This window comes from Pseudoalteromonas prydzensis (genome assembly GCF_011050055.1).
Lineage (GTDB): Bacteria > Pseudomonadota > Gammaproteobacteria > Enterobacterales > Alteromonadaceae > Pseudoalteromonas > Pseudoalteromonas prydzensis_A.
In genome coordinates, this window is the sequence record NZ_DRGM01000211.1 from 1 (window position 1) to 96,385 (window position 96,385).

The 96,385-nt window shown below is 41.2% G+C and carries 83 protein-coding genes; 40 read left to right on the forward strand and 43 right to left on the reverse strand.

From position 1 onward, the window contains the following. A partial coding sequence (locus ENH88_RS22060) for a transporter associated domain-containing protein (protein WP_304185652.1) occupies nt 1-585 on the forward strand: 585 nt, incomplete at its 5' end. A gap of 138 nt (nt 586-723) precedes the next feature. On the opposite strand, the gene ENH88_RS22065 is transcribed toward ENH88_RS22060, so the two are convergent. Together ENH88_RS22065 and gshA are read right to left on the reverse strand one after the other, a co-directional pair. Continuing rightward, entirely contained in the window at nt 724-1,332 is a 609-nt protein-coding gene (locus ENH88_RS22065; RefSeq protein ID WP_304185654.1) for a hypothetical protein, read from the reverse strand. A gap of 128 nt (nt 1,333-1,460) precedes the next feature. After that, on the reverse strand, nt 1,461-3,038 hold the full coding sequence (gene gshA / locus ENH88_RS22070) for a glutamate--cysteine ligase (protein ID WP_304185656.1): 1,578 nt from the start codon (nt 3,036-3,038) through the stop codon (nt 1,461-1,463). Between the two features lie 467 nt (nt 3,039-3,505). On the opposite strand from gshA, the gene ENH88_RS22075 reads away from it, so the two are divergent. Then, nucleotides 3,506-5,053 (forward strand): methyl-accepting chemotaxis protein, encoded by a 1,548-nt coding sequence (locus ENH88_RS22075; RefSeq protein WP_304185659.1) that lies wholly within the window; start codon nt 3,506-3,508, stop codon nt 5,051-5,053. A 69-nt stretch (nt 5,054-5,122) separates the two neighbouring features. Here the strand turns inward: ENH88_RS22075 and clpB are convergent, their stop codons facing one another. The 3 genes from clpB to rluD form a co-directional block, all read right to left on the reverse strand. Further along, nucleotides 5,123-7,699: an ATP-dependent chaperone ClpB gene (gene clpB / locus ENH88_RS22080; RefSeq protein ID WP_304185662.1), complete on the reverse strand. Its 2,577-nt coding sequence runs from the start codon at nt 7,697-7,699 to the stop codon at nt 5,123-5,125. A gap of 97 nt (nt 7,700-7,796) precedes the next feature. Beyond that, nucleotides 7,797-8,522 (reverse strand): peptidoglycan editing factor PgeF, encoded by a 726-nt coding sequence (gene pgeF / locus ENH88_RS22085; protein ID WP_192540401.1) that lies wholly within the window; start codon nt 8,520-8,522, stop codon nt 7,797-7,799. 9 nt (nt 8,523-8,531) lie between these two features. Next, complete coding sequence (gene rluD, locus ENH88_RS22090; protein WP_064665852.1) at nt 8,532-9,509, reverse strand: 23S rRNA pseudouridine(1911/1915/1917) synthase RluD; 978 nt, start codon at nt 9,507-9,509, stop codon at nt 8,532-8,534. A gap of 141 nt (nt 9,510-9,650) precedes the next feature. Here rluD and ENH88_RS22095 point away from each other — a divergent pair, with 141 nt between their 5' ends. After that, nucleotides 9,651-10,412, forward strand: coding sequence for an outer membrane protein assembly factor BamD (locus ENH88_RS22095; protein WP_192540402.1), 762 nt, complete (start codon nt 9,651-9,653; stop codon nt 10,410-10,412). Between the two features lie 69 nt (nt 10,413-10,481). On the opposite strand, the gene ENH88_RS22100 is transcribed toward ENH88_RS22095, so the two are convergent. After that, complete coding sequence (locus ENH88_RS22100) at nt 10,482-10,820, reverse strand: P-II family nitrogen regulator (protein ID WP_192540404.1); 339 nt, start codon at nt 10,818-10,820, stop codon at nt 10,482-10,484. A 195-nt stretch (nt 10,821-11,015) separates the two neighbouring features. On the opposite strand from ENH88_RS22100, the gene ENH88_RS22105 reads away from it, so the two are divergent. Both ENH88_RS22105 and ENH88_RS22110 read left to right on the forward strand, forming a co-directional pair. Next, nucleotides 11,016-11,561 carry a GspH/FimT family pseudopilin gene (locus tag ENH88_RS22105; protein ID WP_304185667.1) on the forward strand — a complete coding sequence of 182 codons (546 nt, stop codon included), beginning with the start codon at nt 11,016-11,018 and terminating at the stop codon, nt 11,559-11,561. Between the two features lie 74 nt (nt 11,562-11,635). Then, nucleotides 11,636-12,172 (forward strand): GspH/FimT family pseudopilin, encoded by a 537-nt coding sequence (locus ENH88_RS22110; protein ID WP_304185669.1) that lies wholly within the window; start codon nt 11,636-11,638, stop codon nt 12,170-12,172. A gap of 16 nt (nt 12,173-12,188) precedes the next feature. On the opposite strand, the gene ENH88_RS22115 is transcribed toward ENH88_RS22110, so the two are convergent. The 14 genes from ENH88_RS22115 to murJ all read right to left on the reverse strand — a co-directional run bounded on the left by ENH88_RS22115 (nt 12,189) and on the right by murJ (nt 30,776). Next, the gene (locus tag ENH88_RS22115; RefSeq protein WP_304185672.1) at nt 12,189-12,614 is read right to left on the reverse strand and encodes a type IV pilin protein; all 426 of its coding nucleotides are present in this window, start codon (nt 12,612-12,614) and stop codon (nt 12,189-12,191) included. Nucleotides 12,615-12,703: 89 nt separating this feature from the next. Next, complete coding sequence (locus tag ENH88_RS22120; protein WP_304185675.1) at nt 12,704-15,856, reverse strand: pilus assembly protein; 3,153 nt, start codon at nt 15,854-15,856, stop codon at nt 12,704-12,706. Nucleotides 15,857-16,369: 513 nt separating this feature from the next. Continuing rightward, a complete protein-coding gene (locus ENH88_RS22125; RefSeq protein ID WP_304185678.1) occupies nt 16,370-19,555 on the reverse strand; it encodes a PilC/PilY family type IV pilus protein in 3,186 nt (1,061 codons plus the stop codon). Between the two features lie 13 nt (nt 19,556-19,568). Continuing rightward, entirely contained in the window at nt 19,569-20,051 is a 483-nt protein-coding gene (locus ENH88_RS22130) for a pilus assembly PilX family protein (protein WP_304185680.1), read from the reverse strand. Then, nucleotides 20,039-21,025 carry a PilW family protein gene (locus ENH88_RS22135; RefSeq protein WP_304185681.1) on the reverse strand — a complete coding sequence of 329 codons (987 nt, stop codon included), beginning with the start codon at nt 21,023-21,025 and terminating at the stop codon, nt 20,039-20,041. Before ENH88_RS22135 ends, ENH88_RS22130 begins: the two co-directional genes overlap by 13 nt. A gap of 1 nt (nt 21,026) precedes the next feature. Beyond that, complete coding sequence (pilV, locus tag ENH88_RS22140; RefSeq protein ID WP_304185683.1) at nt 21,027-21,587, reverse strand: type IV pilus modification protein PilV; 561 nt, start codon at nt 21,585-21,587, stop codon at nt 21,027-21,029. A 108-nt stretch (nt 21,588-21,695) separates the two neighbouring features. Next, the gene (locus tag ENH88_RS22145; RefSeq protein WP_304185685.1) at nt 21,696-22,397 is read right to left on the reverse strand and encodes a LytR/AlgR family response regulator transcription factor; all 702 of its coding nucleotides are present in this window, start codon (nt 22,395-22,397) and stop codon (nt 21,696-21,698) included. After that, entirely contained in the window at nt 22,394-23,434 is a 1,041-nt protein-coding gene (locus ENH88_RS22150) for a sensor histidine kinase (protein WP_304185686.1), read from the reverse strand. Before ENH88_RS22150 ends, ENH88_RS22145 begins: the two co-directional genes overlap by 4 nt. A gap of 37 nt (nt 23,435-23,471) precedes the next feature. Continuing rightward, nucleotides 23,472-24,401 carry a 4-hydroxy-3-methylbut-2-enyl diphosphate reductase gene (ispH, locus tag ENH88_RS22155; RefSeq protein ID WP_304185689.1) on the reverse strand — a complete coding sequence of 310 codons (930 nt, stop codon included), beginning with the start codon at nt 24,399-24,401 and terminating at the stop codon, nt 23,472-23,474. After that, nucleotides 24,401-24,841: an FKBP-type peptidyl-prolyl cis-trans isomerase gene (gene fkpB, locus ENH88_RS22160; RefSeq protein WP_304185691.1), complete on the reverse strand. Its 441-nt coding sequence runs from the start codon at nt 24,839-24,841 to the stop codon at nt 24,401-24,403. The genes ispH and fkpB overlap by 1 nt, the downstream gene beginning before the upstream one ends. Beyond that, nucleotides 24,838-25,338: a signal peptidase II gene (gene lspA / locus ENH88_RS22165; protein WP_304185692.1), complete on the reverse strand. Its 501-nt coding sequence runs from the start codon at nt 25,336-25,338 to the stop codon at nt 24,838-24,840. Before lspA ends, fkpB begins: the two co-directional genes overlap by 4 nt. Before the next feature lie 9 nt (nt 25,339-25,347). Then, nucleotides 25,348-28,176 (reverse strand): isoleucine--tRNA ligase, encoded by a 2,829-nt coding sequence (gene ileS, locus ENH88_RS22170; RefSeq protein ID WP_304185694.1) that lies wholly within the window; start codon nt 28,174-28,176, stop codon nt 25,348-25,350. A gap of 25 nt (nt 28,177-28,201) precedes the next feature. Further along, the gene (gene ribF, locus ENH88_RS22175; RefSeq protein ID WP_304185695.1) at nt 28,202-29,128 is read right to left on the reverse strand and encodes a bifunctional riboflavin kinase/FAD synthetase; all 927 of its coding nucleotides are present in this window, start codon (nt 29,126-29,128) and stop codon (nt 28,202-28,204) included. A 118-nt stretch (nt 29,129-29,246) separates the two neighbouring features. Then, complete coding sequence (gene murJ / locus ENH88_RS22180; protein WP_414704878.1) at nt 29,247-30,776, reverse strand: murein biosynthesis integral membrane protein MurJ; 1,530 nt, start codon at nt 30,774-30,776, stop codon at nt 29,247-29,249. Between the two features lie 295 nt (nt 30,777-31,071). Here murJ and rpsT point away from each other — a divergent pair, with 295 nt between their 5' ends. Next, nucleotides 31,072-31,332, forward strand: a complete 261-nt coding sequence (gene rpsT / locus ENH88_RS22185) for a 30S ribosomal protein S20 (protein WP_016708897.1) — start codon at nt 31,072-31,074, stop codon at nt 31,330-31,332. A gap of 65 nt (nt 31,333-31,397) precedes the next feature. Here the strand turns inward: rpsT and ENH88_RS22190 are convergent, their stop codons facing one another. Next, on the reverse strand, nt 31,398-31,781 hold the full coding sequence (locus tag ENH88_RS22190) for a response regulator (RefSeq protein WP_304185698.1): 384 nt from the start codon (nt 31,779-31,781) through the stop codon (nt 31,398-31,400). 109 nt (nt 31,782-31,890) lie between these two features. On the opposite strand from ENH88_RS22190, the gene ENH88_RS22195 reads away from it, so the two are divergent. The 3 genes from ENH88_RS22195 (at nt 31,891) to smrA (ending at nt 33,404) form a co-directional block, all read left to right on the forward strand. Next, nucleotides 31,891-32,334: a hypothetical protein gene (locus ENH88_RS22195; RefSeq protein WP_304185699.1), complete on the forward strand. Its 444-nt coding sequence runs from the start codon at nt 31,891-31,893 to the stop codon at nt 32,332-32,334. A 99-nt stretch (nt 32,335-32,433) separates the two neighbouring features. After that, the gene (locus ENH88_RS22200; RefSeq protein WP_064665936.1) at nt 32,434-32,679 is read left to right on the forward strand and encodes a hypothetical protein; all 246 of its coding nucleotides are present in this window, start codon (nt 32,434-32,436) and stop codon (nt 32,677-32,679) included. A gap of 146 nt (nt 32,680-32,825) precedes the next feature. Further along, entirely contained in the window at nt 32,826-33,404 is a 579-nt protein-coding gene (smrA, locus tag ENH88_RS22205; RefSeq protein ID WP_304185770.1) for a DNA endonuclease SmrA, read from the forward strand. Between the two features lie 34 nt (nt 33,405-33,438). Here the strand turns inward: smrA and ENH88_RS22210 are convergent, their stop codons facing one another. After that, on the reverse strand, nt 33,439-33,570 hold the full coding sequence (locus tag ENH88_RS22210; RefSeq protein WP_263973403.1) for a hypothetical protein: 132 nt from the start codon (nt 33,568-33,570) through the stop codon (nt 33,439-33,441). 97 nt (nt 33,571-33,667) lie between these two features. Then, nucleotides 33,668-34,588 (reverse strand): 2-hydroxyacid dehydrogenase, encoded by a 921-nt coding sequence (locus ENH88_RS22215; RefSeq protein WP_304185702.1) that lies wholly within the window; start codon nt 34,586-34,588, stop codon nt 33,668-33,670. Between the two features lie 169 nt (nt 34,589-34,757). Between ENH88_RS22215 and ENH88_RS22220 the strand changes: the two genes are divergently transcribed. After that, nucleotides 34,758-36,470: a lysophospholipid acyltransferase family protein gene (locus ENH88_RS22220; protein ID WP_304185703.1), complete on the forward strand. Its 1,713-nt coding sequence runs from the start codon at nt 34,758-34,760 to the stop codon at nt 36,468-36,470. A 101-nt stretch (nt 36,471-36,571) separates the two neighbouring features. On the opposite strand, the gene ENH88_RS22225 is transcribed toward ENH88_RS22220, so the two are convergent. From ENH88_RS22225 to ENH88_RS22235, 3 genes are all read right to left on the reverse strand, one after another. Continuing rightward, complete coding sequence (locus ENH88_RS22225; RefSeq protein ID WP_304185704.1) at nt 36,572-36,991, reverse strand: GNAT family N-acetyltransferase; 420 nt, start codon at nt 36,989-36,991, stop codon at nt 36,572-36,574. Between the two features lie 171 nt (nt 36,992-37,162). After that, nucleotides 37,163-38,353, reverse strand: coding sequence for a succinyl-diaminopimelate desuccinylase (gene dapE, locus ENH88_RS22230; RefSeq protein WP_304185706.1), 1,191 nt, complete (start codon nt 38,351-38,353; stop codon nt 37,163-37,165). Nucleotides 38,354-38,425: 72 nt separating this feature from the next. Beyond that, nucleotides 38,426-39,844 (reverse strand): MATE family efflux transporter, encoded by a 1,419-nt coding sequence (locus tag ENH88_RS22235; RefSeq protein WP_304185707.1) that lies wholly within the window; start codon nt 39,842-39,844, stop codon nt 38,426-38,428. Nucleotides 39,845-40,083: 239 nt separating this feature from the next. Between ENH88_RS22235 and ENH88_RS22240 the strand changes: the two genes are divergently transcribed. Then, nucleotides 40,084-40,737, forward strand: a complete 654-nt coding sequence (locus ENH88_RS22240) for an OmpW/AlkL family protein (RefSeq protein ID WP_304185708.1) — start codon at nt 40,084-40,086, stop codon at nt 40,735-40,737. Nucleotides 40,738-40,783: 46 nt separating this feature from the next. Here ENH88_RS22240 and ENH88_RS22245 read toward each other — a convergent pair whose 3' ends face one another. Continuing rightward, nucleotides 40,784-41,320, reverse strand: coding sequence for a thioesterase family protein (locus tag ENH88_RS22245; RefSeq protein WP_304185709.1), 537 nt, complete (start codon nt 41,318-41,320; stop codon nt 40,784-40,786). 111 nt (nt 41,321-41,431) lie between these two features. Between ENH88_RS22245 and ENH88_RS22250 the strand changes: the two genes are divergently transcribed. Further along, nucleotides 41,432-41,926 carry a hypothetical protein gene (locus ENH88_RS22250; protein ID WP_304185710.1) on the forward strand — a complete coding sequence of 165 codons (495 nt, stop codon included), beginning with the start codon at nt 41,432-41,434 and terminating at the stop codon, nt 41,924-41,926. A gap of 27 nt (nt 41,927-41,953) precedes the next feature. Here the strand turns inward: ENH88_RS22250 and tyrR are convergent, their stop codons facing one another. The 3 genes from tyrR to bcsE form a co-directional block, all read right to left on the reverse strand. Beyond that, nucleotides 41,954-43,510 carry a transcriptional regulator TyrR gene (gene tyrR / locus ENH88_RS22255; protein WP_304185712.1) on the reverse strand — a complete coding sequence of 519 codons (1,557 nt, stop codon included), beginning with the start codon at nt 43,508-43,510 and terminating at the stop codon, nt 41,954-41,956. Between the two features lie 94 nt (nt 43,511-43,604). After that, nucleotides 43,605-45,188, reverse strand: coding sequence for a cellulose biosynthesis protein BcsG (gene bcsG / locus ENH88_RS22260; protein WP_304185713.1), 1,584 nt, complete (start codon nt 45,186-45,188; stop codon nt 43,605-43,607). Between the two features lie 169 nt (nt 45,189-45,357). Further along, a complete protein-coding gene (gene bcsE, locus ENH88_RS22265; protein ID WP_304185715.1) occupies nt 45,358-46,989 on the reverse strand; it encodes a cellulose biosynthesis protein BcsE in 1,632 nt (543 codons plus the stop codon). Nucleotides 46,990-47,108: 119 nt separating this feature from the next. Between bcsE and bcsR the strand changes: the two genes are divergently transcribed. The 12 genes from bcsR to ENH88_RS22325 all read left to right on the forward strand — a co-directional run bounded on the left by bcsR (nt 47,109) and on the right by ENH88_RS22325 (nt 67,015). After that, the gene (gene bcsR, locus ENH88_RS22270) at nt 47,109-47,324 is read left to right on the forward strand and encodes a BcsR/BcsP family cellulose biosynthesis protein (protein ID WP_283711023.1); all 216 of its coding nucleotides are present in this window, start codon (nt 47,109-47,111) and stop codon (nt 47,322-47,324) included. A gap of 3 nt (nt 47,325-47,327) precedes the next feature. After that, entirely contained in the window at nt 47,328-48,050 is a 723-nt protein-coding gene (gene bcsQ / locus ENH88_RS22275) for a cellulose biosynthesis protein BcsQ (RefSeq protein ID WP_304185717.1), read from the forward strand. Nucleotides 48,051-48,057: 7 nt separating this feature from the next. After that, nucleotides 48,058-50,703, forward strand: a complete 2,646-nt coding sequence (bcsA, locus tag ENH88_RS22280; protein ID WP_414704879.1) for a UDP-forming cellulose synthase catalytic subunit — start codon at nt 48,058-48,060, stop codon at nt 50,701-50,703. Continuing rightward, nucleotides 50,700-52,949 (forward strand): cellulose biosynthesis cyclic di-GMP-binding regulatory protein BcsB, encoded by a 2,250-nt coding sequence (gene bcsB, locus ENH88_RS22285; RefSeq protein WP_304185721.1) that lies wholly within the window; start codon nt 50,700-50,702, stop codon nt 52,947-52,949. The genes bcsA and bcsB overlap by 4 nt, the downstream gene beginning before the upstream one ends. Further along, complete coding sequence (gene bcsZ, locus ENH88_RS22290) at nt 52,949-54,070, forward strand: cellulose synthase complex periplasmic endoglucanase BcsZ (protein WP_192540454.1); 1,122 nt, start codon at nt 52,949-52,951, stop codon at nt 54,068-54,070. Before bcsB ends, bcsZ begins: the two co-directional genes overlap by 1 nt. After that, nucleotides 54,061-57,873, forward strand: a complete 3,813-nt coding sequence (locus tag ENH88_RS22295; RefSeq protein WP_304185723.1) for a cellulose synthase subunit BcsC-related outer membrane protein — start codon at nt 54,061-54,063, stop codon at nt 57,871-57,873. The genes bcsZ and ENH88_RS22295 overlap by 10 nt, the downstream gene beginning before the upstream one ends. Nucleotides 57,874-58,129: 256 nt before the next feature. Continuing rightward, nucleotides 58,130-59,560, forward strand: a complete 1,431-nt coding sequence (locus tag ENH88_RS22300) for a peptide MFS transporter (protein WP_304185725.1) — start codon at nt 58,130-58,132, stop codon at nt 59,558-59,560. 126 nt (nt 59,561-59,686) lie between these two features. Then, entirely contained in the window at nt 59,687-62,419 is a 2,733-nt protein-coding gene (locus tag ENH88_RS22305) for a metallophosphoesterase (protein ID WP_304185727.1), read from the forward strand. A gap of 307 nt (nt 62,420-62,726) precedes the next feature. Then, a complete protein-coding gene (gene hppD, locus ENH88_RS22310; RefSeq protein ID WP_304185729.1) occupies nt 62,727-63,773 on the forward strand; it encodes a 4-hydroxyphenylpyruvate dioxygenase in 1,047 nt (348 codons plus the stop codon). Nucleotides 63,774-63,926: 153 nt separating this feature from the next. Further along, nucleotides 63,927-65,240: a fumarylacetoacetase gene (fahA, locus tag ENH88_RS22315; RefSeq protein ID WP_304185731.1), complete on the forward strand. Its 1,314-nt coding sequence runs from the start codon at nt 63,927-63,929 to the stop codon at nt 65,238-65,240. 142 nt (nt 65,241-65,382) lie between these two features. Then, nucleotides 65,383-66,534: a M23 family metallopeptidase gene (locus ENH88_RS22320; RefSeq protein ID WP_304185733.1), complete on the forward strand. Its 1,152-nt coding sequence runs from the start codon at nt 65,383-65,385 to the stop codon at nt 66,532-66,534. After that, complete coding sequence (locus ENH88_RS22325) at nt 66,524-67,015, forward strand: bactofilin family protein (protein ID WP_304185735.1); 492 nt, start codon at nt 66,524-66,526, stop codon at nt 67,013-67,015. The genes ENH88_RS22320 and ENH88_RS22325 overlap by 11 nt, the downstream gene beginning before the upstream one ends. A 1-nt stretch (nt 67,016) precedes the next feature. Here the strand turns inward: ENH88_RS22325 and ENH88_RS22330 are convergent, their stop codons facing one another. Then, entirely contained in the window at nt 67,017-67,490 is a 474-nt protein-coding gene (locus ENH88_RS22330) for a hotdog fold domain-containing protein (RefSeq protein WP_304185737.1), read from the reverse strand. 159 nt (nt 67,491-67,649) lie between these two features. On the opposite strand from ENH88_RS22330, the gene ENH88_RS22335 reads away from it, so the two are divergent. The 4 genes from ENH88_RS22335 to ENH88_RS22350 all read left to right on the forward strand — a co-directional run bounded on the left by ENH88_RS22335 (nt 67,650) and on the right by ENH88_RS22350 (nt 72,105). Beyond that, the gene (locus ENH88_RS22335) at nt 67,650-68,825 is read left to right on the forward strand and encodes a multidrug effflux MFS transporter (RefSeq protein WP_304185738.1); all 1,176 of its coding nucleotides are present in this window, start codon (nt 67,650-67,652) and stop codon (nt 68,823-68,825) included. Nucleotides 68,826-69,051: 226 nt separating this feature from the next. After that, nucleotides 69,052-70,890, forward strand: a complete 1,839-nt coding sequence (locus tag ENH88_RS22340; protein WP_304185740.1) for a S8 family serine peptidase — start codon at nt 69,052-69,054, stop codon at nt 70,888-70,890. Between the two features lie 96 nt (nt 70,891-70,986). Further along, nucleotides 70,987-71,622, forward strand: a complete 636-nt coding sequence (locus ENH88_RS22345) for a LysE family translocator (RefSeq protein WP_304185741.1) — start codon at nt 70,987-70,989, stop codon at nt 71,620-71,622. Between the two features lie 18 nt (nt 71,623-71,640). Next, complete coding sequence (locus ENH88_RS22350; RefSeq protein WP_192540462.1) at nt 71,641-72,105, forward strand: methylglyoxal synthase; 465 nt, start codon at nt 71,641-71,643, stop codon at nt 72,103-72,105. Between the two features lie 13 nt (nt 72,106-72,118). Here the strand turns inward: ENH88_RS22350 and yegD are convergent, their stop codons facing one another. The 5 genes from yegD to ENH88_RS22375 form a co-directional block, all read right to left on the reverse strand. Beyond that, nucleotides 72,119-73,486 (reverse strand): molecular chaperone, encoded by a 1,368-nt coding sequence (yegD, locus tag ENH88_RS22355; protein ID WP_304185742.1) that lies wholly within the window; start codon nt 73,484-73,486, stop codon nt 72,119-72,121. A 62-nt stretch (nt 73,487-73,548) separates the two neighbouring features. Next, nucleotides 73,549-74,397, reverse strand: coding sequence for a DNA ligase (locus ENH88_RS22360; protein ID WP_304185743.1), 849 nt, complete (start codon nt 74,395-74,397; stop codon nt 73,549-73,551). 33 nt (nt 74,398-74,430) lie between these two features. Further along, nucleotides 74,431-75,087 carry an HAD family hydrolase gene (locus ENH88_RS22365; protein ID WP_304185744.1) on the reverse strand — a complete coding sequence of 219 codons (657 nt, stop codon included), beginning with the start codon at nt 75,085-75,087 and terminating at the stop codon, nt 74,431-74,433. A gap of 60 nt (nt 75,088-75,147) precedes the next feature. Beyond that, nucleotides 75,148-75,447, reverse strand: coding sequence for a hypothetical protein (locus ENH88_RS22370; protein ID WP_304185746.1), 300 nt, complete (start codon nt 75,445-75,447; stop codon nt 75,148-75,150). A 120-nt stretch (nt 75,448-75,567) separates the two neighbouring features. Continuing rightward, a complete protein-coding gene (locus ENH88_RS22375; protein WP_304185747.1) occupies nt 75,568-77,859 on the reverse strand; it encodes a TonB-dependent receptor in 2,292 nt (763 codons plus the stop codon). A 498-nt stretch (nt 77,860-78,357) separates the two neighbouring features. On the opposite strand from ENH88_RS22375, the gene ENH88_RS22380 reads away from it, so the two are divergent. Next, nucleotides 78,358-78,906 carry an HdeD family acid-resistance protein gene (locus tag ENH88_RS22380; RefSeq protein ID WP_304185748.1) on the forward strand — a complete coding sequence of 183 codons (549 nt, stop codon included), beginning with the start codon at nt 78,358-78,360 and terminating at the stop codon, nt 78,904-78,906. 74 nt (nt 78,907-78,980) lie between these two features. Here ENH88_RS22380 and ENH88_RS22385 read toward each other — a convergent pair whose 3' ends face one another. Beyond that, entirely contained in the window at nt 78,981-79,850 is an 870-nt protein-coding gene (locus ENH88_RS22385) for a mechanosensitive ion channel family protein (protein WP_304185749.1), read from the reverse strand. A 217-nt stretch (nt 79,851-80,067) separates the two neighbouring features. On the opposite strand from ENH88_RS22385, the gene ENH88_RS22390 reads away from it, so the two are divergent. The 8 genes from ENH88_RS22390 to ENH88_RS22425 all read left to right on the forward strand — a co-directional run bounded on the left by ENH88_RS22390 (nt 80,068) and on the right by ENH88_RS22425 (nt 88,959). Continuing rightward, entirely contained in the window at nt 80,068-80,277 is a 210-nt protein-coding gene (locus ENH88_RS22390; protein ID WP_304185751.1) for a hypothetical protein, read from the forward strand. 260 nt (nt 80,278-80,537) lie between these two features. Further along, a complete protein-coding gene (locus ENH88_RS22395) occupies nt 80,538-82,670 on the forward strand; it encodes a M3 family metallopeptidase (RefSeq protein WP_304185753.1) in 2,133 nt (710 codons plus the stop codon). A 140-nt stretch (nt 82,671-82,810) separates the two neighbouring features. Continuing rightward, on the forward strand, nt 82,811-84,238 hold the full coding sequence (locus ENH88_RS22400) for an amidohydrolase family protein (RefSeq protein ID WP_304185754.1): 1,428 nt from the start codon (nt 82,811-82,813) through the stop codon (nt 84,236-84,238). Nucleotides 84,239-84,332: 94 nt separating this feature from the next. Beyond that, nucleotides 84,333-85,178 (forward strand): carboxylate/amino acid/amine transporter, encoded by an 846-nt coding sequence (locus tag ENH88_RS22405; protein ID WP_304185755.1) that lies wholly within the window; start codon nt 84,333-84,335, stop codon nt 85,176-85,178. A gap of 69 nt (nt 85,179-85,247) precedes the next feature. Further along, nucleotides 85,248-86,573, forward strand: coding sequence for a glycerophosphodiester phosphodiesterase family protein (locus tag ENH88_RS22410; protein WP_304185756.1), 1,326 nt, complete (start codon nt 85,248-85,250; stop codon nt 86,571-86,573). 71 nt (nt 86,574-86,644) lie between these two features. Further along, a complete protein-coding gene (locus ENH88_RS22415; protein ID WP_304185757.1) occupies nt 86,645-87,379 on the forward strand; it encodes a dienelactone hydrolase family protein in 735 nt (244 codons plus the stop codon). Nucleotides 87,380-87,582: 203 nt separating this feature from the next. Further along, complete coding sequence (locus tag ENH88_RS22420) at nt 87,583-88,266, forward strand: type 1 glutamine amidotransferase domain-containing protein (RefSeq protein ID WP_304185758.1); 684 nt, start codon at nt 87,583-87,585, stop codon at nt 88,264-88,266. 105 nt (nt 88,267-88,371) lie between these two features. Then, complete coding sequence (locus ENH88_RS22425; RefSeq protein WP_304185760.1) at nt 88,372-88,959, forward strand: rhomboid family intramembrane serine protease; 588 nt, start codon at nt 88,372-88,374, stop codon at nt 88,957-88,959. Between the two features lie 74 nt (nt 88,960-89,033). On the opposite strand, the gene ENH88_RS22430 is transcribed toward ENH88_RS22425, so the two are convergent. The 5 genes from ENH88_RS22430 to ENH88_RS22450 form a co-directional block, all read right to left on the reverse strand. Beyond that, complete coding sequence (locus tag ENH88_RS22430; RefSeq protein WP_304185761.1) at nt 89,034-89,438, reverse strand: hypothetical protein; 405 nt, start codon at nt 89,436-89,438, stop codon at nt 89,034-89,036. Nucleotides 89,439-89,475: 37 nt separating this feature from the next. Beyond that, entirely contained in the window at nt 89,476-90,465 is a 990-nt protein-coding gene (locus ENH88_RS22435) for an endonuclease/exonuclease/phosphatase family protein (protein ID WP_304185771.1), read from the reverse strand. Nucleotides 90,466-90,733: 268 nt separating this feature from the next. After that, entirely contained in the window at nt 90,734-91,192 is a 459-nt protein-coding gene (locus ENH88_RS22440) for a low molecular weight protein-tyrosine-phosphatase (protein ID WP_304185763.1), read from the reverse strand. A 49-nt stretch (nt 91,193-91,241) separates the two neighbouring features. Beyond that, on the reverse strand, nt 91,242-91,457 hold the full coding sequence (locus tag ENH88_RS22445; protein WP_304185764.1) for a TIGR02450 family Trp-rich protein: 216 nt from the start codon (nt 91,455-91,457) through the stop codon (nt 91,242-91,244). Nucleotides 91,458-91,542: 85 nt separating this feature from the next. After that, nucleotides 91,543-92,049, reverse strand: a complete 507-nt coding sequence (locus ENH88_RS22450) for a DUF3087 domain-containing protein (RefSeq protein ID WP_304185765.1) — start codon at nt 92,047-92,049, stop codon at nt 91,543-91,545. Between the two features lie 152 nt (nt 92,050-92,201). On the opposite strand from ENH88_RS22450, the gene ENH88_RS22455 reads away from it, so the two are divergent. Genes ENH88_RS22455 through ENH88_RS22465 form a run of 3 tightly spaced genes read left to right on the forward strand, consistent with a single transcriptional unit; the run spans nt 92,202 to nt 94,029 of the window. Beyond that, nucleotides 92,202-92,840 carry an energy transducer TonB gene (locus tag ENH88_RS22455; RefSeq protein ID WP_304185766.1) on the forward strand — a complete coding sequence of 213 codons (639 nt, stop codon included), beginning with the start codon at nt 92,202-92,204 and terminating at the stop codon, nt 92,838-92,840. Between the two features lie 24 nt (nt 92,841-92,864). Further along, complete coding sequence (locus ENH88_RS22460; RefSeq protein ID WP_304185767.1) at nt 92,865-93,410, forward strand: RNA polymerase sigma factor; 546 nt, start codon at nt 92,865-92,867, stop codon at nt 93,408-93,410. Further along, nucleotides 93,403-94,029 (forward strand): hypothetical protein, encoded by a 627-nt coding sequence (locus ENH88_RS22465; protein WP_304185768.1) that lies wholly within the window; start codon nt 93,403-93,405, stop codon nt 94,027-94,029. The genes ENH88_RS22460 and ENH88_RS22465 overlap by 8 nt, the downstream gene beginning before the upstream one ends. Nucleotides 94,030-94,081: 52 nt before the next feature. Here ENH88_RS22465 and drt4 read toward each other — a convergent pair whose 3' ends face one another. Further along, a complete protein-coding gene (gene drt4 / locus ENH88_RS22470; protein ID WP_304185769.1) occupies nt 94,082-95,734 on the reverse strand; it encodes an antiviral reverse transcriptase Drt4 in 1,653 nt (550 codons plus the stop codon). Between the last annotated feature and the right edge of the window lie 651 nt (nt 95,735-96,385).

The window sequence follows — 96,385 nt, forward strand, 5'->3', positions numbered from 1 at the left end:
CAACTTACCCACGCACAGCATACACGTGTACTGCTATACCGTGACCAAATTGATGATGCGGTGGGCTTTATTCATTCGCGTGATGCGCTGCGCCTATTAACGAAAGAACAGTTTGATAAGCCGTCATTGCTACGTGCTGTACGTGAGATTTATTTTATTCCTGAAGGCACATCGTTAAATACACAACTGTTCAAATTCCAACAATCGAAAGAACGTATCGGTTTGGTGGTTGATGAATACGGTGACATACAAGGCCTAGTAACCTTAGAAGATATCCTAGAAGAAGTGGTTGGTGATTTTACTACCACACAAACTCGTACACCAAGCGAAGAAGTCGTGTCACAGGATGATGGTTCATTCTTAGTAGATGGCGGTGCTAACGTGCGTGATCTCAATAAAGAAATGGATTGGGAATTTCCCCTTGATGGTCCAAAAACTTTAAGTGGTTTGATTGTCGAATACTTAGAAGATATTCCAGATGCTAATTTAAGTTTACGTATTGCAGGCTACCCTATAGAAGTGGTTGAAGTGAAAGAAAACATGATCAAGCTGGTACGTATCCAAGCAAATAAACGCAAAGTATAAGTCTTTAAGTAGAGTAGCAACAAGCTACTCTATACTTCCCCAACTAGCCCCACTTTTTTGTGCATGTTATACCAATCGACTTAAATATTTAACCATTCTAGCCCGCTATGCGCTCTTATGTAGATATTGACGGTAAAGTTAGCTAAATAACCGTTCTAGCCAACTTTGATCGAGATCTGCTTCGCACTTTTTAAGTTGTGCACCATAGCGACTGGCGCGGTTTTTAACTTTATTTGCCACTGCCATTAGCCACTGTTTCTTTTTATAAGTGCCACGTTTGTAGCCGCCCCAACCCTCATGATAATTAAGGTATTGCGCATAAGCATCCCACTTCGACACACCATTTACTTTATGGGTTTTATAGACAAACCAAGCCATAAAGTCGATTGCATCATCAAAATCATCTCGATCGGCGCCACTATTGCCCGTTTCACGAATGTAATCAGCCCAAGTGGGAGTTTTAGCTTGTGAGTAGCCATAGGCTGAACTTGCTCTGCCAGTGGGAATGATCCATAAAAAATATTCCATTGGCGGTGCAGCATCATGTCTAAAGGAACTTTCTTGGTACATCATGCTCATTAATACATGTTTCGGTGATCCCCACTTTTCTTGGGCATCTTTTGCGTCATAATACCAATCGCTTTTCTCTTCAAAAATTTTACATATATCATTAGGTTGCTTTGGAGGGGCTGTTGCGCAACCTGTTAACGCAGCTCCCAGCGATAAAATAATTAAACTTTTTTTCATTTTTTTTGATTCTCGCTGAACTTTTTATAAAAGCGTAAGTCCTATTTTATGAATGCGCAGTTTAGCATTGTTTATCCCTGAAGAATCTTTACGCAGCCAACTTGGGCTGCGTTTTTTTTTGCTACTTTTTAGTTAGCGTTAAAATAAGCATCTAAAAAAGCATTAAATGTCACGTTATCAGCTGCTTTCAACGCTTTCTCAGCAACGATTGATTGCTCCGCCTGCTGTTTTAAGTAACTATCTGAGTACACATAATACGGTGTATTTTCATGACTTTCCTGGTAATTTCTTGCCAGCGCTAATGCAAAATGGCCATTATCAACACCCGACTCTTTCAGTTGCTTTACGTAACGTCCAGAGTACGTTAACTCAGGATCAGCGACCCATTGGCTTAACCGCGTGATGGTTGCACTGTAGTAACTGACCCCATACGCTTCATCCATATACGCAGCAACATGCTGGAGCTGGGTAAAAATTTCCGTGCCCCACGTAGCTAAACTACATGCTTCGCCTGAACGATTTAACATAACCTGGGCAGCTCGACCTTCACTGACTACGGTATCTAAATTTGCAGTACTACGTTGTTGCGAATCCCAATCCATTGTTGGTGAATCTTTTAATAAGCAATAAGTCAAAAACACATCTAAAAAGTGAATTTGCTCAATATCAATTCCTGTGGCTGCAAATGGATTTACATCAAGAGCCCGAATTTCTATGTATTCAATACCACCACGTAGTAATGCATCGGTTGGCGTTTCGCCACTGTTAGCATTCCGTTTCGGGCGAATTGGCGAGTAAAATTCATTTTCAATCTGCAGCACATTCTTATTCAGTTGCTTTGGCTGCGCATCTTTATAATCGGCAAGTTGATCATAAATATCAGACGGTGAGTTGATCGCCGCTTTTAACCCAGCTACGTATTCTTCTAATGAGTTGTACATTACTTTTAATGAAGATTGCGCACTATTGGTGTAGCCTAAATTACCTAAGCGTAATGCGGTGCCAGTTTCTAGATAAAGTGTGCCTTTACCGAGCTTTTTAAAAGGAAGATCGGTACTGCGACCTTGCAAAAAGGAGTTACATAATGCCGGTGAGGCACCAAATAAATAGCTGATCAGCCACAGTTCACGCTTAAAGTTACGGATCAAGCCTAAATAGCCTGATGAAATAAAATCTTGTAGTGAACCCGTATCGCCTTTAATCGTTTGCAGACTTTGCCAAAATGACGTTGGAAACGAAATATTAAAATGCACGCCCGCAATGGCTTGCATCATACTACCGTAACGATTTTTAAGGCCTTCACGGTACAGGGTTTTCATTCGGCCAATATTAGAATCGCCAAATTGGGCTAATGCGATGTCATCTTGATGCTCAATAAAACACGGCATACTGATAGGCCATAATAGTTCATCACCCATTTGCGATAAGGTAAACTTTTGCAAATCGTGTAGCTGATTTAACGTTTCTTCAGCAGATCCGCTAACAGGCGTAATAAACTCTAATAATGACTCAGAAAAATCCGTGGTGATATGCCCATTCGTCAACGCACAACCCACCCCTATTGGATGAGCCTGTTGCGAAATCGTACCATTGGGTTGGATCCTCAACGCTTCTCTTTCAATACCACGTTGAATGCCTTTAATTGCGTATTTATGCTGTTCCGGGGCGAGCGCTGTTAGCGCTTTAGTTAAATCATGTGTTGTCAAAAATGCTTCCTCGAGCCACGTGGCCTAATCCTAAGTCAATGGGGGCAAATTGATAATACTCAAGGTTTAATAATGGCATAACTGTAATTACCACTATTTGCCATGAAGGTCACCGTGTATTTATAAAGCACACTAGCTGCGGGCAGCTTAGCCCACACCCCAATGTTTACTAATCTTGCCATTGTAAGGGCTAAGATACAATTGCTTTAATTGCACAACAGTGATGCGATTTAATTGTATACGACAGCAGTTAGCAATTATCAATGCATGGCACTACAGTGATGATATCTATTTATATACTCAGTTATTACAAGAATGCCTACAGACATTTTCACATTTATTTGTTTTAGATCATAAAAAAGCTAATTAACAATAGTTTTGTATCCAATAGTACTGAAGCAGCTATCTTTACATTGGTATGAACTTTATAATTGCTGCTAATAATAAAGTATGTTTAAGGACTACCTATGCGTCGGGGTCAGCAATTAGTAAATGAAGAAGTTACTTTTTCACAGCAGCAGGAACTTGTCTCCACAACTGACTTGCGTGGGGTGATCACCTATGCAAATAAGGATTTTTGCGCCATAGCAGGTTACAATTTAGAAGAGCTGCTTGGCAAAAATCATAATATTGTTCGCCACCCTGACATGCCTAAAGCCGCATTTAAAGAATTGTGGGAGAAACTCAAGCAAGGTCACTCTTGGCGCGGCATGGTGAAGAACCGGTGTAAAGATGGCCGTTATTATTGGGTTGATGCATTTGTCACCCCTATTTTTGAACACGGCCAACTCGTTGGTTACCAATCAGTGCGCACAAAACCCAACGAACAACAAAAACGCCGTGCCCAAGACCTGTACAGCAAAATAAATGCAGGAAAATCCTTGTCGTCTTGGCGCGAATGGGTGGCTCTACGCCAAACTGCGGCACTACTGATAGCTCTACTTGGTTTAGGACTATTGGCCATATTTGTATCTATTGCTGTTGCACTGATAGCAACGTTGTTTTGCTTAGTTGTTATCGCATTAAATTACGATGAATTGGTTGTAACGCCAAGCGCATTAAAACAACAAAAGTTACGACATGACTCGGTGTCTCGTTATATTTATGTAGGCCATCATCCATTTAGCACAAGTGAATATAGTATACAGATGCTCAATGCTAAATTACGTACCGTATTAGGACGAGTAAAAGACACCACAGGTACTTTTACGGGTATTGCCGCTAATTTAGATGAACAATCAGCGCTCACTGAAAAAGGCATTGCCGCACAGGGACAACGCCTTAGCCAAATAGCCACTGCTATGTCGCAGATGAGCGCAACCATAGGTGAAATATCTGGCAATACTCACCATACCGCTGAGAAAGTAAATCTTACTTACCAAAGTTGTTCCGACATAAAACTGCATATTGCTGATAATAGCGCGATGGTATCTGATCTTGCTCTGCAAGTTGAGCAAGCTGCAAGTACCGCCAACTCACTTGCAACCGAGGCGGATAAGATTGGCCAAGTAATGACTGAAATCGAAGGCATTGCTGAACAAACCAATTTGCTGGCTTTAAATGCGGCGATTGAAGCCGCGCGTGCAGGTGAACATGGCCGAGGCTTTGCGGTAGTGGCCGATGAAGTGCGTGCGTTATCATCTCGTACACAACGTGCTACGGCACAAATTCACAGTTCAATAAAAGAAATTCAAGATACCCTGTTTAGCTGGTCTACAGTGATGAAAAACACCAAAGCGCAAGCCGATGAGTGCGTTAATACCACCGGGCATACGCAAATTGAACTGGATAGTATTTTCGCGCAGATCAGTGAAATATCACAACTCGCCACACAAATATCTGCTGCTGCCGAGCAGCAACAAACGGTCAGCCTTGATATTAGCGACAACATTACGCAAATAAAAGGTTACAGTGACGAGAACTTAACATTGAGTTTTAATGTAGCTAGTGGCGCAGCACAGCTTGTTGAAGGCTCGCGAAAAGTAAACGATATCCTGCTTACTTTTAAAGTATAACGACTTTATTTTCCATAAAAAAAACCGCTAAGTTATGATTCTAGCGGTTTTTTTATAGGCATAAATTGATTAGCGACAGCTAAATATTAAGCCACTTTCATCAGCATCGATGACTATCATGTCACCACTTTGATATTCACCAGCGAGTAATTTCTGAGATAGCGGATTTTCAATCGTGTGCTGAATTGCACGCTTGAGTGGCCGCGCGCCATAAACGGGATCAAAACCGCTGGCAGCAATACGCTCAAGTGCTGCATCACTTATTTGCAGTAAGTACCCCATTGCCGTTAAACGCTCACGTAGCTTGCTGAGTTGAATATCAGCAATTTCTTTAATGTGTTCGTTAGCAAGCGGATGAAATACCACGGTTTCGTCAATCCGGTTAATAAATTCAGGTCTAAACTCATTAACCAAAACGCCCATCACTTTTTCTTTTAACGCTGCGTAATCGTTATTACCTGTTTGCTCTTGAATAATATCCGAGCCTAAATTTGAGGTCATAATGATCACCGTATTTTTAAAATCAACGGTGCGACCTTGGCCATCGGTTAAGCGGCCATCATCCAATACTTGCAGTAGAATATTAAACACATCAGGATGCGCTTTTTCAATTTCATCAAGTAAAATAACTGAATAAGGACGACGACGTACGGCTTCGGTTAAATAGCCACCTTCTTCGTAGCCAACATAGCCCGGCGGTGCGCCGACTAAGCGCGCAACTGAGTGTTTCTCCATAAACTCAGACATATCAATGCGCACCATCGCGCTTTCAGTGTCAAACATATAGCCCGCGAGCGCTTTCGTCAGCTCAGTTTTACCCACCCCAGTTGGGCCTAAAAATAAAAACGAGCCAATTGGCCGATTAGGATCTGCAAGTCCTGCGCGCGAGCGACGGATCGCATTGGCAACTGCCACTACAGCTTCGTCTTGACCAATGACTTTATGATGTAGTTGTTCTTCCATTTGCAGCAGTTTTTCTCGCTCACCTTGGAGCATCCGCGATACCGGAATACCGGTCCAACGAGAAAGTATCTCGGCGATTTCGTCTTCACCCACTTGGTTTTTCAATAAACTCATTTCTTGCATTTCGGCTTGTGAGGCCAAATCAAGTTTACGCTCCAAATCAGGAATACGGCCATATTGTAATTCTGACATACGCTGTAAGTCAGTGGCGCGACGGGCAACATCTAAATCTAAGCGCGCTTGCTCAAGCTCCGCTTTGATCACTTGCGTGCCTTGTAAAGATGCTTTTTCAGCAGTCCATACTTCATCAAGCTCACGATATTGTGCTTCAAGTTCAGTGATCAGCTCTTGCATTTCGCTGCGGCGCTTTTGACTGGCGTCGTCTTTTTCTTTAGCTAGCGCATTATCTTCAAGTTTTAGCTGAATAATACGGCGCTCTAATTTATCTAGCGACTCTGGCTTTGAATCAATTTGCAGGCGAATAGACGACCCCGCTTCATCAATTAAATCAATAGCTTTATCTGGCAGCTGCCGGTCGCTAATATAACGGTGTGACAAGTGCGCAGCTGCTACAATTGCCGGATCGGTAATTTCAACACTGTGATGTAGCTCATAACGCTCTTTTAAGCCACGTAAAATAGCAATGGTGTCTTCAACCGACGGCTCTTCCACCAGCACTTTTTGGAAACGACGCTCTAGAGCGGCATCTTTTTCGATGTATTTACGGTACTCATCTAAGGTGGTTGCGCCGACACAATGCAGCTCACCACGTGCTAATGCGGGTTTGAGCATATTGCCCGCATCCATCGCACCATCGCTCTTACCAGCGCCAACCATAGTATGAATTTCATCAATAAATAAAATCACTTGGCCTTCTTCTTTGGCCAGCTCATTGAGCACCGATTTTAACCGCTCTTCAAACTCACCACGGTATTTAGCACCAGCTACCAAGGCACCTAAATCAAGCGATAACACACGTTTGTTTTTCAAGCCTTCTGGCACTTCACCATTAATAATACGCTGCGCGAGCCCTTCCGCAATCGCGGTTTTACCCACACCAGGTTCGCCAATTAATACTGGGTTATTTTTGGTGCGTCGCTGCAGAACTTGAATTGTACGGCGAATTTCGTCATCCCGACCGATAACTGGATCAAGTTTGCCTTGCTCTGCACGTTCCGTTAAATCGATGGTGAATTTTTTAAGCGCTTGACGAGTATCCTCCGCATTTGGGTCATCAACCTTTTGACCACCACGAATGGCTTTGATAGCGGCTTCTATCTTTGTGCTGGTCATATTTAGCGCACGGAAAATATCACCTAGCGGGCCTTTATCTTCACAGGCAGCTAATACAAACAGTTCGCTGGAGATATATTTATCTTTACGTTTTTGTGCGTATTTATCACATAAATTAATCAGTGAAACCATATTGTTTGACAACTGCACGTCGCCACCAACACCTTCCACTTTAAATAGCTTTTCTATCTCTTGCGATAACTTGGTATTGAGTTCATCGGCACTTACACTGGCTTGAGCCAATAACGCACGCACACTTGAGCCACTTTGCTGCAAGAGTGAATACATTAAATGTACCGGTTCAATAAATTGATGATCACGACCAAGCGCTAATGACTGAGCGTCAGAGAGCGCAGATTGAAATTTACTGGTAAATCGATCTAAACGCATAAGGGGTTACCTATTAAAAAAACTAATTACTTAATTAATGGGTATGCTCGGCACTTTGATCAAGGCTTAGGAGAAAATATACTCACTGAATAGACACTTATTTGCGCCAGATCAAAGAAGCCATCCGTCCTGTTTGACCATCGCGACGATATGAAAAGAATTGTTCACTATTGCTAACTGTACAGTACTCACCACCACTAATATTTCTTATGCCTAGGTTAATAAGCTCGGTGGTTGCAAGCAGATAAATATCGGCTAAATATTTACCATTCGCTTGTGCCACAAATGCAGTGTGATGAGTTGCTGATTGCTCACAGAAAAGTGCTTTTACTTCACTGCCGACCTCAAACTTTGCAGCACCTATGGCAGGACCTAACCACGCTCGGATCTGTGCTGGAGGGCAGCTAAAGTGATGCAAAGTATTGGCGATAATACCCGCATGCAAACCGCGCCAGCCACCATGAATAGCAGCCACCTCTTCACCACTTTCACTGGTAAGCAAAATCGGCAAGCAATCTGCTGTCATAATTGCCAGCGGTTGATTTTTTAATCGGGTATAGAGTGCATCCGCATCATAATTAGCATGTGGGTCAAAATACTCATCCACAACAACAACTTCACTGCTATGGACTTGGTTAAGCCACACCGGTGCTTGAGGAAGCTGAGCAGCTAAAAGCGCGCGATTCGTTAATACCGCGTGCTGATCATCGCCCACATGTAGGCCTAAGTTTAAACTCGCAAAAGGCGCATCAGATACACCGCCCTGACGAGTTGTACTGAGAGCCCCTACATTAGGTGGCGCTGTCCAATTAGGATAAAGCATTAAGGCAGCTTAAAAATCGATATTTGGGTTAGCTTTAGTATCTTCACGCAGTACGTGAGTCATGGCGACCATATCATCTGGAATAGGCGCTTGCCAGGTCATCATTTCACCAGTGATAGGATGCGCAATACTTAACTTAACAGCGTGTAATGCTTGACGATTAAACTCACGTAACATCTGGAATAATTCAGGTGTTGCACCTTTTGGTGGACGTGGACGACCGCCATATGCTTTATCACCAATCAATGGATGATTGATAAATGCCATATGCACACGAATTTGGTGCGTACGACCTGTTTCTAAACGCAGACGTAATCGTGTATGAGCACGGAATTTTTCAGCAACACGGTAATGCGTAATCGCGGGTTTACCCTGCTCATGCACTGCCATATGCGTACGCTGTGTAGGATGACGACCAATCGGCTTTTCAACCATACCACCGGCAGTCATGGTGCCATTACAAATTGCTTCGTATTCACGGGTGAAGTTTTCGCGTTTTTGCAAGGCTTTAACTAAATGTGTTTGTGCCTGAATCGTTTTAGCTACCACCATTAAACCAGTAGTATCTTTATCTAAACGGTGAACAATACCTGCGCGCGGCACGTTAATGATGTCAGGATAGTGATGCAACAATGCATTTAACACTGTGCCATCTGGATTACCAGCACCAGGGTGTACAACTAATCCCATTGGTTTGTTGATCACTAAAATATCATCATCTTCATAAACAATGTTTAATTTGATATCTTGCGCTAAGTATTCACGTGGTGCTTCAATACTTGTTTCAACATTTACAACCTCACCACCAAAGAGTTTTTCTCTTGGGGTGTTGAAAATTTCACCATCTACGGTGATTTTATCATCTAAAATCCACGTTTTTATACGTGAACGCGAATAATCCGGGAACAATTGTGCTAATACTTGGTCTAGACGTTTACCGCCTAACTCAGTTGGCACATCGGCTTGAAGAGAAATTTGCTCTGTCATTAGTAACTTTACCCAATTTACCAGTGCAAGCTGTGCTCGACTGGGTTAGAATCGCTTTTAATAAAAGCATTATATAATAAGCATAGTTTACTCGGTTTTACCCACTTGGCCTAGCCGAAGACATCGAAGGTAACAAATAAAATGATAAATAGAATAGGGAAACGTGCATTTGCCATTGTTTTTACAGTTTCATTACTTGGTTTAGGTGCATGTTCGTCAGCACCTGATGAAGAAGATATCCAACGCGTTCCTAATAAGTCAGCGCAGGCATTGTATGAAGATGCTAAACAAACGCTTGATTCAGGCTTATATGCGCGAGCAATAGAGCTGTTAAGTGCGATTGATTCGCGCTATCCATTTGGCCCTATGTCAAAACAAGTGCAAATGGACTTAGTTTATGCCCATTACCAAGCAGGTAATACTGAGCAAGCACTGGCAACCATTGATCGCTTTATCCGTTTAAACCCAAATCACAAAGATTTAGACTATATGTACTACATGCGTGGTTTGGTAAATATTAAAGCCGATAAAAACGCCTTTCAGGAATACTTTGGCGTTGACCGCGCCGACCGCGATGCTAATCGTACCCGTGTTGCCTTTACTGATTTATCAACCTTAGTTAATCGCTTCCCTGACAGTGGCTATGCCCCTGAAGCAAAAAGACGGTTAGTTTGGTTGCTCAATAAAATGGCCCGTTACGAATTAAAAGTTGCTGATTATTACTATGAGCGTGAAGCTTATTTAGCAGCAGCAAATCGCGGTAAATACGTTGTTGAACATTATTCGCAAAGTAGTTATTTAGATCAAGCACTCGAAATGATGGAAAAAAGCTACAACAAGCTTGGTTTACCTGAATTAAGTGAACACGCTAAGCTGACTCGCGAGCAAAATAAACGCAAGTAAATTCCAAATACAAAAAAAAGCGCTACTTATGATTTATAAGTAGCGCTTTTTTAATGTCTGACTTTTAAATTAAATCGCGTCTTCGTCCTCTTCTGCGGTACGAATGCGTACAACACGCTCAACGTCAGTGACAAAAATCTTACCATCACCAATTTTACCGGTTTGTGCTGTTTTAACAATCACTTCAATAGCACGTTCAACATCATCATCACCAAGCACGATATCAAGTTTCACTTTCGGTAAGAAATCAACCATGTATTCAGCACCACGATAAAGCTCGGTATGGCCTTTTTGACGGCCAAAACCTTTCACTTCACTAACGGTCATCCCGGTGATACCTACATCAGACAATGCTTCACGGACATCATCAAGTTTAAATGGTTTAATTATTGCTTCAATTTTTTTCATTATTAGTCGCTACTCTTATATTGCCAATTGGGTCGATTTTAGACAATCCTGCACTTCATAGCAAACAAAGCAATTGAATTACGGTGATTTAATCGCCAGCAATGGTATGATTGCTCCAATAGGAGCAACTACACTCAGGGTAAGTTGCTCAAAGTGCACTGTTTACTCAGTGCCAATCCAGTATTAGAGGTAAACATGAAAAAACAGCAACATGGTTTTACACTACTTGAGTTGATGGTCACCATTGCCATCGTTGGGATTATAGCCGCTATTGCTTTTTGGAATAGCAGCGACATGCTCGAAAATAATCGCGCTGAAAATTATTTACTGGAATTAAAACGAAACATCAACTTTGCGCGCGCCAAAGCAACCAGTACCGATTCACTCATCGTGGTGTGCAGTGGTGATACAACCAGAATAGAAAATGACAGAAAAGTGACCTGTTTAGATAGTTGGAATGACGGCTCTGTCATCGTCTTTTATGATAGTAACAGTAATGGCATTCATAACCCACGTATAGGGGACAAAATACTCAGGGTGATGTCAGAAATACCCGACAATAGTCAATTTACGTTTACCGGTGATAATTCATTAATATTTGATGCCAGCGGTCGTGTCACCACAAACCCGGGCACATTTACCTATTGCCCTAATAAAGATAATGAAAACAATAAAGCAATGGAAGTAAGTGTCTCTGGCACGGCTTTATACTACGGAGATACCACAAATACCTGTGACTAAATCCCAGTTAACAACTTGCAACTACACCTAGCTCAACTACCATTAAAAGAAATACCACCAACGAGCTCTCACGGATGAGAAAAACAACCCTATCTAACCCACACTCTGGTACGACACTTATCGAAATAATGGTGGTATTGAGCATCCTCGCTATCTTAGCTAACCTTGCTCTTTTTCATGTGCAGCCATTTTTTGCCCAAACTCGGCTAGAAAATTATAGTCACCTAATAAAAAGAACACTGAGCTTAGCTCGTAATAACGCCATTTCTTTAAATAGCCAGATTACAGTATGTAGTTTAGCGTCATCGGTCTGCGATAACAGTCGTTGGCATCAAGGCCTCACTGTCTTTGTTGATAAAGATGAAGTAGGTGTATTTGGTGATAATGACACGGTCATTTTAGTTACAGAAGCAATCAATGAATCTGATATGCTTACTTACCCACGTGACGCAGTGACATATCGACCTGACGGTACGCCAAGGGGATTTGATAATGGCACGTTTGTGTATTGCGCTGAATATAAATCAGCTGAACTAGCTGGTATTGCAATTTCAGTCAGTACGACAGGAAAAACAACTTTAAAAGACACAGATGAGTGTCAAACTAACTAGTTTGAGTTCTGATTAACTATTTACCCCAACATTTACTTGCATCGGCATTACCTTTAGCGGTTTTAAGTCCAGCATCATCAATAGTAAATGAAGTACAGTCATCATCTTGTAAAACAGGACCTGCGACCGGCGTGGCTGTTATTTCAAATGTACCCGCATCATTATCAACAATGACTGCAAGCGTGTAAAAGCCATGCTCGGTTGGTGATACTACATTTAGATTCGCTAAATCACTTGTATAAACACGATTATCAACAAAAAACTGTTCTTGTCTATTAGCCGCATCAAGTAAAGCTGTAATGGCTTCTGTACGAGCTGTCCGTTTCACATGCTCAAAATAGCTTGGCAAAGCGATTGAAGCAATGATGCCTAATATTGCTACCGTGATCATTAACTCTATCAGGGTGAAACCATTTTTATCTGCTTTTATCATACGCGCCATCTACATCTCACTTTATATCTAGGTTGGTCATAGCAATGGCCGCTATCACGTTTATTCACTATCATAGGTCCGTACGCTATTGAATGCAATTATTGAGAAATTATATCTTGCCTATAAACATAAGTTTGCTGCACTTTAAGGCCAAAAACTTGTCCTGCTGCGTTATTTACTAATTTTATTTGCCCATTCTCATCAACACTAAGTTCAGGCCCTAATAGCTCTTGAGGTATAAACGCTTTGCTCGGCTGTGATTCACTTTGCCCTTGGCTGGTATTTAGCCATGGCCCGAGGAGCAAGAACTGACTTTTCTTGACTGTTGGTTCCATGGTGTCGTCACAGAGTTGATCATTATTTTCATCTACACATTGCTCAATCGAACCAAAGTAGAGCTGCGGTGTATCAGGTATTTCCTGGTGAGTTAAGTAAGCCAACTGCTCATAAACTTTAGTACCGTAATGTAAATGAAACGCGTACATAGCCCCTTGGCCGCTGCTATTTACACATTGTTGAGCAGTGCTAGCAGCAGCGGGGGTATAGCTGGTGAAATACGCAATCCCGCCTACCACCGTTGCCGCAGCCAAAGACTTCTCACCTAAACCAGGTAAGTTATAATACCAGCCTTTAAAACTGCCCAGTTCCATCTCAAGTTGATTAAACGCATCAACATCATTGAGCTTAGTCGAAAAAGGATCAGAGCTGATATCCATTAAATCATCAACTTTGATAGGATCAGGTAAACCATTGATAAATTTACCCGTTACAGTATTTATATCTCGGATCATATAAAGTTGGTCTTGGGTGCTTGTAGCTGTTGCTGCAGCACGGTCACCACTGCCTATTAATATTGCATCGAAGGGCGTACTTTCACGTACGTTAAGCATTTTTCCATTATAAAACACACTGCTAAGTCGGCTAAATGAGGTTCTGGCAATCATAGCTTGAGTTAAAAAGCGTCGATCTTGGTTCACTCCATTGCCACCCAACTCCGCTAGTTTAAAATGTGTCCAAAAAGACGCTTCAGGCATATCTACACGCCACACATTCCCTCCGGTATCGGCAACATAAAGGCGGTCAATATAACCGTCGTAGTTTGCATCAAAAATAGCCACATCGCCGGCAATGCTATCAACACCTTTAAAGCCATTCTCAGGTGTTAATGACCACACTTTTTCACCCGTGCTCGCATCAACAATATAGATCCCTCGCCCTTGGCTATCTGAGTTTGAATATTCTTTATCTTTATTTGTGTCGTAACCGGCTGCAAAAATCAGTACTGGTTTATTTTCAAATCCGGCTAACTTAATATAAGTTACAATCGGCTTTGACCATGTTTGGCCTAATTCTTTAAAAGTAGCACTACCGCCTTGGATCGGGTTACTCCAAAGTAGTTTAGGTGAATTAGGTTTGGAGATATCAAGTCCATAATAATTTCGCCCACCTCGACGCAGTCCAAAGAATGCCCAGACTCTGTCTCCCTCATTAATAATGCCATTACTGTTTTTGTCATCAATAAATAAGCTAATAGGGCCATCAACGCCATAAATTTTGCTGTTCGCTTGATTCTCTCTCAGAGGCTTAAGAATGTGATAGAGGCTACGAGGAATGAATGCCCAACTTTCTGATAGAGTACCGTCTTTATCTTGAAACATATGCAAAAAGCCGGCATTTGTACCAATCAGGATCCTTACATCACCATTGCCATAATCAACAGCGACTGGTTTTGAATGGAGAGGATCACCAAAAATATTAGCGCGAGTTTCAACTCGGTCATTGTTATTGTTTTCATCATCAATATCAATGCCCCTCGCCCAGTTAATTGTCGCCTCAACTTGCGCTGGTGATTCATTAAATAGCTCATCAAGATCATCTAATTGACCTTGTAATGTGGAATATGTAAAAGGCAGTAAACCTGCAGGAGAATCTGTGTAAATAGCTCTTGGTATAAATTGTGACAACCAATAATTGACTCCCCCAGCTTGTAGCTGAGCACCATCATTGGGTTGTGACGTTGGCAGCCAAAAAGTGCGGCTAGCTTGGCTTATTTTCCCCTCGGCATCCAAAGCACTCTTCCCTGTGGCATCGATAATTTGTGCGCCAGACACTTGCAGCTTCTTAAGATTACCTTGCCAACGAGGCCCAAGATCGGGTTTAAACATGGTTAAATAAATACTATCTAGATGGCGAGTTCTATCCGCGCTATTTGCGACAAGCGCAGGAGAAGTAAAACTAGCATCCACGTTGCGAACTGTTTTCATAGTCGCTACTAAAGCACCGTTTAGATCATCAATAGATTCCGCTAAAAAATATTGCCCACCTCCTTGTCTTGCAGTTTCAATTAATACTTGCTGCGCATAAACTGGCATACCAAACCCAAACCCTACAATATGTACATTGACTGTATCTATCGCGGTTGTTTCTGGATACGCATCGTAATTATCAATTCCTTGACCATGTAGAAGTTTAGCCACTGTCGGTAAGTAGGTATTGTTAAATTTTACAGCAGAATAACCATACATGGTTTGGTGCAGCTGTTTGATATCATTTTCACGGCTATTTTCTAATAACGGAAGGCTTTCTGTCAGTGACATTCCATCAGTGATCAAGACAACATTAACCCGACTTTCGCAGCGTATTGCTGAATCGCTCAGTAATTTAAAAGGCGAAATATATTGCCCTTGCTTTTGAATTCGAATATCGATTAGATTTAACAAATTTAGATGATCATACCCTACTTGTTGGCCATGCAAGTAAAGCAAGGCTTCATGTAGCATTTCTGTAGCCGGACTTAGGTTAACTAAGGACAGTAATCCCCAATCATCGATAGTAGCGATAATGTCACTATGATCCGAGCCAAACCCATGAGCGACATAACCGCCTGTAGAGCCTAATAGCCCCCCTAAATTAAGTATGTTACTTAAATCTAAATTTAGCGGTCCGTTGGATTTTATGAGTGCAAAATCAACATCTGGATTTTCACTGATCAGCTTCTTCATCGCTTTTTTTGCCGCGGAGAGTCGTGTCTCAGGGCATAACTTAATTAAACCTAAGAGCCCTTTACATTGCTTATTACTATTAATAGATAAAGCCATACTGAGTGAGTTATCAAACACTAATAACACCCGTGGTTTATCATTACTCTCTAACTGATAAAGTTCGATATCATCGGCAATACAAAATTGACTGATAAAAAACAGTAAAGTGCCTAATAGAAGCCTTGTAACTCCATGAGTGAACTGAGACATAGCGACCACCCCCTATCCATGTGAGAATCTGTTAGATATAAAAACCCATACAGAAGACGGCCTAATATTCTTAATGAGTACTACTTTAGTACAGCATAAATTCTAGCTTTAACAAGATAAATAGTGACTGCATTGTATAAAAAACAATCAAACCCATACTTTTTAACTACATCTAATTGATTGGATTAAAGTATTAGGGCGGCACCTGAAGCAATGTTTTTATATTAAAATTTTTACTAATAAAGTAGTAATAGATATGATCTGTGCCATCCATTGAGCAAAAGTAACACGAAGGGCACAGCTTTTTATAGAGAAGCTGCGCTCTATAACGAGGGTATGTTGGCCTTTCAGGGTTAAAACTTGGCCATCTAGGGGTGATTTAATCGCAGTTTGAGGTTTGTAACCTAGTGGACTAGGTTAAAAGACCGAGTAAAACCACCGCAGCATGCTTTCGCTCCTTACCTACATCCATGCAGGTAAGAGTCAAACGTTTCTAGACGGATCAGCTAACCATCATTTTCGATTATCATTCACTTCACGCTTATAAATAAACGTTTGTTGGGTTTTAAAACCAAAGCCAATTGGTACGGCATCACTAACAAGTTTAATTTTGCCATCCTTGTCAAACGCAATACCTGGCCCAAGGATCTCTTTTGGTACAAATGGGTTTTTCGCGCTCAACTCTTTTTCCGTTTCTTTAGTTTTCTTAATACCGGGCCCGAGTAATAAAAACTGGCTTTGCTCATCACATTCATCCTCATCACAGGCTTCGGTACTGCCAAAATAAAGTTGTGGTGTATCCGGCACATCATTGCTCGTCACATAGCGTAATTGATTATACACTTTGCTGCCGTAATGTAGATGAAACGCATATAACCCACCACTTCCGCCACTTAAAGAGCATTGATTAATCGTGGCATCTTCTGAAGCAGGTGTAAAACTAGTATAGTATGCAACCCCACCCACTACAGTTGCAGCTGCGAGTGATTTCTCTCCACTACCGGGTAGATCATAATACCAACCATTGGCTTTACTCAGCGTCACCTCAGCTTTGGTAAACTCATCTATATCATCAAGTGCATTTGCAAAAGGATCATTATTAACATTCATTAAATCACTTGCTGTAATTGCCGCTGGTATGTCAGTGCCTTGAAATGACTTAGTCACAGTATTGATATCACGGATCATATAAAGTTGATCTTGTACGCCCGTCAATGTTGGTTTTGGCCTGTTACCACTTCCTATTAATACCGCATCAAAAGGAGTGTCTTGACGAGTTATCGTTGTTTGGTTATTGGCTGTAGTACTGGTTACTTTACTAAACATTGTACGTGCTACTATAGGCTTATAAAAAAAGCGTCTATCTTGGCTAGCTAAAGTGCCACCCAACTTTGCTAATTCAAAGTGAGTCCAGGGATTTTTACCATCTGTAGGGCTTGAACCAGGCATGTCTATTCGCCACACACTGCCTGCAGTATCTGTCGCGTATAAGCGGTCTATATAACCATCATAATCTGAATCAAGTATCGAAACAGTTGCCGCAATACTGTGTTTTCCTTTAAAACCTGTGTTAGGTGTTAATTCCCACACCAATTCACCATTTGACGCATTTACAATGTATAAACCGCGTCCTTTACTATCATTACTAAGCGAAACATTGTCTTTATTGGTGTCAAAGCCAGCACCAAAAATCAGCACAGGATCTTCTCTTCCCTTAATGTATGACACTGTAGGAGCAGACCAAGTTTGCGCTAACTCTTTATAAACTCCGCTACCACCTTGTATTGTCCACATTAATTTCGGCGCATCAGGGTTAGTAATATCTAAAGCGTAATACTGATTACCACCACGGCGCATACCAAAGAATGCCCATACTCGATCACCCGCTTCAACAATCCCATCTCGGTCTGCATCATCAAAAAACACCGTTATTGGGCCATCAACACCATACACTTTGCTATCAGCCTGGTTTTCACGCAAAGGTGTTAAAATTTTATATAAGCTGCTTGGAATAAATGACCAAGTTTCACTGACAGCATCACCTTTATCTCGAAACATATGCAAAAATCCAGCATTAGTGCCAATTAAGATGCGTACGTCATCATTCCCATAATCAACAGTGACTGGTTTTGAGTGTAATGGGTCACCGAATATGTCTGTACGTTGATCACGACGAGAACCATTGCCGTTTTCATCATCTACATCAACCCCTCTGGCCCAGTCAATTGTTGAACCGACACTGTCTTTATCAGTGCCGAAGCTAGTAGCTAGATTAGTAAGACTCCCTAATGCAGTCTGCAAAATTGAGCTTTTAAATTCAATCAATCCCCCTTTAGGGGAATCCGTGTAAACTGTTCGTTCAGCTAAATGGGTAAGGTGTAAATTAACCCCCCCATTTTCCACCGAGTTACCATCTGCAGCTGTGTTGGCGGGTAACCAAAAGGTATGTGCTGTTGATTTAATCAACCCATCATCGTTGAGTGCAGGATTACTTTTTGCGTCAACAATCTCTGTACCAGACACTTTTAATTTTTTTAAATTTCCTCGCCAACGAGCACCCGTTTCAGGATAGAACATGGCATAGTAAATTGATTCACGACTACGTGTTTGATCGACATTATTGCTCGCTATAGAAGGTGAGGTAAACGTATCATTCACTTCCCGAATATTTGTGATGAACTTTTTAAATGCAGCGGATAACTGCTCTGCGGTATCAGCATGTTGATATTGACCACCACCAAGTTTAGCCGCTTCTTCTAGCAGCCCTTTACCAGCACTACTCATCCCTGAACCAAAGCCGATTGTATAAACACGACCGGTTTCATGGATATCAGGAGTTTGCGGGTATAAATCCACAACAACTTCTTCGATATCTGCTTTCTTGTTGGCTTCTACACCATGAATTACTTTAGCGAGTTTATGAAGATAATTACTATATAGATAATCGCCACTTGAAAGTGAACGACCAAAATATTTTTTGTATGCAGCACTTATATCATTATCACTGTCGTTATCATTGCCTGGAGATGGGTCACCATCAGTCATATAAATTATATTAACTGAGTTATCACACCGCTTAGCTTCGGCGACACTATCAGCAAAAGGGGAAATATAAGTGTAACTATATACATTTTCCCATTCCCGACAACGGCCCCATCGCCACCGTCGGCACTCTTCACGAATAAAAATTTTATTTTCAACATTTGTATCTCTACTACTCTCGCTGACATTTAGCGCATAGTGCAAGCTTTGTCCTGTTATATATAAATAAGCTTCCCAAAGTGTTTCAGCTAAAGGGGTTCCACCGTCAGCAGGAAGATTATTTATAGATGTTTTTATAGCGGCATGAGAGCTACCGATCCCATTTAATATATAACCGCCATCAGTGCTGTTATAACGCATTAGACCAAAGTCAATATCATCATTTTCATCAATTAGCTGACCCATTGCATCTTTCGCCACCCCTAGACGACTATCACTACACAGCTCATAGAGGCCATTTCTAAATCCGCAATCACGTCCATTACTCGTTGAAAAAGCCATACTCCCGGAAGTATCAAAAATAATTAACACCCGCGGCCTTTCATCTATCTCTACATTATGATTTACATAAAGTTCGATATCTTCAGCATCACTGCGCATACTCAAAAACGCGGTACTACCGAGCAAGATACTTATAACTAAATTTTTAAATTTCATCGTCTTTACTCGCTTACCCGCCCGTATTCAGGCTTGCCATTTCTTGGGCTATGCCTGACGTTACGGTAATGGTATGTTTGCTTTTTGAGCCGTACGTTATAGTACTGTTCACTTGCACCATGTTACATGAAATACCCGCCGTAAAATTAAATTTTCGAGGACAAGGCAAATCTAACGCGCCACTATTTAAGTTACTCATCGTACTCGTTGTTTCGCCAATTTTATTTAACGCTATGGTGCCATTTGGTATTTGAGCTTGAGTGTACAAAAAATGGCTTGTGCCACCTTTAGTAGCTTCATCTGCAATCACTTGTTGCACATTGCCCATTAATAAGTTTTCAGCTTCTTCTCGCTCAAATGCTGCATTGGTAATTTTCATATCCACACTACTGCTACTCATGAGTGTCACCGCTATTCCTGTCACGGCAACAACCATGATCAGCGCAACGACCAATACAATGCCTTGCTGTTTTGAGACCCGTTTTAAATGCGCCATAAGTTTGCCCCTACATTATTTAAGCGGATAGTGGTGGTAAATAAAGCCCGACGGAACCGATCATCAAACTTAAGGATCCGTTGCTCAGCATCTTCGCCTAGCGTATATGTTTGGTTTAGCTGATTTAAATCAGCATCTTCTTGTAATGCCCGCACTAAAATGAACACTTGTACGGTTAATATTCCCCGACGGTTTTCCCAATCTGTTGCTGTCATATTGCTAACACTTCGATAGGTATCCACTCGGCTGTCATTATTAGTATCTAGGCCAAATAAAAACCGCATATTTTCGACCCCTTCCATAATCGTTTCAGCGATCATGTTACCATTTGCTGTTAGTCGACGGCGCATCAGTACCGGCACGCTAATGTTTCGCTCGTTAAATTGATAAGTTCTCTCGTCAATATAATAAACATGATGGCGATAACGCCACACTGTAGCATTGCCGCTGATTGAAGCGGCTGTAAATGGACCTTTACGAAATTCAGCTTGTTCTTGTTCAGCTATAAAATAGTAATTATTTGAATTACTATCTGCAGGGTCAATTTGCAACCCCTCTAGAAATTTTACCTGTAGAATATCCGTATTATCTTGTGCATTGGGAATGCAATTAAGCTGGGCGCCTCCTGTAGATTCAACAGCATAGACGGAACGAAAATTACTGTTTGCGTTAAAAACTGGAAAGCTGCCATTATTAAGACCCGCAGAACAATCTGCTGCAGGATTTGCTAAAGTATCCGTGTTTTGTTGTGAAAATGAATCTTCGTAAAACGTGCCCCAAAAACCTATTTGCTCAATATCACGCTGCATTATATTCAGTGCTAAACGGCCCGTTTCTTGTAACTCGCCAATCGTCATGGTATCTCTGGTCGTGACTTTCATACTGATATAAGTGAACATTACCCCGCCAAGCACTAAACCACCGATAAACAATGCCACCATCATTTCAACTAAAGTGAAACCTTGCTGCTTCATATTAGCTCCTTAAGTAAATATAACTTTTCAATACCATTACACGGCGAGTGTTACTTTCTTCACCACAGGTTATTGTTTTTGTCTCAGCATTAGCGGTTATCTCCTGACGCCCTTGCCAACTAACCACCACTTGAATATTAAACGCTTTACCATCACCGCCTGGAGCAACGGTATTTTCAATACACACAGTTGCATCATCGAGCGCGCCGGTATTTTCACGAGCTTGAATAGCTCGGATCCATTGCTGGCGATCAAGTGCGGCAATTTGCGCTGAACTACATGAACCGGTATAACAGGTACGTGACTGTTCAAGTGCCGTGTCACTGTTAAATGTGCCATTGTATTGAGTGATCACTCCTACTCTGTCATTCGCACGCATTCGCTGGATCATATCGTTACCCAGCGCCACAGCAGCAGCGCGCTGCATAGAATCAAAGCTGGCCTGTTTTGCTTTTGCTTGTAATGCTACTGCACCGAGTAAGCCAAAGCTTAGGATCACAAACGCGATTAATACCTCAACTAAGGTAAAGCCTCGTTGTGATGGTGGATTGATAACTCTCATCGCACATCCTATATAAAACTATCTGACTATAAGCATATGCGAACACTGTGTATATACAACAATGCTAAGGATGAACGGTTATATTTGTTGATGAATGGTTAACTAGCTTTAGAGGTGATCTTTCACGGTTTTATAAGCTCGTCGGCTTACCGGTAATAAGCAGCTACAGTCGCTTAGTGCAACCACATGGCTGCCATCACCCGCTTTTTTTAACGCAACTAAGCGCGATTTATTAATTAATATTTTACGATGGATGCGTAATAACTGGGTGGGATAGTCTTGCTCAAGTTGTTTTAAGCTTTGATCAAGCAGTGCTTCGCCGTTAGTAAATATCAAACGCGTGTATTTATCTTCCGCCATGACATAACATACCTCTGCTAACGCCACACTTCTGGTCACGCCTGCAAGTTGATAACTGATCATAGCAGGTCGTTGCTTGTGCACATGCGCTCTCGTTAAACGCCCTAGTTGCTCTATGGTGTTTGCCAAATTTTGCTCTGTCACCGGTTTTACTAAATAACCCGCTGCACTGAGTTGCAATGCATCTAAGGCATGCTCTGGGTGAGCGGTGACGAATATAATAGCGGGTGGTACAGGCAACTTATTCAATTGTGTTGCAACTTCTAAACCGCTCATAGCAGGCATATCAACATCTAAAAATACAATATCTGGGGCCTGCAACTTCACTTGTTGTAAAGCCTCATTGCCATTACTTGCTTGTGCTGCATGGTTATAGTCTGGGTAATCAGCGAGTAATCGCTGTAGGCGAGCGCGCGCTAATGGTTCATCATCTACTATGAGAACTTTCATGCATGCTCCTTGGCATTATTAAGAGCCAAAGGCAGTACTAACTTGACCCGAAACACATTCCCACGGGTTGTTACTGTTAGCTTTGCACGACCTTGATAATAAAGATCTAACCGCTGGCGAATATTATCCAGTGCCATGCCATTACCTGGGCGTTTTTGTTGCTGTGTCGAGATTGGGTTCTCTACTAAAATAACTAACGAGTGTTTACTAATATGTAACTCGACGTAAATTATAGCGCCAGTCAATGCAGGCTCAACCCCGTGACAAACGGCATTCTCTAGCAATGGTTGTAATGTTAAACATGGGATAGTGATAGCTGGCAACTGCTCAGGTAGTTGCCAATTAACCTGTAAACGCTCAGCAAAGCGCCAGCTTTCTAACTTTATATATTGCTGAGTGAGTGTGATTTCATCTGCTAATGCGGTTTCTTTACCAACCCGCATGGCTGCTTGCGATAATGCTGCAAGCGCTAAAATCGCTTGCTCTGCCGCTTGCGGATCATAATGGGTAAGCTCGGCGGCGGTATTAAGGCTATTGTATAAAAAATGTGGCCGAATACGCGCTTGTAAGGCATCCAGCTCTGCGCGAGCTAAGGCGTTAGTTTGTTGTTCTTTTTCAAAATGAATCGTTAAAAATTGAATGAATAATGCAGTGACTAAAAACACCACTAATAGGTTTCTTAAAATAAACGCATAGCTGTTTTGTTGGGCAATAAAATCACTTGCAAACTCAACTAACAAACCACTAAAAATAGCCGTAGTAAGGAGTAATGAGAGCATTAAAGCGCTCAATTGCAGAGCTTGGCTCATCTGTTCGAGTTGTTTTCGCAGTAAATAAAGCCAGGTTAGGCTAGATAAAAAAGTAAGATGTAAAAACAAGCTGATCGTGCCAAGGAGAAGCCACGTATCGCCTGCAGTGGTAGGTGCAAATGCAAGTACGGTAGCAATAACTTGCGCAACCACTAAAGTAGCAAGTACACCGCGCTCTTTAAACAGAGCAGCAAAAAGCAAAGTATTGGTTTGCACCGACTTGCTCATTGCGCTCTCCTTCAATTACCCAGTAAGTACGCTAAGGTTAGCGTAGCTCAACAGGTACGGCAAATACGATATTTTCTTCTTCGCCAGGGTTTTCAATTACCTGCTTACCGCCAAGTTCCTTAAGACGATTGATCACTTGTTGTACTAACACTTCTGGTGCCGATGCACCCGCCGTAACACCAACCGCTTTGGCATTAGTAAACCAGTTATCTTCTACATTGCTGGCATCATCAATTAAATAAGCCACAGTGCCCATTTTATCTGCCAGTTCACGTAAACGATTAGAGTTAGAGCTATTTTTAGCACCAACTACCAATAACACATCTACTTTATCAGCTAAATCACGTACTGCATCTTGACGATTTTGGGTCGCGTAGCAAATATCATCTTTGCGCGGGCCATCTATTGATGGAAACTTCACTCTAAGCGCATCAATTACATCAGCGGTATCATCAACCGACAAGGTAGTTTGACTGCAATAAAATAAGTTATTAGGGTTTTTCACGTTTAGTTTGGCAACATCTTCAGGGGTTTCTACTAAATAGATACCACCTTTAGCGTTATCGTATTGCCCCATGGTGCCTTCAACTTCAGGGTGACCATGATGACCAATTAAAATACACTCGATACCTTTACGACTCGCGCGAGTCACTTCCATATGCACTTTAGTTACTAACGGGCAGGTTGCATCAAAGACTTTTAAATCTCTACGTTTAGCTTCGCTGCGCACCGCTTGTGACACGCCATGGGCACTGAAGATCACAATGCTATCATCTGGCACTTGGTCTAGCTCTTCAACAAACACCGCACCACGATTTTTTAAACCATCAACCACGTAGCGGTTATGCACGACTTCATGGCGCACATAAATCGGCTTTTCGAAGATATCTAATGCACGTTCAACAATGCTGATCGCACGGTCGACGCCCGCACAAAATCCACGTGGATTTGCTAGTAAAATATCCATTAGCCATTCACCTCTAAAATATCAACTTCAAAGGTTAAGCGTTGCCCTGCCAGCGGGTGATTAAAATCAATTGTCACAGATTCCCCTTGTACTTCACGCACAACACCCGGTAATTCGGTGCCATCTGGTTGCGTAAACGCAATAATAGAACCAATTTTTGCCGGCGTTTCTGGGCCAAACTTACTACGCTCAACATAATAAATATTATCCGGATTTGGTTGCCCAAACGCATCTTCAGGCTCAAGTTCAAATGACTTGCTGTCACCTGCTGCTAAGCCAAATAAGCATTTTTCAAAGTTTGCCGTTAAACTGCCATCACCCATAGTTAATTTGGCTGGCTTATTATGCACTTTGGTTGAATCTGCCGCAGAGCCATCCGATAGCTTAATTGAGAAATGAAAAATAACTTCTGACTTTTCACCAATAACGAGTTGGCTCATGCTTTTTGTTCCTTAGGACTTTCGCCTGTAAAGGCATCAAATAATAATAACGCGGCACCAATACAAATTGCACTGTCGGCAATATTAAATGCAGGGAAATTCCAGTTTTGATAGTAAAAATGCAAAAAGTCAACCACATAACCATATGCCATACGGTCATATAAGTTACCTAACGCACCAGCAAGTACTAACGAATATGCGCCACAAAGCACTTTGTTGGTAGCTGGTAAGCGTTTTAACCACCAGATCAACAATACGCTGATTGATATTGCGATAATACTTAAAAACCAACGCTGCCAACCACCCGCTTCACTTAAAAAACTAAAAGCGGCTCCGTAGTTGTGTACGTAAGTAAGATTAAAAAACGGCAAAATATCAATTGAATCACGTAAATTCATGGTCTTAACAACCAGTGTTTTTGTAGCAAAGTCTACTACTAAAAGTAGTAGACTTAACCATAGCCACACTAAACCACTTTTTTGGGCTAGTTTACTCACTTAATACTCCTATGCGAACTGACGTGTCTCGCCTTCGCCATCAACATTGCTTACACAGCGGCCACAAATTTCTGGATGCGCAGGATTTGCACCTACATCATCACAGTAATGCCAACAACGTTCACATTTTTCTGCGTCGGTTGCTGATACTGCGATATACAAGCCATCAACCTCAGTTGTTTTTGTGCCTTCTGGCTGTGTATCAACCGCTGTAACAGTGACTTTAGAAGTTAACAATACAAAGCGTAATTCATCCCCCAATGCAGCTAATTTTGCAGCAAGCTCTGCATTTGCGTAAAGGTCTACATTGGCTTGCAATGTTGCACCAATCACATCTTCTTTACGTGCGCCTTCAAGCACACGGTTTACTTCATCACGCACAGTAAGAATCGTTAACCAATCATCATTACTAAACTGGCCTTCACCCACCGCTTTTAAGCCGTCATACCAAACCGAGGTAAATACATATTGGTCACGCTCACCAGGTAGTGCTTGCCAAATTTCTTGTGCTGTAAAGCTCATGATTGGTGCCATCCAACGCGTCATCGCTTCGGCAATATGATATAGCGCTGTTTGACATGAACGACGGGCATGACTATCACTTTTCGCTGTGTATTGGCGATCTTTAATAACGTCTAAGTAGAATGAACCTAACTCACCAGTACAGAAATTCATTAGCTTTTGCGTTACTTGCAGCATTTGATAGCTGTCATAAGCCGCTAAAATTTCATCTTGTAATTGCGCAGCACGACCAACAATCCAACGATCCAATTCAACCATGTCATCAATAGCGACTTGGTCAGTTTTCGGCTCAAAACCACTTAAGTTCGCTAGCAAGTAACGGCTGGTGTTACGAATACGACGGTAGCGATCCGCAGAACGATTGAAAATTTCATCTGATACGGTCATTTCGGCAGTGTAATCAGTTGAAGCAACCCACAAACGTAAGATATCTGCACCGAGTTTATTCATCACATTTTGTGGCGAAATAACGTTACCTAATGATTTTGACATCTTACGGCCGTTTTCATCCACAGTGAAACCATGGGTCAACACTTGACGATAAGGCGCATGACCATTAATCGCCACAGAGGTCATCATTGATGACATAAACCAACCGCGGTGTTGATCTGAGCCTTCAAGGTATAAATCAGCCGGACCAACTAAATCTTCGCGAGCATCAACCACACAGGCATGCGTTACACCCGAATCAAACCATACATCAAGGGTATCTTGTACTTTCATGTATTGCTGTGCGTCAGCTTCACCAAGTAAAGTCGCAGGTTCTAGGTCATACCATGCTTGAATACCTGATTTCTCAACTAATTGTGCTGCTTGCTCAATCAATGCTTGGGTATTTGGATGAAGCGCACCGGTGTCTTTATCAACAAATAAAGCAATTGGCACACCCCAAGTACGTTGGCGCGAAATACACCAATCCGGGCGACCTTCAACCATGTTTGCAATGCGGCTTTCACCCCATTCTGGTAACCACTGGGTGTTTTTAATCTCTTGTAATGAATCTTGACGCAAATTAGCTTGATCCATACTGATGAACCACTGCGGCGTTGCACGGAAAATAATTGGCGTTTTATGACGCCAGCAATGCGGGTAACTGTGCGTTAATGCATGGTGATGCATAAGCGCATTACGCTCAGTCAGCACATCAACTACACTGGCATTAGCTTTAAATACATGTTGACCTGCAAAAAGCTCAGTGTCAGGTAAATAAACACCATTTGCGCCAACTGGGTTAGCCACTTCTAAACCATATTGTAACCCAGCCACGAAATCTTCTTGGCCGTGTCCTGGTGCCGTATGCACGATGCCGGTACCTGAGTCAGTCGTTACATGCTCAGCCACAATCACTGGTACGTTAAAGTCATAAAACGGGTGGGCGACTTGTAAATTCTCAAGTGCTGAACCTGTTACATAACCTAATACGTGATAATGATTAAAACCATAACGATCCATCGCATCTTTAACCAGCTCTGAACCTAAAATCAAACGCTTTTGCGCACCTTCATCATCAACTTGTACTAAGGCGTATTCTAAATCAGCATGCACGGCAACTGCGCGGTTAGCTGGCAGTGTCCACGGCGTAGTGGTCCAGATCACAGTGCTTACTGTGCCTTTACCTTCATGATCCGCTTTTAAATCAAACGCGTTTACAACAGCCGCTTGATCAACAAACTGAAAACGTACATCAATCGCTGGCGATTGTTTATCTTGGTATTCAACTTCGGCTTCTGCCAATGCTGAGCCACAATCTGTACACCAATGCACAGGTTTTGCGCCTTTGTGTAAATGGCCTTTTTCGATGATGCGACCAAGTACACGAATTGCATTGGCTTCAAAATCAAAGTTCATGGTTAGATAAGGCTTATCCCAATCAGCAAAAACACCTAAGCGTTTAAAATCTACTTTTTGACCTTCAACTTGCTTTTTAGCATAGGCACGGCATTTTTCACGGAATTCTGCGGCCGTGACTTTTACGCCTGGCTTGCCCACTTTTTTCTCTACCATTAATTCAATTGGTAGACCATGGCAATCCCAGCCCGGCACATACGGTGCATCAAAATCAGCCAAGGTTTTTGATTTAACGATAATGTCTTTTAGAATCTTATTTACTGAATGGCCTAAATGGATATCGCCATTTGCATACGGAGGGCCGTCATGCAAAATAAAGGTTTTTTTACCTTTTTTAGCGTTGCGAATTTGACCATATAGGTCGTCTTCATACCATGTTTTAAGCATTTTTGGCTCACGTTGTGCCAAATTGCCGCGCATTGGAAACGTCGTTTCCGGTAAATTCAAAGTATGCTTGTAGTCGCTCATTAATCCTAGTTTCCGTATCGGCTACCTAATTTAAACCAAAACACTGTTTTGCGGCAGCAACGTCAGTTGCTATTTGTGCCGTCAATTGTGTTAATGTCTCGAATTTTTTCTCATCGCGAAGTTTTTTAATTAACTCCACGTGCATAAACTGTCCATAAATATCTTGCGCAAAGTCGAACAAATGAACTTCTAATAATGCGCGTGTTCCATTAAATGTGGGTTTGTTGCCAATATTTGCAACCCCATACACTGTTTTATCGTTTAACGTCACTTGCACAGCAAACACCCCATTTACAGGGCAGACTTGCCGTTTTAATGCGATATTCGCGGTGCGAAAGCCTAATTCTCGGCCACGCTTCCAGCCATGGATCACTCGTCCTGATATTGCATAATCATGACCGAGCATCGCTTTGGCTTGCACTAATTGACCGTCCGCGAGTGCTTGGCGGATCAAAGTGCTACTTACTCTAGCATTTAATTGCCGAAAACTCGCGGTGCTTTTTACATCCATCTGCGCCGCTTGGCCCATCTTAGTGAGTAAATTAAAATCCCCCTGACGCCTTTTGCCAAAGCGAAAATCATCACCCACTGTTAATGCTTTAACGCCAAGCTTATTGACCAGTATTTCTGTTACAAATTGCTCAGCTTGCATGTTGGCAAATTGTTGATTAAAACTAATGCAAATAACGCGTTCTACGCCCAATTTAGCTAACAAACGTAGCTTGTCACGTAATCGCGTTAGTCGAGCTGGCGCATTGTCTTTAGCAAAAAATTCCTGCGGCTGCGGCTCAAATAACATGACCGTGCTGGGTAAGTTATATTTTTTAGCGTCATTGAGTAACCCATTGAGTACTTCAGCATGACCTAAATGCACGCCATCAAAATTACCAATGGTCAACACACAGCCATAATGCTGCGTGCGAATATTGTGAATACCTCTAATTAACTCCATGCCACCTAATGCCTTAATGCGCGTTATGTACCGAGTAAAATTTCACTTGGGTTACAGAACCATCGATTATACCCAAACCACCTCAAGATGCGAGTTTCAGTTAGTTTTTTTAGTCCAATTATGTAGTAACAACGTTTTTTATGGTATTTAGTCGCACACCGAGTAAAAACAACGCTAAAAAGTACACAACGCCTGCCAGTGCAAGTAAACCTGAAAGTAAAAAAACTTGCTCACTAAAATGCCATTGACGCCATAAAAACTGCGTTGCGGAATACCACACTACGGCTCCCATGAGTAAGGAGGCTGCAACACATTTGCAGGTAAACAGTAAGCTAAAACGCGAAAATTGATAAACCTGCTCTTTGCTTAATTGACGATACAGCAAATACGCATTACAGCTGGCCGACATTGAAGTGGCGAGGGCTAAGCCTAAATAACCAATAAACGGCGCCAGCATAATGTTAAACACCATATTAAGTACCAAGGTAATAATACCAATACGCACCGGTGTTTTGGTATCTTGGCGAGCATAAAAGCCTGGCGCTAATACTTTGATCAGCATAAAGCTGACTAATCCTACCGAATAGGCCATAACTCCCATACTTACAGCCTGAACATGGTCAATCTCGTCATCTTTAAATGCGCCGTGATCAAATAACACCGAGATAATTAACGGGCTTATGATCATTAAACCAACCATCGCTGGTAAACCTAAAAAGATCACAAAACGCACCCCCCAATCTAAGGTGTGCTGAAAATCGCTGCTTTTTTTGCTGCTGTGCAATTTTGATAATGCTGGCAAAATCACCGTAGCAATACCGATACCAAATAAACCTAAAGGGAACTCGATTAACCGATCAGAGTAATATAACCAAGCAATTGACCCTGTCATCAACAATGACGCGATCATGGTATCTAGAAGTAGATTAATTTGACTAATCGATACCCCAAACAACGCTGGTAACATTAACTTACGGACTTTTTTTACATTTTCGTCCTGCCAAGCCCAGCGCGGACGGCTAAGCATTTTTGCGCGATATAAAAACGGTAATTGAAACAATAACTGCACCACACCACCAACAAATACACCAATGGCAAGTGAATATGCGCCAACCGAGAATTTATCATGTAAGAATATGGCACAGCCAATAATCGAAACATTCAATAACACCGGCGTAAAAGCAGCAACAGCAAAACGGTTATAAACATTCATCACCGCACCACTGAGCGCGACCAGACTGACAAAGAATAAATAAGGGAAAGTGAGCTTAAGTAAGCTGCTGGCTAATACAAACTTTTCACCGTCTGGCCCCCCTTGCCACCACTCAATAAACCAGCCGGTACCAAACAACGCAGCAATAACGGGCGATGCAATAACACCAATGAGCGTTACAACAAGTAAGATAGTCCCTAATGTACCGGCTGCCTGAGCAACAAACAGCCTAACTTTGTCGTCGCCTTGCTGCTGTTTAATTTCAGACAACACCGGCACAAATGCCTGCGCAAACGCACCTTCGGCAAATAAGCGACGTAAAAAATTGGGAATTCGGTTAGCGAATAAAAAAACATCGGCAGCAGCACCTGCGCCGAGTAAATTCGCAACAACGGCATCTCGCACTAAGCCTAAAATACGCGATATCATTGTCATACAACTTACAATCATACCGGAACGAAATAATCCTTTAGCCACTTTAAACCTGCTTTAAAACCAACAATAAAGCCGATTATGCCACAGTCTTTTTTATAAATCGCTCTAAAGCACTAGGCTGAACTCACCGCCTTTGTTACAATAGCGTTATTAACTGCTAGAGCGGCAAATTGATGTTCGTTACATAGGAGCAGTTTTTCTTGGTATGTCAAATTTTTATTGACATTCATGATTAAAAAAGGCATATTCCACGGCCTTTAAATTAAGCTTATTTTAAGATTGTTAGGAGCAAACCTTGGCTAACATCAAGTCTGCAAAAAAACGCGCTATCACTAGCGAAAAAAACCGTCAGCATAACGCAAGCCGTCGTTCAATGATGCGTACATACTTCAAAAAAGTAGTTGTTGCTATTGAAGCGGGCGACAAGGAAGCTGCACAGCAAGCTTTCGCAGTTGCTACACCTATTTTAGACCGTTATGCAACTAAAGGTCTAATTCACAAAAACAAAGCAGCTCGTCATAAGAGCCGTTTAGCAGCTAAGATCAAAGCGCTATAATTTGTTTTTGCTAGAATATAAAAAACCGGCCTAGGCCGGTTTTTTTATATCTGTTATTAAACCCATTACACCACTTCTAAATCTGGGTAAAACTTTTTCAACATGGCTGCAATCTTCTTCGGTGTAAACGGCTTAACAACAAACCCTTTGGCGCCTTTGTCAATCGCATCTTTAACGTTCTCAACGGTTGAATGAGCCGAAACCATCACCACGTTGGTTTCAGGGTTTATCTCATTGATCTGGGCAATAATCTCTTTACCGTCGCCGTCAGGCAATTCTATATCTAAAAAAATGATATTATAATCGGCCGCCTGACATGCACTTATGCATTGTGCAGCTGTTGATGCTTCTTTAACATTTTCAATGCCTAAGTGCATGAGTGTTTGATTAAGAAAGCTACGCACTGTGCCCACATCATCCACTATTAAAATTGAAAGCTGCGTATTCATGGTTGATCCCCGTAGGTTATGAACTAGGTTTAAGTTATTATGCTTAATAACTTTTCTAATTTAATAATCTCATTATAGAGAGCTCTGCTTAAAAGGCCAGATTTGCTTTATGTCAAACAATATAAAAAAACAATCCTTGTTAGGAAAAACCCCACAACGAAAAAAACCAACGGCATCAACTAACAAGCGCCAAGCCCCCACTCAAACACGCGCTGTAAAAGAGTCAAGCGTTAGTCCTGAATTACCCGTAACCAAAAAAAGTCGCACAGGTCTTATCGCTGCAGTTATCCTTGTCTGCGCTATTTTAATTATCCCCAAACCACAGTTATTAACCTATGAAAAACTAGGGCTAGTCACGCAAAGTGTGTATTGGCCAGGATTATTTGGCTACGGTGCAATGTTATTTGATTCAAATTTACAGCCAAATGCCGATTTAGCACGTAATAGCCTTTATTTATGCCAAAACAATAAGCAACCTGAGACCTGTCAAAAATATCGAATAACCGAACAAGCAGGCTTTTTTTCTGCTTTAAAAAAATTAATTTTGGATTAAAAAAACTAATCTGAAAATATAAAATTACTTGGTTGAAAGGTGCGCAAATTATCACCATAATGGCGCTCCTTTTTTCAACACATGAACAATGATACAACCATGCTAAACGAGCTAGATTGGCTTTTAAATTTTATACTGTTAGCCCTAGGATTAGGGGCGTTTTTTATCAATCAATTAACGATATTGCGTGTAGCGGCGATCAGCGCCTGCGTGCTACTGTTTTTATCATTTAGCTTGGATTTAATGTCATCGAGTGTTATTTCAAACATGAGTTTAGTGTTGATCAACACGTTTTACCTGTTCAAAGTTTATACCTTTGGGCAGTTGAATGTGCCGCAGAATTAATATCTCTCCCTAGATAATTTTATATACCCTACCGCGCTTTACTCGGTGGGGTATTTTTTTGCGCGAATATAACTTGGGCAGCAAAATGAACTAAGTTAAAATCATTGTCGTATTATGCTACTTTGGATTTTACTGTGAGCTCTACTATGCCTTTATCTGACTTTGATTTATTTTTAACGTCTATGGAAGACGTAGTCCGCCTCGATCACGATACCATCAAACCAACCCCTCGTGCCGCGCAGCTCTCGTTAGCACAACAAGAAAAACGCAAATCTGCAGAGCTAGATTTAAACAATGATGAAAACTATCTACGCAGTGAGTTGGTCGAGCTACTCGCGCCAGATGCAGTGTTAAGCTATAAAAATGCGGGAGTTCAAGCAGCTGTATTCAAAAACTTACGGTTAGCTAAATATCAACTTGATGCTACGCTGGACTTACATGGTCGTGCTCTCAAAACTGCACGCCACGCACTTTTTGAATTTATAAGCGATTGCCAAACACGTAATATCCGCGTGGTGCTGATCCGCCATGGTATAGGCTTTAAGAATAAAAAGACCCCAGGAATTTTAAAAAGTTATACCAACAAATGGCTACAGGAAATTGATTGCGTGTTAGCTTTTCATAGTGCATTGAGGCACCATGGAGGAAGTGGCGCAACGTATGTATTGATAAAGAAAAGTGATGAGAAAAAGAGTGAAAACCGGGAACGTCACAGTAAACGCTGACCCGGTGTAAATAATGAGCGCTGCGTAAAGCTTATTATTGTGTTTGCTCTTGTATAACCTCGGCTTGCTCATTCGCACCAGCTTGGTTAAACCATGCGGACACGCCCATTAAAATAATAGAGATCACAATAATACTGAGTTTTACACCACCCTGTTGCTGTTTCATAATAAACCTTATTGTTATTTTTATTATATAGATACCTACCTAGACTAACCAAAATAACATATGTTAACAACATGTAGAATGCAATTATTCTCTAATATTAATAACCTTTTGTTCTATTGATCTTATTCTTTAGATCATCGCCCGCCTGCAAACGCTGTACATTATCAGCTATTTGCTGGGTGACACTGTTAATATCAGATAGCGCTGCGCAATGCGGTGTGATAGTAATTGCTGGGTGGTGCCAAAATGGGTGATCGACAGCTAAAGGCTCATGATCGAATACATCCAATGTTGCTGCGCGAATAACCTGCTTATCTAATGCCCAAAGTAAATCCTCAGCAACAACATGTTGCCCACGCGCTACATTAATAAGTACAGCGTGCGGTGGTAATTGTGCTAATAAGTCACGATTAATAAACCCTTTCGTTTGTGCCGTTAGTGGTAATAAACACACCAGATAATCAGCTTCTGCTAACAAATTCGGTAACTCACTTGCTTGATGAATACAATTTACCTCAGGTATATTTTTAGGGCTTTGCGAAACTGCACTGACGCTAAAATTATTAGCCAGTAAACGTTTAGCACAACTTTGCCCTAACTCACCAAAGCCTAAGATCACCACATGATTATGGCTATAAGCGCGTTTGGGCTGCCATTGTCGCTGTTGTTGCTTAATCACATAGTCTTTAAGCCTGAGTTTATGCGCTAAAATATGGGTAAGCACATATTCAGCCATATCTTCGGCTAAATTTTCATCCACTATGCGTGTCACAACGACATTATCGGGGAGTAAATTTAAATCAATGCTATCAACACCAGCGCCAAATGAAGAAACTGCTTTTAAATTTGGTAGTTGTGCCCACATATCTGCAGGTGCCAGCCAAGCAAGCACAAATTCAACATCCTCTAAGTTATCACAATCAGGCCACTGGGAAATTTTTACATCTGGTAATTTAGCAGCTAACGCAGTAATAATTTTACTGCAATCACGTCCACTAATCGCAACGAGTACGCTCATGTTATGCCTCTAGAGTTATTGATTTGCAAAGAGTATAACCTTTGTTAAAACATTTAATCTAATCGAATTACTGCTCGGCTCTTTAAAAAGTCACACAACTGCAACCTAACTGTCATGGCAAGCTTTTACTCTGGCGATATATTGATCACCATATGCAAACGAGGTAATTATGATCAGTGTTGATAAAGTAATCGCAGCAAATCTACCACAATTAGAAAACTCACCTAAAGTAAAAAGTTTAGTTAAAAAAGGCTTAGGTTATTTGCTTCACGAACAAGAATTTGTTGCATTTGGTGATGCCTATCCGCACTTACAAGGCATTGAGTTTGTTGAGCAAGTGTTAGATGAATTAGATTTTGATACTCGTTACAAGCCAAAGCAGATTGAGAATATTCCTAGCGAAGGTAAGTTAGTTATTGTTGCTAACCACCCTATTGGCTCTTTAGATGCACTGGCATTAATTAAAGTATTATCAAGTGTCCGTAAGGATTTAAAGGTCGTTGCCAATCGCATGTTAATGTCGGTTACGCCAATGCACTCATTATTACTGCCGGTCGATAATTTATCGGGTGCCAGTAAAAAGCAAGAACTCAATAATATCCATCAGCATCTCAAAGAAGCTGGGGCCATTCTCATTTTCCCAGCCGGTGAAGTGTCGCGTTTAAGCCCTACCGGAATTAAAGATTGTAAGTGGAATAGCGGCTTTTTACGGATCGCAAAAAAAGCCAATGCGCCGATTTTACCGATTTTTATTAAAGCCAAAAATAGCCCACTTTTTTATGGCACCTCGATGATTTACAAGCCGTTAGCGAGTTTATTACTGGTTAAAGAAATGTTTAAACAACGACAAAAGTCATTAGAGTTTGAAATTGGCGCATCCATACCTCCAGAATCTTATTTAATTGAAAACCTCAAAGACAAAGAAGTAGTAAATCTGATCCGTAAGCAGCTTTATGCACTTACCTCAAAGAAAACCTTACCGCTTAAAACGCAAGCGCCCATCGCCTCCTCGGAATGCCGGAAGGAGCTAAAAAAAGCCATCGAACAGTGTGAGCTATTAGGTACCACGCAAGACGGCATGCAAATATACCTGTATCAATATCAAGGCAGCTCACCGATTTTCAGAGAGCTTGGCCGATTGCGAGAGATTTCATTTCGTACCGTTGGTGAAGGCAGTGGTAAGCGTCGTGATATTGATAAGTACGATATGGATTATCAGCACTTGGTTTTATGGGATGGCTCACAACTTGAGCTGGTTGGCGCGTACAGACTAGCCTGCGCGCAAGCTATTATTGATAAACACGGCCGCAAAGGTTTATATACTGACAGCTTATTTTCCTACAGTGATGAAATGACCCCCTATTTCAACGCGGGTATCGAGCTTGGTCGCAGCTTTGTGCAACCTAAATATTGGGGGCGTAAAAGCCTTGATTATTTATGGTATGGCATCGGCGCATTTATTCAAAACTACCCACAATATCGCTATTTATACGGTGCGGTGAGTGTTTCAAACGCCCTACCAGAACAAGCAAAAGCATTGCTGGTACATTACTATCAACATTATTACGCTGCTGAGCAAAAGCTCGCTACGCCTAACAATGAGTTTAGGCTCACTGAACAGCAGTTCAAACAATGCCAAAACCTATTTTGTGGTGATGATGTTAAAGAAGACTTTGTTGAGCTCAAACATGTGCTCGCAAACATGGGTGCCCAAGTACCCACTTTATTTAAACAATACACCGAACTATGTGAGCCTGGCGGCGTACAGTTTTTAAGTTTTAGTGTTGATCCTGATTTCAATAATTGTATTGATGGCTTAGTGCTTGTTGATCTTGAAAAAGTAAAAGAAGGCAAAGCAAAAAGATATTTAGGAAAAGAGTGAGCTTAACCCCAACACAGTTAACCTGAGCGCGGGCACGTCACTACTATCTGTATTTTCGGCTTAAATACTTTTTCAAGTAGCCAAGGTTCAAGTTAACTAAGTTAGTTTAGGGCAGTAGGTGGTTTGATTACAAAGCCTTTTTCAATATCGGCTTGCAACCCGACTGACTCGTATAAAGCGTGTGCTGCTGTCAGTTTCTCACCAGATAGCAACATGACTTTACAACAATTTTGTTGCCATGCGGTATTAATTGCGAATTCTAATACTTGGCGGCTTAAGCCTTGTCTACGAAACTTTTGCGCGGTGATCACATGCTCTATGATTGCAAAAGGTCTTGCACCATTGGCGATGCTTTTATTGATAGTCAAAGCACATGTCGAAGCAAGCTCGCCTGCTATATCGGCAACGATCAAAAAAGTTTGCGGATCTTCGATCATCGCCAGCCATGTTTGATTTGCTAGGTTACTTTCTAATTCAGGATCTGCTGGGCGCAGCTCTTTATATAATTTTAGGACTGCCATTAAATCATCTTTCTTAGCCATTCTTATCATTAATTTATTATTCCTTAAATAGACCAAACTAATCACGAAATGGAGTACCTAAAATATACTTTAATGCATAAAAATACCACTGAGAAACTATTTTTCTAGCAAAAAATATGGTTACCTGAATAAGAAGCAAACCACATTAATTCACCTCTCAACTAAAATGAATATTTGCTCTAATAAGCGCGTATAGATCTGCTCTATTTTAAGTAAGTCACTAATTGGCACATGCTCATTTACTTGATGAATAGTATGGTTTCTCACTCCGCACTCAATGACTTGCGTATATTGATTGGCAAAAAAACGCCCATCAGAAGTTCCACCACTGGTGCTTAATAACGGGTAACTCCCGGTTATATCAAAAACCGCTTGCTCTACTTTTGCTAATAAACAATTATGTGTTTGATGACTGGTATAAAATGATTCACAGGGACGCTGCCACTCAATATCTATATATTGCTGTAAGTCAGCTAACGCGAATTGAATGTCATTTTTTATATCACTGCTTTTATAACCATGGCTATAACGAATATTAAATGTCATTTCACACCGTGCTGGCACCATATTATCGACCACATTTGCAATATTAATTCCAGTGATTTGCACACTGGTTTTAGAGCTGTGCTCATCACGTTGCCACGTAATATTAGTCAACCGCTTCACCACATCGGCACTTAAGTGGGCTGCATTGATGGTGTTTTCTGGATAAGCAACATGCCCTGCTTTGCCGTTGATCACTAACCGCGCAGAGAGTGCACCTCGACGGCCATTTTTGATTGTATCACCAATATGCAAATGACTGGTTGGCTCGCCGACAATGCAGCCGTCAAGTTGGATGCCCTGTTGCGCTAAACGCTCTGCAATCAGTAGTGAGCCATATTCGGCTTCGCCTTCCTCATCTGAGGTGATCAGCCAATAAAAAGTACCTTGTTTTTCGGCTACATGGCTAATTAAGGCGCGACTGGCTGATAACATGGCGGCAACGCCTCCTTTCATATCGGCGGCGCCGCGACCATAAATAGCACCATCAATAATTTCCCCTGAAAATGGTTCTGCTCGCCACGGTCCTCCTGAGGCTGGGACTACATCAATGTGGCCTGAAAAAGCATAGTTAGGCCCATCACCAAAGCTAATTTTGGCAATGAGATTAGTCACTTTATTAAAGGTAAATTGTTCACAGTTAAAACCGAGTGTTCTTAACTGGCCACTAAGCCAATCTATTGCGCCTGCTTGCTGTGGCGTAACTGATTTAAATTTGATCAGAGTTTGTAAGTCGTCAACCACAGTATTAATCTGAGTTGCTCGATGAACGATGTGGGCTTGGGCTGCTAAGGTCATAATAAACACACCTATTTATATAGAGTGTATTCATTACAACCTGAATTTATGACCGCTTTATGAAAACACGTATTAGTGTGCACCTTCTTCGATAAATGCTTCTTGGCTGACTTGAGCGATATCTTTGTCATCCTTAGTAAGTTTTGTTTGCTGCCAACGGCCACGAATAAACCATAAATACGACACCACGGCTACGAGCACATTGGTGACAGCAAACGAGTACCAAATCCCTTGATCGCTAAGTGGCGTGTGTTTTGACAAAATATACGCCACCGGAAACTGTACTACGCATTGAGAAAACAACGCCAACAACATCGCATTTAGCATATTGCCCGATGCTCTAAATGCAGCCACTACGCATAACTGCACACCAATGCCACCCCAAGTTAAACACATTACCCGAATAAACTCTGCCCCTTTATTGATCACAGCTTGATCATCGGGGATAAAAAATGCCACTAAGTAAGGTGCAAATAAATACGCAATCGCCCCTATAAAGGACAAACCACATAAGCCCCAGAGCACCGCCAATTTGGTAATTTGCTCTGCTCGTTGCGGATTACCTGCGCCCATATTTTGCCCAACTAAAGTAGATACAGCCATCGAAAGCCCCATTGCTGGGATCATCACCATCTGCAAAATATTAGACCCCACGCCATAAGATGCAATGGTTTGAGTGCCAAAACTGGCCACCAAGAAAGACATGATTATAAGGCCAAAGGCGCGCGCAGAAAGCTCAACGGAGCCTGGTGCACCTAAATAAAACGCTTGTTTTATATAGCTATAATCAGGAGCGAAACTTGAAAGCTTAAGTTTAATGCCATGGCGGCCACGTAGAAAAATAACAATCCCAGCGATGGCAGCTAAGCTTTGCGTCACTAAGGTTGCTAATGCGGCTCCCATTACACCTAGACCTTCAAAACTACCATAGCCAAAGATAAATAGCGGATCGAGCACAAAATTCAACAGCACAGTCACTGTCACTATGATCAAGGGCACTTTTGTTTGCCCGATCCCCCGCATTAAAGCCTGAAACATGGCATAAATAAACACAAACACTACACCGGCAAACGACACATGCATAAATTTTAAAGCATCGTTATAGACCGCATCTTCAACACCCAACAAATGCAAAAAATAAGGTGATAAGAAATAACCAATTATCCCTAATATAATCGCTGTCACCGTCACCATCAGCACAGTTTGCGCGGCAACATGATTCACCTTATCTTGTTGGCCTGCGCCCATATATTGCGCGGATAAAATAGCCCCCGCCATGGCAAGCCCAGAACCAATCGCAATCACTAAAAATGTTACCGGCATACTGACAGACACCGCAGCAACTTGTGCCGCCCCTAAGCGACCAACCCAAAACGCATCAGTGAGTTGATAAGCTGATTGTAAAATGTTGATAAGAATAATAGGAACGGCAAGTTTTAGTAGCGCCTTGCTGATAGAGCCATTAAGAAAAAGTGAATTAGTTTGATTCATAGCATACCTTAAATTGAGCAACTCATTGTATCGTAAAATCATGACCTATTGATGAATGACGCAAAAAAAAGGAGCACCATGTCAATGAGTTTCTGTACTAAAATAAGCAAACCTTAATCTATATCAAACAAACTCTACCGCGCCAAATACACGGTGATAAAGCTTGATCTAGAACAGTTTTTTATTTTTTGTTTGGCTGATAATAGCGTCAATTCAAAAAGTAGTTCTCGGAGAACAGCATGAAAAAACAACTTAGCGCAGCGTTACTCACCTCACTTTTAATCGCATCTCCTTTCGCCAGTGCAAACTTAAGCGTTAATGTCGGTGCTATTAATGTTAACCCTGACAATAGCAGCTCAGCGATCAATGAAGATCCAAGTTTAGGTTTAAAAGGGAGCTCAGATACACAACTGGGTATTACAGTTGACTATGCATTTAACGATCAGTGGGTTTTAGAATTGGTTGCTGCAACACCCTTTTCTCATGAAGTTAATGGCGCAGGTGGTTTAGCCGGCAATAAAATAGCAGATATTAAGCAATTACCGCCATCACTAATCGCTCAATATCACTTTTTAGAAAGTACTTCAGCATTTCGTCCGTTCGTTGGTGTGGGTATTAACTACACAGTGTTTTTTGATGAGCAACCTTCTACAGCGCTAAAAACAGTACTTGGCACCAACAACGTTGAAGTAAAACTTGATAATTCATTTGGTTTTGTAGCACAAGCGGGCTTTAATTACATGCTAGATCAAAACTGGGGCGTACATGCGATGGTATCAATCATGGATATTGAAACCGATGCAACTGTTTATGCCGATGGCAAGCAAGCGCTTACTTCAACAGTAAAAATTGACCCTGTCGTTGCTATGTTAGGGGTTAAATACGCTTTTTAAGTAGCCACTAAAAAAGGCCTCACGGCCTTTTTATGATAAGCGAACATTAACTGGGAAGATTTGTTATTTTTTTCTGCTCTAACATTTCTTTCCAGTGCATTATCTCTGCTGGTAAAATCGGCGCAACACCATCAAAGTTAACCGCCTCTAACATTTCTTCGACACTGACGACACCACGCTTACGTTTAAACACCCCTCTAACATACGCAATCGCATGCAAACCACGCGCTGAATGAAACTTTTGCTCAATATAAAAATACTTATGATCCCAACCAACTAAGCGCGTGCTAATGGTATAACGCTGCATTGGCTTAATATCACGGATATAAGTAATGGCAGTGGCGTTAACAATCGGAAACCAACGTTTTTTCATAATCGTTTCAAGCAAGCCAACTCGCTCAGTCATCCAAGTGCGTGCTAAATCCATCATCGCCAAGTAGCGAGAGTTAGTCAGGTGCAAATTAATATCACAATCACTCGGCAGCGCTTTGTAATCAATATCCACAGTTTCTAGCAATGTTTGATAATCACGGTTGCGTTTGATTTTAAAAAACAATAATAAAAGGCGAAAATATAAGTTCACAATAAAGGTCTTACCAGTTAACAATTGACTCAGTGTAGCATAGCGTATTGCATTGGAGAATATTCTGCTCTAATCTCACTATTCATAATCATAAAAAAAGTAGCGACAATAATGAACAAAATTATTTTCTCTTTTGGCTTTTTACTTCTGCTGTGCTGCAACAGCGCTTGGGCTGACTTTAACTACCCCGGAACGGGTATAATAAGCTACCCAACAGGGACTGAAAAACCATTTAAATTTGGTTTTAATTGGCAACAAGCTGACGAGCAATTTACGATTGGTAGCAAAACATATGCAATGGCGTTACCGGAATCCTATTCAATTGCCATTACCTTAGCTAAAGATGACCAACAAGTATGGGTGCAAGAGTTTAATAATGGCTTTTTTGAAGGCTTTACATGGCAAATTGGTGAGCACACCATAAAATTAGAAAAACGCCAATTTAAAGAACCCGTGAAAGGAAATTATGTTATTAGCCTTGATAATAAAGACTACTTTTTCGCTCGTAATAACATCAGTATTATAATTAAGTTTAACCCTGAAGGTGACGGTATTGATAATATTGCCATTGATGGCGTCACTAAAGACATGGGCACCAAACAGTAGCCCATGTATTGGTTTTTAATCGGTAAATTAAACCTTTACCGTTTTGCGATTAATGCCATAGTCGCGTAGTTTATTCGCCACTGCAGTATGGCTTAAGCCTAACCGCTTAGCTAACTGCCGAGAGCTTGGATACGCAGGATAGAGCTTTCGTAATAACGTCGCTTCAAAGCGCTTTACAGCTTGATCTAACGAACCTTCAAAGTCAGATTCTAAATAGCCTAGATCATGAGTAAACGTGGGCAATTGTAAATGATCAACCCGCAACTCATTATCATCTAATAAAGATACTGCGCGATAAATCGCATTTTCTAACTGGCGAACGTTACCAGGCCACGGATACTCTTGCAGAAAAGACAAACATTCTGCTGATAGTTCCGGAATCGCATGACCATTTTGTTGCGCATATTTTTGAATGAAATGTTCAGCTAACGGACCAACATCTGCTTTTCGGTCTCTTAAGGGAGCTATTTCTAGTGTGAGTACATTAATACGGTAATATAAATCTTCCCTAAAAACGCCCTCTTGCACCATCGCTGGCAAGTCTTTTTGTGTTGCAGCAATAATGCGTACATTTACTTTTACTTCGTTCTCATCGCCCACTTTGCGAAATGTGCCATCTTGTAAAAAGCGCAGTAACTTAGTTTGCAGTTGAGTAGACATCTCACCTACTTCATCTAAAAATACCGTACCGCCATCTGCTTGCTCAAGTACACCGCGTTTTGGCGCGGCATTTTCTTCGTAACCGGCGTAACCAAATAATTCAGACTCAGCCACATCATCGGGTAATGACGCACACGATAACGCAATAAACGGTTTCACAGAACGGTTAGACGCATAATGACATGCACGCGCTAATAACTCTTTGCCTGTGCCTGTTTCACCGGTGATTAAAATGGGTGCTTCAAGCTGTGCCATTTTTCGTGCTTCACGCACCACACGGCGCATCGCAGTACTGAAGTTATGAATAGTCGCAAAGCTTTCTTGTCCGTAACGGCGAAACGCACTGACTTGCTGACCTAAACGGCTCTGTGATTTGATATTGATCACCGCACCAGCGAGTACATCACCTTCATTTCCTTGCGGCACCGCAATGGGTAATATGTCAGCAATAAAATCTTCACCCGCAACTTCTACGCGGGTTGTTTGCCCTAATACTTCTTTACTCTCTAACCAACGGGTAAAGTTAAAGCCTTTGAGAAGATTATTAATGTTTGCGCCAATTACTTCTTTTTCGCTCAACTGCAGGTCTTTACACGCAGCATCATTACATAATCTCACCCAGCCTTTGGCATCAATTGAGATCACCCCATCTGGTAGCGCACGCAATAACGTATTGAGCTCATTATGTTCACGCTCAGAAGGTAAAAAAGCGGTGGTACGTACATCCTGCACACCATCAATTAACCGAATTGAAGGCATGATTTTTTGAAATTGCTCAAATTCAATCGGTGGAAAACTCACATACATACGACAGTTTACAGAATCTACTTCAATACCTTTTAAATCAACTTGATAGTTCACCAAGATATTGAGTATTTCTTGTGCAATACCAATACGATCTGCACAATGGATATCTAAACGCATTACACCCTCAAAAGAGAAAACCTATATGCCAAGAATAATACGCTAACTACCCATCGCTGGGTAGTCTATTGTAAAGATTTTTGGACAATAGTGTCTAATTACTAGGGTATCGGGTCCATTCTCCGCCATCAAGTTGAATATAAGGTTCACCTTTAATGTACATCATAACGGTGTCCTGGTTTTCAGCGACTTTGGTGATGCTGCGAGTATTACCAAGTAATCTATCAACTGCTGTTGTTCCAGAGAAAACATCACTTTTCACTGCGTTATTTATTAGCTCAGATAATGAAAAATAACTCACAGTGTCAGTTACTTCTATAAGTTCACGGCTTTTCACATTAGGCCCAATAAACTTAACAGCGGTTGGTACTGATACAATTGACGGGCTTGGAATTTCTCTTAGGCCTGCAAATTGTAACTTGTCGCCCGCTAATGCCGCGCCATGTTCAGGCACAACCACTAACAATACATTGCGTCCTTGGTTTTCAAGCTCATCAATAAAGCGATTAATATCATTGAATAATTGTTGCTGTCGGGTTGGGTAGCTTTGTAAGCTATTCATTCGACCACGTCCTGCTAACTGATTACCATCGTGTAAACTGATTGAATTGTAATACAAGGCCCTAGGCTGAGAGTTATTTGGTTGTTTATTAAGCCAATCCAGCAATACTTCTGAATCAGAATAAATTGGCTTGCCGTCAAACCCATATTGCATCGGTGATAACCCAGAAAAATCAAACTTAGGAGCTGACACACCACCGTGTTGGTTAAGCAAGCCAATAAAATCATCAAAATGGCCATCATGATTCATTGCTACACTGTTGCTATAACCTAACTTAGTTAAGTTATTAAACAGGTGACATTGTTCATCGACTGGTTTAAATAATGAGTCTTGATCTGTTTGCCCACAACTTGCTCTGAGCAAACGAATTGCAGCAGGACCACTGTAGGAGGTGGCCGAATTAAAATCACTAAACAAAATGTCAAAGTTTTTAAACAGCTCATTTGCTTTAACACCAATTGCGTTTAGATCTGCATTAGCTAATGAACATATATTCAACACAACCACATCAAACTGTTCACCTTGAAACGTATCAGCGAATTGTGTTTTTAATCTTGCTTGCTGTTGATAAAACATTTTTAATTGTTGGTCTGGGGTACCAGCAAGTTCAGACTGAGTGATATTAACAGGCACCACTTGCGATGTTACTTTATTATTTGCCACTGTAGGTAAACTAGCATCTACAGCTGCTACCGGTGTCGTTGAAAACCAGTAAACATACGCAAAGCCAAGGACTGTGATACTGGTATAACGTAACCATTTTACGCTGTACCAATAAACTAAACTTAATACAAACACGCCTAGCAACAAATCAATACTCACCATGCGTGCTACAATCTCTAAAAAATAATCAAAACTAAACTCTTGTAAGTTTGTAGCTTGCTTTAATAGCCTAGAAATAGGGGGTAACCAAGAGTCATGATATAAAAGCGCTATTGCTAAAACGACAGAAAGCCCATTTTTAATGCGCATAACTATGCGAGAGTCGCTTGATAACAAAAGAAACGCAAAAAAAGCAGCATTAGATAACCAATCAAATGAAATATCACCTCGCAGATACAAAGCAAATTTTGCTAAAAAATATAAATTCCAAACACCTAATCCTGAAAGCTTCACTTGCCGTCCTTTTTCTGTTTTTTGGGAGTATATGGGATCAATAAAACATGGCGAAATGTTAGTTTTCGATACACTTTTATAAGTTTACTTAGCACCGCCTTACCTATATTACCAAGGATAATCCCCAGCAATAAAGCAATTACAAAGGTTATAAAAAACTGATTTAAGCTCATGTTGACTCCCCTTTGAGAATAACTTTAATGGGCATAGAAACTGGTCTCACGACTTTTCTAAATTCAGCCGTTTCAGCACTCAAAGTAGCAACATCCGGTGTTTGTCCATCAAAAATATAACTTATATTTTCCTGTAACTGCTCTGTGTAATCAGGCACTTGTGTTGCTTGATACTCCCGAGCTAAACGGCGACACTCTTGCTGTATATAAAAATGATCAGCAATCACATTTTTCGAAATGAAAAAGTCAGCAATATCTAACTTAAATAAATGTTTAATAGCACTGTCCACATCATGTTCTCTGCAGGCATGTAGATAGAGATATACCTGGCCGTCCACATAGCTAAAAATATCGCCCTCTCGCTTTACATGAAATAAATGTAACGGGTGAATTGCATCAATACGTGGTAATAATTCCAATACCACTAACACACCACTAACGCCTAAATTAGCAGCTGAATCACTGTGCTTAGTGACCTGCTTAGCAAAATCGCTGAGTGGCAAATAACCTTTGTGAAGTACGCTATCGCTGTATTTTAACACATCGTCGATTGAGCTTGGCAACGGTCTAGAAAATTGGAAACCTTGAATCGACTGGATCTGCGACAATAACCGTGAAGGCTCAGAAAAACTATATAAGATAAGGTTAACGCCTAAGGTTAAAAATAAACACTCATCTTGATGTCGAATAACGCCATCAACGTTCTGAATTACTAGTTTTAACTTTCTGCCGCACTGTTTACGCAAGGAAAAACATTCTCTAGCCAGTAAAGACAAGTCGGTATAGCGCGTTACAGCAAAAACCAGCGTGGCAGCCTTCATTTTAAATGCATGTTCATACAGAGCATCATTATCTTCAATAACTTTGTAATACGCAGGTAGTTTTGTCCCCGCTGGTACAGCACTTTTCACAAGCCAAACGTCATCTTCATCAAAGTCTTGGTTAGTTGCACTGCTACCGTAAGCTTGTGAGGTATCTTTGTCAGCAGTTAACACTATGAGTTGGTTATTTTTACGTTGATAATTAATGGTCTCTGCCGCAATAACGCCTTCACTATGATGCCAAAAATCATATTCTAAGCTGTAAACTGATGCTTCTTGAGTCATATTTACCACACCATCAATCACATCATTAAACATTAAGAGCTGGCGACGCAAGTCACTATTATTTGCTCCTGAAATTAAAAACACCACGGTCGCATTTTCTGCAATTGAAAAATTTTTGTAAAGTGTGAGCTGACCTTTAAGCTCTTCGGTTTTATAGTCAACAAACATATCAGAGCTCAAATGAACCACCACACAACTATTTTTTATTACTGTGTATTCTTTGAGTTCATTGAGGATCCCTTTAGAAAACCATCGCTTTTTTGCAAAGCTGATATCGTTACTTAAATTAAATGGATGCAGCTTACCTTCGTCATACAGGGTGTGTAAGTGGTCTGAATGGTCACTTTCAAAAAAAATATCGACTTGCTTTGACAGCAAAAATATATGTTCACTAGTATTAGAAAGCATGCTTTGAGTTAATTCTATTAACTGATTGTCTAAAGGCGCAATCAGTGCATAATTCGCACTACACTTTAGTTCAGAAAATGTTGTATTTAATCCTGAAATATTTAATTTAGGCAACTTAACCCCTCAAAAGGATACTTTAGTACTAGTTTTAAGTTGTATTCTATATATAATACAGCTTATGTACACAAACAAATCACAAATTTAAACGACTTTTATCATTTAGGGTGCTTTAAATGAGCCACTTTGCAGTAAAAAAATCAAGTATTCTAACGGATTATGATATTGATAACCTATATCGGAAGTTTGGCAGCGCCAACCAAAATTACATTGAAATAGTCAATGTGGCGAAAAATAAATCGACAATTGAAAAATACCCATTGCTTAAAGATATATCTATATCTATTACAGAAACAGAGCAAGATCATAAAATTAACAAAAGAACAGACTAAATAATGAAAAGAATCTTCATAAAGGGAATTAAAGGAGGAACCGGCGCAACGTCAGTGGTGGCAAATTTAGCGTGCACATTGAAAAAGTCAAAAGAACAAGTCTATGTAATAGATTTAGATCCAAAATCTGATGTTGGTCTACACTTAGGGCTAGCATGGGCACATGAGCAGGGGTGGAGCAACTACCCAACTTTTAACGAAGCGAGTAGTCAATTCCATCAAGACAGTGATGGTGTCGTGTTTTTACCGTTTGGCTCAAATAGCCAAGCGCAGTTTTCGTCAGCTCATATCATCGAAGGCTGTAATCAAATCGACAATAGCGATAATGCATGGGTATTATTTGATTGCCCAGCCCACATTGACGTAACTCAGTACTCATTAAATAAAAATGATGTATTTTTAGAAGTCGTTAATTGTGACCCCATATGCCATAGTTTAATCTACAAAAGATTACAAACACTCTCTCAAGCACAGGGACAGTGGCAGCATTATTTTTTAGCTAACCGTTATAACAGTGCATCTGAGCTAGAATTCGATTTACTACAACTTTGGCAATCAGACATTCCCCTTTTAGCTTCTTTATACATAAATAAAGATGAAGTTATTAAAGAAGCAACAGCCTTTAGAAATGTTGCGATTAACTGTGCACCGTATAGTGTAGCAAATGACGATTTTGAGACTTTAGCCGGGTGGCTAGTTAGCAGAGTTAATCAAGATGAAAGCTAATTCACGTATGTCTTTTACTGAAAAAGCGTTTCGGCTTTTACTTAGCTTGTTTTTTAGCAAGCTACTCGTACGGTTTATTTTTTTAAAATTCCATAGTTATTTCAACCAGCACAAAATGAGTGTGATAGCCGCATTTTGTTTGCCTTTTTTATTATTATTTTTATCGCTGTTCGTTAAATTAGATAACAATAAAAAACGCAAAATAAAATCAAGACTTAGCTATTTCTATCCGCATGTTACTTTACCTGTATGTACAATCAGTAATTGCGTTCGGATTATTTTACAAACAGTATACTTAGCTTTTTTTAAAACAAATAAAGCCAGCCTTGCTTACTTCAATACTGAAAGAACAAAAACGTGGCAAGATATTAAACGCTCAATTCGTATTCTCCGCCTTGTTGATATAAAACTCGTTAAAGCCTTTAAACATGTTTGGTTTATTAGCAAAAAAAGGTCACAACAAGCTAATTACAAACGTATCAGCGAAGCCAATATTTGGCAAAACCAAATATTAAAAATTGCGTTTATTATGTTGTTATTTTTTGCAGTTGTGGTGTTTGTAACGGTGCCTTTTAGCGTCGAGGCACAAGCTGTATTTATTAGCTTAATTCTAATAGTTGCTTACACTTTGCGTCGTGTTGAAGGTCAGATTGCCACGATCACTATGATCACCTTATCGGTGACAACCTCGACTCGTTATTTATGGTGGCGTTATACCGAAACACTAAACTGGGCTGACCCTTTAGCGTTAGCTTTAGGTATTGGCCTGTTGCTCGCTGAAACTTACGCATGGCTGGTGCTTATATTAGGTTTTTTTCAAACTATCAACCCACTCAATCGTAAACCTGTACAATTGCCTGAAGAATCAACATCGTGGCCTACAGTTGATATTTATATTCCTACTTACAACGAACCTTTAAGCGTGGTAAAGCCAACAGCTATTGCTGCGCAAAGTATCGATTGGCCCGCTGACAAACTCAATATATATATTTTAGATGATGGCAAACGGCCAGAATTTGCCGAGTTTGCAAAACAAATCGGGGTTGGCTACATAGCACGTCCTGATAATAACCATGCTAAAGCAGGAAATATGAATCATGCCATGCGATATACTGATGGTGAGTATATTGCGATTTTTGACTGTGACCATATCCCTGCCCGCTCATTTTTACAAATGACCATGGGGCAATTTATCAAAGATGAAAAAGTATGTTTGGTGCAAACGCCTCACCATTTTTTTTCAGCCGATCCCTTTGAGCGAAACTTAAATAACCAAGGCAAAATACCAAATGAAAACATGCTGTTCTATGGCCTGATCCAAGACGGTAATGACATGTGGGATGCGACTTTCTTTTGTGGTTCTTGTGCTGTTTTAAAACGCGCAGCGCTTGATGAAATTGGTGGTTTTGCAGTAGAGACCGTTACCGAAGATGCTCATACAGCACTGCGTATGCAACGAGCTGGCTATAAGACAACTTATATAAATATTCCTCAAGCAGCAGGCCTTGCCACTGACAGTCTTTCTGCTCACGTAGGCCAACGGATCCGCTGGGCTAGGGGCATGGCACAAATATTCCGTCTTGATAACCCATTACTTGGTAAAGGATTAAATCTGGCACAGCGCATGTGTTACCTCAATGCTATGCTACACTTTTTATCAGGCATACCCCGCATCGTATTTTTAACTGCTCCACTAGCACTTATCTATTTTAATGCGGCGATTATTTATGCCCCTTTTCTCGCTATTTTCTTGTATATAGTGCCCACTTTACTGCAAGTAAAAATTACCAACTCACGTATTCAGGGCAAGTATCGTTATTCGTTTTGGGGCGAAGTATATGAGTCAGTGCTTGCCTGGTATATTTTAAAACCGACGACTGTTGCCCTCATAAATCCTAATAAAGGCAAATTTAATGTAACCGAGAAAGGTGGGCTAAACAATATTGAACGGTATGACTGGATCATTTCTAAACCATATATCGTTTTATTGCTCATTAATGTTGTTGGCATGGGTTACGGTATTTTGCGACTATTTTTTGGTGATACATCACAAATAGGTGTACTGCTGATCAGCATGCTCTGGGCAAGCTACAATATTATTATATTAGGTGCTGCGGTTGCGGTTGCCGCAGAAGCTAAACAAGTGAGAAGTTCACACCGTGTTAACGCAAATTTTCCCGCGGCAATTAGACTCGCCAATGGCCATACCATTAAAGTGAAAATAACCGATTACTCTGACAGCGGTGTGGGGATAGAAACACAACATATTGCAACCTGCCGAGTTAACGATAAGGTTGAGCTATTAATGAGTCGCGGTTTAAAACAATTTTCCTTTGCTACTTATATTTGTAATACACGTGATAAACAAATAGGTCTTACTTTAAGAGATCTTGATATTGAAAAACAAAAAGCGTTTATCCAATGTACATTTTCGCGAGCGGATGCATGGCTTGATTGGCAAGAAAACTTTAAGCATGATAAGCCTTCTTACAGCTTTTCCAATGTCTTACGAGTTAGTCTAAGAGGCTTTAAAAATTTAATTTTTCATGCTCCAAATGAATTAAAACCCTTGATCGAACTGTTATCGCGGTCAATTGCGTTTATTACGACACTTTTACCCACAAAACCTAAAAAAGTATTTGAAACATTATGATAAGATCGTTATTCACCGTGTTATTCGCTATAAGCACGCTCAGCATTAATTGCTTGGCTACAGCGGCAGAGCCACTTTCAGATAAGTCTATCTTTGATAATGGCTACCCAGAAGCACCTCCTCAAGAGCAGTTAACTTTGCGCTTTGAACGTTTAGGCATTAACAAATTTAGGCTCGATGGTGTCAGCAATAATACGCGTGTTGATTTTACCAATCGCCTTGATAAACTCGGCACAAAGTTAATGCTCAATTTTTCCTTCACAAACTCGCCTGCGTTAATTGAACGTGTTTCTCATATTAAAGTGTTTTTTAACGAACATTTGGTAACCGTATTGCCTATAGACAATAAGCTTGCTGTTACTGGTTCAAAGTCACAGCACAATATTGAACTCAACGCTAAACTGATGAAAGACTTTAACCAAGTTCGTTTTGAACTGATTGGTTTTTATGATTTAGTCTGTCAGGATGATTTTAGTAAAACTATTTGGGCTGAAATAGATAAAGAGAGCGCGATAGAAATTGAACAGCAAAGCTTAGCTTTAGAAAGCCTATTAGAGTATTTCCCTGCTCCTTTTTACGATGAGCGAGATAATAACCAGTTAACTTTGCCATTCATTTTTGCTTCTCAACCAGATGAAACCACGCTTGAAGCAGCGTCCTCACTTGCTAGTTTTTTTGGTGGGCAAGCAAAATGGCGTAAAGCAGATTTCCCAGTAGCAATAAACAAAATACCGACCACTCATAGTGTGGTGTTTGCTACCAATAATGACAAACCAGACTTTTTGTTAAATTACCCAGATGTAGAAAAGCCGACTATAGAAATAATCAGTAGCCCAACACATCGCTATGCCAAAGTACTGCTTGTTTTAGGTAAAGATACAAAGCAGCTAAAAGATGCTGTGATTGGTTTATTATTTGGTCATAAAGTAATGACTGGTCGCACTGCAGTGATTGATGAAATTAGTAAGTTACCACTTCGTAAAGCCTATGATGCGCCTTTTTGGCTTCGCTCAGACCGTGCTGTAACATTTGATGAATTCATCGAGTACCCAACTCAATTACAGTCACAAGGGTTTCGAGGTCAACCTGTGAATCTTGATTTACGTTTTGCACCGGATTTATTTACGTGGCGTGAAAATGGTATCCCTATCACCCTTAATTACCGTAATACACCGGTAGAAAAAAACTTAATTTCTCGCTTGAACATGCTGATCAACGGTAAATTCATTGATGGCTTTGTACTTGATGATGACGGTGGAAAAACCATCACAACCAATACTTTCTTACCTTTACTGTCTGATATTAATCCAAATCAGACGCGTCAGGACTTTGAGTTAACTGGTTTAGATTTGACCATGAAAAACCAACTTACTTACGATTTTAACTTTTCGGTGGCTAAATCTGGTGCATGTAACGCCATACCTGCAGGCGGTGAGTTTGGCGCTATCGATGGCAGTTCTTCAATTGATGTGAGTGCGTTTAATCATTATATGGCATTACCGAATCTACATGCTTTTGCAAACAGTGGCTTTCCATTTACTAAATTTGCCGATTTACATCAAACAGTGTTAATTATGGAACCAAACAGTTCAGTAGAGGGCATTCGTCTATTGCTTAACTTTACAGGCCATTTAGGGGCAATAACAGGTTACCCATCACATCGACTGGCTATTAAATTCCCAGCACAAGATATTAACTTTGACGACAAAGATATTATTATTATCGGTAAACCTGACTCTCTTCATCATGACATGAGCAAAGACAGTGCGCTCAGTGTTTTGATAAATGATAACAATAGAGTGGTTAACCAGGCTATTTATAATGGTGCGTTTAATACAAGCGATCCTGAAAGAGTTCAAGTTAATATCCGAAGTATGGGCAAACTTGGCATCATCTCTGGCTTTCAATCTCCGTTTGATTCTGAGCGTTCGGTTGTGTCTTTAATCGCAACGAACAATGCAGCCTACCCACTGTTGAATGAAGCTTTGCTGATAAATGAACAAACAGCAAAAATCACCGGCAGCTCGGCAATTATCAATAGCCAAGGTATAAAAACGATAAAAACTGACGAACAATATTTTGTTGGTCATGTTCCTATTCATACTTTAATTTGGTTCCACTTTTCAGACCGTCCAGTTTTGCTCGCCGTGCTGTCGATTATTACTCTGTTGCTGATATCATTTTTGTTATGGCGATTATTAATGTTACTGACGCAAAAACGATTATCTGAAGGAGAAAATAAATAATGAAAAACATTGTGTTATTCGTCAGCATGCTACTTATTTGGCCATTAAACTCTGTAGCCCAAAGCTGCGCTGATTGGTCTCAGTGGGATACCTTTAAAAAGCATTTTATTTCCGATCAAGGTCGGGTCATTGATCTTGGTAGTAAACAAAGTATTACGACCTCTGAAGGTCAATCCTATGCGCTATTTTTTGCTCTACTTGCAAACGATCAAGCAAGCTTTGAGCAAATTTTACAGTGGACGCAAACCCATCTCGCTGAAGGCGACTTAAGCACTCGCCTGCCAGCTTGGCAATGGGGGATTGATGGTAATGGAAAAGGTAAAATTCTCGACTCAAACCCTGCATCCGACTCAGACTTATGGATAGCTTATACACTTTCACAAGCAGCAATTCTTTGGCAAGAACGGCGTTACGCTGTGCTAAGTAGTGTTATGGCAGAGCGTATTATACGTGAAGAAACCGCTTATTTACCTAACTTAGGGTTAACATTACTTCCTGCACCCAATGGTTTTGAGCCGAGTGAACAAACCTGGAAATTAAATCCAAGTTATGCCCCACTGTTTATTTTGCAGCAGTTTGCACAGCGTTATCCACACTCTGCATGGCAAGCACTTCATGACAGTTCAGCCAAGTTAATACTTGAAACCAGCAAAAATGGCTTCAGCCCTGATTGGGTTATGTATAACCCCGAAAAAGGTTTTTACCACACAGATAAAGCCCCCGCTATTGGTAGCTATAATGCAATTCGCGTCTACCTGTGGGCAAGTATGATGGCTGATGAAGCAGCATACAAAAAAGAGCTAATAGCACAGTTCGATCCTATGCTGCAGTACCTAGTAAACAATAATAGAGCGCCACTTGAAAGCCGAGTCGATACAGGTAAAGCGTCAGGTTCTGGCCCTGCTGGCTTTATCGCTGCATTACTACCATTGCTTGCTGATAAAGGCCAAACCCAAACGTTAGCAGCTCTACAACAAAAATTGATGATAGACACTCGCTTTATTACAAATCGCTATTACGACAGCGTGTTATATTTGTTTGGAACGAGTACCACAAATAAACGTTTTACTATTGATAAGCAAGGTGCGCTACTTCCAAATTGGAGCAATGAATGCCGATAAAGTGGCTGCTTGCTGTACTGTTATTTAGCTCATTTGTATCGCTGTCTAAACAGCAAGACTTAGATACAGAATCAGTTCATTGGCTCATAAGCCAAGTTCAGCTTGGTGAGATCGAACAAGATCTACAGTTAATGACTGATAGCTTAGATAAGCTATTAAGTATTGCACCTAACAATATTGAGGTGCAATGCGCCCAAGCGCATGTGTATTTTGCACTCGCTCAAAACAGTAAAGCAACTAATCTACTTAGTAAATTAAAGGGTGAACACCATCCTTGTATTAAGCAAATAAGCTTATTAGCTCGGGTTAACGACCAAGACAGAGCATCAGTTCAAGAAGCCAAATTGTTAGCGCGAGCTGGACAGTACAGTGCTGCAATCGCACTTTATGATAATTTATTCAAATCGACCTACCCTAGTATCGAGTATGAGTTTGAGTATATAAACTGGTTAGCGCAAAGTGACGATAACTGGCAGCAAGCATTACGAGGCTATCGCTCATTACTTAAACGTTACCCTGAATCTAGTCGTATTGAACTTACCTACGCAAAACACTTACTAGAGCAAAATCCACAAAACAATGATGCATTGCGTATATTAAATCACTATGCACATAGTAAATTTCTTGCAGTTGAGGCTGAATCTGCATGGTTGTCCGCGCTTGAAGAAATGCCTATTAGTAAACAAACAGACAATGCTTACCAAAGCTATTTTTTAGCTTATCCAAAAAGTAATAAAGGCAAGCTGCAATATAATGACTTTGCAAAACAATTAGAAGAAGAGCTCATTAAACAAGCCGATCCTGCATATCAAGCGTGGCAAAAAGGGGTTATTGCGCTTGAAAATGAAAAATACAATCAAGCCAATCGATACTTTACAACAGCGCTGGCTGGTCGACCTAAAGATCCTGAAGTACTCAGTAGCTTAGGACTATTAAAGCTACGCCAAGGAGATAATGCCGCAGCCTACCGTTATTTCAAAAAAGCCGAGCAGCTAAGTGACAATGTTAATCGGATTGCGGTCCTTAAAGGTTTAGCAACCACTGCCAAGTTTTGGCAATACATAAACTTGGCAGAATTAGCGATAGATGACAACAATCTAAATCGCGCTAAATTGCAACTTGATTTAGCACACACGCTCGATGAAGACCCACTGACCGTGTTATTTTATCGCGCTCAACTGGCAGAAAAAGCAGGCCAAGCTCAGCAAGCTATGGTTTATTATCAGCAAATTTTGGCTCAAGAGCCGCTACAAGCCCGTACCTTAGGGGCAATGTTAACCCTAACAAGTAGCGATGATAACTTTTCCCGAAGTCATCAGTTTTATAACCAGTTAACAGCAAAACAACAGGCTTTAATAACTGAACAGTATACTCGAATTCAAAGTCGCCAATTACGCGCGCGTGCCGATGAGCTCACCGCTGCAGGAAAATTAGATCAGGCCGTTAATTTGCTTCTCTTAGCGATAAAACAAACGCCTAGAGAAAGTTGGCTTTATTATGATCTGGCTAACTTATATCAACAACAAGGCTTACTAAACCACGCTAAAGCTTTATATAATAAGACCTTATGGCAATTTCCCCTCGATGCTGAGTTGCGATACAGCCACGCACTGTTTTTACGATCTTTGAACGACTACCAAGGCGCTCTTGATACCCTTAGCTACGTGCCTAATAATGCCCGTACCGCAGACGTTGCTCAACTCGCCCAGCAACTTTCAATCAATGCCAAGATGAGCAAACTTGCTAATAACGGCGAAGATAATAAAAGTACGATTATTTATAATCTAACAGAGCTCGAAGCCCAACCTTTAACGCCTTTAATGCAGGCAGAACTGGCAGCACAATGGCAGCAAATTAATGAATACAATTACGCACTAAGGCAATTACGCACAGCCTTAGAACGGGATGACAGCTTAAGTCCTTATTGGCATATGACATATGCTCAATGGCTTTTAAACAGTGATAAGGAACAACAAACACAGCAATGGTTTGCACACTATCAACTACCGAAAGTGGCCACTGAAGAACAACAAATACGTTGGCTATCTCTGCAAACTGATTACATCAATAAGTTTAACCAGGGTGAACAGCGCCTTGAAAAATTAGCGTTACTTGCTCAACAAAACCCTAACAACCCAGTAGTATATAATGCACTTATCACTGCTAATATTGAGTTAAATAGACCCCAAGCTGCTATTGATCTATACCAGCTGCAAGTTCAACAAGGCCAAAAATTAGCACCCGAGACCGAACTTGCCGTAGCAAGGGTTAGCCGCGAGCTAAATCACCATGCTCTGGCAGATCGCATTGTTACTACATTAATAAATGACGTAGATAAAGATCAAACATATCAGCAACAGTTATTAATGACCGCCCTTGTTGATTTTCAAGATGAAGGTAATCTTATTCGCTTAACCAACGAGTTACTCGTTAAATCAGGCTATAGCCAAGAAATGTATTATCAAGCTGCGCAAGTTGCAGAAACTCATAATAAAAATGCTTACGCAGAAACCTGGTATAAAGAGGCAATTGAACCAAATAGCAGTATAAAAGCACAAAGCGATGCCACTCTTAACTACAAATTATATGCCTTAAATGACGAGGCACCTTGGTATGTAAATAATGCGAAAAGAGAGCTTGCTCGAATTCAACAGCGCGAGCAAGCCTATATAACGGCCGGCATTAACTTTAGCAGTCAAACCAGCACTCAAAACGATGCCAGCCTAGGTGCCGGCTCTATGCCTATTGAGGTCGGCTTGCCACTTTGGCATGGCACCGGGATTATTAAACTTGATCCGATGACCATTGCCAGTCAAGTAACCCGCTTTGATGAGAGCTTTTCGGGCAGTCGCTATGGCCAAGGGGCATTGTGTATTTTCGATTGCCCGTTAAATAGTATTGAACCACAACAAGAAGGCATTGATATTGGCTTTGCATGGTTAAACGATACATGGCGTTTTGACATAGGCACTACACCACTGGGTTTTTTGGTGGAAGATATTGTCTGGGGTGTTGACTACAATGGCGACATAGGGAATTTTGGTTATGAAATTACACTTAATAAACGCCCCGTAACCAGCTCAGTATTATCGTATGCGGGCCTTGAAGATGTATTCACAAATGAAGTTTGGGGGGGCGTTAGAGCAACCACATTACGATTTAATCTATCACATGATCTAGGCCTTGATTGGGGTTTTTGGGGCTCAGCTGATTTGCAGTTATTACAAGGCAAGAATGTCAAAGACAATCAACGTTACAGTCTTATGGGCGGCGCTTATCACCGTTACATCCGTGAAAAGAATACCGAATTAACATTCGGTGCAAGTCTATTGCACTGGTCTTATCAATATAATTTAAGTGAAGAAACCTTTGGCCATGGCGGCTATTATAGTCCACAAAGCTACCTCGGCGTTTCAATGCCGGTTACTTATGACCGCCGCGTTAATAACGATTTTATTTACCGTGTACGAGCCGGTATCTCATGGTCAACCACCACAAATGACGACAGTGATTTTTTTCCTAATGATCCGCAGCTACAAGCGCAGGCACAACAAAGAACTTCAATCACCGGTGTTGATCCAGTTTTTGCAGGCAGTACAACGTCTGGCATGTCATATAACTTAGCCGGTAGCTTTGAGTATCGCTATACGCCACACTGGTTCTTTGGTGGCTTTTTTAGCTTAGATCGCGCTGATTTTTATGAACCTAACTATGCCCAGCTTTATTTCCGCTATTATTTTAAACCTGTTTATAGCGAAATGATTTTCCCAGGCACCCCCGTAGTTCCTTATGCTGACTATTAGGTTTTAAAACCATGGCACAGCTAACTATCGCAAGCACTTCCCCTGCACAGCCCGTGTATGTATACTTAGCCGCAATTGTAGCTAGGATAAGGGTGTGACTCTTATCCACTAAGCAAAAACTTAGTGAGCAAACCATTACCTTAGCTGCATTAAAAATAATATTCATGGCCACCCGTTCAACTGTGTTGTTATCACATGAACGACCAAAGCAAAAAATATAAGGCCACAATAATTAACGTTGAGTTAGGAAGTAAATATGAGTTCATTACCTAAAGCAGGTGATTTTTTAGGACATCCTAAAGGGTTATTCCTGCTGTTCGGCACAGAAATGTGGGAACGATTCGGTTATTACGGCATGCGTGCCATTTTAGTATTATATCTTGTTGCGATTGTTCAAGAAGGCGGTTTTGGTTGGAGTAATGCCGACGCACTGAGCCTTTATGGTACGTTCACTATGGCTGTTTATATCACTCCATTATTTGGTGGTTGGTTAGCCGATAACGTACTTGGCCAACGTAAAGCGATTATCATCGGTGGCCTATTAATGGCTGCTGGCCATTTTACTATGGGTATTCCTCATAGCATGTTAGCAGGCCAAGAAGAAAACGTGTTTTATATTGGTTTAGCCTTACTTTGTATGGGTAATGGTTTATTTAAACCAAATATCTCAACTATGGTTGGCGACTTATACAAAGAAGGTGATCAACGTCGTGATGGCGCATTCACTATCTTCTATATGGGTATTAACTTAGGTGGTGCATTAGGTCCATTGGTTGCGGGTTTTGCTGCAGCATCAATGGGTTGGCAATATGGCTTTATCGTCGCTGGTATTGGTATGCTTATCTCTGTAGCAATGCAAGTTGCTTTAAGCAACAAATACTTAGGTGATATTGGTGTTATTCCTGCCGCTAAATTAGCGCAATCACAATCTAACTCAGACGTTAAAGTACCTTTAACCAAAGTTGAAACTGACCGCATTAAAGTTATTTTTACAATGAGTGTATTTAGTATCATTTTCTGGATGGGCTTTGAGCAAGCTGGTGGCTTGATGAACTTATTCGCGAATGATTATACCGACCGTACGTTGTTCAACTTTGAAATTCCAGCCTCATGGTTCCAATCATTAAACTCTATTTTCATCATTGTTTTTGCACCTCTGGTCGCTATTATTTGGTTGAAACTAGATAAGCGCGAGCCAAACTCACCGGTTAAGTTTGCTATCGCATTAGTCTTTTTAGCACTTGGTTTTATCACTATGATTTTAGCACTTATGACCCAAGGTCAAGGTGATACACTACAAATCAGCATGATGTGGTTAGTATTATTCTATTTATTCCACACTTTAGGTGAGCTGTGCTTATCGCCAATTGGCTTATCTATGGTAAGTAAGTTAGCACCACTGCGCTTAGCATCAATGCTTATGGGTATTTGGTTCTTATGTACAGCGGTTGCTAATAAGATTGCTGGCTTTGTAGGTTCATTCTTAGGTGAAGGTGAAGAAGCGCTTGACAATGCACTAGGTATTTTCATTGGTTTAGGTGCAACTGCAGTGCTTTCAGCAGTGATCATGTACTTACTAAGCGACAAGCTTGTTAAGTGGATGCATGGTGCTGAAGGTCAACACGAACCACACACTCACGAACACATTTTAGCTGAAGAGCTTGAAGTAGTTGCTGAAAAACCGTAACTAAGTGTTTATTACTTGCCCACAAGCAGCCGTGCTTGTGGGCAATTTCTAATCTGTATCTCTATATCTTGTTCCTAGATACTGCTACTATGTCCGACGTCGTTCTGAATGTTTGCGTGGGCAATAATGTCTCTTTTAATACAAAAAAAACTATTATTAATTATTTTTCTATTCCCTTTATTAAATGCGTGTGGTGGCGATGAGACTGTCAAAGATACCGCGTTTGATGTGGATGAAGCTAACTTACTAATTTCTGTTAATAATGGCTTGAAGCAAAGTTATGACAATGACTTAGTAACGCTCAACGTTCCCAAAAATGCCGTCAATACTGACTCTCGATTTGTCTTTAGTAAATCAGCCCTTGATGAAACAAACAAGGCACTTGGCATCACATCAAGTATTTATACATTCAGCCCCAATGACTTAACGTTTAACACCCCGAGTACATTATCGATTGTCGCTGAAAACCCAGCCGACAACCAAAGGTTATCTATCGCCCAGCTAATTGATGGCCAATGGCAAACACTAACAAGTACCACATCAAATAACCTAGTTAGCGCGCAAATTACAACGTTTGGCACCTTTGCAATTAAAGCTCAGCCAATCACGCCCATTGCAAAGAACATTGGCCCAAGCTGCCCGAGTAACCAAGCAACTCAAAAAATGCGTTTTATTCATGTCGCTGATTTACATGCGCGGTTTGGTTTTAAAGAACAATACTTCAGCAAAATTAAAGGCTACTACAACCATGCACTAGCCGATCAACCCTATACTTTATTTACCAATGGTGGTGATGACTATGAAAAAGGCACCGTTGCAGAACAAATCTCTAAAGGCATGGCAACGGTTGAGGCAATAAAAGCTATGGCGTTTGATGTGCGTGTTGTTGGTAATCATGACTATGCATGGGGGCCAGCACAATTACTCGACTACGCCAATGATGATAACGCCATCGTGTTAGCCAGTAACACGCGTTATACAGGCGATAGTACGCAAAGTTTTAACGCAGTTGATTTCTCGATTGTACAAGTCGGTTGCCTCAAGGTCGGTTTTTTCGGGATGACATCTGTACCGTGGAATGAACTTGATCAACCCGTAGAGACCGCACCAATCCCCGACTTTATCGCTAACTTTAAAATGAATTGGCAATGGCAAGATATTGCCAAAAATATTGTCGCGCAATATCGCCAAGATGTCGACTACATGGTGATGTTGAGTCATTTAGGTGAAGGTGCAGATACGCAAATTGCACAAAACATTGCTGGTATTGATCTGGTACTTGGCGGCCACACCCATGGCGGGGAGAGTTTTCAGCAACTCGATAATGGTAGTTTAGTGATCCAACCAAACTTTTTTGCTCAAGGTCTAACTGATTTAGAATTAACCTTTGATCTAGCTACAAAAACTGTTGCTGATATCAATTATTCTACGTTAGCAACGACGCAGATCAACACCTTTGATGAAGCACTGCAAACACAAATTGACTTTTTGATGGGTAAATATGCCCCCGATGCCAATACTGAAATCGCTATTTCAGAGAATTACCCGACTCCCATACAGATAATGAATATTACTGCGCTTGCAGCAAAACAGCTACATCAAGTTGATGCGGCCTTATTTGATACAAACCTAGTACAACAACGATGGACGCCAGGTACGCTAACCCAAGAAGATTTTCACAATGCATTTAAAGTTGAAAGACAGCCTTCAAACACTCCCGGCTTCAGTGCAATTTATCAAGTCACAGTCAGCGGTCTTGATTTAAAAACCATGGCAGCGAATCAACCTGATTGGCTACTATTGGCCCCTGAAAGTATCAATGACAGTCAAAACTATACCTTAGCACTACAAAAAGGGCCTGCTTTTAATAGTGAATTATTTTTTAATGGGGTTACGTTTGCTGAGCCACAATTAATTGCAGAAACATGGCAATTACTCGATCAATATGCTCGCCAGCGTACCAGCCAATGTTTGCATATAGACACCGACACTCAGCTCAATGCATGTCAAAATCAAGCGAACATTACTATTTGGAATTTCAACGATCCAAGCGATCCATTCAAAGCTGACTATGGCCCATCAACATTAAGCTATTTTGACCCAGAAGAGAGCGGCTGGGGCGCTGAACAAACCATATATGCCAGCACAAACACACTTAATATTGCCGATTTAAATGACGGTGCTTCGGGTGTAATGGCCTTTACCGATCACTCTGCGACTGAAGGGCTAAGCATTACTTTAAATACCGCGCCTAATGGTGATTTTGAAAATGCAGGACTCGTATCCGATTACACTCTAGTGATGGACATTTATTGGCCACAGGCAGTAAAAGATCGCTATCGCGCACTGGTGCAAACAGATGCTGAAAACTACTTAACAGACAATGCTGATATTTATATTAGCCCTGAAGGGGGTTTAGGTATATCAACTAGCAAAAGTGGCTATTTTGGTCATACCCAATCAGATACTTGGCATCGCATCGCCTTTGTATTTTATACCGCCCCTGATAATGGCGTGTTTGAAGTTTATATTGACGGTGAGTTAGCAGGGGTAAAAAGAGAAGGTGAAATTAATCGTCGCTGGGCATTAGATCAAGCCGTACTGCTGTTAACGGATAGCAGCAATGAAACTGCACCCGGCTATTTAAACGCACTGCTATATGCAGGGCGTGCAATGACGCGCGATGAAATAAAAAGTATGGCTGGCGCGCAGCAAACTCTTAACTTTGTGCCAAGCACACGCTCACTAAATCAGGCTGTTGAGCGTCATTACCAAAATGCTCCGGCTATAAAAGCGAACCTATGGTTAGAGCAGCGCAGCAAGTTTTTTAACAAACGCGGCGCTAGCGTAAACAATTAATTACAATGCGTCCATTTAATTGAGGGAGGAAACTCCCTTAATTTGCTTAATTTACATCCGCAATAAAAACAAATTAACCATTAATATCAATCAACTAAGTAACAGCCTACACCGTTAAAATTTGATTATCGAAGACTAACAGCTAAAGCTCCTCCTCTACCATCATCATTTTCAAATGATCGTCCCATTTAATTTACAAATAGCCGCTTAGCTAAATAGATGCGGGCTCTTCCCCTTTTACTCGTTATGGTTAACTATCTGCGCATCAGACACAACAAGACGCAGTGTTTATTGCGGGAGAATTATAATGAGTGAAGTAACTAACCCTTTAGGTTTGGTAGGTATCGAGTTTACTGAATACGCTACACCTGATGCAGATTATATGGATAAAGTGTTTACCGATTTTGGTTTTTCAAAGCTAAAAACATTTAAAGGTAAAGACATTGTTTATTACAACCAAAACGATATTCACTTTTTACTAAATAATGAACGTGATGGTTTCTCTGCAGAATTTGCAAAAAGCCATGGCCCTGCAATTTGTTCTATGGGCTGGCGTGTTGAGAATGCCCAACAAGCATTTGACACCGCAGTAGCACGTGGTGCAAAACCTGCAACAGATTCAACCCACAAAGACCTTCCATACCCAGCAATCTACGGTATTGGCGATAGCTTAATTTATTTCATTGAGCAATTTGGTGACAAAGGTTCAATCTATGAGCAAGACTTTGAAGACTTAAGCGAACAAAATATCGTTGCTGATAAAGGCTTTATCCGCATCGACCATTTAACTAATAACGTTTATAAAGGCACGATGGAAACATGGGCTAACTTCTATAAAGACGTATTTGGTTTTACTGAAGTTCGTTACTTTGATATCAAAGGCCAAAAAACAGCCTTGATCTCGTATGCACTTAAATCACCGTGCGGCACCTTTTCTATTCCAATCAATGAAGGTAAAGGCAACGATAACAACCAAATCGATGAATACCTTGGTGAATACAATGGCCCAGGCGTACAGCATTTAGCATTCTTAACCGATGACCTAGTAAGCTCACTGGATAAGCTTGATAAGTCAACCATTGCCACGCTTGATATTATCCCAGAATACTACGATACAATTTTTGACCGTGTACCTTGGGTTGCTGAAGATAAAGAAAAAATCCGTGAACATCAGATCTTAGTTGATAGCCAAAGTGAAAATTGCTACCTATTGCAAATTTTCTCGAAAAACTTATTTGGCCCAATCTTTATCGAGATGATCCAACGCGTTGATGACGGCGGTTTTGGTGAAGGTAACTTCCAAGCACTGTTTGAATCAATCGAGCGCGACCAAGAGCGCCGCGGCGTTTTATAAGCACCGTATTGTAAATTTAAAAAGCAGCGTACTTCGCTGCTTTTTGTCGTTTCATCAATATTATAAATGACAATCTGAATTTCACTGTTTAAATCGCGCTATTCATCACCATATCCACTGTAAAGCGCGACTGACTAAACCAAAGGAAATGTAATGAGTTTAATTAACGAAACCCATGATATAAATTTAACTAGCTGGGTAGCCTCAGCGAACGTTGCAAATTGTGACTTCCCGATCCAAAACCTACCATTTGCAGAAGTACGTCGTAAGAATTCTGACGAAGCTTTTCGTGGTGCCGTCGCCATTGGTGACCAGGTTATCGATCTTGCCAAAGTAAACGAACTAGCTATTTTCTCAGGCGATGCACAAACAGCCGTAGCAGCCGCAAGCCAAGCGACATTGAATGAATATATGGGCCTTGGTCAGCAATATTGGTCAGCACTGCGTTTAGCTCTTTCTAAAGCATTACGCGAAGGCGCCGCTGAACAAGCTCAATTAAGCGAAGCACTAATTGCCCAAGCAGACATTGAGTTTGCATTACCGTGTCGGATTGGCGATTACACTGACTTTTATACCTCTATCTATCATGCAACAGCAGTCGGTAGCTTATTCCGTCCTGACAATCCGTTACTGCCTAACTATAAATGGGTACCCATTGGTTACCATGGCCGTTCTTCATCTATTGATGTATCAGGACAAACATTCCATCGCCCGAATGGTCAAACTAAAGCGCCAGACGCAGAAGTACCATCGCTTGGTCCGTGTAAACGTTTAGATTATGAGTTAGAACTAGGTATTTACTTAGGTAAAGGCAATGAACTAGGCGATGCCATTGCTATTGAAAATGCAGAAAACCACGTGTTTGGTTTTTGTGTATTCAATGACTGGTCAGCACGTGATTTACAAGCATGGGAATATCAACCATTAGGGCCATTCCTTGCGAAAAACTTTGCTTCAACGGTATCACCGTGGATTGTCACCACCGAAGCGTTAGCGCCATACAAAACCTCATGGACGCGCGATGAAAATGATCCGCAGCCGTTAGATTACTTAGAATCAAGCCAGAACCGTGAGCTTGGCGCCTTTGATATAAAAATGGACGTGCAAATTGAAACCGCCAAAATGCGTGAACAAGGTGCGGCGCCATCATTAGTCTCTAAATCAAGTTTCAAACATTCATACTGGACAGTGGCACAAATGGTGACTCACCACACAGTAAATGGTTGTAACTTTATGCCGGGTGATATGCTGGGTTCAGGTACGCAATCAGGCCCAACTCACGAAGAAGCCGGTTCACTGTTAGAGCTTTCTCGTGGTGGTAAAGAAAAAATCACCCTTAATAATGGTGAGCAACGCAGCTTTTTAGAAGATGGCGATAACGTTATTATGCGTGGTTGGTGTGAAAAAGCCGGCTTTGCTCGTATCGGTTTCGGCAGCGTTGAAGGAACAGTTCTTCCTGCTAAGTAGCTAAATTGTAAACATTTATTAAATACATTTATTATAAGGAGGCGACCAACGCCTCCTTTTTTAAGATTAATTACAATTTTTTACTGGCTTTTTCAGCTCAGATTGCTATCTTAATTCGGTTAATAGCCAGTATTTATAAGCCATGTCAGCATTTATTAAGTCTTTTTATCACAAATTATTCCCAGCTAGACAGCTGTTGATCCGCCAAAATGGTGAGGTTAAACATGTGATATTAGCACCTTGGTTACAAGTTTCGGCTGTAGTGGTTGTTTTAATTGCTTTAGCTTGGTTGACGGTATCTACTCTACAAATTTATTCGCAAACTAACAAAATCTCCGATATTGAGCAAAACCAACTATCAAAACAACAACAGTGGCAACTGCAAAAACAACAACAACAACAGCAATACGAAAAACAATTAGCGCAGCTTGCCGAATTGGAACAAAAACATGCTTTATTGCAGAGCATGATTGATTCTTTACCTGAGTCGATGAGCAATCCAACAGAAGATGCCGCAACAATCGAAAATGTCGCTCCGAACGAGCAACAAGACGATTTTCATGAGCCACTCGTTGATGAAAAAAACCCACAAAATGCACAAGCCAATTTACTTTCAGTTGAGCAACGCTTTGCTCAACTCGACGCTCACTACTTAAAAAGCTTTTTACAAATTGAGCAACAAATAGAGTTACGTCACCAAGATATTTTAACCATGCTCAAAGGTGCAGGGCTTGATAGCGCCTTAGCGCGTAATCTCGATGGTGACATGACAGAAACCGCACAAGGTGGTCCATTGGATTTATTTGATGAATCTAAGATCCCAGCTGAGTTTTTAGTCATCGCCGATAAACTGCTGGCGTTGAATAAGCTTGAAAATTTACTCAGTGAGTTACCGCAAACTCTGCCAGCAGCGAATTATTATATTTCGAGTAGTTTTGGCCTACGTAAAGACCCTGTAAATAATCGCCATGCTTATCACAAAGGGGTCGATTTAGCGGGTTGGCATAAAACCGAAATCTTTGCCCCTGCTGATGGGATTGTACTACGTGCAGGGCGTAACGGTGGCTATGGTAACTTTATTGAACTGCAACATAAAAATGGTTTTGTAACGCGATTTGGTCACTTAAATAAAATCAACGTAAAAAAAGGCCAAACGGTAACTAAAAATGATGTTATTGGCTTAATGGGCAGCACTGGCAGAAGTACCGGTACTCACCTACACTATGAAGTATTACTTAACGACAAACATGTCAATCCTGTCAAAATAACAAAGGCGCTTTCTCGTGTTCGGTAGAAAAAAATCAACTGTAAGTAACTCTTCTGATTCGCAATTAAAAAGAACCAACCACACGCCATCGATCATTTCTGAAGATGTTCGCTTAACCGGCAGTTTGGTTAGCCAAGGCGAAGTACAACTTGATGGTCGTATTGATGGTGATGTTCGCGTCAACCACTTAGTTATTGGTAACACTGGCTGTGTAGAGGGCTCTGTGGTTGCTGAAAGCGTGATTGTAAAGGGCAAGATCATTGGCTCACTCAATGCCAGCAAAGTGGTTATTGAGCGCTCGGCGCAAGTGCATGGTGATGTTTACCAAGATACACTCAGTATTGATGCTGGCGCCATTATTGAAGGTAACTTAAAACAACGTCATGAAGCAGAAACCGTTGAGTTAATTACTAATAATACCGAATCAAAAGCCGAGCTTAGCTCAGTATTGAGTGAAGGCGATAACGACTTGTCGTTCTTCAATAAACAAGCCGCAGAAAAAGAGTAAACTATTTTTTCTTAGTGATGTACATCGTAATATCGGCAGTGAATACCAGTTCACTGCGGGTATTATAAAGTTTAACCGGCACCAGCAAGTCTTCTTTATCCTGCCATTGTCTTGGCATAGTTATTTTAGCTACAGCGGTCACATCGGTGTCCACTTTCGCTAAATACTGCACCGTCATCCCTTTAGGGATCCAACGATGGGTTTTATACGGCACCGTTGCATCAACCATCACGCCAGCACACAACTCAGCTAAATTACATTGTGCGATGGCATGAATAGTACCAATATGATTATGCACACTACGGCGGTTTTTCACTACAGCACTGCAATACCCCTCTTTTACGTCCAAAATAGTAGGTTTCATCGAGCCAAAATAAGGCGCTTTAAAGCACACTACTTTGCTAAATAGCCAATTACCTAGCGGTAAATTTTTTAATTTTAACCATGTTTTTAAAACCACTGATTTGTCACTCATAACTTTCTTAATTAAAAGGCATATGCATTAAAATTAACACATCAGACCAGATAGCAGAAGTGTATTTATTTATCTCACTGATAATATTCTTGCAGGTCGGTCATATGGCCTTTCTTTTTTATTTCTACAGACTTAAAATACGCGGCAAAAGGAGCCTTCATGCCAACAACCGATCACCGCAGTCAGCTTAGTGTTATTTTAATTCTTGCCTTACTGGTTATATTTTGCCCATTAGCAATTGACATTTACCTACCTGCGTTTCCAACCATTGCGGAACAATTTCAAGTCGGCGAAAAACAGGTGCAACAAACCGTTGCGATTTTTATGCTCACGGTTGGCTTGGGGCAATTAATTGCTGGCCCTCTAGCTGATAAGTTTGGCCGCAAGCCTGTTGCGCTCAGCGGTATCATACTTTATGCCGTTGCTTCGCTTGGTGCTTATTACGCGCCACATTTTAACGCTATGTTGCTAGCACGTGCAGTGCAAGGTCTGGGCGCATGTGCAACATTTGTGGTTGCTTTTGCCATCGTACGGGATCGTTTTGGTAGTGAGCGCAGCGCACAAATGATCACCTACTTAAACGGTATTGTTTGTTTCATTCCTGCCTTAGCGCCCATTTTAGGTGCATGGCTTACATTGCAGTTTGGTTGGCGAATGAATTTTCTGTTTTTAGCTGGCTTTGCGTTATTGGGCTTATTGGTTACTTTATTGATGTTCAAAGAAACACGCCCTGCCGACAGCGTATATCATGGCCACATTCTCGATTTAAGGCGCTTTATTCCCATCATTAGCACCCCACTATTTCTTTTTAATAGCTTAATTTGCATGGTGGCTATGTCGGCAATATTAGTGTTTGTAACACTCGCTCCTGGTTGGCTTATCACTAAACTCGGCGGCTCTGTCGGTAGTTTCACCTTTTGGTTTACTCTCAATGCCGTACTGAGCATTGTCGCAAGTTTTATCACGCCGCTTTATATTAAGCGTCAACCAAAGCGTGCCCTTAAGGTAGGATTATTACTGCTTGTATTATCTGGTGTGCTGATGCTTAGCCTTAGCCAATATAAAACGCCACTGGCTTTAATGGCGCCCATGTTTATTGCTGCCTTTGGTTTTGCATTAACCTTAGGCTCAGCCGCAGGCAGAGCATTGAGCTTATTTCCACGACAAGCAGGAACAGCGTCAGCACTCATTGGCGTTATGCAAATGAGTGGTGCTAGCTTACTGGTTTTTACTACCCAATTTCTCAATTTAACCACGCCTTTGTTAATTGGCCTGCATTTTCTTTTGCTAGTCCCTTTTACCTACTTTGCATTTATCAATCATCGTATATCATAAAAAAGGACAGTAACACTTTCTCACTACTTTCTAGGTAGTGAGAATCATTATATTTTATTTACCCACTTAGACATCCACTTATACCCATTAGTTATAAAAAAGTGATAATAAGATTATTTTATTCCTTTTTTATGAACAATCTTCCCTTGCACTGCAGTGAATATTAATTTAATGTAAAATTTCGTTAACTAAAAGTTAACCAAATAACATTCTAGGGATACATAATATGAACACGAATAAACTCGCATTGGCACTCATCATCAGTGGTTTGTGTACAACTGGCAGCGTTGCAGCAGCGAACGATCGCTATATCATCCAAGTTGATAACAATAAAAAAGGCGTCGTGAAAGCACTCGCTAAAAAACTCGGTGGTGATATCAAAGTTGATGGTAATGGCTTCATTGCCGCACAATTTACTGGCCATGATTTAGCAAGCATTAAAGGCCTGTTAAACAACCCACATATCAAGCTAATTGAAGAAGATCAAAAACGTGTGCCGATGTCTACTTACAATGATGACCCCGGCAATGCAATGGTGCAACAACTTACACCGTACGCTGTATATCAATCGCAAGCAGATCAACTGACCTTTGATGCCAACGCAGGTATGAAAGTTTGCGTGATTGACTCAGGCTTAGACAGTTCAAATCCCGATTTTATTTGGGGTAATATTACTGGCGACAACAACAGCGGCACTGGTAATTGGTTCGATAATGGCGGTCCTCACGGGACTCATGTCGCAGGCACAATTGGTGCGGCAGATAACAATGTCGGTGTTGTCGGTATGGCACCCGGTGTCGCCATGCATATTATCAAGGTATTTAATGCTGAAGGCTGGGGTTATTCATCTGATTTAGCACACGCGGCAAACCTATGTTCCCAAGCGGGTGCTAACATTATTAGTATGAGCTTAGGCGGTGGTGGCTCCAACAGTACCGAGTCAAATGCATTTGCAAACTTTACTCAAGCTGGTGGTTTAGTCGTTGCAGCTGCTGGTAATGATGGTAATAATGTGCGTTCTTACCCTGCGGGCTACCCTTCTGTGATGATGGTTGGTGCTAATGATGCTGACAACCAAATCGCTGATTTTTCACAATTTCCAAGCTGTACAAGCGGACGCGGTAAACGAGCAACAACTGACGAAACGATTTGTGTTGAAGTAACAGCCGGCGGCGTAGATACGTTATCAACCTACCCAGCAGGTATGGCTACAGCCGCTGATTTATCAGCAGACAACACAGCATTTGCATCCTCTGCAATGGAAAATTCAGGCCAAGTAACCGCCAGTGCATATTATATGGGCACAGCAGAAAGCATCGATACTGGCGCAGCCGGAAAAGTATGCATGATTGACCGGGGTAACATCTCATTTTATGACAAAGTAGCCAACTGTGAGAATTCAGGTGGCATAGGCGCGGTTATTATTAATAACGAAGCGGGTATGTTATACGCTACACTCGGTGAAACGAACGATACTACGATTCCCGCTGTAGGCGCTGCATTTGAGGATCGCAGTGCGTTACTTGCCAGCACTAACATCAGTATCAATATTGGTACCAGCGATTATGGTTATATGAGTGGTACATCTATGGCTACACCTGCGGTATCGGGAATTGCAGCATTAGTATGGTCGCTACACCCTGAGTGTACAGGGACGGAGATCCGCGATGCCCTCAAAGCAACCGCGCAAGATCAAGGTGCATCAGGCCACGACGTTTACTTTGGTCACGGTATCGTTAAAGCAGTTGATGCTGAAGCGTACCTCAGCGCCAATGGTTGTGCAGGCGATAATGGTGGCGGTACACCAACGCCTGGTAATGATGATATCAGCCTTGCTGCCACTGGTTACAAATCAAAAGGCGCAAGCTTTGCTGATTTAAACTGGAGCGGCGCTGCGACCAGTCAAGTTGATATCTATCGTAACGGTAGCAAAGTCTCAACGGTTGCAAACACTAATAGCTATACCGATGCTATTTCTACAAAAGGTGGCGGCTCTTATACTTATCAAGTATGTGAAGCACAAAGCACAACCGTATGCTCAAACAACAGCACCGTTAATTTCTAATTGTTTAATCCAACCTAGCTAAGCGGGCAAATGCCCGCTTTTTCTTTGCCTGTAAGCTTGTTAAGATCAGCCATCTATTGCTAATAAATTGCGCTGATGATCAATCCAGAATTTTTACTGTCGTTTTTAGCGGCCAGCTTTTTAATCGCGGTGGCACCGGGGCCATCAAACGCTTTTTTAATGGCGCAAACCTTTGCTAATGGCCGCACTGCTGGCTTACAAAGTGCGTTTGGCTTTGCCCTTGGTGGTGTAGTGCATACTTTTTTTGCTGTGGTTGGCTTAACTGCAATTTTAAAAGCATCTGCGGTTGCTTACGCGACAGTGCAATATGCAGGTGCCGCTTATTTATGTTACTTAGGCATACTGATGCTAAAAAGTACCTTTGTAACAATAAATGACGACTGTGATGACAAGCCCCATGTCAGCACCAGTAAAAAGCAAAATGTGATGTTTCAAGCAATGATGACGGAAGTGCTCAACCCTAAAGTCGCACTGTTTTTTATTGCCTTTATTCCACAGTTTGTGGATCCGAGTTTATCCAGCTCTACCACATTCCAGCTGGCTTTTTTTGGCTTGCTCTACCCTATTTTCGCATTCCCTATTGATTGCACTTATATTTATTTTGGCGATAAAATTGCCAGTTATTTCAGGGACAACCCAAATACGCAATTGTGGATAGACCGAATTACAGGTATTGTGTTTATAGCACTTGCTATCAACCTTTTAGTGTAAAAAATAATAAGAGTCAGCATGGAACAAAAACAGCAAACATTACCCGCTAAAAAAAACATCGCGCTAGTCGCTCACGACGGAAAAAAAGCCGCATTACAGGCGTGGTGTAATAAACATCGTGATGATTTGAGTCAGCATACCTTGTATGGCACAGGCACCACAGGCCACCTAATAGAAAAAAATACCGGGTTAGATGTAATCAAACTACTTAGCGGCCCAATGGGTGGCGATCAGCAATTAGGCGCTAAAATAGCCGAACACGAAATCCATATGTTGATTTTCTTTTGGGATCCGCTCGCCTCTCAGCCTCATGATCCTGATGTTAAAGCGTTATTGCGTTTAGCAGCAGTGTGGAATATTCCGGTGGCGTGTAATGAAGTGAGTGCTGATATGTTGTTAAGTTCATCATTAATGCATGTAGAGCTCGAGCGCAGCTTGCCAGATTACGAAAAGTATCTCGCAACCCGACAAGTTACGCTATAAACGCAGCCACAGGTTAACGATAAAGCATGCTTGCCCATTTAGTGAGTCCAGCGGTGACACTACCAAAGTGATCACCGTTCACCATTTTAATATCACCTAAGTGCTCGATTAATGCCGCTTTGATCAGCGGTGATTGCGCGCTGCCACCTGTAAGGTAAATCACATCAGGAACTGTTCCTGCATCTTTGATCGCTTGTTTTGCTAAACTCACTATTTGCATAATCGAATCATCAACCGCCACAGCTAAATCAGCTCGTGATAGCACTTTATGTAATTGCGGCGCTAAAAACCCTAATTCACACTCATACTCAGTCGCTGATGAAAGCGCAATTTTTGCCGCCTCCCCTTGCTGTACCAGCTGATGGCCTTGCTTATTTTGCTGCAAATCGATCAGTCGTTGAAATAGCTCAGGTGCTTGTACTTCACGTAACTGTGTAAGTAGTTCTCGGTGATGGTTTTGACTATAGAACTGGCTTTGTAAGTTCACATCGTTAATTTTACAGGCTTGCCAAAATGCTTGATTAGGCAGTGGTAAACCTGATTTAAACTGACTGCCTAATCCTAGCAATGGCATAAGCGCATGGTAGCTCAAAGCAATATCAAGATCATTACCGCCAACACGTTTACCTGTGTGGGCTAAAAAGTCACGATCACGGTCACTACTATCACGAAAGCTAGGCCCCATTTGCACAAACGAGCAGTCACTGGTGCCGCCACCAATATCGATGACTAATACTTTTTGATCGTGTTGTAAGTCACTTTCATAATCAATTCCCGCTGCGAGCGGCTCATACAAGAACGCGACCTCTTTAAAGCCTGCGCGTTTTGCTGCACGCTCTAAAATTCCTAATGCTTGTTGGTTTGATTGCTCTCCACCCACGGCTTGAAAATTTACTGGACGGCCAATAACCGTTTGTGTTAACTCTTTTTGTAGTGATGTTTCAGCACGCTGTTTGATTTTTAAAATCATCGCGGTGGCAATATCTTCAAAGAAGTTGATTTGTCCTTGCTTTAAGCCTATTGCCCCAAAAAATGATTTCGGGGATTTAACAAAGTAGCCTTCTTCAGGAAACTGCACATATTCATTAATGGCTTCGCGGCCAATAAAAAGGCTTTCATCACCTGGAGCTAGATCTAAATCAGACTTGATCCTTACCATAGTATTAAGCAGGGCTTGGCGCTGAGTTTTAAAATCACTTTCATATGCGCTGCCAGTTAAATGCTGGGCAACAAAATCAACGACTAATGCACTATGATGGGTGTACAAAGTAGATGGTAAGTAGTGCTTTCCTTGTTCTAACGGTACTAGCTCGACAGCGTTTTGTGCATTCATTACACCCATTGCACAATTAGAACTACCATAATCAAAACCAACAAACATCCCGCCACCACTACTTATCAAAAGGCCGCGCAATTTAGCATACTTATAGGCTTTTTTAAACGTTATTCAGCTTTACGCTCGCGGATAAAACTGGCAAAGCGTGGCAGGCCATTTTTGGTAAAGCCATGATAGCGATACGTGATCGTTGCACCAATTGGCGGTGGGGTTTGTCGTTGCTGATCGGTAAATCCAGTACCAATATTAAATTGTAAACCCTGTGCGGTTTCTACGCGCAGCGCCCCTAACATCGTTTGGTACTTGCCTTTGCCGGGTAAATGTTCAATCACCACCGCTTCATTATCCAAATAGGGCTTTAGCTTTAACAGCGCGTCACTGCGACCACTTTTATGTGTGGCCGTGGCTAAGTGCAACATCACGCCTTCACCACCTTGTTCAATTACCTGCTCAAAAAAGGCTGATAGCGCTTGCTCTGTATTAAAGTGATGTTGCTGTACAGCCTGAATATGCGGACGATTTAAGCGATTCACTAAATTAAGGTAGTTTTGATAACGTACTTGAAAAGGCGTTGTTTGATCTGGCATATCAAAAACCTGATAGGTTACTGTTTGCCAGTCACTGTCGCGTGGTTTTAGCGTGCGTACAATACCGCTTAGTGCTGCAAAATCACCGCGTTTAGTCCATAGTTCTCCGTCTAATCGCAGATTAGGTAAATCAGCCACAAACCACGCTGGGGCATGTATCAGGTTATCATTTCGAGTTATAAACTCAGTGCCAGTCCAAATAGCCCGTACCCCATCAAATTTTTCACTCACTAAATAATTTTCGATGGCGGGTGCTTGGTCTTGCTGATAAACCTTGGCAAGCTGGGCATTTGCAGTAGATTGTGGTTCAGTTGCCCAACAACTAAAACTAGTGAGCAACAACCACATTATGGTTAGTCCTTTTAGCATATCAGTCCCTTGTTTATAGCTAAGTAGACTAAACTATAGCTTAATTTGTACCCATTGCCATAGCTGTTGTAAATTATCCATTCGCGAAAATGCCAAACTTAAATCATGCTCTAAAGTGTGCTTATTCGGTATTGCAACCACCGCTACCTTCGCATTGCTAGCAGCGGTTACGCCGGTGTGAGTATCTTCTACCGCAATTGCTTGCTCGGCTGCAATCCCTAAGGTTGAAAGCGCGAGTAAATAAGGATCGCCTGCTGGCTTTGGATTTTGCACATCATCTTTGGTGATAATGCAGTCAAACAGCTCATAAAAGCCATGCCCTTTTAAAATAGGTAAAGCTTCAAGGCGAGCACTGCCTGTAACCAGTGCCATCTTTAAACCGCTTTGCTTCACATTGTGCAACACGTCTTTAGCAAAAGGCATAAGGGCTGGCAGTTGTGTCTGCACAAATTGCTCAAATGCATCATATTTAGCTTGCGCTAACCACTGTGGTGAAACCGATAAATTATATTGCTCAACCACTGCAATCGCCGCCTCTAACGTCGGCCGACCGGAAAAACGTTGGCAAAACTCATCTTCATCATAACTTACACCAAACGGTGCTAAAATATCATTCCAGCAGCTAAAATGGACACTTTCAGAATCAACTAACGTGCCATCCATATCAAATAATACCGCTTTTAAAGTCATCCTCATTCCTTTATTTCAACAATAAAAAAAGGTGCACAAGGCACCTTCACAATCAATAGATTACTCAGTTAAACCCGCCGGCGGCTCAGCAAATGCCTCTTCACCCGTTTCTACATCAACCAGTTCATAACCACGCTCTTTTCTAACCACTTTTAGTACGGGTTTGGCAAATGCTGTTTTAAGCCGTTCAGCATCATCTTGCAGTGCTTCTAGCGTATTACCAAAAGGCGCTGCACCGGTTTCTGACCAATTCGTTACTTTACCATTGAGGTTATATTCAACCTCATGAATTTGATATTGCGCCGCTTCATCTTTGGTTGCTTCACAAAAAATCACTCGGTAGTTCCAAAATCCAGCCATTGCTCTTCTCTTTTAAATTTAATTGTCGCTACTTTAGCAGCTCTAATAAGGCTTTTCACTAGCGTAAAACAAAAAGCCCGCAAATAATGCGGGCTTGGATCTACTTAACTAAAATGGAGTTTAGTAAAACTTAACTTTAAATTCTGCACCGATATAGCGCTCTTCATTTACCATACCTGTGTTGTTATTAAAGTCGATTGCACCGATTACTTGTTGCTCGTCAAATAGGTTACGTACAAACGCAGATACTTCATACTCATAATCACCTTCAGCCCAGTTATAACCCGCACGTAGGCCTGTTTCTAATAGTGATTTACCTTCAAACTCAACTGACTCATATAAGAAGAAGTCAATTTCGCTGCGGTATGAAATATCGGTATAAGCGAAGAAGTCACCACCAGCCAGCTCTTTAGTATAACGAAGTGTTAAGTTAGAGATCCATTCAGGCGCATGCGGAAGGCTATTACCATCCAAAATAGCGCGATCTTCAGGGCCAAATGCGCCTGGAACTTGGAATGTAGGATCTTTCACGGTGCACTGCGCACATACTGCAACAGCGAGATCATTATCTTTCAGCTCAGTTTTGTTATAGCTTAAATTAAAGGTGGCATTCAACTCATCAGTTAATACCCACTCAGTATCTAACTCAAAACCATAACCGGTCGTTTTATCAGCATTTACTAAACGGTTAAAGTTAGCGCCACCACCTACAGCCGTTAACTGTTGGTCATCCATTTGATAGTAAAAAACAGTCGCGTTTACGCGACCACGGCCATCTAATACATCTGATTTGATACCTGTTTCGTATGATGTAACAGTCTCTGACTTAGCAATCGTTACTTCATCGCCAAATAAAATACGGCCCTGAATACTTGGCGCTCGGAAGCTATTCGCAATACGTGCATACCAGTTAACATCATCGTTGATTTTATAGCTTGATGAAATATCCCAGCTGATGTGATCATCACTAGGGTTTTCAGTTAAAAACAGTGCACCACCGCCAGCAGGACTTAATGTACGATTTGCTGAGAATTCTTTATCATCATCAGAATAACGAAGGCCAGCAGTCACTTTAAAGTCATCTGTTAGTGTGTAGTCAACCGAGCCAAATACCGCCCACGCTTTAGTGTCTTGCTGTTGAATAACATAACCATTTAATGCTCCATTAGCAGCAGTATCATAACTATAGTTTTCAATGGTTAACGCTTCATCAAAGTAAAATACGCCGACTTGATAATTTAAGTCACCCGCAAAGTTGCTTGATAAACGAAGTTCTTGCGTGTATTGGTCATGCTCAGGAATACCATCAGCACTTTCTGAAGAAAATGGAATAAACCCAGGTCCCATTGCAACAGGTACGTCATTAATTGCATACCCACCATAACCACCATCGATGTCTGCACGAGAATAAATTTCTGCGCTTTCCCATGCTGAGATAGAGGTAATTGTATGGTTAGCTAAATCCCACTCAAGCTTTAAGCTTGCACCTTGAGAGTCAACTTGTTGTGTTGCACGTGATGCTGCATCGTGAAAAACAACATCATGCTCATAACCATCAACTAAGTCATTGCTACCTTGCTTGATAACATTGGCACGGAACGCAATTGGAGAACCATCCATATCGCGGATATGGTAGTTAAATAAACCAGTGAAATCGTCACCTTCATACAAAAATTGAATACGAGCAGCTTGATCTGTATAACCACCTAAAGCATCTTTTTGCTCAAAGCCAGGCGCACGATTATCAATATAATCGTCTTTATCTTGCCACAATACAGAAACACGTGTTGATAAACGGTCTGTTAATGCACCACCTACCGCGCCTTCAAAATCAACTGCACCACGGCTACCATATGATACTGAACCATAACCATCAAAGTCTTGGCTTGGTTTAACTGTATCAAATTTGACTAGGCCCGCAGGCGTGTTACGACCAAACAAAGTACCTTGGGGACCACGTAAAACTTCTACGCGTGCCACATCAAATACAGGGAAGCCTTTTAAAATAGCATTTTCTTGGACAACTTCATCAACTACTAATGATACTGGCTGTGAAGCATTTAAATCGAAATCGGTATTACCTAGGCCACGAACATAAAAGCGTGGGAAAGAGCGACCAAATGAAGATTCAATAGATAAGCTTGGGATTTTCGCATTCATAAAACGAATATCCATACCAGCAGAGCTGTATGCATCTAAGTTATCACCTTGTAGAGCAGAAACCGCCACAGGTACTTCCTGTGCATTTTCTACACGCTTACGTGCAGTGATTTGAATAACTTCTAATTGCTTGCTTTTTGCACTTGGAGCTTGTTCATCAGCTGCAAGAGTAGAAAATGAAGTACCTGCTACGGCAGAGAACAACGTTGCATTAATTAGGGTTGCTAACGTAGATCTTTTCATTGCTTTCATGTCGGGTTTTAACCTTTTTAGTGCACTCTTGTTCAACGGTTGGTGTGTTGCGCCAAATTCACTCGGCGGGCTCGGCCAATTTTTCGCGCCTTAAGTTAAGCTGCGCGGACCTCTTTGTCGAGAGTGCAAAACGAAGTAAAGAGGCTGAACGAACGATGAAGATTATAGCACTGTGTGACAGTTTTGCTGCATAAATATGTACAATAAAACAAACTTTTTACAACAAATAACGACATGATAAGCGAACTTTGACGATTTTATGCAAATATATTTATTTTATGCGGACATTTGTCCTGTCAATCACATTACTGTAAATGTATTAAGCATCAATAAATAGGGGGCGCTAATTAACTATAATGCTCAATGGGTAAACCTAGCATAGCCAAATTTAATTCTGCTATACAATACTTCTGCAAAGTTAATAGATATATTTTATTGATAAGTCACACCTTGTGCTAATGTATATAAACATAACAGAGCTAATCATTAAGGAATAAGATGGATCTCACCTCAACACTTTCAAAAAATTGGTCGGTACTCTTTATACGCGGCTTAATTGCAATCATTTTTGGTGTGATCACTTGGTTTGCACCGAGCGCCTCACTGAGTATTATGCTGTTATTTTTTGCCGGCTATTTTTTATTTGATGGCATGCTAAGAACATGGATCGCTTGGAATTCTAAGCAACACAACCCTTATTGGCGCTGGTTATTGGCTGGTGGGGTGTTATCAATCATCGCAGGGCTTGTTACCCTATTTGCGCCGAACGTTACCGCGATACTATTACTTTATTATGTCGCTGCGTGGGCCATTGCCATTGGTGCTGTTGAAATTTTTGTCGCACTTAAATTAAGAGCTGAAATTTCAGGTGAATGGCTATTAATTATTACCGGTGCCCTATCAGTATTATTTGGCTTGTACTTAATTTTTAACCCAAGTGCTGGGATCCATACCCTACTTTGGTTAGTCGCCACTTACGCGGTGCTTTTTGGTGCTTTAATCGTACTGTTCTCGTTAAAGCTTAAAAAACTAGCACAGCGGCAATAACTCATAAATAAAGCTGCACTTGGCAATAAACGACTTTTATCAGCTTATATAGATGTACTTGAGCGCTATTTAAGTTATTTCAATGCTCGTCGCGTTAAGGCAATTTCACCATCAATATGAAGATCGCGCTGCGGGAAGGAAATCGTGACGTTATGTTCAGCAAACACTTTATAAATACTAAAGCGAATATCACTGCGCACCTGACGTAGCATGGTTTCTGACTCCGCGCAGACCCAAAATATGGCATTAAACACCAAAGAGCTTTCAGCAAAATCATCAAATAACACCGAATATGCTGGGGTCGGTAATATTGCAGGATGTTCACTTAATACTTGTTTAATTAGCTTTTCAACTAGCAGCACATCCGAGCCATAAGCAACGCCAACACTGACCGAAGAACGCGCATTACGATCTATCAAGGTCCAGTTAGTTACGGTGTTTTCGAGTAGTTGACTGTTTGGTATCAACATATGCACACCGTCATTGCGGCGAATACGGGTGGAGCGGGTATTAATGGTTTCGACTACCCCTTTTGCAGTCCCCACTTCTAAAAAGTCACCAATGCGAATAGGTCGCTCCCACATTAAAATCCAGCCACTGATAAAGTTATTAATAATATTTTGCGCGCCAAAACCGACCCCAATCGCGATAGCACCGGAGACAAAAGCAAATGCTGTAAGCGGAATATTTAGTACTTCTAAAGAAGTAAAAACCAATATCGCAATACTTAACACTAAGTAAATACGCGTAAATAACAGCACTGCATCAGGGTTCATTTTACGTGCTAGTAATGTTTTGCGAATTAAACGACCAATACGGGTTACCGCAAACCACATCGCAAAAAGTATCAACGGTACTTGAATCACTTTGGCGACGGTAATTTCAATGTTGTTATAACTAAAAATTACATACGATAAATATTGAGAGACTAACTCTAACGTCATACTTTTTCCAAAATAAATAAAGCAAAATACCTATACCTAAACCAACTCAAGATGCAAGTTTGGGTATATTCAGGGTTAAGTAAGTTTAGCACGCCATAATGGCATTTACGGAGAAGTTAAAGTTCAATATGTTTTTTATGAACAAATTATTAACATTTTCTTACGAGCAATGCTATATAACTACTGTAAGCTTAAATAAAGCACGAGGAACAGAATAATGTCACAGCTGACTTTGAATCAAAAACTAGCCACTTTGCAACCTTTAGTCGATTTGCAACTGTTTGAATCAAGCCTTGAATATCGCAATAAAATTTTGTCTGTACTTGCAGAGCAAGAACACACTCTTAATTGCATTAACAAAGAGTTCGGTCACCAGCAGCCTGCCAGTTTTGGTAGTGAAAAGAAATTTGTATTAGGTTACAACTAATTTTGCACCGCGTGATTAACTATTTAGTGAATTACCCATTAAGTAATATGACAACAACCAAGCAGTAGCTTTTATATAAGTAATTATATTTTAGCTACTATTTTTAAGTTTTCAGCTATTTTATCTGGAAAATACTCCTTTTGCGCTCAATCCCCTCATTAAACCGATAAACTTTATTGTATATAATCTAAAATTTGCTAAGTTAAGATGCTTAATGCCTTACTTGTATTTTAAAGGCTTATTTTTTTATTGGAGCTCTTATGCGCAAATCTCTCATCGCTAGCACTATCGCCAGCGCTTTATTATTATCAGCTTGTAGTTCACAACAAGTAGCAGACTCACCAGAACACGCATCGCAAGTACAAACTGTTAATGTTGATAATGTATTGATGAAGCCAAGTCCACTGCAATACATGGCACCAGAATTTGATAAATTTGGCACTAAAGATTACGAGCCAGTATTTGACGCCGGTATTGCTCAGCAAAAAGCACAGATTGCAGCGATTGCTAACAACCCTGCTGCTGCAACATTTAAAAACACTCTGGTTGAACTTGAGCTATCTGGCGAATTACTTGACCGTGTATCAACTGCGTTTTATAACTTATCGGGATTGATTTCAGATAGCGAATACCAACGTATTGCCGCTAAAATGGCACCAGTATTATCTGCTCACTCTGATGACATTTACTTAAATAAAGCGCTTTTCTCTCGTGTTGAAAGTATTTATAACAACAAAGCAAGCCTAAACGCTGAAGACCAACGCCTAGTTGAGTTTTACTACACTAAATTTGTCAACGCTGGCGCAAAGCTTAACGAAGCACAAAAAACCAAAATGCGTGAGATCAACGCAGAGCTTGCTAAGTTATCAACGGCATTTTCACAAAACATCCTAAAATCGTTTAAAGAAGATGTGATCCTTGTTACTGACAAAAGTGAACTTGCGGGTCTGTCTGATGGCGAAATTGACAGCCTAGCCGCGGCTGCTAAAAAAGCAGGTAAAGAAGGCTACATGATCACCTTGGTGAACACTACGCAACAACCTATTCTAAGCAGCCTTGAAAACCGTAAACTACGTGAGCGTATTTTTAAAGCATCAGCGACTCGTGCACAAAATACTAACGGCCCTATTATTATCAAAGAAACCAACTTACGTGCACAAAAAGCCGAGCTACTTGGTTACAAAGATTGGGCGTCGTATGTAATGACCACGCGTATGGCTAAAACCACTGAGAATGTATACGGTATTTTAGATGATCTGGCCCCAAAAGCAGTAAACAAAGCCAAAGCGGAAGCTGCTGAAATCCAAAAAGTGATTGATGCATCTGGCGAAACCTTTGCACTACAACCTTGGGACTGGGCATTCTACTCAGAAAAAGTACGTCAAGCTAAGTATGACCTAGATCCAGCGCTTGTTAAGCCTTACTTTGAAATGCAATCAGTGATCCATGACGGCATGTTCTTCGCAATGGAAAAACTATACGGCATCACCTTTAAAGAGCGTAAAGATTTACCTGTCTATCACGAAGACGTCATGGCATTTGAAGTATTCAACGCCGATGGTAGCGCAATTGGTTTATTCTACATGGACCCTTATGCTCGTGAAGGCAAGCGTGGCGGTGCATGGATGAGCTCATACGTGGGTCAAAGTGGTTTAAAAGGCACAAAACCTGTTATTTATAACGCGCAGAACATTCCTAAGCCTGCGGATGGTCAACCAACGCTGATGACGTTTTCTGAAGTAACCACTATGTTCCATGAATTTGGTCATGCGGCGCACGGTTTATTCTCAGACGTTAAATACCCAAGCCTTGCCGGTACTGCAACAGCCCGTGACTTTGTTGAGTTCCCATCACAAGCGAACGAAGATTGGAACATTGAACCGACGGTACTTGCTAACTACGCTAAGCACTACAAAACGGGTGAGCCAATTCCAAAAGAGCTACTAGCAAAAGTACTTGAATCACAAAACTTTAACCAAGGTTTTGGCACCACTGAATACTTAGCTGCAGCATTACTTGATATGGAATGGCACTCATTTGGTGCTGATACTGAAATTACCGACGTACAAAAATTTGAGCATGAAGCGCTTGAAAAACACGGTATTGCTTATTACCCAGTACCACCGCGTTATAAGTCTTGCTACTTTAGCCACACCTTTGCAGGCGGTTACTCAGCAGGTTACTACGCTTACCTCTGGACTGAAGTATTTGCAGCCGACGCATTTGCGCACATGACAGAGCAAGGCGGTCTTACTCGTGAAAACGGTGATAGCTTCCGTAAAGAGATTCTATCAAAAGGTAACAGCCGCGACTTAATGCAAAGCTACATTGAGTTCCGTGGTCAAAAGCCAACCACCGACGCACTACTGAAGCGCCGTGGTTTAGTTGAATAAAGTAAACTGATATTACTGGGAGCCCGCACTGGGCTCCCATTTTTATAGCAGTCGTCTGATATTTTTTACCTTCTAACTCAAAGCTACGCTTACCACGACATAATTATGCTAGTCTGAATAAAAAAATTCAGGCCTCCAATATGAAACATTCTCTTTTATTTTCAAGCTGTTTACTACTAGGTGCATGTGCGACTCAACCTACAGAGCGCGCCGATATAGTGATCACTAATGCCACGGTTATTGATGTAAAAACAGGGCAGCTTAGTGCGGATCAATCACTTGCCATCCGTGATGGTGTGATCATTAAACGCAGTAACCAGTCGCTACAAAATAACTATATTAGCGATAATTACATTGATGCCAATGACCAATTTTTGATGCCAGGGCTTTGGGATATGCACGTCCACTTTGGTGGCGGTGAAGAACTCATCGCTGAAAATAAAGCATTATTGCCCCTATACCTTGCCTATGGTGTGACTACAGTACGCGATGCTGCCGCTGATTTAAGTGAATCGGTTTTGAGCTGGCGAGAGCAAATTAATAACAACCAATTAGTGGGCCCAACAATTTATACCTCAGGACCAAAACTTGAAGGTAAAGACTCAATTTGGCCTGGGGATTTAGAAGTTGCAACAGTGGCAGAAATGAATGCCGCAATAGATAGCCTTGCTGCCATGAATGTAGACTTTGTGAAAATCACCGACAGCGCATTAACGCCAGAGCTGTATTTAAAAGCCGTTAAAGAAGTAAAGAAACGCGGTTATCAAATATCAGGGCATATTCCATTTTCGTTATCGGTAACAGACGTATCGAATGCGGGGTTAGACGCCATCGAGCACATGACTTACTTATTAAAAGCCGCCGCAAGCAACGAGCCTGAAATATCAGCAAAAGTGGCCGCTGGGGAGCTGAGTTATCGCAGCGCCTTACCTATTATCACCGCCAATATTGATACTCAAACGGCTTTAAATAAATACGCCGTGTTGGCTGAAAATAACACCGCAGTGGTGCCTACTTTAATTGGTGGTCAGATCACCGCGTACATTGATGAAGATAATCATCAAGATGATGAATTTTTAAACTACCTTGGTAAAGGCCTTAAAGCCACTTACCAATGGCGTGTAGATAGAGCAAATAAAGATACACCAGCACAAATTAAGCAACGTAAAGAGCGCTTTATAAAAACCGCACAGTTACTGCCACTGGCGCAACAAGCCGGCGTACCCATTATTGCCGGAACCGATGCTGGCTTTTTAAATTCATATATTTATCCTGGTTTATCACTGCATCAAGAATTGGCTATTTTTAGTGACTACGGCCTAACACCGCTGCAAACACTGCAATCAGCAACCCTTGCTGGGCCAGAGTTTTTAGGTAAGCGTGAGCAATTTGGTGACCTGACTGAAGGTAAAACCGCAGATATCATTTTTCTAACTGCTAACCCATTGCTTGATGTGCGTAACACCCAAAAACTCAGCGGGGTTATTTCGCATAGTCGCTATTACAATCAAGCCGCACTTGAGCAGCTAAAAGCCGCTGCCAAACAATTTGTTAGTTCACAACAATAAATTAATCAATGGGCTCAGGTTACTTCACTGAGCCACTCCCTTTAATGCCCGTTGTAGTATACACTCGCGTTTTTAGTTTGGAATAAGCAACACTATGGGCTACTTATTTGCCGTCACTCTATTATGGGCGTTTTCATTTAGTTTAATTGGCGTATATTTAGCGGGTCAAGTTGATGCTTGGTTTAGTGTATTAATTCGCGTAGCCCTCGCCACACTGCTATTTTTACCGTTTTTAAAACGAACACCTCCCCCACTTGCGTGCAAACTCATGCTGATAGGCGCAGTACAACTCGGGATTATGTATAGCTTTTACTACCACTCATTTTTGTTCTTAAGTGTGCCTGAAGTACTGCTATTTACCGTAATGACCCCGCTTTACATCACGTTATTAAACGATGCATTTAACAAACAATTTAACCCACAGTTTTTTATCGTCGCATTTATTGCCGTCTTAGGTGCCATTACTATTCGCTATGAAAACTTAGACAGCAACTTCTTAGTCGGATTATTACTGGTACAAGGCGCGAATATTAGTTTTGCTACAGGGCAAGTAACCTATAAACGCTTAATGTTGGATAAGCAGCTTGATGATAAAACCGTATTTGGCTGGTTTTTTATTGGCGCACTCATTATTGCAAGTAGCTGCTATGTCTTATTTGGTGATTCAAACAAATTACCAAGCACGTCAACACAATGGGGCATACTAATTTATTTAGGAATTGTGGCATCCGGTATTGGCTATTTTATGTGGAATAAAGGCGCAACTATTGTCAATGTGGGCGCACTGGCGGTGATGAACAACTTGCTTATTCCTGCGGGCATTGTTGTTAATGTGCTTATTTGGAATAGAGATGCAGACCTACTTAGATTAAGTATTGGCGCGGGAGTGATACTTTTTGCCTTAGTAGTAAACCAAATAATGACGAAAAGAGCCAATTAATTACTCTGTAGTGAAACTGTCACTAATAATTAGTAAGGTAGCGTCCACTTTGATTTTTAAGGACAAATAATGAAACACACACCTATACTAGCTAGTTGTTTATTATTAATTACACTCACTGGCTGCGCTGACGATACAGAAATAGTCGAAAAAGAAGTGGTTGTCACCAACACTGAAGTTGAAATTGTTAAAGTTCCTACCCCGGTTATTGTTGAAGTAGCGCAAGGTACAAATATTCAACTCGGTGCTCGTCCTGACTACTTAATTGACGATATGACTACCAGCGCTCTAAAAACAAAATTAGAATCGTGCAAAGACGGCCCTTTTTATCGTACTGATTTTTCAATTGGTCATCGCGGTGCACCGATGCAATACCCTGAGCATACTCAAGAATCTTACATTGCAGCGGCTCGGATGGGCGCGGGCATTGTTGAGTGCGATGTGACGTTTACAAATGATAAAGAGCTGGTATGTCGCCATTCACAATGTGATTTACATACCACCACTAATATTTTAGCGATCCCAGAACTTGCCGCTAAATGCAGCGTACCATTTACGCCAGCGGATCCTAACAGTGGTACACCTGCTACAGCTAAATGTTGCACTAGCGATATTAGTCTGGCTGAATTTTTAACCCTTGAGGGTAAAATGGATGGCGCGAACACCAATGCCACGAATGTTAGCGATTATATGCAGGGTACACCGAGTTGGCGCACTGATTTATACGCTACCTCAGGTACACTCATGACTCACAAACAAAGTATTGCACTATTTAAAGAATTGGGTGTAAAAATGACCCCTGAGCTTAAATCTCCTCAAGTGAGCATGCCTTTTAATGGCATGACCCAAGCACAATATGCACAAAAAATGCTGGATGAATACACACAAATGGAGGTGCCCGCAAACCATGTTTATCCGCAATCATTTAACCTAGCCGACGTAGAATATTGGATTAACACTAATCCTGAATTTGCAGCACAAAGTGTTTATTTAGATGGTCGCGACAGCAATGCAGGGTTTGATCCTAATAACGCAGCAACATGGCAACCAAGCATGGCAGAGCTCGCAACTGATGGCGTTAAAATTATAGCGCCCCCTATTTGGGTGCTACTGACTATAGATAACGACAACAATATAGTGCCCTCGCAGTACGCCATAGATGCTAAAGCAGCGGGGCTTAATATTATTGCATGGAGCCTTGAACGCTCTGGCCCTCTAAATGAAGGTGGCGGTTATTATTATCAGTCTATTAGTGATGTTATAGATAATGATGGCGATATGTTCACTGTGGTTGATGTTTTAGCACAAGAGGTTGGTGTAATGGGCATATTTTCCGATTGGCCAGCAACCGTAAGTTACTATGCTAGCTGTAATAAAATGCCTACAAGTATTTAAACTTTAGGACGTGTTTATTTTATCGCGCTCAGTTACCATATATTTTATATACTATTTAATTGAGCGCTTTTATGATCATCCAACACCATAACGCTGACTTGCCTACCCCAACAGGCACTATGCGCACCACTGTTTACCGCCCACAAGTTGATGGGCAATTTCCCGCGATTATTTTTTACTCTGAAATTTTCCAACAAACCGCGCCTATCGCACGCAGTGCCGCTCTTTTAGCGGGCCATGGTTTTGTGGTGTTAGTGCCAGAAGTTTTTCATGAGCTAAATCCGATTGGTACAGTGCTGGCCTATGATGACGCGGGGAAAGACAAAGGCAATGCCGATAAATGGGCAAAGCCGCTTGAATCCCACGACAGCGACACCCAAGCATTAATCGACTTTGCACAAACGCAAGCCTATTGCACCGGCTCAGTGGGTGCTATGGGTGTGTGCATCGGTGGTCACTTAGCTTATCGCGCGGCGTTAAACCCAGCAATTAAAGCAGCATTTTGTTTATACGCCACCGATATTCATAGCGATACACTCCCCGCACAAGCCGGTAATAACTCATTTGAACGGATGGCTGATATTCAAGGTGAAATTCACTTTATTTGGGGTAAGCAAGACCCGCATGTACCACAACAAGGTCGCGCTAAAATTTATCAGCAAGTGGTTGCCACTGGCATTAACTATCAATGGCAAGAAGTAAACGCCCAACATGCATTTATGCGCGATGAAGGCGAACGTTACGATCCAGCCCTTGCCATTGCCATGTACCAGCAAGCTGTGGCGTTATTTAACCGTACTTTATAACGTTATATGTTGATGAGCATAGTCAATACGGTATGTTTTTTAGCTGCTCAAACGATACCTTCATGCCATCCCCTAAATGCAACGGCTCAATTGTATCAATTTTTAAATCAATAAAAGTCGAACTTATCGGCGTTGTTTACACCTAACTTGGGACATATAGTATTTAGCAGAGTAAAATTTAATTCATCAGAAGGAATACAGTTATGACTAAAAAAATACTTATAGTACTTACCTCTCATGCAGAGCTTGGCGATACGGGTCATAAAACGGGATTTTGGATAGAAGAATTTGCCGCCCCTTATTATGCATTTATTGATGCCGGAGCTGAGGTCACACTGGCATCGGTGCAAGGCGGGCAACCACCGATTGATCCAAATAGCACCGCACCTGATGCCGCAACCGACGCCACTAAACGCTTTGACAACGACAGTGCAGCGCAAACATTGATGGCCAACACCAAGTTACTTAGTGAGGTAAATGCAAGCGATTTTGACGGCGTATTTTACCCAGGCGGCCACGGCCCTTTATGGGATTTAGTGGACAATACTGATTCAATTGCACTGATTGAAGAGTTTATTAATACAGAAAAGCCTGTAGCGGCTGTCTGCCATGCAAGCGCAGTATTTTTAAATGTGAAAAACTCAGATGGCACGGCACTTGTTGCTGGTAAAAAAGTAACCGGTTTTAGCAATAGTGAAGAAGACGCCGTGCAACTGACTGACATAGTGCCATTATTAGTTGAAGACGAACTCATTAAAAAAGGCGGCAATTATCAAAAAACCGATGATTGGGGGGTACTGGCTTTAGAAGACGGCTTACTGATCACCGGTCAAAACCCTGCCAGCTCTGAACTTGCAGCTAAAAAACTATTAACTAAGTTAGGTTAAACTCAATTTAGCGTGTAGCAAAGCCTTGCCCATTGGGTAAGGCTTTTCATTTAAGCATCAAGATGGGTATACTCTGGCAAACTCATTTTCAATTTAAGCTTATGTATGGCAAATCAAAAAAGTTCTTTAAGCATTCCTCCTCTGGCCAGTAAACGCTTTACAATAATTGGCATTATTTTGCTGTGTACCTTATTACAAGTAATTAATAGCTTACCGGGCATAAACCTAAATGGCTTAGGTATTTATCCGCGCAGCTTAAGTGGTTTAAGCGGTATTTTTTTCGCGCCATTTTTACATGGCGGCTGGGCTCATTTGCTCAGTAATTTAATCCCGTTCGCGATACTCGGCTGGCTAGTATGCCAATACAGTGTAAAACGCTTTTGGCTGGTATTTATTTTCACCGCTAGCGTTGGTGGCTTACTAGTTTGGCTATTTGGCCGCGCCAATATTCACGTTGGTTTAAGCGGCGTGCTGTATGGTTTGTGGGGATTTTTAATTTGCTATGGCATTATGCATCGCTCATTTAAAGCCATTGCCATCAGTGTGGTGGTGGTATTTTTATATAGCGGTTTAATTTGGGGTGTACTGCCACAGCGCCCGCATGTGTCGTTTGAAAGCCACTTTTTTGGCGCACTGGCAGGCATTGTTATTGGCTATTATTTAGCAAAACAAGATAAGAAAGTGACGCTATAGCGAGTTGGCGAGTTGGCGAGTTGGCGAGTTGGCGAGTTGGCGAGTTGGCGAGTTGGCGAGTTGAAGATAAAGTATCAATTCTCATCGTCAACTTTCAACATTTCTATCTGTGCTTTCTCAGCCTCGGTTAGCGCTTTATATCCACGCGGATAAGGCCAACCATAGCCCCATCTAAATGTTGTTGGAAAATAGGGGCTGCCGCCCACACGCACACCTGCCAGCATCAGTTGTGCTATTTGTGGTTCGCCTACTTTAGCCACGCATTCTTGTAGTTGTTTATCCGCAAATAGCCTTTGTTCATAGGTACCGCCTTGCCAATAACTATAATCATGGGCGGTACAACAATCTAACCATAATTGTTTTTGTGTGAAAGTACCGTCTGGAAATGAGCTGCATCCATCAGAGGTAAAAGGCTCAATATTTTCGGCTTTGCTATCTAAACAAATTAAACATGCCATTATGACCAAAACTAAACGCATAGACTTTTCTCTAACAAATAACAAAAAATGTGATGATTCAACAGCGCAACGTTAAGGTGATCATCACCACACCATGATCGGTGCTTTGGTCGTCACGCTCAAACTCTGGGTTGATCAAGTGGCGATCATACGTGTGATAGTCACTCACCTCATAAAAACTGTCGTCGTAGCCTGTATCAAACTCACAGGATAACAAAATATAATCAAGTACTGAGCTGCTGGCGCCAAAATAATGTGTTGGTGTACGTATAAACTCTGTTGCAGTTGTTTTTTGTGATTTTACAAACAACTGCCACGCATCATTTAAACAATATTGTGCAAGCTGGGCTTTGCTATCGAACGCAGACACAGAGCGCAGTGAGTCGGTGAGTAAGTGACTCAGTACGCCATCGATTAGATTATTATTAAAATCCCCCATTAGCAGCATAGGGTTTTGCGTGGTCTCACGGCGTTTGATCATTTCCAGCATCAATAGCGTTGCCTCGCTGCCACGTTGAACAGTAGACCCCCAGCCACCCGCAATATCTGCTGTTAAGTGGGCAATAATATGCTGCTCTGGGGCTAACTGGCTGGTTTGCTCAACTTCAAGCATCGGCCGCTTAGATTTAAAATGCACCACATAACAATCCACATCGCCAATATGCGGCATAGCAATGGTGGCCCTGAGCACTTTGCGGCTAAAAGTAAAGTCAGCACTGAGGCCAATTGTTTGCGCAACGTCATTATCGTGCTCGACTGCCGCAATCTCATTGATTGCAAAGCGAGCAGCAATCGCCACCACAGGACGTTTATAAATAAACTCGTCAATCACTTGCGGCTCATCAACCACAGCAAAGTAGTGATAACCCGCTTTATGTAACAGCGTTTTTAGTGATTCAACGCTAAATACTTCTTGAAAGCCAATCACATCCGGTTGATATTCAGTGAGGTAATCAACAATCCAGCGCTGCTTTTTAGCCCATTGCTCTGCGCTATAAATACGCTCAAACTCATAAAACGCATTAGGCGGCTCAAGGTAATTAAACAGGTTAAAAGTGGCTATTTTTAATTGGCTATTTGCTATTACTACAGGCTCAATCGCTGTAGTGGTATTTGCGGTTAATTGTGATTGCTGGTGTGGTGCGCGATTGCTGATAACAAAAATCCTACCTGATTAGTCAAATCGAAAATAATGACGTAATTAACAATTACGCCAATCTAGTCATTTTTCATCCAAATTAAAACAGCCGAAGTTTACCATTGTATGTCAAAACTAGCGTTGCTCATTCACTGCAATACAACAGATTTCAAACACACTAATCTAAGTTCAGGTTTTTTATTATTGCATCACACGCATCTTCAATTAAATCGAGTACCTGCTCAAAACCTTGCTCACCGCCATAATAAGGATCGGGAATTTCATCAATTGTAGATGAACCATAACTTAAAAACAGCGCTAGTTTGTACTGCAAATGCGCAGGACATTGTGCCATTAAGTCTGCCAAATTTTGCTTATCAGCCGCTAAAATCAAGTCAAAATATTCAAAATCATGTTGCTGCACTTGGCGAGCATGGATCCCTTTAAAACTGTAACTACGTTTTAAAGCCACGGCTTGCGAGCGTTTATCCGGTGGATTGCCACAGTGATAAGCCGCAGTTCCCGCTGAATCAACTGCAAGGGTAACGCCTTGTTGTAATGCTTTAGCACGAAGCACAGCTTCAGCCGTTGGTGAACGACAAATATTACCTAAACACACCACCAATATTTTTTTCATTGTTAAGTCCTAGTTCGCCTCATGGCACTAGCTTTACTGAAAACGCTCGTTATTGCCAGCCTTGCAACCAACGTTGCTGATCTTTTAAATCCTGCCAATTAATTGCAACTTGACGCTTAGACATCACCGCTTCAATGATACAGCTGATAACAATACCCTCTTCATCAAACTCCATATCGGTGATTATAAAATGTTTTTCTTTATTGACGGGTGAAACGGCCGTCCATTTACTATGCAGGAGTTTTTTTGGGGTTATTTTATTCATGCTCAGTGCTATAAACCTTTTTCAATAGTTAATTGCATATAGTGTACGTTTATAACACTGATCAAGTTTAAATTAGATAAGCATATTAATACTGTTTTAAAATTGAGTCATCGTAATCATCAGTATTAAGCGTGACATTAAACTGCGCCGCCACAGTATCCAGCTCAGCTTGTTTAACAGCCAGTTCATCCATGGTGATGGTGTTATCGTCTAGCTGCCATAACAGTCGCGAACCGGCATAACTGTAATGGATCGCCAGTAATGCTTGCGGGTCGCCCTCACGCCCTGCGGCTTTTAGCTTAGCCATTTTCCGGGTGATTTTATTAAGCGCTTGTTTTAATTCCCATACGTATACCACTTCGGTCATATAATCGTGACCGCGGTATTTATTCAGCGCCCAGCCGATTGTGATACTGGTGACGATTACACCCAGTAAATTCCAATGAAAATGACTGCCACTTTCATCAGGGAACAACGCAATTAAGGTTTGCGAAATAGCTAAACTGCCAACCGCTAATGCTAAACCACAGCCGATAATAACGCGGTTTAAATGCTTACGATAACGAGCTTTATCAATTTGAATAAGTTGCATAACTGCCTAAGAAAATAAAAACCAAAATTCACAGCCGCCATTGTAACCACAGCCCATAAGCAAACACGAAACTTTTTAAAAATATTTCACCCCTTTTTAATTTACCGCACGTTTTAGTGATAAATACATCATAAATGACAGAGGATTTGCTTATGCAAACAATAGATTTACCACCCACTAATCATGCTTTAAAAACATCAACGGCCATTGTTGGTGGTGCCGCCATGACCTTTGCTGCATTTGCATTTATGCAGTATTTGATAAACGGTGAGCAACGCGCGCCAAGCTTTAATGGTGACAACATCGTTGTAGAAATATTCCAAGCACCAGAAGATTCTAAAGTGCAAAAAAAGCAAACGCTACCGCCGCCACCGAAAATGCAAACGCCGCCTAAAGTACCGCCGCGTACCCCGCCAAGCACTGATACCAATATAGTAACAACCGCAATAACGCCTGACATCAGCATTGATAAAATAGGTGGCGATATACAAACTAACTTACAGCGCCCAACGGGGGATGCGACCCCTATTGTTCGCATAAACCCTAAATATCCGCCGATTGCCGCACGAGAAGGCATTGAAGGCTGGGTACAATTAAGCTTTAATGTATCTCAAACTGGTGAAGTAATTGATGCCCAAGTTACTGACGCAGAACCAAAACGCATATTCGACCGTGAAGCGCTACGGGCAATAAAACGCTGGAAATACCGCCCCAAAGTGATTGATGGCGTAGCACAAATGCAAACGGGGCAAAGTGTACAACTTGATTTTAAGTTAGACCAAACGCAATAAAAGCTCATTAACGGAAGGGTGCCTATGCTTACAAGCTTAAAATCATGGTTTATTAGTCAGCCCAGTAACGATTACTTGGCTGACTACGCAAAAACTGGCGACAACCGCCACTTAACTAAACTCGTCACCTTGTTTGGCAACGATTTGTACCATTACTTAGTCACGCAAAGTAATGAGCAACTCGCCTTTGATATAAGCCAACAAACCTGGTTAAAAGTGATGGAAAAACGCCATTATTACCAAGAGCAGAACAACCCAAAAGCCTGGTTGTTCCGCCTAGCGCGCAATGCGTTAATCGATGAGTTTCGTAAACAGCAGCGTTTTGTAGAATTAGAAGACGATACTGCAATTGCAGCGCCTAACACACAGCAAAGCTTTGATTACGACGCCTTTAACCACGCTTTAATGCAGCTAAGCTTTGTACAACGCGAAGCCCTCAGCTTACAGCAAGAAGGCTTTTCGCTTGAAGACATACAGCAGATCACCCAAAGCAATCATGAAACCGTAAAAACGCGGCTACGTTATGCAAAACAAAACTTAAAAACACTATTAGGAGCCCACTATGAGTAAGCATAACGAGCAGTTTGAACAACAACTTAACCAGCACTTTAGTGAACGTAAAAAGCGCCACACACTCACGCCTGAACAACAGGCAATGTTAACGCAAATGCCCAGTGAAAAGCCTAATAAAAAACCAACCCGCTTTTTATTACCCCTGCAAATGACCGGCCTCGCCTGCGCTTTAGTGGTACTGGGCTTTACCATTTTTAACAACACAGATAACACCACAGAGCGACAACACACACTTAACAACACCTTTGCCGTACAGCAAGGCAATTACCATTTTATAGAAGTGCACCAAGTAGATAATGCTGGCAGTTATACAAGTGAGGTAACCCGCCAAAAACAACAACTCGACGACAAACTCGCCGCCGACTTACGCCTACATCAACAGCGCTATATTGAATATGGGCAATTAGTCAAAGTGGATAACGACTGGTACATAGCCAGCTGCCACAGCGAAGTACTCATTCAAATAAAAGACTCATTATTGAATAGCTTAAAAACCAAACACGCCGTCGCGAGTGATATTGTAAAAGGCGACATGCTCGCCATGGCCCACAACAGCCAAGGCCAGATCATCGCACTCAAACATGCAGGGGATGGGGTGAGGCAGTGCAAAACCTGAGTGGTAATCAAGTTTTAAATCTCGGTCTAATAAAAAATGTATTTTTTTACAACTAAAATGTAGATGATCCCTGATTAGGTTCATCTTTATTTTGCAACCCTTCGATCACAGAGAATACCGCTTTAAGTGCGCCCTCTTCAATGTCACTTTGGATCATTTCACACTTTGTTTCAGCTTTAGTTTTCGTATTTCTAGGTATAAAATTGATGTTGTACTTTTTTAAACATTCAAAAACTTTGTCTCCATAAGGCTCATCTATAAGATCTTTCAAATACAACTGATAAAGTAACAACCAATGATTATCTTTTTCGTAGAAATCCCCGCTCTCAAGAATTTTATTTGCAAACTCAACTATAGCATCATTGAAATCATACATTTCTAGTAACAATGTAATTGCAACGCAATCTCCGCTATCAATTATTTTTCTAGCATTTTCGCTCTTAAGAAGTACATTATGATTAAGCATAGTATGCAAAGGCCAAGCCATACCATCAGATCGTAGCTTTTCTGCATTTTCTTTTATAATTTCATTTAGTTGCTTTTCAAATACGCCTGCATTTATTCCAGATTTATCTAAGAGTTTATCGAATAGCGGAAGTAAAACAGGATAATACCAAGAGAGGTTAATAAGTGACTCTAATAAATCAATAGATGCAGAATCGCCCAGATAATCAATGATCAATGTTGTTGCATACTTCAATACACTGCCATCTGGAGTTCCATTATTTATACCTATGGCTCTATTTAAAAATGTATGCGCTTCTTCAATTGAGATTTTTAGCTCATCTTCACTGCCATTTGATAAACGGCTTGGTAAAGCACTTTTAAGTTCTAATACCCAATCATCCTCTATCGGTGCAGGTAATTCTATTACAGATGTTTTCTTTAAATTTAATGTTAGCTTATAAATAGCTAGTGATTGGGATAAATCTTGAATAAAACTTTGTGCTTCTTCGCTTGTAAAACAATAGCAAGTATAATCATCAATATAGCGATGAAATTCATAACCTTTTATTCTTAAGGTTTCATCTATTTTCCCCAAAATGAGTTCGCTCACAATACTTGAAGTAGCAGACCCTATAGGTATTCCTTGTGTTTCATTTCTTTTTGTCATTCGTTGATATTTATCTAAACGATTGAACCATTCTTTATGCTTTTTCTGTTTTTCCTTTGCCTCTTTAACGCCAACAGCTGCCCATGCTATAGCATGTGAATAAATACTATTAAAACAGTTAGCTATGTCAGTATGAACTCGAAACCGTTTTGCAAAAGAAGAGCTGTTTGAGCGACTTATTTTAGCGAATGGGCTTTCATAATTCATTACAACAAGCCGTTTTTCTTTATGATGAAACTCTGGCTTTATAATGCTATTTTCATTTTCAGTAATGCTTTTTAGTAATTCCCAGTTGTCGTGTATACACTTAACTAATGATGAATATCCTCTTGGATGAGCTAGAGCGAGAACCCTAGGTACATTGTTGTATCTTGTTGCTTTAAACTCAACTAAATCATAACCAGAGCTTTTCCTCTCAGGACTTTCTTCAAGTGCAGCAATGGCTTCCGCAACTTCTGGCGTAAATTGCCTAGTATCAATGCTTGGCGGTAATTCACCTATATTTGTTCTTTGATTTGGAAAGTAATTATAACGGGTTAAAGCTTCATATAATGCTCTTTGGCCGTTTGTATCGCCGAATATCTGACTCATGAATAGTCCTTTATAGATTTCAATAAATTTAGTTTACTTGAAACCAGCTCCAGTAGAAGCAAAAAGTAAATGCAGTATGAGATTATAGGTGTATTTATCTTACATTTTCCTTTGCTAGTCGCATTTTCGAAAATACGCGAAACCTGCTCTTGCATAATGCCAAGACCAAATTCCAATCTCACGTTTAACGCCCTTCCTCCGTCATCACGCCCTGAAAATATAAGTAATTGATGAGTAATATCGCGCATGGCAGGATTTTGTTCCCGACAAATCCTAAGTACCTACATCCATGTAGGCAATGCGCTATAAGGCGAAACTAGGCCATGGATGGCCTATCTTCGCCGTTTACGTTCATATCAATTGATTATTTGAAGGATTAAGCGTGATGCTCGGGTGGAAAATATCGCGGCTGAAGCCATCTCCTACAGAGAGCCCAGAGAGGGACCAGCGGCAGCCCCTCTTTGGCTGCCGTCGCCAGCGCGACAAAACCTTGAATAAGGTTTTTAATGTAGGTCGCGGATTTACCCCCTGTGTCAGGATAGTTGTCGCCTCTAACTTTTAATAGAGGCAGATAAAAATGAGACGTCGATTTACACAAGAATTTAAAGTCCAAGCGGTTGAAAAAGCATTATCTCAATGTGATGATGTTCG

Coding starts and splice junctions, on each gene's coding strand:
- ENH88_RS22235 (WP_304185707.1), bottom strand. CDS start 39,844: ATGAATCAAACTAATTCACTTTTTCTTAATGGCTCTATCAGCAAGGCG.
- ENH88_RS22350 (WP_192540462.1), top strand. CDS start 71,641: ATGGAACAAAAACAGCAAACATTACCCGCTAAAAAAAACATCGCGCTA.
- ENH88_RS22210 (WP_263973403.1), bottom strand. CDS start 33,570: ATGAAACAGCAACAGGGTGGTGTAAAACTCAGTATTATTGTGATCTCT.
- ENH88_RS22415 (WP_304185757.1), top strand. CDS start 86,645: ATGATCATCCAACACCATAACGCTGACTTGCCTACCCCAACAGGCACT.
- ENH88_RS22440 (WP_304185763.1), bottom strand. CDS start 91,192: ATGAAAAAAATATTGGTGGTGTGTTTAGGTAATATTTGTCGTTCACCA.
- ENH88_RS22360 (WP_304185743.1), bottom strand. CDS start 74,397: ATGCTAAAAGGACTAACCATAATGTGGTTGTTGCTCACTAGTTTTAGT.
- ENH88_RS22410 (WP_304185756.1), top strand. CDS start 85,248: ATGAAACACACACCTATACTAGCTAGTTGTTTATTATTAATTACACTC.
- ENH88_RS22390 (WP_304185751.1), top strand. CDS start 80,068: ATGTCACAGCTGACTTTGAATCAAAAACTAGCCACTTTGCAACCTTTA.
- ENH88_RS22200 (WP_064665936.1), top strand. CDS start 32,434: ATGCTAAACGAGCTAGATTGGCTTTTAAATTTTATACTGTTAGCCCTA.
- ENH88_RS22295 (WP_304185723.1), top strand. CDS start 54,061: ATGCCGATAAAGTGGCTGCTTGCTGTACTGTTATTTAGCTCATTTGTA.
- ENH88_RS22305 (WP_304185727.1), top strand. CDS start 59,687: ATGTCTCTTTTAATACAAAAAAAACTATTATTAATTATTTTTCTATTC.
- fahA (WP_304185731.1), top strand. CDS start 63,927: ATGAGTTTAATTAACGAAACCCATGATATAAATTTAACTAGCTGGGTA.
- ENH88_RS22405 (WP_304185755.1), top strand. CDS start 84,333: ATGGGCTACTTATTTGCCGTCACTCTATTATGGGCGTTTTCATTTAGT.
- ENH88_RS22450 (WP_304185765.1), bottom strand. CDS start 92,049: ATGCAACTTATTCAAATTGATAAAGCTCGTTATCGTAAGCATTTAAAC.
- ENH88_RS22335 (WP_304185738.1), top strand. CDS start 67,650: ATGCCAACAACCGATCACCGCAGTCAGCTTAGTGTTATTTTAATTCTT.
- ENH88_RS22375 (WP_304185747.1), bottom strand. CDS start 77,859: ATGAAAGCAATGAAAAGATCTACGTTAGCAACCCTAATTAATGCAACG.
- bcsQ (WP_304185717.1), top strand. CDS start 47,328: ATGAAAAGAATCTTCATAAAGGGAATTAAAGGAGGAACCGGCGCAACG.
- ENH88_RS22110 (WP_304185669.1), top strand. CDS start 11,636: ATGAGAAAAACAACCCTATCTAACCCACACTCTGGTACGACACTTATC.
- ENH88_RS22460 (WP_304185767.1), top strand. CDS start 92,865: ATGCTTACAAGCTTAAAATCATGGTTTATTAGTCAGCCCAGTAACGAT.
- drt4 (WP_304185769.1), bottom strand. CDS start 95,734: ATGAGTCAGATATTCGGCGATACAAACGGCCAAAGAGCATTATATGAA.
- ENH88_RS22320 (WP_304185733.1), top strand. CDS start 65,383: ATGTCAGCATTTATTAAGTCTTTTTATCACAAATTATTCCCAGCTAGA.
- ENH88_RS22455 (WP_304185766.1), top strand. CDS start 92,202: ATGCAAACAATAGATTTACCACCCACTAATCATGCTTTAAAAACATCA.
- ENH88_RS22220 (WP_304185703.1), top strand. CDS start 34,758: ATGATCAGTGTTGATAAAGTAATCGCAGCAAATCTACCACAATTAGAA.
- ENH88_RS22190 (WP_304185698.1), bottom strand. CDS start 31,781: ATGAATACGCAGCTTTCAATTTTAATAGTGGATGATGTGGGCACAGTG.
- ENH88_RS22150 (WP_304185686.1), bottom strand. CDS start 23,434: ATGAGCAAGTCGGTGCAAACCAATACTTTGCTTTTTGCTGCTCTGTTT.
- ENH88_RS22195 (WP_304185699.1), top strand. CDS start 31,891: ATGTCAAACAATATAAAAAAACAATCCTTGTTAGGAAAAACCCCACAA.
- dapE (WP_304185706.1), bottom strand. CDS start 38,353: ATGACCTTAGCAGCCCAAGCCCACATCGTTCATCGAGCAACTCAGATT.
- ENH88_RS22095 (WP_192540402.1), top strand. CDS start 9,651: ATGATAAATAGAATAGGGAAACGTGCATTTGCCATTGTTTTTACAGTT.
- pilV (WP_304185683.1), bottom strand. CDS start 21,587: ATGAGAGTTATCAATCCACCATCACAACGAGGCTTTACCTTAGTTGAG.
- rluD (WP_064665852.1), bottom strand. CDS start 9,509: ATGACAGAGCAAATTTCTCTTCAAGCCGATGTGCCAACTGAGTTAGGC.
- tyrR (WP_304185712.1), bottom strand. CDS start 43,510: ATGCGTTTAGATATCCATTGTGCAGATCGTATTGGTATTGCACAAGAA.
- ENH88_RS22365 (WP_304185744.1), bottom strand. CDS start 75,087: ATGACTTTAAAAGCGGTATTATTTGATATGGATGGCACGTTAGTTGAT.
- ribF (WP_304185695.1), bottom strand. CDS start 29,128: ATGGAGTTAATTAGAGGTATTCACAATATTCGCACGCAGCATTATGGC.
- ispH (WP_304185689.1), bottom strand. CDS start 24,401: ATGGATATTTTACTAGCAAATCCACGTGGATTTTGTGCGGGCGTCGAC.
- pgeF (WP_192540401.1), bottom strand. CDS start 8,522: ATGCTTTATCCTAATTGGACAGCGCCACCTAATGTAGGGGCTCTCAGT.
- ENH88_RS22120 (WP_304185675.1), bottom strand. CDS start 15,856: ATGTCTCAGTTCACTCATGGAGTTACAAGGCTTCTATTAGGCACTTTA.
- ENH88_RS22225 (WP_304185704.1), bottom strand. CDS start 36,991: ATGGCAGTCCTAAAATTATATAAAGAGCTGCGCCCAGCAGATCCTGAA.
- bcsB (WP_304185721.1), top strand. CDS start 50,700: ATGATAAGATCGTTATTCACCGTGTTATTCGCTATAAGCACGCTCAGC.
- ENH88_RS22065 (WP_304185654.1), bottom strand. CDS start 1,332: ATGAAAAAAAGTTTAATTATTTTATCGCTGGGAGCTGCGTTAACAGGT.
- ENH88_RS22400 (WP_304185754.1), top strand. CDS start 82,811: ATGAAACATTCTCTTTTATTTTCAAGCTGTTTACTACTAGGTGCATGT.
- ENH88_RS22370 (WP_304185746.1), bottom strand. CDS start 75,447: ATGGCTGGATTTTGGAACTACCGAGTGATTTTTTGTGAAGCAACCAAA.
- ENH88_RS22330 (WP_304185737.1), bottom strand. CDS start 67,490: ATGAGTGACAAATCAGTGGTTTTAAAAACATGGTTAAAATTAAAAAAT.
- yegD (WP_304185742.1), bottom strand. CDS start 73,486: ATGTTTGTTGGTTTTGATTATGGTAGTTCTAATTGTGCAATGGGTGTA.
- fkpB (WP_304185691.1), bottom strand. CDS start 24,841: ATGAGCCAACTCGTTATTGGTGAAAAGTCAGAAGTTATTTTTCATTTC.
- ENH88_RS22340 (WP_304185740.1), top strand. CDS start 69,052: ATGAACACGAATAAACTCGCATTGGCACTCATCATCAGTGGTTTGTGT.
- ENH88_RS22240 (WP_304185708.1), top strand. CDS start 40,084: ATGAAAAAACAACTTAGCGCAGCGTTACTCACCTCACTTTTAATCGCA.
- smrA (WP_304185770.1), top strand. CDS start 32,826: ATGCCTTTATCTGACTTTGATTTATTTTTAACGTCTATGGAAGACGTA.
- ENH88_RS22105 (WP_304185667.1), top strand. CDS start 11,016: ATGAAAAAACAGCAACATGGTTTTACACTACTTGAGTTGATGGTCACC.
- ENH88_RS22395 (WP_304185753.1), top strand. CDS start 80,538: ATGCGCAAATCTCTCATCGCTAGCACTATCGCCAGCGCTTTATTATTA.
- ENH88_RS22250 (WP_304185710.1), top strand. CDS start 41,432: ATGAACAAAATTATTTTCTCTTTTGGCTTTTTACTTCTGCTGTGCTGC.
- ENH88_RS22130 (WP_304185680.1), bottom strand. CDS start 20,051: ATGGCGCATTTAAAACGGGTCTCAAAACAGCAAGGCATTGTATTGGTC.
- ENH88_RS22300 (WP_304185725.1), top strand. CDS start 58,130: ATGAGTTCATTACCTAAAGCAGGTGATTTTTTAGGACATCCTAAAGGG.
- ENH88_RS22380 (WP_304185748.1), top strand. CDS start 78,358: ATGGATCTCACCTCAACACTTTCAAAAAATTGGTCGGTACTCTTTATA.
- ENH88_RS22100 (WP_192540404.1), bottom strand. CDS start 10,820: ATGAAAAAAATTGAAGCAATAATTAAACCATTTAAACTTGATGATGTC.
- ENH88_RS22135 (WP_304185681.1), bottom strand. CDS start 21,025: ATGAAGCAGCAAGGTTTCACTTTAGTTGAAATGATGGTGGCATTGTTT.
- ENH88_RS22420 (WP_304185758.1), top strand. CDS start 87,583: ATGACTAAAAAAATACTTATAGTACTTACCTCTCATGCAGAGCTTGGC.
- ENH88_RS22385 (WP_304185749.1), bottom strand. CDS start 79,850: ATGACGTTAGAGTTAGTCTCTCAATATTTATCGTATGTAATTTTTAGT.
- hppD (WP_304185729.1), top strand. CDS start 62,727: ATGAGTGAAGTAACTAACCCTTTAGGTTTGGTAGGTATCGAGTTTACT.
- bcsR (WP_283711023.1), top strand. CDS start 47,109: ATGAGCCACTTTGCAGTAAAAAAATCAAGTATTCTAACGGATTATGAT.
- ENH88_RS22430 (WP_304185761.1), bottom strand. CDS start 89,438: ATGCGTTTAGTTTTGGTCATAATGGCATGTTTAATTTGTTTAGATAGC.
- ileS (WP_304185694.1), bottom strand. CDS start 28,176: ATGAGCGACTACAAGCATACTTTGAATTTACCGGAAACGACGTTTCCA.
- ENH88_RS22145 (WP_304185685.1), bottom strand. CDS start 22,397: ATGAAAGTTCTCATAGTAGATGATGAACCATTAGCGCGCGCTCGCCTA.
- bcsZ (WP_192540454.1), top strand. CDS start 52,949: ATGAAAAACATTGTGTTATTCGTCAGCATGCTACTTATTTGGCCATTA.
- ENH88_RS22115 (WP_304185672.1), bottom strand. CDS start 12,614: ATGGCGCGTATGATAAAAGCAGATAAAAATGGTTTCACCCTGATAGAG.
- ENH88_RS22215 (WP_304185702.1), bottom strand. CDS start 34,588: ATGAGCGTACTCGTTGCGATTAGTGGACGTGATTGCAGTAAAATTATT.
- murJ (WP_414704878.1), bottom strand. CDS start 30,776: ATGACAATGATATCGCGTATTTTAGGCTTAGTGCGAGATGCCGTTGTT.
- ENH88_RS22445 (WP_304185764.1), bottom strand. CDS start 91,457: ATGAATAAAATAACCCCAAAAAAACTCCTGCATAGTAAATGGACGGCC.
- ENH88_RS22345 (WP_304185741.1), top strand. CDS start 70,987: ATGATCAATCCAGAATTTTTACTGTCGTTTTTAGCGGCCAGCTTTTTA.
- ENH88_RS22125 (WP_304185678.1), bottom strand. CDS start 19,555: ATGAAATTTAAAAATTTAGTTATAAGTATCTTGCTCGGTAGTACCGCG.
- clpB (WP_304185662.1), bottom strand. CDS start 7,699: ATGCGTTTAGATCGATTTACCAGTAAATTTCAATCTGCGCTCTCTGAC.
- bcsA (WP_414704879.1), top strand. CDS start 48,058: ATGTCTTTTACTGAAAAAGCGTTTCGGCTTTTACTTAGCTTGTTTTTT.
- ENH88_RS22465 (WP_304185768.1), top strand. CDS start 93,403: ATGAGTAAGCATAACGAGCAGTTTGAACAACAACTTAACCAGCACTTT.
- ENH88_RS22425 (WP_304185760.1), top strand. CDS start 88,372: ATGGCAAATCAAAAAAGTTCTTTAAGCATTCCTCCTCTGGCCAGTAAA.
- ENH88_RS22075 (WP_304185659.1), top strand. CDS start 3,506: ATGCGTCGGGGTCAGCAATTAGTAAATGAAGAAGTTACTTTTTCACAG.